This window comes from Streptomyces sp. NEAU-YJ-81, assembly GCF_017592595.1.
Classification (GTDB): domain Bacteria; phylum Actinomycetota; class Actinomycetes; order Streptomycetales; family Streptomycetaceae; genus Streptomyces; species Streptomyces hygroscopicus_B.
This window is the reverse complement of record NZ_JAGFNO010000009.1, coordinates 1-115,343: the sequence shown is the minus strand read 5'-3', so window position 1 is coordinate 115,343 and position 115,343 is coordinate 1. Positions and strand designations below refer to the sequence as shown.

Annotated in this window: 95 protein-coding genes, 1 tRNA gene and 4 pseudogenes (1 of these 100 running past the window's edge); 47 read left to right on the top strand and 53 right to left on the bottom strand. The window is 71.5% G+C overall.

Translation table 11 applies throughout. The features are described 5' to 3' along the window. Positions 1–1,395, top strand: partial view of an SdrD B-like domain-containing protein gene (locus tag J5X86_RS21550; protein WP_208518386.1) — the 3' portion only. Its footprint begins 1,017 nt before the window's first position; the window shows 1,395 of its 2,412 coding nt (coding positions 1,018–2,412); its start codon lies beyond the left edge, outside the window; the stop codon is at positions 1,393–1,395. 310 nt (positions 1,396–1,705) lie between these two features. After that, positions 1,706–2,386, top strand: coding sequence for a hypothetical protein (locus J5X86_RS21545; RefSeq protein WP_208518522.1), 681 nt, complete (start codon positions 1,706–1,708; stop codon positions 2,384–2,386). A 7-nt stretch (positions 2,387–2,393) separates the two neighbouring features. Here the strand turns inward: J5X86_RS21545 and J5X86_RS21540 are convergent, their stop codons facing one another. Beyond that, positions 2,394–3,740, bottom strand: coding sequence for a nitrous oxide reductase family maturation protein NosD (locus J5X86_RS21540; protein WP_208518385.1), 1,347 nt, complete (start codon positions 3,738–3,740; stop codon positions 2,394–2,396). An 87-nt stretch (positions 3,741–3,827) separates the two neighbouring features. Here J5X86_RS21540 and J5X86_RS21535 point away from each other — a divergent pair. Further along, positions 3,828–5,026, top strand: a pseudogene (locus J5X86_RS21535) (Dyp-type peroxidase). On the opposite strand, the gene J5X86_RS21530 reads toward J5X86_RS21535, so the two are convergent. After that, complete coding sequence (locus J5X86_RS21530; protein WP_208518384.1) at positions 4,986–5,162, bottom strand: DUF397 domain-containing protein; 177 nt, start codon at positions 5,160–5,162, stop codon at positions 4,986–4,988. The pseudogene J5X86_RS21535 and the gene J5X86_RS21530 overlap by 41 nt on opposite strands. Beyond that, the gene (locus J5X86_RS21525; RefSeq protein WP_308124681.1) at positions 5,159–5,980 is read right to left on the bottom strand and encodes a helix-turn-helix transcriptional regulator; all 822 of its coding nucleotides are present in this window, start codon (positions 5,978–5,980) and stop codon (positions 5,159–5,161) included. Before J5X86_RS21525 ends, J5X86_RS21530 begins: the two co-directional genes overlap by 4 nt. Positions 5,981–6,101: 121 nt before the next feature. Here J5X86_RS21525 and J5X86_RS21520 point away from each other — a divergent pair, with 121 nt between their 5' ends. Then, a complete protein-coding gene (locus J5X86_RS21520; protein ID WP_208518382.1) occupies positions 6,102–6,515 on the top strand; it encodes an ATP-binding protein in 414 nt (137 codons plus the stop codon). A gap of 463 nt (positions 6,516–6,978) precedes the next feature. Here J5X86_RS21520 and J5X86_RS21515 read toward each other — a convergent pair whose 3' ends face one another. Then, on the bottom strand, positions 6,979–7,692 hold the full coding sequence (locus J5X86_RS21515) for an AAA family ATPase (RefSeq protein WP_208518381.1): 714 nt from the start codon (positions 7,690–7,692) through the stop codon (positions 6,979–6,981). Between the two features lie 124 nt (positions 7,693–7,816). Further along, entirely contained in the window at positions 7,817–8,599 is a 783-nt protein-coding gene (locus J5X86_RS21510) for a phosphotransferase (RefSeq protein WP_208518380.1), read from the bottom strand. Positions 8,600–8,910: 311 nt separating this feature from the next. Here J5X86_RS21510 and J5X86_RS21505 point away from each other — a divergent pair, with 311 nt between their 5' ends. The 4 genes from J5X86_RS21505 to J5X86_RS21490 all read left to right on the top strand — a co-directional run bounded on the left by J5X86_RS21505 (position 8,911) and on the right by J5X86_RS21490 (position 15,408). Beyond that, positions 8,911–10,101: a methyltransferase domain-containing protein gene (locus tag J5X86_RS21505; protein WP_208518379.1), complete on the top strand. Its 1,191-nt coding sequence runs from the start codon at positions 8,911–8,913 to the stop codon at positions 10,099–10,101. Positions 10,102–10,266: 165 nt separating this feature from the next. Beyond that, entirely contained in the window at positions 10,267–12,717 is a 2,451-nt protein-coding gene (locus J5X86_RS21500; RefSeq protein WP_208518378.1) for a phage holin family protein, read from the top strand. Between the two features lie 37 nt (positions 12,718–12,754). Next, a complete protein-coding gene (locus J5X86_RS21495) occupies positions 12,755–14,236 on the top strand; it encodes an amino acid permease (protein ID WP_208518377.1) in 1,482 nt (493 codons plus the stop codon). Between the two features lie 65 nt (positions 14,237–14,301). Beyond that, positions 14,302–15,408 carry a PP2C family protein-serine/threonine phosphatase gene (locus tag J5X86_RS21490; RefSeq protein WP_208518376.1) on the top strand — a complete coding sequence of 369 codons (1,107 nt, stop codon included), beginning with the start codon at positions 14,302–14,304 and terminating at the stop codon, positions 15,406–15,408. Between the two features lie 80 nt (positions 15,409–15,488). On the opposite strand, the gene J5X86_RS21485 is transcribed toward J5X86_RS21490, so the two are convergent. From J5X86_RS21485 to J5X86_RS21475, 3 genes are read right to left on the bottom strand one after another with little or no spacing between them, the layout of a single operon-like run. After that, a complete protein-coding gene (locus tag J5X86_RS21485; RefSeq protein WP_208518521.1) occupies positions 15,489–16,523 on the bottom strand; it encodes a bile acid:sodium symporter family protein in 1,035 nt (344 codons plus the stop codon). A 4-nt stretch (positions 16,524–16,527) separates the two neighbouring features. After that, on the bottom strand, positions 16,528–16,965 hold the full coding sequence (locus J5X86_RS21480; RefSeq protein WP_208518375.1) for a hypothetical protein: 438 nt from the start codon (positions 16,963–16,965) through the stop codon (positions 16,528–16,530). 16 nt (positions 16,966–16,981) lie between these two features. Further along, positions 16,982–17,845: an oxaloacetate decarboxylase gene (locus tag J5X86_RS21475; protein WP_208518374.1), complete on the bottom strand. Its 864-nt coding sequence runs from the start codon at positions 17,843–17,845 to the stop codon at positions 16,982–16,984. Between the two features lie 252 nt (positions 17,846–18,097). Between J5X86_RS21475 and proP the strand changes: the two genes are divergently transcribed. Then, positions 18,098–19,561, top strand: a complete 1,464-nt coding sequence (proP, locus tag J5X86_RS21470) for a glycine betaine/L-proline transporter ProP (protein WP_078647257.1) — start codon at positions 18,098–18,100, stop codon at positions 19,559–19,561. Between the two features lie 155 nt (positions 19,562–19,716). Continuing rightward, positions 19,717–20,088, top strand: coding sequence for a nuclear transport factor 2 family protein (locus tag J5X86_RS21465; protein ID WP_208518373.1), 372 nt, complete (start codon positions 19,717–19,719; stop codon positions 20,086–20,088). Here the strand turns inward: J5X86_RS21465 and J5X86_RS21460 are convergent. Continuing rightward, on the bottom strand, positions 20,075–20,878 hold the full coding sequence (locus J5X86_RS21460) for a helix-turn-helix domain-containing protein (RefSeq protein ID WP_243981020.1): 804 nt from the start codon (positions 20,876–20,878) through the stop codon (positions 20,075–20,077). The genes J5X86_RS21465 and J5X86_RS21460 overlap by 14 nt on opposite strands. 79 nt (positions 20,879–20,957) lie before the next feature. Here J5X86_RS21460 and J5X86_RS21455 point away from each other — a divergent pair, with 79 nt between their 5' ends. Next, the gene (locus tag J5X86_RS21455) at positions 20,958–21,269 is read left to right on the top strand and encodes a 4a-hydroxytetrahydrobiopterin dehydratase (RefSeq protein WP_208518372.1); all 312 of its coding nucleotides are present in this window, start codon (positions 20,958–20,960) and stop codon (positions 21,267–21,269) included. Between the two features lie 21 nt (positions 21,270–21,290). Here J5X86_RS21455 and J5X86_RS21450 read toward each other — a convergent pair whose 3' ends face one another. The 9 genes from J5X86_RS21450 to J5X86_RS21410 form a co-directional block, all read right to left on the bottom strand. After that, positions 21,291–22,655, bottom strand: a complete 1,365-nt coding sequence (locus J5X86_RS21450; protein WP_208518371.1) for a deoxyribodipyrimidine photo-lyase — start codon at positions 22,653–22,655, stop codon at positions 21,291–21,293. 59 nt (positions 22,656–22,714) lie between these two features. After that, entirely contained in the window at positions 22,715–23,491 is a 777-nt protein-coding gene (locus J5X86_RS21445; RefSeq protein WP_208518370.1) for an anti-sigma factor domain-containing protein, read from the bottom strand. Further along, positions 23,488–24,072 carry a sigma-70 family RNA polymerase sigma factor gene (locus tag J5X86_RS21440; RefSeq protein ID WP_078640236.1) on the bottom strand — a complete coding sequence of 195 codons (585 nt, stop codon included), beginning with the start codon at positions 24,070–24,072 and terminating at the stop codon, positions 23,488–23,490. Before J5X86_RS21440 ends, J5X86_RS21445 begins: the two co-directional genes overlap by 4 nt. Positions 24,073–24,255: 183 nt before the next feature. Further along, positions 24,256–25,431 (bottom strand): S1 family peptidase, encoded by a 1,176-nt coding sequence (locus tag J5X86_RS21435; protein ID WP_208518369.1) that lies wholly within the window; start codon positions 25,429–25,431, stop codon positions 24,256–24,258. 215 nt (positions 25,432–25,646) lie between these two features. Further along, positions 25,647–26,477, bottom strand: a complete 831-nt coding sequence (locus tag J5X86_RS21430; RefSeq protein ID WP_308124679.1) for an aldo/keto reductase — start codon at positions 26,475–26,477, stop codon at positions 25,647–25,649. An 88-nt stretch (positions 26,478–26,565) separates the two neighbouring features. After that, entirely contained in the window at positions 26,566–27,381 is an 816-nt protein-coding gene (locus J5X86_RS21425; protein WP_208518368.1) for an effector-associated domain EAD1-containing protein, read from the bottom strand. Positions 27,382–27,435: 54 nt separating this feature from the next. Further along, positions 27,436–28,116, bottom strand: a complete 681-nt coding sequence (locus J5X86_RS21420) for a hypothetical protein (RefSeq protein ID WP_208518367.1) — start codon at positions 28,114–28,116, stop codon at positions 27,436–27,438. A 19-nt stretch (positions 28,117–28,135) separates the two neighbouring features. Continuing rightward, positions 28,136–29,962: a long-chain fatty acid--CoA ligase gene (locus J5X86_RS21415; protein WP_208518518.1), complete on the bottom strand. Its 1,827-nt coding sequence runs from the start codon at positions 29,960–29,962 to the stop codon at positions 28,136–28,138. Between the two features lie 185 nt (positions 29,963–30,147). Beyond that, on the bottom strand, positions 30,148–31,041 hold the full coding sequence (locus J5X86_RS21410) for a LysR substrate-binding domain-containing protein (RefSeq protein ID WP_078640227.1): 894 nt from the start codon (positions 31,039–31,041) through the stop codon (positions 30,148–30,150). A gap of 166 nt (positions 31,042–31,207) precedes the next feature. Between J5X86_RS21410 and J5X86_RS21405 the strand changes: the two genes are divergently transcribed. Further along, positions 31,208–32,302, top strand: coding sequence for a bile acid:sodium symporter family protein (locus J5X86_RS21405; protein WP_208518366.1), 1,095 nt, complete (start codon positions 31,208–31,210; stop codon positions 32,300–32,302). A gap of 2 nt (positions 32,303–32,304) precedes the next feature. On the opposite strand, the gene J5X86_RS21400 is transcribed toward J5X86_RS21405, so the two are convergent. Next, positions 32,305–33,045, bottom strand: coding sequence for a class I SAM-dependent methyltransferase (locus tag J5X86_RS21400; RefSeq protein ID WP_208518365.1), 741 nt, complete (start codon positions 33,043–33,045; stop codon positions 32,305–32,307). A gap of 93 nt (positions 33,046–33,138) precedes the next feature. On the opposite strand from J5X86_RS21400, the gene J5X86_RS21395 reads away from it, so the two are divergent. Beyond that, entirely contained in the window at positions 33,139–33,597 is a 459-nt protein-coding gene (locus J5X86_RS21395; protein ID WP_208518364.1) for a VOC family protein, read from the top strand. Positions 33,598–33,622: 25 nt separating this feature from the next. Here J5X86_RS21395 and J5X86_RS21390 read toward each other — a convergent pair whose 3' ends face one another. From J5X86_RS21390 to J5X86_RS21340, 12 genes are all read right to left on the bottom strand, one after another. Then, positions 33,623–35,596: a sialidase family protein gene (locus tag J5X86_RS21390; protein WP_243981015.1), complete on the bottom strand. Its 1,974-nt coding sequence runs from the start codon at positions 35,594–35,596 to the stop codon at positions 33,623–33,625. A 348-nt stretch (positions 35,597–35,944) separates the two neighbouring features. Next, positions 35,945–36,310: a MerR family transcriptional regulator gene (locus tag J5X86_RS21385; RefSeq protein ID WP_208518362.1), complete on the bottom strand. Its 366-nt coding sequence runs from the start codon at positions 36,308–36,310 to the stop codon at positions 35,945–35,947. Between the two features lie 72 nt (positions 36,311–36,382). Continuing rightward, positions 36,383–37,669, bottom strand: a complete 1,287-nt coding sequence (locus J5X86_RS21380) for a serine hydrolase (RefSeq protein ID WP_208518361.1) — start codon at positions 37,667–37,669, stop codon at positions 36,383–36,385. Between the two features lie 174 nt (positions 37,670–37,843). Next, the gene (locus J5X86_RS21375; RefSeq protein ID WP_208518360.1) at positions 37,844–38,602 is read right to left on the bottom strand and encodes an SDR family NAD(P)-dependent oxidoreductase; all 759 of its coding nucleotides are present in this window, start codon (positions 38,600–38,602) and stop codon (positions 37,844–37,846) included. Further along, positions 38,599–40,014 carry an MFS transporter gene (locus J5X86_RS21370; RefSeq protein WP_208518359.1) on the bottom strand — a complete coding sequence of 472 codons (1,416 nt, stop codon included), beginning with the start codon at positions 40,012–40,014 and terminating at the stop codon, positions 38,599–38,601. Before J5X86_RS21370 ends, J5X86_RS21375 begins: the two co-directional genes overlap by 4 nt. Before the next feature lie 147 nt (positions 40,015–40,161). Further along, the gene (locus tag J5X86_RS21365) at positions 40,162–40,746 is read right to left on the bottom strand and encodes a TetR/AcrR family transcriptional regulator (RefSeq protein ID WP_208518358.1); all 585 of its coding nucleotides are present in this window, start codon (positions 40,744–40,746) and stop codon (positions 40,162–40,164) included. Positions 40,747–40,926: 180 nt separating this feature from the next. Continuing rightward, a complete protein-coding gene (fdhD, locus tag J5X86_RS21360) occupies positions 40,927–41,802 on the bottom strand; it encodes a formate dehydrogenase accessory sulfurtransferase FdhD (RefSeq protein WP_208518357.1) in 876 nt (291 codons plus the stop codon). A gap of 5 nt (positions 41,803–41,807) precedes the next feature. Further along, complete coding sequence (locus J5X86_RS21355) at positions 41,808–42,680, bottom strand: 2Fe-2S iron-sulfur cluster-binding protein (protein ID WP_208518356.1); 873 nt, start codon at positions 42,678–42,680, stop codon at positions 41,808–41,810. Next, positions 42,677–44,698 (bottom strand): NADH-ubiquinone oxidoreductase-F iron-sulfur binding region domain-containing protein, encoded by a 2,022-nt coding sequence (locus J5X86_RS21350; protein WP_208518355.1) that lies wholly within the window; start codon positions 44,696–44,698, stop codon positions 42,677–42,679. Before J5X86_RS21350 ends, J5X86_RS21355 begins: the two co-directional genes overlap by 4 nt. A gap of 2 nt (positions 44,699–44,700) precedes the next feature. Then, positions 44,701–46,650 carry a molybdopterin oxidoreductase family protein gene (locus tag J5X86_RS21345; RefSeq protein WP_208518354.1) on the bottom strand — a complete coding sequence of 650 codons (1,950 nt, stop codon included), beginning with the start codon at positions 46,648–46,650 and terminating at the stop codon, positions 44,701–44,703. 279 nt (positions 46,651–46,929) lie between these two features. Then, positions 46,930–47,052, bottom strand: coding sequence for a hypothetical protein (locus J5X86_RS52015; RefSeq protein WP_014055836.1), 123 nt, complete (start codon positions 47,050–47,052; stop codon positions 46,930–46,932). Next, positions 47,049–48,605 carry an OFA family MFS transporter gene (locus J5X86_RS21340; RefSeq protein WP_243981013.1) on the bottom strand — a complete coding sequence of 519 codons (1,557 nt, stop codon included), beginning with the start codon at positions 48,603–48,605 and terminating at the stop codon, positions 47,049–47,051. Before J5X86_RS21340 ends, J5X86_RS52015 begins: the two co-directional genes overlap by 4 nt. A 141-nt stretch (positions 48,606–48,746) precedes the next feature. Between J5X86_RS21340 and J5X86_RS21335 the strand changes: the two genes are divergently transcribed. Next, complete coding sequence (locus J5X86_RS21335) at positions 48,747–49,424, top strand: GntR family transcriptional regulator (RefSeq protein ID WP_208518353.1); 678 nt, start codon at positions 48,747–48,749, stop codon at positions 49,422–49,424. Between the two features lie 62 nt (positions 49,425–49,486). On the opposite strand, the gene J5X86_RS21330 is transcribed toward J5X86_RS21335, so the two are convergent. Further along, entirely contained in the window at positions 49,487–49,774 is a 288-nt protein-coding gene (locus J5X86_RS21330) for a hypothetical protein (protein ID WP_208518352.1), read from the bottom strand. Positions 49,775–50,005: 231 nt separating this feature from the next. Here J5X86_RS21330 and J5X86_RS21325 point away from each other — a divergent pair, with 231 nt between their 5' ends. From J5X86_RS21325 to J5X86_RS21250, 16 genes and pseudogenes are all read left to right on the top strand, one after another. Beyond that, positions 50,006–51,187, top strand: a complete 1,182-nt coding sequence (locus J5X86_RS21325; protein WP_043235769.1) for an ROK family transcriptional regulator — start codon at positions 50,006–50,008, stop codon at positions 51,185–51,187. 373 nt (positions 51,188–51,560) lie between these two features. Continuing rightward, positions 51,561–53,090: a sugar ABC transporter ATP-binding protein gene (locus tag J5X86_RS21320; protein WP_208518351.1), complete on the top strand. Its 1,530-nt coding sequence runs from the start codon at positions 51,561–51,563 to the stop codon at positions 53,088–53,090. Beyond that, complete coding sequence (locus tag J5X86_RS21315) at positions 53,087–54,163, top strand: ABC transporter permease (protein WP_208518350.1); 1,077 nt, start codon at positions 53,087–53,089, stop codon at positions 54,161–54,163. Before J5X86_RS21320 ends, J5X86_RS21315 begins: the two co-directional genes overlap by 4 nt. After that, positions 54,160–55,215 (top strand): substrate-binding domain-containing protein, encoded by a 1,056-nt coding sequence (locus tag J5X86_RS21310; protein WP_208518349.1) that lies wholly within the window; start codon positions 54,160–54,162, stop codon positions 55,213–55,215. Before J5X86_RS21315 ends, J5X86_RS21310 begins: the two co-directional genes overlap by 4 nt. Positions 55,216–55,275: 60 nt before the next feature. Beyond that, a complete protein-coding gene (locus J5X86_RS21305; protein WP_208518348.1) occupies positions 55,276–56,466 on the top strand; it encodes a Gfo/Idh/MocA family protein in 1,191 nt (396 codons plus the stop codon). Positions 56,467–56,480: 14 nt separating this feature from the next. Continuing rightward, positions 56,481–57,488, top strand: coding sequence for a sugar phosphate isomerase/epimerase (locus J5X86_RS21300; protein WP_078640202.1), 1,008 nt, complete (start codon positions 56,481–56,483; stop codon positions 57,486–57,488). Positions 57,489–57,772: 284 nt separating this feature from the next. Beyond that, entirely contained in the window at positions 57,773–60,214 is a 2,442-nt protein-coding gene (locus J5X86_RS21295) for a PQQ-dependent sugar dehydrogenase (RefSeq protein ID WP_208518347.1), read from the top strand. A gap of 259 nt (positions 60,215–60,473) precedes the next feature. Continuing rightward, entirely contained in the window at positions 60,474–61,781 is a 1,308-nt protein-coding gene (locus tag J5X86_RS21290) for a ThuA domain-containing protein (RefSeq protein WP_208518517.1), read from the top strand. A gap of 352 nt (positions 61,782–62,133) precedes the next feature. After that, positions 62,134–63,309 carry an inositol-3-phosphate synthase gene (locus tag J5X86_RS21285; protein WP_374229276.1) on the top strand — a complete coding sequence of 392 codons (1,176 nt, stop codon included), beginning with the start codon at positions 62,134–62,136 and terminating at the stop codon, positions 63,307–63,309. Then, positions 63,306–64,250: pseudogene (locus J5X86_RS52910) on the top strand (SCO3242 family prenyltransferase); the annotation flags it as partial. The gene J5X86_RS21285 and the pseudogene J5X86_RS52910, both read left to right, overlap by 4 nt. An 893-nt stretch (positions 64,251–65,143) precedes the next feature. Continuing rightward, entirely contained in the window at positions 65,144–66,028 is an 885-nt protein-coding gene (locus J5X86_RS21275) for a sugar phosphate isomerase/epimerase (RefSeq protein WP_208518344.1), read from the top strand. Further along, positions 66,022–66,759, top strand: a complete 738-nt coding sequence (locus tag J5X86_RS21270) for an EboA domain-containing protein (RefSeq protein ID WP_208518343.1) — start codon at positions 66,022–66,024, stop codon at positions 66,757–66,759. The genes J5X86_RS21275 and J5X86_RS21270 overlap by 7 nt, the downstream gene beginning before the upstream one ends. Beyond that, the gene (locus tag J5X86_RS21265; protein WP_208518342.1) at positions 66,759–67,646 is read left to right on the top strand and encodes a TatD family hydrolase; all 888 of its coding nucleotides are present in this window, start codon (positions 66,759–66,761) and stop codon (positions 67,644–67,646) included. The genes J5X86_RS21270 and J5X86_RS21265 overlap by 1 nt, the downstream gene beginning before the upstream one ends. Positions 67,647–67,656: 10 nt before the next feature. Next, entirely contained in the window at positions 67,657–68,835 is a 1,179-nt protein-coding gene (gene eboE / locus J5X86_RS21260) for a metabolite traffic protein EboE (protein WP_208518341.1), read from the top strand. Next, a complete protein-coding gene (locus tag J5X86_RS21255; RefSeq protein ID WP_208518340.1) occupies positions 68,832–70,265 on the top strand; it encodes a nucleotide pyrophosphatase/phosphodiesterase family protein in 1,434 nt (477 codons plus the stop codon). Before eboE ends, J5X86_RS21255 begins: the two co-directional genes overlap by 4 nt. Further along, the gene (locus tag J5X86_RS21250; protein ID WP_208518339.1) at positions 70,262–71,314 is read left to right on the top strand and encodes a sugar phosphate isomerase/epimerase; all 1,053 of its coding nucleotides are present in this window, start codon (positions 70,262–70,264) and stop codon (positions 71,312–71,314) included. Before J5X86_RS21255 ends, J5X86_RS21250 begins: the two co-directional genes overlap by 4 nt. A gap of 22 nt (positions 71,315–71,336) precedes the next feature. Here J5X86_RS21250 and J5X86_RS21245 read toward each other — a convergent pair whose 3' ends face one another. The 4 genes from J5X86_RS21245 to J5X86_RS21230 all read right to left on the bottom strand — a co-directional run bounded on the left by J5X86_RS21245 (position 71,337) and on the right by J5X86_RS21230 (position 77,885). Continuing rightward, a complete protein-coding gene (locus J5X86_RS21245; protein ID WP_208518338.1) occupies positions 71,337–72,728 on the bottom strand; it encodes an OFA family MFS transporter in 1,392 nt (463 codons plus the stop codon). 76 nt (positions 72,729–72,804) lie between these two features. Then, complete coding sequence (locus J5X86_RS21240; protein WP_208518337.1) at positions 72,805–74,940, bottom strand: acetate--CoA ligase family protein; 2,136 nt, start codon at positions 74,938–74,940, stop codon at positions 72,805–72,807. Positions 74,941–74,942: 2 nt separating this feature from the next. Beyond that, entirely contained in the window at positions 74,943–76,190 is a 1,248-nt protein-coding gene (frc, locus tag J5X86_RS21235) for a formyl-CoA transferase (protein ID WP_208518336.1), read from the bottom strand. A 12-nt stretch (positions 76,191–76,202) separates the two neighbouring features. Continuing rightward, on the bottom strand, positions 76,203–77,885 hold the full coding sequence (locus tag J5X86_RS21230; protein ID WP_208518335.1) for a thiamine pyrophosphate-binding protein: 1,683 nt from the start codon (positions 77,883–77,885) through the stop codon (positions 76,203–76,205). A 190-nt stretch (positions 77,886–78,075) separates the two neighbouring features. On the opposite strand from J5X86_RS21230, the gene sucC reads away from it, so the two are divergent. The 5 genes from sucC to J5X86_RS21205 all read left to right on the top strand — a co-directional run bounded on the left by sucC (position 78,076) and on the right by J5X86_RS21205 (position 83,224). Next, positions 78,076–79,200, top strand: coding sequence for an ADP-forming succinate--CoA ligase subunit beta (sucC, locus tag J5X86_RS21225; RefSeq protein WP_208518334.1), 1,125 nt, complete (start codon positions 78,076–78,078; stop codon positions 79,198–79,200). A gap of 12 nt (positions 79,201–79,212) precedes the next feature. Continuing rightward, positions 79,213–80,109, top strand: a complete 897-nt coding sequence (gene sucD, locus J5X86_RS21220; RefSeq protein ID WP_208518333.1) for a succinate--CoA ligase subunit alpha — start codon at positions 79,213–79,215, stop codon at positions 80,107–80,109. A 162-nt stretch (positions 80,110–80,271) separates the two neighbouring features. After that, on the top strand, positions 80,272–81,828 hold the full coding sequence (locus tag J5X86_RS21215; protein ID WP_208518332.1) for an aldehyde dehydrogenase family protein: 1,557 nt from the start codon (positions 80,272–80,274) through the stop codon (positions 81,826–81,828). Between the two features lie 135 nt (positions 81,829–81,963). Then, positions 81,964–82,048: transfer RNA gene (locus J5X86_RS21210), tRNA-Leu, on the top strand. 192 nt (positions 82,049–82,240) lie between these two features. After that, on the top strand, positions 82,241–83,224 hold the full coding sequence (locus tag J5X86_RS21205; RefSeq protein ID WP_208518331.1) for a nitronate monooxygenase family protein: 984 nt from the start codon (positions 82,241–82,243) through the stop codon (positions 83,222–83,224). A 96-nt stretch (positions 83,225–83,320) separates the two neighbouring features. Here the strand turns inward: J5X86_RS21205 and J5X86_RS21200 are convergent, their stop codons facing one another. From J5X86_RS21200 to J5X86_RS21175, 6 genes are all read right to left on the bottom strand, one after another. Next, positions 83,321–85,363, bottom strand: coding sequence for a glycoside hydrolase family 97 protein (locus tag J5X86_RS21200; RefSeq protein WP_208518330.1), 2,043 nt, complete (start codon positions 85,361–85,363; stop codon positions 83,321–83,323). Positions 85,364–85,453: 90 nt separating this feature from the next. Beyond that, positions 85,454–86,953 (bottom strand): MFS transporter, encoded by a 1,500-nt coding sequence (locus J5X86_RS21195; RefSeq protein WP_208518329.1) that lies wholly within the window; start codon positions 86,951–86,953, stop codon positions 85,454–85,456. 15 nt (positions 86,954–86,968) lie between these two features. Continuing rightward, positions 86,969–87,658, bottom strand: a complete 690-nt coding sequence (locus tag J5X86_RS21190; protein WP_208518328.1) for an HAD family phosphatase — start codon at positions 87,656–87,658, stop codon at positions 86,969–86,971. A gap of 231 nt (positions 87,659–87,889) precedes the next feature. Continuing rightward, complete coding sequence (locus tag J5X86_RS21185; protein ID WP_208518327.1) at positions 87,890–88,597, bottom strand: response regulator transcription factor; 708 nt, start codon at positions 88,595–88,597, stop codon at positions 87,890–87,892. Then, complete coding sequence (locus J5X86_RS21180) at positions 88,594–89,817, bottom strand: sensor histidine kinase (protein WP_208518326.1); 1,224 nt, start codon at positions 89,815–89,817, stop codon at positions 88,594–88,596. The genes J5X86_RS21185 and J5X86_RS21180 overlap by 4 nt, the downstream gene beginning before the upstream one ends. Positions 89,818–89,877: 60 nt before the next feature. Further along, complete coding sequence (locus J5X86_RS21175; RefSeq protein WP_208518325.1) at positions 89,878–90,393, bottom strand: hypothetical protein; 516 nt, start codon at positions 90,391–90,393, stop codon at positions 89,878–89,880. A gap of 156 nt (positions 90,394–90,549) precedes the next feature. Here J5X86_RS21175 and J5X86_RS21170 point away from each other — a divergent pair, with 156 nt between their 5' ends. Continuing rightward, on the top strand, positions 90,550–92,904 hold the full coding sequence (locus tag J5X86_RS21170) for a SpoIIE family protein phosphatase (protein ID WP_208518324.1): 2,355 nt from the start codon (positions 90,550–90,552) through the stop codon (positions 92,902–92,904). A 73-nt stretch (positions 92,905–92,977) separates the two neighbouring features. Here the strand turns inward: J5X86_RS21170 and J5X86_RS21165 are convergent, their stop codons facing one another. From J5X86_RS21165 to J5X86_RS21140, 6 genes are all read right to left on the bottom strand, one after another. Next, on the bottom strand, positions 92,978–95,323 hold the full coding sequence (locus J5X86_RS21165; protein ID WP_208518323.1) for a glycoside hydrolase family 65 protein: 2,346 nt from the start codon (positions 95,321–95,323) through the stop codon (positions 92,978–92,980). A 96-nt stretch (positions 95,324–95,419) separates the two neighbouring features. Beyond that, on the bottom strand, positions 95,420–96,343 hold the full coding sequence (locus tag J5X86_RS21160) for a DMT family transporter (RefSeq protein ID WP_208518322.1): 924 nt from the start codon (positions 96,341–96,343) through the stop codon (positions 95,420–95,422). A gap of 208 nt (positions 96,344–96,551) precedes the next feature. Next, positions 96,552–97,109, bottom strand: a complete 558-nt coding sequence (locus tag J5X86_RS21155; RefSeq protein ID WP_279595315.1) for an SDR family NAD(P)-dependent oxidoreductase — start codon at positions 97,107–97,109, stop codon at positions 96,552–96,554. 76 nt (positions 97,110–97,185) lie between these two features. Next, on the bottom strand, positions 97,186–98,208 hold the full coding sequence (locus J5X86_RS21150) for a Ppx/GppA phosphatase family protein (protein ID WP_208518321.1): 1,023 nt from the start codon (positions 98,206–98,208) through the stop codon (positions 97,186–97,188). A gap of 158 nt (positions 98,209–98,366) precedes the next feature. After that, a complete protein-coding gene (locus J5X86_RS21145; protein WP_308124677.1) occupies positions 98,367–98,594 on the bottom strand; it encodes a CDGSH iron-sulfur domain-containing protein in 228 nt (75 codons plus the stop codon). Continuing rightward, a complete protein-coding gene (locus J5X86_RS21140) occupies positions 98,575–99,228 on the bottom strand; it encodes a HemK2/MTQ2 family protein methyltransferase (protein WP_208518320.1) in 654 nt (217 codons plus the stop codon). The genes J5X86_RS21145 and J5X86_RS21140 overlap by 20 nt, the downstream gene beginning before the upstream one ends. A gap of 222 nt (positions 99,229–99,450) precedes the next feature. Between J5X86_RS21140 and J5X86_RS21135 the strand changes: the two genes are divergently transcribed. The 6 genes and pseudogenes from J5X86_RS21135 to J5X86_RS21110 all read left to right on the top strand — a co-directional run bounded on the left by J5X86_RS21135 (position 99,451) and on the right by J5X86_RS21110 (position 106,485). Then, on the top strand, positions 99,451–101,730 hold the full coding sequence (locus J5X86_RS21135) for a serine/threonine-protein kinase (RefSeq protein WP_208518319.1): 2,280 nt from the start codon (positions 99,451–99,453) through the stop codon (positions 101,728–101,730). A 73-nt stretch (positions 101,731–101,803) separates the two neighbouring features. Next, positions 101,804–102,610 (top strand): alpha/beta fold hydrolase, encoded by an 807-nt coding sequence (locus tag J5X86_RS21130; protein WP_243981006.1) that lies wholly within the window; start codon positions 101,804–101,806, stop codon positions 102,608–102,610. A gap of 32 nt (positions 102,611–102,642) precedes the next feature. After that, the gene (locus J5X86_RS21125) at positions 102,643–103,479 is read left to right on the top strand and encodes a MerR family transcriptional regulator (RefSeq protein WP_208518317.1); all 837 of its coding nucleotides are present in this window, start codon (positions 102,643–102,645) and stop codon (positions 103,477–103,479) included. Positions 103,480–103,492: 13 nt separating this feature from the next. Next, a complete protein-coding gene (locus J5X86_RS21120) occupies positions 103,493–104,053 on the top strand; it encodes a GNAT family N-acetyltransferase (RefSeq protein WP_208518316.1) in 561 nt (186 codons plus the stop codon). Between the two features lie 2 nt (positions 104,054–104,055). Next, positions 104,056–104,418, top strand: a pseudogene (locus tag J5X86_RS21115) (SDR family NAD(P)-dependent oxidoreductase); the annotation flags it as partial. Positions 104,419–104,574: 156 nt separating this feature from the next. Then, positions 104,575–106,485 carry an amidohydrolase gene (locus tag J5X86_RS21110; RefSeq protein ID WP_208518315.1) on the top strand — a complete coding sequence of 637 codons (1,911 nt, stop codon included), beginning with the start codon at positions 104,575–104,577 and terminating at the stop codon, positions 106,483–106,485. Positions 106,486–106,542: 57 nt separating this feature from the next. On the opposite strand, the gene J5X86_RS52010 is transcribed toward J5X86_RS21110, so the two are convergent. After that, positions 106,543–106,674, bottom strand: a complete 132-nt coding sequence (locus J5X86_RS52010; RefSeq protein ID WP_279595295.1) for a hypothetical protein — start codon at positions 106,672–106,674, stop codon at positions 106,543–106,545. A gap of 41 nt (positions 106,675–106,715) precedes the next feature. Continuing rightward, on the bottom strand, positions 106,716–107,711 hold the full coding sequence (locus tag J5X86_RS21105) for a LacI family DNA-binding transcriptional regulator (protein WP_308124676.1): 996 nt from the start codon (positions 107,709–107,711) through the stop codon (positions 106,716–106,718). 119 nt (positions 107,712–107,830) lie between these two features. Here J5X86_RS21105 and J5X86_RS21100 point away from each other — a divergent pair, with 119 nt between their 5' ends. The 3 genes from J5X86_RS21100 to J5X86_RS21090 are packed head-to-tail and all read left to right on the top strand — an operon-like array spanning position 107,831 to position 110,465. Beyond that, a complete protein-coding gene (locus J5X86_RS21100; RefSeq protein ID WP_208518313.1) occupies positions 107,831–108,721 on the top strand; it encodes a helix-turn-helix domain-containing protein in 891 nt (296 codons plus the stop codon). Continuing rightward, entirely contained in the window at positions 108,718–109,617 is a 900-nt protein-coding gene (locus J5X86_RS21095; RefSeq protein WP_208518312.1) for an aldo/keto reductase, read from the top strand. The genes J5X86_RS21100 and J5X86_RS21095 overlap by 4 nt, the downstream gene beginning before the upstream one ends. 59 nt (positions 109,618–109,676) lie before the next feature. Next, positions 109,677–110,465, top strand: a complete 789-nt coding sequence (locus tag J5X86_RS21090; protein ID WP_208518311.1) for an alpha/beta fold hydrolase — start codon at positions 109,677–109,679, stop codon at positions 110,463–110,465. A gap of 57 nt (positions 110,466–110,522) precedes the next feature. Here J5X86_RS21090 and J5X86_RS21085 read toward each other — a convergent pair whose 3' ends face one another. Then, on the bottom strand, positions 110,523–112,025 hold the full coding sequence (locus tag J5X86_RS21085) for a HAMP domain-containing sensor histidine kinase (RefSeq protein WP_208518310.1): 1,503 nt from the start codon (positions 112,023–112,025) through the stop codon (positions 110,523–110,525). Positions 112,026–112,420: 395 nt separating this feature from the next. Continuing rightward, positions 112,421–113,281 (bottom strand): SDR family oxidoreductase, encoded by an 861-nt coding sequence (locus tag J5X86_RS21080; RefSeq protein ID WP_208518309.1) that lies wholly within the window; start codon positions 113,279–113,281, stop codon positions 112,421–112,423. A 356-nt stretch (positions 113,282–113,637) separates the two neighbouring features. Here J5X86_RS21080 and J5X86_RS21075 point away from each other — a divergent pair, with 356 nt between their 5' ends. Further along, positions 113,638–114,039, top strand: coding sequence for a helix-turn-helix domain-containing protein (locus tag J5X86_RS21075; protein ID WP_208518308.1), 402 nt, complete (start codon positions 113,638–113,640; stop codon positions 114,037–114,039). Between the two features lie 56 nt (positions 114,040–114,095). Here J5X86_RS21075 and J5X86_RS21070 read toward each other — a convergent pair whose 3' ends face one another. Further along, entirely contained in the window at positions 114,096–114,770 is a 675-nt protein-coding gene (locus tag J5X86_RS21070) for an HAD family hydrolase (RefSeq protein WP_208518307.1), read from the bottom strand. 304 nt (positions 114,771–115,074) lie between these two features. On the opposite strand from J5X86_RS21070, the pseudogene J5X86_RS52905 reads away from it, so the two are divergent. Beyond that, positions 115,075–115,343: pseudogene (locus J5X86_RS52905) on the top strand (hypothetical protein); the annotation flags it as partial.

Here is a 115,343-nt window from a genome sequence, read left to right as displayed (position 1 = left end):
GACCTGAAAGCCTTCGTCTCCACCTACGACGGCAAGCGGTTCACCACGGTGCTGAGCCACCCGCTCACGGACGAACGCGGCAGCGTCTTCGGTTCCGGCGACAAGGCCACCCACTGGAACCCGTGGAACACCAGCCCGGACACGTGGGACGACCGGAAGTCGGGCAACGTCTTCATCGATCCGCAGCCGGAGCTGGCCTCCCTCGCCTTCGGCCGCGACGGCTCGATGATCCTTGGTTTCCGCGACCGGTTCATGGACGTGCTCAGTTGGGGAGGGCTGGACCCCCGCCCGGGGAACGACACGGCGGAAAACGGCATGTCCGGTGGTGACATCACCATGGTCTGCGCCACTCCCACCGGCGAATACCAGTGGGAAGGCACCGGGAGCTGCCCCAACCACGCCACCCCCGCCAACAATGGCGGCCAGCCCGCCGGTGTCGTCGAATACTTCCCGGGCGACTTCTACGCCAACGCGCACCAGGAGACCGCGCTGGGGTCGGTGGCCTATATCCCGCAGCAGCAGTGGGTAGCCAGCACGGAGTTCGACCCGGTCGTCAACGTCGCGACCTCAGGGACCGGGTACCACAACATCACGACCGGTCAGGGCCCGGGCAACAACCCGACCGCCAACGGGTTCCAGTTCGTCAGCCAGCAACAAGGCGGGTTCGGCAAGGCCGGCGGGCTCGGTGACATCGCGTACGCGGCGGCGAACGCGCCGATCCAGATCGGCAACGTCGTGTGGTTCGACGGCGACCACAACGGGATCCAGGACCCGGGGCACGTGCTGCTGCCGGGGGCGACGATCAACCTGCTGGACGCGGACGGCAAACAGGTCGCCACGACCAGGACCAATGCCGCCGGCGAGTACTACTTCGGCGGTGTCGGCGCCGCGTACGAGCTCACGCCGGGCGCGAAGTACAGGGTGCAGTTCGACGTGTGCACCGCGGACACCAGCCAGGTGCCCGAGCAGCCCCCGGCGCGCGAGCTGAGGTTCACGCTCCCGCGGGCCGGTGCCAACCGTGGGCACGACTCCAATGTGACCTCGCCGACCACCGGACCGTTGTGCGACGGCTACGCGCCTGTCACGGCGCCGGACAAGCCGGGCGGGGTCGATCACACGATCGACGCCGGGGTGTACCTCCCGAAGGAAGAGCCGACCCCAACCCCGACGCCGACTACTCCTACACCGACGCCGACTCCGACGCCGCCCGCGGCCTCCACGCCGCCGCCCGCGCCGTCTGGCAACCACCCGGCCCCGGACGGTGGAGGCGGGGGTTCGCTGGCGAACACCGGTACGCCCGGGCTGGTGGAGATGATCGGCATCGTCGGTCTGCTGGTGGGTGCGGGCCTGGTCATCGCGTTCGTGACCCGGAATCGTCGCGCCCGGCAACACTGAACGAACCGCACAACGCTGATCTGCCCGTCCGCGATCCGGACGGCGCGGACGGGCAGCTCACGTCTCGGCCGGTCCACGAGGGCCGGCCTTGGCGTGGTCTGCCACCGGACTGCCGAGTGCCGCCGCGAGCCCGCGGCGGCCGGACGGTGTGGTGATCGAAAGGATGAATCGGAGAGTGTCAGCGTCGAACCGCGTGCGGAGCGTGAGAATCCGGCAAGCCCCACCGGGCCGTCCGGCTGACCGGCGCCGATGGCCGCGGTCGCGCCGGACCGCGGCCGTCATCGGCATCGCGGCCGTCGCGGTGGCCGCGGTGGCCGCGTTCCTGGTCGCCGACGGCGGCTCCGGCCACGGCGGTCGGCGCTCGCTGACGACGGATGAGGCCGGCCGGCTGGCGATCACGCGATTCCGTAACTACCAGGCGCAGGGCCGCGCGTTGACGATCACCGTGCCGGGCACTGCCGGCGGGCTGACCGTCACCGGGTCCGTCGACTATCGGCGCAAGGTCGGTTACGGCGTGGTGCACGGCACCGGGCGCGACAAGTCCAGCGACGGGCTGGTCCAGTGGACGCCCACCTCGGTGCACGTCCGCCCGATGCCGGACGCCCCGGCGCACGCACCCGTGTCGCCGCCCCGTTCGGGCTGGTACGACCGTCCGCTGCTGTCGTCCGGCAGTGCGCTGGACACCTCCCTGTCCATCGCGCTCGGTCTCGGCGGCGACCGGCCGGACAACGCCGAACTGCTGCCGCAGAACGGCGCCGCCTGGTGGGGGCGGGAGCAGGTGGACGGGCGCTGGGTGGACGTCATGACCGGACCGTCCTCTCCTGACCGCTCCGGTACGGCGGGCAACGTGCGCTACTGGATCGGCTCCGACGGCACCATGTACCGGGTCCGCGTCAGCGTGGGTTCGCAGCCGGAGCCGGTAGTCATCGATTTCGACACGCACAAGTACGTTCCGGTCAAGCCGGTACCCGGAACCACCCCGGCCCGGTAGCCGCTGTTCAGGACGTCCGCACCCGCGCGTTCGCGGCGAGCAGGGACGTCGGCGGCAGCCGGATGCCCTCCGTCTTCGGCAGCGCCGGGACGGGCGGGAGAGCGGTGGCGCCCGCGGTGGCGGCGTCGGGGAACTGCGGCTGCGGAGCAGGCGCCGCGACCTCGGTGAACGGGATGCCACCGGGTGCCGTCGGCGCCGCCCACGTGCCGGCCGGCGAAGACGACCCGGCCGGAAGCGGGCAGGCCGCAGTCGTCGCGAGCCGGGCGGGCACGGTGGTGCGCAGATCGTTGCCCCGCAGGCAGTTGCCCCGTCCCCGCGTGGCGGTGGGGAACGTCCAGCCGACGTCGACGCCGTTGCCGGTGAACGTGTTGTCCACGATCTGGTTGCCGACCGGAGGCATGTCGGTGGTCGCGGTGATCACCAGCCCGGCGTTGCGGTTGCCGGCGATGCGGTTGCGGATGAACCGGTTGTCGCTGCCGCCGTCGATGCCGGCGCCGGTGCCCCACCCGCCGTCGGCCTGTTCCGGGGTGGCCGTCTGCTGGTTGGCGGCGATCAGATTGCCCGCGATGACGGAGCCCTTCTGCGGGAGCAGTTTCTCCTGGTGGTCGGAGTTGGTGGTGAGTCCGACCCGGTTGCCGACCAGGCGGTTGCCGACCACGTACATGTCCTCGCTGGCGTTGGTGCCTTCGTAACCGACCGCGTTGAGTTCGGCGACGTTGTCCCGCACCACGATGTTGCAGGGCTTGCACTGGCCGACATAGATCCCCGAGTCGGCGCCGCCCGACGCGTACGAGTGCTCGATGACACCGTTCTGGGCGGAGAACGCGTAGATGCCGTACAGACCGTTGCGGGTCGCGGTCACGTGGGAGACCAGGAACGACTTCAGGAAGGTGACGGGCTCGTCGCCGGTGTCGTAGCCGCCGCTTCCCCCCGGCAGGCCGGCGGCCGCCTTCGCCGAACCGGTGACCAGGACCCCGTTCTGCGTGTTGTTCTTCACGGTCAGGTTCTCCACGGCCACCCCGGGCGCCGAGACGACGACGCCGTTCGGCTGCCGCAACCGCCCGTCGATGACGACCTTGTGCCGGGACAAACCGCGAAGAGTGATGCGCTCCGTGTCGATCTTCACCGACTCGTGGTACACGCCCGGCGCGACCAGCACCAGGTCACCGGGCCGAGCCAAGGACACCGCATCCGAGATCGTCGGGGCATCGGCAGGTACTGCGATCGTCACATGCGCACCGGCCGGACGTCGGCCTTTGCCCGATCCGCCATCGCCATCGCCGCCGCCGCAGCCGGCCACCAGTGTCAGCGTGCCCACTACCGCCGCCAACACGCGAAGAGCTAATCGAGGCATGATCCCAGTCTGGCATGACGCACAATTCCACGCCAGAATCGCGAGGTTGACCCGCGCGCGCGATTGGGGTGTGGCACTCTGCACCCCATGCGCCGCGCCGATCACCACCCGTCACGCCGCACGTTCCTCGATGTCACCGGCGCCATGATGGCCGCCGGTCTTACCGCCGGGTGCACATCGGACTCCGCCCAGCCAGGCCGGCACGCCCCTACCCCAGGGGCCACGCCAATGCCGGTTCCGGCGACGGGCCGCCATCAGGCAGGCATCACGCTCCCCCAGCCGGCCCAGCCCAACCTGCTCGCCGTGGTGGCCGACCTCGGTGCCACCGTGGCTCCCGGCCCGTTGCTGGCCGAACTCGGCCAGGCCATCCGCACACTCACGGCGGGGACCGACACGCGGCTGCTGGGCCTGCCGCCGGGCGACCTCACCGTGACCGTCGGCGTGGGCCCCCGGCTGGTGGGCGCGGCCGGTGCCTCGCTGCCCGGCGCGGCCGACCTCCCGCGATTCTCCCGCGAGCGGATCGCCTCGCAAGCACGCGGCGGTGACCTGCTGATACAGATCTGTGCCAGCGACGCGCTGCTCTTACCGGTCGTCGCCGCCGCGCTTCTGGACCAGGCCGGTGACCGCATCCGCGAACGCTGGCGCCAGTCCGCACGCCGCGGTACGAACGTGTCCGTCGGCAACGGCCTCACCGCGCCACGCAACCCGCTCGGTTTCATCGATGGCATCGTGGGCCCGCACACGACCGCCGAACAACAACGCGACCTGTGGCTGGCGGGGCCCCTGCGGTCGCCGGCGGCACCCTTGCCGTACTGCGGCGTATGGAACTCGACCTGCCGCGGTTCGCCGCCCTTTCCGTAGCGGAACAGGAAGCGGTCTTCGGGCGGCGCCGGGCCAGCGGCGTCCCCCTCTCCGGCGGCACCGCCGCCTCGGGCCCGCAACTCGGAGCCAAGACACCGGACGGGCGCTATCTCGTCCCCGCGGACGCCCACGTGCGCAGAGCGCACGCCACCGTGGTCGGGGTCGGGCTCATGCTCCGCCGCTCCTACAGCACCGACGAGCCCGCCCCCGGCCTGCTCTTCATCAGCTTCCAGAACGACCTGCGGACCTTCACCGCCACCCTCACCCACATGGACACCTCCGACGCACTGCTGCCCTTCACCACCACAACCGCCAGTGCGACATTCCTGATCCTCCCCGGCTTCGACCGGCAACACCCGCTCGGTTCCGAGCTGGCGGCTCTTCTCAAGCCCTCGCGAAGGTCAGGAAGTCGGCCCAGGCGGTAGCGGGTATGCGGAGGTGGGGGCCTTCGGGGTTCTTGGAGTCGCGTATGTGGATGGTGGTGGGGGTGGTGGCGATCTCGACGCAGTCGCCGCCGGTGTTGTCGCTGTAGCTGCTCTTGAACCACACGAGTCTGCTCATAGCTCACCCATCAACTGCTCGATGAACACGACGGATTCCTCTGGCCCGAGAGCCTGAGACCTGATCATGGCATAGCGCCGGGCGAGGACGCCTACCTCGTCCGCCTTCGATACCAGGATGCTCTTGCCCTGACCTTCCAGATAGACGAGTGGCGTCTCCTCCGGGGTCTCGATCAGCTTCATCGGACCGGGGAGTCCGGCGTGTCCGGCACGGCTCGTCGGCATGACCTGGACGACGACATTGGAGCGGGCAGCGCATGCGATGAGGTGCTCGTACTGCGGACGCGCGATCTCTGGCCCGCCGACCAATCGGCGCAACGCCGCCTCTTCGAGGACCGCGCTCACCACTGCTACCGGCTTGCGATCGAGGAGGGCCTTGCGGTCCATACGAGCCGCAACCAGGCGTTCCACCTCGTCCTCGTCGACGGGCGGGAATGCGTAGTCGAACAGGGCGCGGGCGTACTCCTGGGTCTGGAGCAAACCGTCGATCAGGTGCGTGCAGTACGACGACACGCTCAGCGCTTCCTGCTCCAACTGAACGAAACCCTGGAAGTGAGCCGGATACCGCTCAAGCTTTAGATACTTGATCGCAGAGCGCAGCAACCCGCCCGCGTCCAGTGCCTTCTCGGCCGCGTCGATGAACTCGTCCGTCGGCGGCTTGGCGCATGTCTCCACGGCGCTCACCGCCGACCCGGTGTAGTTCATGAGCGCGCCGAGCTCGTCCTGGGTCAGCCCCGCCCGCTCGCGCAGAAGCCGCAGGACAGCGGCGAAGTACTGCACGGTAGGCGGAGCGGAGTCCTTCTTCTTCGTCTGGGCCACGCAGGCCACCCCCCTCAACATCGGTCAACGCCAATCAACCTGCGTTCGACCAGAGTTGTCGGTCGCCGCAGTCGACGCTCTGTTACTGGTGAAGGTAGCTGCCTGCACTGACAGTGGGAGCATGAACGCGGAAAGTCACGACGTAAACCCGCTCCATGGCTGGAAGCAGAGGTTTACACCCGTCCCCCCATCTGTCCCCCACGCCCGCCGCGCCGCCGATGCCGCTCTCCGCGCCTGGGGCCTGGACCGGGGCTCGGCCGCCCTTGTCCAGCTCGTCGTCTCCGAGTTGGCGACCAACGCCGTCCGGCACGGACGCGTACCGGGGCGGTACTTCGAAGTGCGTATCGCATACGACGCAGAAAAAATGGTCGGGGTCGAGGTGTCCGACCCGCGCGACGGGTGCCCCGCCCTGGCGGACCCGACACTGGATGACGAGTCCGGACGCGGTCTGGCGATCGTGGACGCGCTCGCCGACGCGTGGGGCGTCCGGGAACGCATCGTCGGCAAAACGGTCTGGGCCCGGATCCGCCTCTAGCGGTACCCGGCCGGGCGCGGCGCCATCTCGCGCCTTCGGCGCAATTGAGCATTGGTCGGGGGTGCCGGGGCGGGGGCCGTGCCGTCGGCCGCCGGGCAGGTGGGGGTGCGGGCGAGTGGCGGCATCCGGGCTCGCGGACCGGGAGCGTTCCGGACTGCGGGCCGAACGGCCGGTCCAACGACATACTCGGTCTGGGCGTCCCCCGGGTACCCCTCCAGAAATTGCTTGATCTGACGCAACTAATATGTCAAGCAATCTCAAAAGGGCACCCCACCCTCCCGGCTGTCCGGAGTCGGCCCGAGCCCCGATGGGCAGAAGCCGCCACCGGCCCCACCTCCCACCGGCCCGGCGGTCGGCGACGCGGCCCGCGCCCCCCACTTGCCGCCCCCATGCTCAAATGCGCCGAAGGCGCGAAACGGCGCCGCAGACAACCGGCGACCCCAGTCCGGCACTCGCTCCGGGCTCACTCCAGGACATGCCGCAGATAGCTCCGCGGATCGGCGAGATAACGGCGCCAGTGATCGACCAGCGCCAACTCACTCCACTCCACCCGCCGCATCCCGTGCTCGCCGACTTCCACGATCTCCGCACCGGGCAGCGCCGTCAGCAGCGGCGAATGCGTCGCGCAGATGACCTGCCCACCGTTCTTCACCAACTCATGTACGTGACCCAGGAGTTCCAGACACGAGGTGAAGGAGAGCGCCGCCTCCGGCTCGTCCATGACGTACAGCCCAGGCTGGAGGAACTTGCCCCGGAACGCCGCGAGAAACCCCTCACCATGGCTGACCGCATGCGGTGTGAAGCCCTCCCGGTGCAGCGCGTCGAGCGCGGTCTCGGCCCGCAGGAAGAACCCCTTGCGGGCCGACCAACTCCCCAGCATCCGCCGCCCGCGCGGCGCCGCGTCGAAGCGAATCCGCTCGCCGAGCGCCGACTTGGGGCGGTGGCTGGCGTATTGCCAGTCGTGCGAGCCGCCGTACGGATCCAGTCCGAACCCCTCCGCGAGCGCCTCCACCAGCGTCGACTTGCCCGACCCGTTCTCCCCGACGAGAAACGTCACGGGCGCGGTGAAGCGCAGCCCGTCCGCCAGCAGCCCGCGCACACAGGGCACGGACCAGGGCCACTTTTCCTCCTCGCGCGCGTCCGAATCGACGTGTGCGTACGCACGTTCGATAATCATCGCCCGAGTCTCTCATGGCCCCTGGCGCATCGGGTGTGACGGGACGGGCGGGCCTCGTCGAGGTCGTGACGCTCCAGCCGCTCGGTCCGGATCCGGACTCCGCGATTGCCGACGTGCCTGTGCCCTAGCCGCCGACGGGGGTCCAAAAGGAGGCGGGCAACGCCTCGACCTCAAGGGCGGCTTGGCGTAGGTCGGCGGCAACCGGCAGCAGCGCGGTGTACACCGGGTCGCCGCCACCGGCCATGCGGTCGATGACGTCGGCGTTGGTCCGCGCCCGTGCGGCCACCACGCCCGCGAATGCCGACCGGTCGCCGTCGTAGTCATAGGCGTCAAGCAGCAGGTGCAGACGCCGGGACCGGTCCTCGAACGCGGTGAATCCGGTCCTTTCGGCCAATCGACGGGCATGCAACGGCACCCAGGTCAATGCCATGAATGCCAGATCGAACTCGCGCGACGAAGGCCCAGCGGTGTCCCAGTCGAAGAACCCGGCCAGATCGCCCTCGCGCCACACCGCGTTCCACGGGGCGGCGTCATGGTGCCCGACGACCAGCCCCGGCCGCCACGTCTGCCCGGCGAGCCAGCGCACGCCCGGCGGCGGCACAAACGTCTCCGTCGCATCGTGCAGCCGACGGGCCCACCTGCCAACACTCACCAACGCGGTGTCCGAGTACACCCAGGCAGGCCAGGGAAGCACCTCACCAGCGGTCTCGCCCACGAGATAGGTCAAGACCTCACGCCCTTGTTCGTCCGTCCCCCGCACCCGGGGCGCCCCGCAGAATCCCACGGCCTCCAGGTGACGCAGCACCGCGTGCACGGCAGGCGTCCAGGGCTGGACGGGCCGGTGGACCGCATCACCGATACGCACCGCACCTACGGTCCGGCCACCGGGCAGCCGCTGCTCCTCCATGGCCTGGTTGTATCGCAAGCCCGACCGGCTGCGCATCCGCATTTCCCGGCCGCCACCGGGCCGTTCCGCATCACCTGCGGCGCGGCGCCTACGCGCTCGAAGCCGTCCTGCCCTGGTCCTCGTGGCGGCAGCTTGCGGACTCGGCGCCACGATCACCGCCCTGCGGATCACCCAGCCGGCCCGCGACAAATGATCGCCGCAAGGCGAACGACAAGCGGCTGGGCTCGGGCGCGTTTCTAGTGACGCGCCCTACGGTGATGAGGGGGTGAGGCATGAGTGGGGTGGGCCGCTCGGTCGCATTGAGGAGACACATGACGTTCGAGGGCATCGGTCGGTCCGGCCGGGCCGCGCTGGGGCGGGTGCTTCTTGACGCGGGGGTGATGGGGGAGGACTGGGCTCCGACCTTCGCCGCCGTCGACCGGGCCGCGTTCCTGCCGGAGCTGATGTGGCCGTTCGACACGCGGACGCAGGGGGCCGTCGCCATCGACAAGGCCGGGGACCCGGACGCCTGGTACGCCGCCGCCGACAGCGATGTGCCCATCGTGACGCAGTGGGACGACGGCGAGCACACCGGCCCGGCGCCGGGGCGGGTGTCCACCAGCTCGTCCTCCATGCCCTCTGTCGTCTACGCCTTACTGCGGGACCTGGCCGTGGACGAGGGCATGGCCGTGCTCGACGTGGGCACCGGCACGGGCGAGACCGCCGGGGCGCTGGCGCATCGCTGTGGCGGCCGTAAGGTCATCACGGTCGAGGTGGACCCCGCCGTGTCGCGCCGTGCGCGTCGGCGGCTGGCCGCAGCGGGGTTGCGGCCGGAGGTTGTGCTCGGTGACGGCGGGAAGGGCTGTGCGGGCAGCGCGCCGTATGACCGGGTCCTGGCCACCGTCGGCCTTCGGGAGATCCCCGGGGCATGGATCGAGCAGACGCGGCCCGGGGGCGTGATCGTCGCCCCCTGGGGCACGCACTACACCCATGCGGACGCCGTGGCCCGGCTGGTGGTGCGTGGGGACGGGACGGCGTCGGGGCGCTTCACCGGCCCCGTCGAATTCATGAAGCTGCGCGGCCAGCGGCTGTCGCTGCCGCCGCACGGCGCCTACGTCCCGAGCGAGGGCGAGGGCGAGGGCGGCGGCGCCGATACGTCCAGTACCGGCATCCCCGAGGGAGAGTTCATCACCCCGGCGTACGCCGCCCTCCCCTTCGCGCTGGGGCTCCGGGTACGGCATTGCGTCCAGGTGGTGGCAGCTCCGCACGATGGCGCGCGACCCGTGTGGTTCTACGGGCTGACCGACCGTTCCTGGGCGTGTGTCGTGTTCCGCGAGGGGGAGGCGGAGGCGCGCGTCTGGCAGGCGGGGGAGCGGCGGTTGTGGGATGAGGTCGAGGCCGCGTACGGGTGGTGGGTCGGCCATGGCAGGCCGGACCACACCCGCTTCGGCCTCACGGTCGGCCCGGGCCCCGCCGGTCAGCGGGTGTGGCTGGACGATCCGGCCGATTCCTGGTCCCCGTAGAGCGGGGCGTGAGGCGACGCGCTCCTGGCCAACTCATGGGCTGCCGTAAGTGGAATCGATCCGTCCTGGTAACCCGCCGTCCGCCGGGTCGCGGGGGCGCTGTGCCACGCTTGAAGCCGGTTCGCGCGCATGGTGCGGGCCGGTGACGTGAAGTGAGGCCGCGGCGTGCAGAAGCCCCGATGGAAGACTGTGGGGGGAACCCTGCTGCGGGTGACGGCGGTGTGGGCGGTGGCCACGCTCACGATGCTGGCGCTCGCCGGGATCCTCCCTGACTTTCGCCTGAAGTCAGATGGCGGTGACAGCGCGACGCGGATCGCGATCACGGCGGCCATCGGCGCCGGAGCCTTCGGCGTGCTCAGCGCGCTGGTGTGGCCGCTGCTCGTACGGGCGTTGCTACTGATGCCCGCGCTGGTGCTGGGGCTGCTGGTGTTCGTGCTCAACGGCTCGATGCTGCTGATCGCGATCAGCCTGATCCCGGACGGGCGCGGCGCCGTCGAGCCGGAGACCGCCGTCGTGGTCGCGGCCGTGATGTCCGCCGCGTCGTCGGCGACGAGCACCTTCCTGACCGTGCGGGACGACGGCGCCTACCGGCGGCGGCTGGCCCGGCTGGCCGGGCGGCGCAGGCGGCGGCTCGGTGAGGACGGCGGGAGCGAAGAGCCCCCGGGGACGGTGTTCCTGCAGCTCGACGGGGTGGGGCACGCGGTCCTGCGGGAGGCGCTGCGGGAGCGCGACAACCGGCCCCCGGTGATGCCCACCGTCGCGCGCTTGATCCGGAGCACGCACAAGGTCACGCCGTGGCGCACCGACTGGTCCAGCCAGACCGGCGCCAGCCAACTCGGCATCCTGCACGGCTCCAACGAGGATGTGCCCGCCTTCCGCTGGTACGAGAAGAAGAGCGGGGAGGTGATGGTGAGCAACCGGCCGACCAGCGCGGCGGTGCTCCAGCGCCGCGCGGCTGTCCGGGCCGGACACGACGGACTCCTCACGGTGGACGGGGCGAGCCGGGGCAACCTGTTCACCGGCGGCGCCGATCAGCTTGCCCTGGTCCTTTCGGTCGCGGCGCGGCGCGGTCCGCACAACCGCTCCCGCTCCGGATACTTCGCGTACTTCGCCGACCCCGCCAACGCGACCCGCACCGCCGTGTCGTTCCTGGCCGAGGTCGTCCGGGAGATCTGCCAGTCCACGCGCGCCAAGCTGCGCCGCGAGACGCCCCGGGTCAAGCGGGGCGGGCTGTATCCGTTCATCCGCGCGTTCGCCACCGTCGTGGAGCGGGACGTGGTGGTGACAGCGGTGATGGGGGACATCCTCTCCGGCCGTACCGCGATCTACGCCGATCTGGTGGCGTACGACGAGGTGGCCCACCACTCGGGGCCGCGCAGCCGGGACGCCCGGCAGGTGCTGGCCCGGCTCGACCGCTCCATCGCGCTGATCGCCAAGGTCGCCGACCGCGCCCCGCGCGACTACCGGATCGTGCTGCTGTCCGACCACGGGCAGAGCCCCGGTGAAACCTTCGCGGGGGCGTACGGGCTGACGCTGGAGGACCTGGTGCGGGTCGGCTGCGGTCTGCCCGTGTCGCGGCGGGCCGGGCGGACCCCGAGTGGGGCCGAGGCGCGCGAGGCGGGGCGGGCGGCGCTGCACCGGCCGGAGAAGCCCGAGGTGGACGGGGACGGGCGGTGCGCCGGACGGGATGCGTGGGGCGGACGCGGCGGTCAGGGCGGCGGGCGCGGTCCGGCCGACGCCGCCGGGGCCGCCGACACAGCCGGTGCCGCCGGTGTCGTGGGCGGCGGCGCCGCCGTGTCCGATCCGATCGTGCTGGCGTCCGGAAATCTGGGCCTGGTCTCCTTCCCCGATGTGCCGGGGCGGATGAGCCGCGAGCAGATCGACGCCCGCCATCCCGCGCTGCTGCGCACGCTCGCCGACCACCCCGGGGTGGGCTTCCTGCTCGTACGGTCCGAGGCGCATGGCGCGGTGGTGCTGGGCGCCGAGGGCGCCGAGCACCGTCTGGACACCGGGGAGGTCTTCGGGGCGAGCCCGCTCACGGTCTTCGGGCCCGGCGCCGAGGCCGCCGTACGGCGCACCGCGCACTTCCGGAACACCCCCGACATCATGGTCAACTCCGCCTACGACCCGGCGTCCGGCACGGTGCACGCCTTCGAGGAGCAGATCGGCTCGCACGGCGGGCTCGGCGGGGAGCAGGGGCATCCCTTTCTGCTGTGGCCGGCCGAGCTGACCCCGCCGGTGGCGGCGGGGGAGGACTTGGTCGGGGCGGAGCGGGTGCACCGGGTGCTGCGGCGCTGGCTGGAGGAGGCGGACGGGCCCCAGGTGCCGGAGGAGGAGACAGCGGCCACGGGGGAGACGCATGCGTCGGCGGTGGCAGAGGCGCTGACGGGAGCGGGCCCGGCGGCAGAGGCCCCGGCGGGAGCGAGCCCGGCGGCAGAGGCCCCGGTGGGAGCGAGTCCGGCGGCGCAAGGGTCGACGGAGGTGGAGGTACGCGCCGACACGGGGCTGCCGAGGGCATCCGGCGCGGCGCGCACGGTGCAGGATTCCCGGTGGGACGGCGCCCCCGCCGCACCATTTACCGTGGTCAGCCCGGTTGTGCCGAACAAAACCCGGTGATTTGGGTGCACCCTACACGCTCGGTGACCATAGTCATATGCACGACCAGCCCCACTCCCGCCGCTTTGGCCTGCCCACGGCGACCGCGCTCGTCATGGGAAACATCATCGGCGGCGGCATCTTTCTGCTGCCCGCCTCCGTCGCCCCGTTCGGCACCCTCAGCCTCCTCTCCTTCGTCGTCCTGACGCTGGGCGCCATCGCGCTCGCGCTGGTCTTCGGGCGGCTCGCGGAGCGCGACCCCCGCACCGGCGGGCCGTATGTGCACGCCCGCGCGGCCTTCGGCGACTTCGCCGGCTTTCTGTCGGCCTGGTCGTACTGGACGATGACCTGGGTGAGCAACGCGGCGCTCGCGGTGGCGGCGGTCGGCTATGTGCATGTACTGGTCCCCGGGCATGACTCGAAGGGTGTGAACCTGGCCGTGGCGCTGCTGGCGCTCTGGCTCCCCGCGCTCGCCAACCTCGCGGGGACGCGCTGGGTGGGCGCGGTGCAGCTGGTCTCCACCGCGCTGAAGTTCATCCCGCTGCTCTTCGTCGCCATCGTCGGCCTCTTCTTCTTCGACCCGCACAACCTCGGCTCGTTCAACGAGAGCGGCGGCAGCGCCCTCGGCGGCGTATCGGCGGCGGCCGCGATCCTGCTCTACAGCTATGTGGGCGTGGAGTCGGCCTCGATGAGCGCGGGCGAGGTCCGGGACCCGGAGCGCAATGTGGGGCGGGCGAGCGTGCTGGGCACGGTCGGCGCGGCCGTGGTCTATCTGCTCGGCACGGTGTCGGTCTTCGGCACCGTCGCCCACAAGGACCTGGTCGACTCCACCGCCCCCTTCTCGGACGCGGTCGACGCGATGTTCGGCGGGGGCTGGGGCCCCACGCTGATCGCGCTGGCCGCCGTGGTGTCCATCGTCGGCGCGCTCAACGGCTGGACCCTGATGAGCGCGCAGGCCCCGTACGCGGCCGCGCGGGACGGGCTCTTCCCGGCCGCGTTCGCCACCAGGCGGCGCGGGGTGCCGACCTTCGGCGTCATCGTCGGCGTGCTCCTGGCGTCCCTGCTCACCGTGGTCAACTACACCTCGGGTTCGGGCGGGCTCTTCGAGATCCTCGTACTGATCACCACCTTCTCGGCGACGGTCCCGTATCTGCTGGCGGCGGGCGCGCAGCTTTACTTCCTGCTGTCCGGGCGCCGCGAGCAGGTGCGGACCGGGCGCTTCGTCCGGGACCTGGTGCTCGCGCTCGCGGGCTTCGGCTTCTCGTTCTGGCTGGTCGCGGGCGCCGGATACGCGGCGGTGTACCAGGGCGTGCTGTTCCTGTTCGCCGGTGTGCTGGTGTACGTGTGGATGGCGGCGCGGCGCACCAGCCGGGCGGACGGCGCGGACCCGACGGAGGGCGCCGACGCCAGGGAGAGCGCCGACGCCACGGAGGCCGTCGATGTCGCGGTGGCGAGCCCGGCCGTCGCGGTGGCGAGTCCGGCGGTCGCGGTGGCGAGTCCGGCGGCCGGTTCGGCGGTCGCGGCCGACGGCGTCCCCTGAGCGCACCCGCGATCGTCTCGCGGCCCGGGTCGGCGTTGCGTGCGTATCGGGTGTAAGCAAGAGATATGCGCGTTTCGCCGGACCTCACTCGCATCGGTGGGGAAACGCGGTCGAGCCGGGCGCTGTTCGCCGTCCCGCTCGTGATCATCGTGGCGATCACGGTGATCGATCTCCAGACGCCATCGACCGTCCACCTCGGCCCCTTTCTGATCGCGGCCCCCGCGATCACCGCCTCCTTCGCGGGAGCGGGCGGGACCGCCGCCATCGGAGCCCTCGCCGTGGCGACTCAGGTCCTCATCGGTGTGTTTCACGGCGGTCTGACGACCGCCAACCACCAGGCGCAGATCGTCGCCCTGATCGTGATCTCGGGGCTGGTGACGAGCTTCCGCTATGCCACCGACCGGCACCGGCGCAAGCTGAGCCAGGTGCGTACGGTGGCCGTGGCGGCGCAGGAGGTGCTGTTGCGGCCGCTGCCCGAACGGATCGAGGAGCTGAGGATCGCCTCCCTGTATCTCGCGGCCGATGAGGAGGCGCAGATCGGCGGTGATCTGTACGCGGCCGTCCGGACCGATGGGGCGACCCGGCTGGTCATCGGGGACGTACGGGGAAAAGGGATGGCCGCGATCGGCGACGCCTCCGTGCTGATCGGGGCCTTCCGGGGGTCCGCGTACCGCAACCTCTCGCTGCCGGGCATCGTCGATCACATGGACAGCGCCATGTGCTGGAACTGGCACCACACCACCGGTGACGAGCGGAATTTCCTGGAGTCCTTTGTGACCGCCGTGGTGCTGGACGTCTACGACGACGGCCCGGTGGCCGGGATGGTGAACTGCGGGCACCCTCCGCCGCTGCTGCTGCACAAGGGCGAGGTCGCGACGCTGGACGTGGACGATCCCGCGGTGCCACTGGGTCTGCAGGTGCTGAGGGAGCTGGACTACCAGGTCGAGATGTTCCGCTTCGAGTACGGCGACGTTCTGGTGCTGCACACCGACGGGGTCGTCGAGGCCCGGGACGGCAGCGGCGCCTTCTACCCGCTCCCGGAACGGCTCGCGGCCTGGAAGGGCGGCAGCCCGCAGGCGCTGGTGGACTATCTCCACGCCGATCTGCTCCGGTACACCGGCGGGGTCGTCAACGACGACGCGGCCATCGTGGTGATCGCCCGCTGCGCCTGAGCCACCGCCCCCTCGCCCTCACCACCTCGTCTCCCTCCCCCAGGCCGCGCCGTTGCCTACCCCTACCCCTACCCCTACCCCTACCCCGTCGCCTCGGTGACCTGGACCTGCCCGCCAGGAGCGGATTCGGCATCCGGCAATCGGCGGGACCAGCGGCCCGCGATGACCGCGCACACCATCAGTTGCAGCTGATGGAAGAGCATCAGCGGGAGGATCACCGGCCCGGCCGCGTCGCCGAACAGCACCGCCGCCATCGGCAGCCCGGTGGCCAGGGACTTGTTGGAGCCGCAGAAGACGATGGTGACGCGGTCCTCCCGGCTGAAGCCCAGCCGCCGTGCGGTGAACGACGTCGTGGTGAGGGCCAGCCCCAGCACCGCCGCGGCCAGCCCCAGCAGCGCGAACAGCCGGGGAAGGGTGATCTGGCTCCAGATGCCCTCCGTCATTCCCCGGCTGAACGCCGTATAGACCACGAGCAGGATCGAGCCCCGGTCCAGAAGGGCGAGCACCTTCTTGTGGCGGCCGATGAAGCGCACGGTCCAGCGGCGCAGCGCCTGCCCGGCGAGGAAGGGGAGCAGCAACTGGGTGGCGATGGCCAGCAGCCCCTCGGCCGAGAAGCGGACGTCCGAGCCGATCAGCCACGCCGCGAGCAGCGGGGTGGCGATCATGCCGAGCAGGCTGGAGTACGTGCCCGCGCAGATGGCGGCCGGGACATTGCCCCGGGCGGTGGAGGTGAGGGCGACCGAGGACTGGACGGTCGAGGGCACGACACACAGGAAGAGCAGTCCGGTGTAGAGCCGGTCGGTGAGGAGGAACGGGGCGAGGCCGCCCGCGGCCAGCCCCAGCAGCGGGAAGAGCACGAAGGTGCTCGCGCCCACCACCAGGTGCAGTCTCCACTGCCGCAGGCCGTTCAGCGCCTCGCGGGTGGACAGCCGCGAACCGTAGAGGAAGAAGAGCAGCCCGATCGCGATGTCCGCGGCATCGCCTACGGCCGTGGCCGCCGCCCCGCTCGCGGGCAGCAGCGCCGCCAGCGCGACCGTCCCGAGGAGGGCGGCGACATAGGGGTCGACCGCCCTCCCGAGCCGGCCCGGCCACGACAGCAGCCAGGACTTCCGCATCACATCAATCACCGCTCCCGGCCTGCCACGGCGGGTGGCCGATCTGCGGCAGCACCGGATCCGCACCGATGGGGCCGCCGGTCACGACGTCGATGGCGCCGCCGCCCCCGTCGTGGTCGCTGCCCGCCGTGCCACGGCTGAGCAGCAGGGTATTGAGGGTGCGGTCGACCTCCAGCCAGGAGTCCGCGGAGGAGTTGTCGATGACCACAAGGCCGTTGTGCGGCCCGGTGACCACCGTGGGGGTGTCGTCCGGCTCGCAGTCCTCCCGCGGGGTGCTGCCCGCGGGCGTGGGCGTCGCCTTGGCGGAGACCGCGGCGCCCGCGCACAGGACGCCCGCGGTGGCCGCGAGGATGAGCCCGGCCGTGGACGGACGGGACGAGCCGGTGTCTTTTCTGGGCCTACGGCGCCGGCCGGGGCCGGGCCCGAGGAATGTCGAGGGCATACCGCGCGGCCTCGGCTCAGACCCTGGCGGGCTGACGGTGGCCGTGGTGCCTGCTGATGTTCTTCTCCAGCAGCTCTGTGGCGCCCGCGACCCCGATGGCCGCGGCCTCCCGGGTGTCCGGCAGCCGTCCGTCCGCCGTTTTGAGATCGCTCAGCGCCCCGTCGATCGCCCCATGGGCGGCGAACAGGCAAGGGGTGCTGTAAATGGCGACATCCACCCCCAGGTCGGACAGCTCGGACAGCGAGAGCCGCGGCGACTTCCCGCCCGCGATCTGGTTGAACAGCAGGGGTTTGTCGCCGATGACCTTGCGGACCTTGCGGATCCACTCCACGCTGCGCACCCCGTCGACGAGGACGACATCCGCGTCGGTCTCCGCCAGCGCGGCCGCCCGCCGCAGGATCTCGGGCTCCTCGGTGGCGTCCGTGCGCGCCACCACCACCATGTCCTTCCTGCTGCTCAGCACCAGTTGGAGCTTTTCGAGGTACTCCTCGAGCGGCAGGGTCAGCTTGCCCTCCGCGTGGCCGCAGCGGCGCGGGCGCCGCTGGTCCTCCAGGATCACCCCGGAGGCCCCGGTGCGCTCCAGTCGCTGCACCACATGGCAGGCGACCTCGGGATCCACATAGCCGTCGTCGATGTCCACGAGCAGATGGTGCTCGGGGAAGGCGAGACGCAGCCGCTCCACGAAGGCGAGCATGTCGGGCCAGGCGATGAAGCCGATGTCGGGCAGCCCGTAATGCGATGCGGCGAACCCGAATCCGGATACGAAGAAGCCGTTGTAGTGCTGTGCGGCGATGGACGCCGAGTACATGTCGTAGATGCCGATGAGGGGTGTGGTACCGGATGAACTGATGGCCTTTCGGAGGGCATTGCCATAGAGCATGATGTCCCCTTGAGTTCGGTGTCTTTCGGCGTTGTGTGAGGGTTATGCGTCCGCGCGGTTTGGTTTACGGAAGGCCAAAGAACAGTAAAGCAACCCGCCGGGTTCCCTGAAGATGCCTGGCCCGGCTCGGGTTGGGGTCGAACACCCCTTGAGCGCCGCGGCCGGCGTTCCCGGGTGGTCTGCGACACGCCTGGCATGCCACGGGCTTTGCGGGGTATGCGCAACAAGCCTGTCCACTGAAAAGAGTTGCTCGTGCCTGTCCAAACCGATGTCGAAGCCTCCGCGCCCGCGCCCTCCCGGCACCGCCTGCTCTGGCGTGCTGTCCAGCGACGCAAGAACCCTCCACTGCGCCGGAGCGACATCACGGTCACCGAAGAGAAGACCGTCCGGAAAGCGGTGAAGGCCGCCGCGCTGGGAAACGCCATGGAATGGTTCGACTTCGGGATCTACAGCTATCTCGCGGTCACCATCGGCAAAGTCTTCTTCCCGTCCGGTAATGGCACGGTCCAGGTGCTCTCCTCCCTCGCGACATTCGCGGTGGCCTTTCTGGTCCGCCCGGTGGGAGGCATGTTCTTCGGGCCCCTGGGCGACCGGATCGGCCGTAAGAAGGTCCTGTCCTTCACCATGATCATGATGGCGTCCAGCACGCTCGCCATCGGGCTGATTCCCGGCTATGCCGCCATCGGCTTCTGGTCGCCGGCGCTGCTCATCCTCTTCCGTATGCTCCAGGGATTCTCCACCGGCGGGGAATACGGCGGCGCCTCCACCTTCATCGCCGAATACGCGCCCGACAAGCGCCGTGGGTACTACGGCAGCTTTCTGGAGTTCGGCACGCTGATCGGCTACACCGCGGCGGCCGGACTGGTCACCATTCTGACCGTGACGCTCGCCGACTCCTCGATGAATTCCTGGGGTTGGCGCATCCCGTTCCTGGCCGCCGCGCCGATCGGTCTCGTCGGCCTGTATCTGCGGCTGAAGCTGGATGACACCCCCGCGTTCCAGAAGCTGGAGGACGAGGGCGCCACCAGCGCGGGGGAGCGCGAGAGCCTGCCGTTCTGGCAGGTGTTCCGCACCCAGTGGCGTGCGATGGCGCTGTGCATCGCGCTGGTCGCCGCGTACAACATCACCGACTACATGCTGCTGTCCTACATGCCGACCTATCTGTCGGACACCCTCCACTACAGCAGCACCAGCGCCCTGGTCTCGATCATCATCGTGATGCTGGTGCTCATGGCGGCCATCACCTTCGTCGGCCGGTACTCCGACCGCATCGGCCGCAAGCCCGTGCTGATGGCCGGGTCCGTGGGCTTCCTGGTGCTCGCCGTGCCGTGCTTCCTGCTCATCAAGCAGGGCGGGGTGGTCCCGGTCTTCGCCGGGCTGCTGCTCCTGGGGCTGTGTCTGCTGCCGTATGTGAGCGTGATGTCCGCCTCGCTGCCCGCGCTCTTCCCCACGAATGTGCGCTACGGCTCGCTCTCCATCGCCTTCAACATCTCCGTCTCGCTCTTCGGCGGCACCACGCCGCTGGTGACCGAGGGCCTGATCAGCAGCACCGGGGACGATCTGATGCCCGCCTACTACACGATGCTCGCCGCCGTCGTCGGCATCATCGCCGCCGCCGTGATGAAGGAGACGGCCCGGCAGCCGCTGGAGGGCTCGCCGCCCGCCGTGGCCACCAAGGAGGAGGCCATCGCGCTCGTGGAGTCCCAGCGCTCCTGAACTCCCCGGGGCGGTGTCTCCCCTCGTCTCCATTACCTCGGCGGTAATCGACCCCCGCCCGCGACGGCGGCAGGGTTGAGACATCGGGTTCCGGGCCGGCGCCCTCCGGTCCGGGACCCGGGTCCGACCAGGGGATTTCATGGAGGAGTAACCACATGACGCAGTACGACACCGCCGTCGCCCGCTACTTCGAGGCGTGGAACGCCACCGGCCCCGAGGCCCGCGCCAAGGCCATCGCCGCCGCCTGGATCGAGGACGGCGGCTACACCGACCCGCTGGCCGAGGCGCGGGGCCATGAGCAGCTCGCCGCCGTCATCGCCGGGGCCCAGGAGCAGTTCCCCGGCCATGAGTTCCGGCTCACCGGCGCCGTGGACGGCCACCACGACATGGCCCGCTTCTGCTGGGAGCTGGTCTCCACGGCCGACGGCTCCGCCCCGGTCGCCGCGACCGATGTGATCACCCTGGCCGAGGACGGCCGGATCCGCTCCGTCCTCGGCTTCCTGGACCGGGTCCCTACGACCGGCTGAACCGCCCCAGGGCGGCGGCGGTCTCCGGGTCGGCCGGGAGGAAGGTCTCGATGGCCAGCTCGGAGACCGTGACGTCCATGGGGGTGTTGAAGGTCGCGATCGTCGAGATGAACGACAGCACCCGCCCGCCGTGCTCGATCATCATCGGCAGGGCGAAGGGCGGGGTGTCACCGGCGGTCGCCGTCTCCCGGCCGCCGCTCTCGGGCAGCGGATAGGCGGCCACCTCGTCGTACAGCGCGCGCAGCGGCGAGGAGCGCATCAGCGCAAGCTGCCGGTCCATCTGGTCCAGCAGATGGCCACGCCATTCGCGGAGGTTGCGGATGCGCGGGGCGAGCCCCTCGGGGTGCAGGGTGAGGCGCATCGCGTTCAGCGGGGGCTTCAGCAGATGCTCCGCCACCCCCTCCAGCAGCGCCGCGATGCCCCGGTTGGCCGCCAGCACCCCATAGGTGCCGTCCACCACGAGCGCCGGATACGGCTCGTAGCCCGTCAGCAGCCGCTCCAGGGATGCGCGCAGGGCGCTCATCGAGGGGTCGTCCACCGACCGCTCCGGATAGTGCGGAGCGTAACCGGCGGCGATCAGCAGGGCGTTGCGCTCGCGGACGGGGACGTCGAGATGGTCGGCGAGCCGGAGCACCATCTCCTGGCTGGGCCGCGACCGGCCGGTCTCGATGAAGCTGATGTGGCGGGCGGAGGAGTCGGCGCGCAGCGCGAGCTCAAGCTGGCTCAACCGGCGGCGGTCCCGCCACTCGCGCAGCAGTGCGCCCACCCGGGGCGGCGCGGCAGTCGTCATGAGCTGAAGGTAGCCGACGCCGGGTGCGCCCATGGCAGGGTGGAAGGGCCACCGGTCACCCGCGACGAAGGGATGTGTCATGGCAGTCCAACCGCTCACCGACCAGGAGATCCAGCGGCGTCTGGAGCAGCTTCCCGGCTGGTCGTTCGCGGACGACCGGCTCTCGCGGACCTATGTCTTCAAGGGGCATCCGCAGGCGGCCGGGATGGTGGCGGAGATCGCCACGATCCAGGAGGAGCTCGACCACCACTCCGATCTGACCCTCGGCTACAACAAGGTCGGCGTCTCGGTGAACACCCACAGCGCCGGGGGCAAGGTGACCGGGCTCGACTTCGAGCTCGCCGGCCGGATCGAGGAGATCGCCCCGCGGCACGGCGCCCGCGCCGACTGACCGGCCGGACAGGACCCGACGTCACCCCCGGGCGTGCCGGAAGCGGGCCAGTCCCTCCTGGAGGTCCACGATCGGGCCGGGGTAGTCCAGCCGGTCCCGCTCGGCCTTCGGCAGCCGCCAGGGAGTGTGGACGCCGGAGCCGGTCACCTCGGCCAGCTCCGGCACCCAGCGCCGCACATACGTGCCGTCCGGGTCGAACCGCCGGGCCTGCGCCAGCGGATTGAGGACCCGGTTGGGACGGGTGTCGGTGCCGGTGCCCGCCGCCCACTGCCAGTTGAGCTGGTTGTTGGCCAGATCCCCGTCCACCAGCAGATCCAGGAAGTGCCGGGCGCCGATCCGCCAGTCCTGGTAGAGCGTCTTGGTGAGGAAACTGGCCACCAGCAGCCGCGCCCGGTTGTGCATCCAGCCCTCGTGGCGTAGCTGCCGCATTCCGGCGTCGACCAGCGGATAGCCGGTGCGCCCCGCCTTCCAGGCCGCGATCTCCGCCTCGTCGCGGCGCCACCGGTCGCCCCGCGGGCGGTAATCGGCGTGTGCGGCGTCCGGCCGGGCGGCCAGCACCTGATGGTGGAAGTCCCGCCAGGCAAGCTGCCGTACGAAGGCGTCGGCGCCCGCGCCGCCCGCCTTCCGCGCCCGGTGTACCAGCTCCACCGGGGACAGGCAGCCGAAGTGCAGATACGGGGAGAGCCGGGAGGTGGCGTCGCCCGCCAGATCGTCCTGCCGGTCGGCGTAGTCCCCGAGCCCCGACCGCCACCAGGAGCGGACGCGGCGTCGGCCCGCCGTCTCCCCGCCCTCGGGCAGCCCGGGGGAGGGGCTGCCCGGGGCGAGCGAGGTGACCGCCGCCACCGGCTCCGAGCGCAGCCCGGACGGCACGCTCACCGTGCGCGGCGCGGTGAGCGCCGTGCGCAGCCCGGTCCGCTGCCAGGCGCGGAAGTACGGAGTGAAGACCGCGAAGTGGTCCTTGCCCGCCGGGGTCACCTCGCCCGGCTCCACCGCCGTCACCACCGCGCCGTGCACCCGCAGCCGCCGTCCGTCCGCCTCCAGTGCCTCGCGCAGCCGCTGTTCGCGGCGGGTGGCGTAGCCACTCACCCCGCCCGCGATATGCACCTCGTCCGCGTCCGCCTGGCGCGCCGCCCGCAGGATCTCCGCCACCGCGTCGCCCCGGCGGACCACCAGCCGCCCGCCGCGCTCGCGCAGCCCCGCGTCGAGATCGGCCAGGGCGTCCGCGAGGAACGCCACCCGGTTGGGGACGGCGAACCCCGTTCCGGCCAGGCCGCGGTCCACGACGAACAGCGGAACGACCCGCTCGGCGGAGCGCGTCGCGCCACGCAGCACGGGGTTGTCGGACAGCCGCAGATCGGAGGTGAAGACGGAGAGGGACGTGCGCATCCCTCTCCCTTACCCCACATCGCCTCCCGTATCGATGGATTTCGCCCGATGTCGCCCGCTCACGCCGAGGGGAACGTCAGCAGGACCAGCGGATCGCTCGTCGGGGCCTTCGACCCTCCGGCGGGCTCGACCGTCACCCCCATGGCCGACGCCTTCCCGACCGCACCGCTCAGGACCGCTGCCGCGCTCCGGCCCGAGGAGTCCATCAGACCCGCCGGGCGCATGGTGCCGCCGTCGCTCAACCAGAGCTGGTAGATCCGCCCGGCGGGCGGCTCGGGCAGCCCCGAGGCGAGGAACACCGCCCTGTTCAGCCCGCGCGAGACCACCACCGTGCCGGTCGAGCCGTCCGTCATCCGACCGCTGCGGCTGCGCGCGTCGGGCGCGGCCAGCACCTGGGTCACCTCCTCCGCCTGGGCCACCCGCTGCTCGGAGCGGCGGGCCGTGTCGCGGGCGTCGGACGCCTGCCGGTACTGCCACACCGCGGCCCCGCCGAACGCGGCGGCCGCGGCCACACAGGCCGCCAGCGCGAAGTTCAGCGCCCGCCGTCCGGTGCGCCGCCGGGGGCCGGCATGGGACTCCCGGGCCTCCCGCGCCGCCACCCGGGGCGGCTCCTGGCGGACCGTGGCGATCCGCCGCATCACATCGTCCTTCATGGTCGGGGGCGGGGTCAGGGCCGTGGCCACCGCCAGCTTCGCCGCCGTCTCCCGCAGCTCCCGTACCTCCTGACGGCAGGCGTCGCAGACCGCCAGATGCCGCTCGAACTCGGTCAATTCCCGCCCCGACAGGGCGTGCACCGCGTACGCCCCGGTCAAGGTGTGCAGATCCGCTCTGGTCATGCGCCGACCCCCATGCAGTCCCGGAGCCGGATGAGCCCGTCCCGGAGTCTGGTCTTCACGGTCCCGAGCGGCAGCGACAGCAGCTCCGCCACCTCACGGTAGGAGCGCCCCCGGTAGTAGGCGAGCGTCACCGACTGCCGCTGCAACTCGGTCAGCGTCCGCATGCACCGGCGCACCTGCTCGCGCTCCAGCCTGGCCTCCACCTGCTCGGTCACCTCGTCGAACGCCGGGGTACGGGACAGCAGCGCGGCGCGCTCCTCGCGGTCGGAGGCGGCCTGCGCCGAGCGGACCCGGTCCACGGCGCGCCGGTGCGCTACCGTCATGATCCAGGCCATGGCGCTGCCCCGGCCCGGGTCGAACCGCGCAGCGGACCGCCACACCTCGACCAGGACCTCCTGTGTGACCTCCTCGGCCTGCGCCGGGTTGCGCAGCAGACTGCGCGTCAGCCCCAGGACCGGCCCGCTGACGGCGTCGTAGAGGGCTCCGAACGCGTTCTGGTCCCCCCGGGCCACCATCTGGAGCAACTCTTCGAGGTCCGGTCCGCGCGCGGCCGGTCCGCCGATGTACACGGGTTCTCTCACAAGCCGTCCTTCCGGGAACGATGCGGCGCACACGGAGGTGTCGTACCTCATTCGTCGCCCGGAGGGGTGCGGATTGGTCAAGGTGCTCCGAACACGCGCGAGGACGGGCGCCACGTCACGCGTGGGCGCACGCGCGAGGCCGCCGCCGGTCCGTTCGACCGCGGCGGCCTCGGCACCCCGGCGTCAGCCGGTGGTGAGGGTGAGCCCGTAGGTCGTCAGGATCGGGTTCACCGGCTGGTAGTACGTCGTGCCGCCGACGGTGCAGTTGCCGGAGCCGCCGGAGGTGACGCCCTGCCCCTCGCTGCCCGAGATGAACGGACCGCCGGAGTCGCCCGGTTCGGCGCAGACGTTGGTGCGCGTGACCCCGTTGATCGTGCCCTGCGGGTACTGCACGCTGGTGTCGTGCTGCTGGATGGTGCCGCAGTGCCAGCCGGTCGTCGAGCCGGAGCGGCAGACGGACGAGCCCACCGGCGCTTCCTGGGAGCCGGTGACGGTGACGTTGGTGCCGTCGGGGCCGATCACCCACGGCTGCGGAACCCAGTCGGCGTTGGTGGACACCCAGGCGTAATCATGACCGGGGAAGGTGGAGCCCTGGAAGCTGCCCTGGGCCACCCGGTTGAAGCCGGTGGTGGTGTCGCCCTGGCTGCCGCAGTGGCCCGCGGTGACGAAGCCGTTCTCCTCGCCCTGGGTCACCGAGAAGCCGATCGAGCAGCGGGCGGCGTCGTTGATGTAGAACGCCTCGCCACCCCGCAGGTCGTACAGCGGGCTCGGCCGCTCGGCCGACTCCACGACCCGTACGACCTCGCGGTCCGCGCCGCTGGTGGCGACGAAGGCGGCCGCCTCGCTCGGCTTGGCCGACTGCACCACGACGCTGTTGGTCTTGACGTCGACGTACCAGGCGGAGGCGACATCGGCCGCCGGGGGACGCTCCGAGGCGGTGCGGTCCAGGGCCTGCTTGGCGTCGGTGAGGGCCTTGAGGCTGTGCTTGACGACCGCGGCCTTGGCGCCGCCGGCCGTGATGGTGCCGCTCTGCTGCTCGTCGGTGGTGGCGACGGTGAGTTCGGCGGTGTTGCCGGTCACCCACGCGCCGCCGTAGCTGCCGCCCAGGCTCTTGCGCAGCCCCGGTTCGGTGGCCCCGGCCCGGTACTCATTGGATATCCGCATCCGCGCCTCATCGGCCGTCAGGCCCAGATCGCGCTGCATCGAGGCCAGCATCTCGGGGGGCACCTCCCTCCGGGGGCGGGGGGAGGGTTCACCGGGGTCGGCCACCGCGGGTATGCCGCTCCCCAGGAAGAGGGCGGCTATCGCGACGGTGCAACCGGCGGCCAGCTCAAGGCCGTGACGGCGTCTGCGGGACATCTTCGGTCTCCTCGGCTCGGGCGTGGTCACGCTGTGTGCCCATCTGGGCGCCAAGCGTAATTGCCGGGGACGTGCCTCGCTCGGCGGGCGCATGAGCCCCGGATGAGGGGTCATGCGCCCGGGATATGCCACGACGCGCGGTGCGGGTGGATACGGGTCCGCCCCGCCGCGGGGGACGCGACGGGGCGGACGGCGTAGCGGTGGAGTGCCGGGGCTCAGCCGTTGAAGGTCTCGGGGTCGAAGCCCAGCCGGTTGCCGGTCTCCAGGGAGTCGATCGCCGACAGGTCCTCGGAGTCCAGCTGGAAGTCGAAGACGTCGATGTTCTCCTGGATCCGAGACGGGGTCACGGACTTGGGGATCACCACATTGCCGAGATCCAGATGCCAGCGCAGCACTACCTGGGCCGGGGACTTCCCGTGCTTCTGGGCGATCGCCGCCAGCTTCGGGTCCTCCAGCAGGCCCTTGCCCTGGCCGAGCGGGGACCATGCCTCGGTGGCGATGTCATGGCGGGCGTTGAAGGCGCGCAGCTCCGCCTGCTGGAGCTGCGGGTGCAGCTCGATCTGGTCGATCACCGGGATGATCGAGGTCTCGGAGAGCAGCCGCTGGGTGTGGGCGGCGTGGAAGTTGGACAGGCCGATGGCCTTGGCGCGGCCCTCGGAGTAGATCTTCTCGAACGCCTTCCAGGTGTCCACGTACCTGTCGACCCCGGGCAGCGGCCAGTGGATCAGGTAGAGATCCACATACTCCAGGCCCAGCTTGGTCAGCGAGGTGTCGAAGGCGCGGAGGGTCGAGTCGTACCCCTGGTCGGCATTCTGGAGCTTGGTGGTGACGAACAGCTCGTCGCGCGCGATGCCCGACGCGGCGAGCCCCTTCCCCGTGCCCTCCTCATTGCCGTATATCGCGGCGGTGTCGATGCTGCGGTACCCGGCGTCCAGCGCGGTGCGCACCGCCACCTGCGCCTCGTCGTCCGGGATCTGCCAGACACCGAAGCCGAGCTGCGGCATCCGCACGCCGTTGTTGAGGGTGATGAACGGGACCTTGCTCACGGGCAGTCGATCCTTACGTCGGATGTGGATTGCATGCTTCCGTAGGTACAACGATCAACGAGCGGCAGGCATTCCCGCCGGGGCCCGTTCACCAGGGTCGTCCGCGCAGGACCACCACCCCGCCTCCGTCCCGCCCGAGGCGCTCCGCCGCCCGCCGCGCCGCCTGCGCCAGCGTGGGCACCTCGCCCAGCAGGGCGTAGAGCCCGCCCGCGAAGGCCGCCGCGGCGTCCAGCGGTCCGCGATGGGCGACCACCACCTCGGCCGCCCGGGCGAAGAGCGCGGCGAGCGGCGCGCCGTCGGGGCAGCCGAGCACCACACCGGGCAGCGGGGCGCCGGTCAGCCGGCGATAGGCGGCCAGCAGCTCGGCCAGGCGGGCGGCGGGTGTGCGATGCGCCTGGCCGTCGCCGTCCTCGAAGACCAGCGTGCGCCCCTCGCGGCGGCAGACCAGATGCAGCACATCCGGGCGCACGGTGAGGATCCGCCGCAGATCGGTGGCGGCCGAGGCGGGGCACCGGTCGACCGTCAGGACGCCCCGCGCGGCCCGCTGGACCGCGGCTAACTCCTGGGACCCCGGCGCGGCGCCGGTCACCAGCACCCGCCGGAGACCGCCGCCGCCCGGCTCCCGTAAGGCGGCGCGGAACACCTCGTTGTGCGGATAGGTGACGCAGGCGGCGGCCAGGACGCGCAGCCTGCCGTCCGCGATCCGGTCCGCGGCCACCGCGCGGGCCACCACGGACCAGAACTCCCCGGCGGTGGTGCCGGTCGCCGCCGGGATGTGCTCGGCGGTCAGGCCCGCCCTGCGCAGCAGCGCCACGGCGGACGGGCCGGGCGGGAAGACCCGCGCCAACTCCCGGATCTCCTCGGTCGTCAGCGCCGGATGTCCGTCCCCGTCCTGGCCGTCCACCGTTCCCGTCGCTCCTTGCCTGTGCTCGTACCGCTCGTGCCTCCGCCCCCGTATCTACTGATCCACGGTGAGGTGCAGCGGTTCCTCGAGCTCCTCCCGGAAGCGGTGCAGGGTGTGCCCCTCACGCACCGTCGCGCCCACCGCGACCGCCGCCCGGCTCACCGCCCCGCGCGGTGCCCGCACCACCATGGCCAGCCGGTAGGTCCCGCCGATGCGCGCCGCCGAGGTGTGCCGGATCTCCCAGCCCGGGTCGGAGCGCAGCTCACGCCGCGCCTCCAGGAAGACCCGCTCGCCGTACGCGGTGTGCAGAACCTCCCGGAAACCGAGCCGCGGGCCGAGGTGGGCCGCCTGCGCCGGTGGCGTGGCCTTCGCCTCCGCGGTGAGCTGGCGCGGGGTCATGGACCAGGCCACCGGCTGGAAGACCGTGGTGCCCCGCCGCACCGGTTCGGCCGTGAGCGTGACATCGAGATTGACCGAGTGCAGGGCGGGGTCCGGCGCGTCCCGGGCGCAGGTCACCGACAGATGCACCAGGTGGTAGACGGCGTTGTCGGCCTCGGTTCGCAGGAAGTCCCGCAGGTCCGGATCCGGTTCGACGAGCTCCGCCGTCACCGGTAAGGCCACCGGCCCGCCCAGGATCACCCGCCCGGCCAGCCTCGGGCCGCTTGGCTGAGGTGTCTCCTCGGACAACAGGGACAGTTCACGTTCGGGAAGTTCGGGGAGAATGACATCGATCATTTCGTGCCCCCTTCGCGGCTCAGGAGTGGTACAGCGCCTCGACCTCGACGGCGTATGCCTGTTCGATGGCCTTTCGCTTCAGTTTCAGCGACGGCGTCAGCAGACCATGCTCCTCGGAGAACTGCGCGGCAAGTATCCGGAAGGTACGAATCGACTCCGCCTGGGAGACGGTGGTGTTCGCCGCCACCACCGCGCGCCGGATCTCGGTCTCCAGATCGGGGTCCCGGACCAGGTCGCCCGGCGGCAGCTCCGGCTTGCCGCGCATCGTCAGCCAGTGCGCGACCGCCTCGGAGTCCAGGGTGACCAGCGCCGCGATATACGGACGGTCGTTGCCGACCACGATGCACTGGGCGACCAGCGGATGGGCCCGCACCCGCTCCTCCAGGCCGCCGGGGGAGACCGACTTGCCGCTGGAGGTCACCAGGATCTCCTTCTTCCGCCCGGTGATGGTGAGATAGCCGTCGTCGTCCAGCGTGCCCAGGTCGCCGGTGGCGAGCCAGCCGTCGCGCAGCACCGCGTCGGTCGCCTTGGGATCGCCCAGGTAGCCCTCGAAGACCTGGCCGCCGCGCACCCACACCTCGCCGTCGTCGGCCAGGTGCACCGTGGTGCCCGGGATCGGCACGCCGACCGTGCCGAACCGGGTCTGCTCGGGCGGGTTGGCGGTGGCGGCGGCGGTGGACTCGGTCAGGCCGTAGCCCTCGTAGATGGTGACGCCCGCGCCCGCGAAGAACAGCCCGAGCCGCCGCTCCATGCCGGAACCGCCCGACATCGCGTGCCGGACCCGGCCGCCCATCGCGGCGCGCACCTTGCCGTATACGGCCTTCTCGAAGAACTGATGCTGCATGCGCAGCGAGGCGCCCGGACCCGGCCCGGTGCCGAACGCCTTGGCCTCCAGCGCCTCCGCGTACCGCACCGCCACATCCACGGCCTTCTCGAACACCCCGGCCTTGCCCTCCGCCTCGGCCTTGCGGCGCGCCGCCGCGAACACCTTCTCGAAGATGTACGGCACCGCGAGGATGAAGGTCGGCCGGAAGGTCTTCAGATCGGGCAGCAGCGCGGCGGCCGAGAGCCTGGGCTGGTGCCCGAGCTTGACCTTGCCGCGGATGGAGGCGACTTCGACCATCCGGCCGAAGACATGGGCGAGCGGGAGGAAGAGCAGGGTGGCGGCCTCGTCGCCGCGCTTGGAGTGGAAGGCCTCCTCGTACCGCTCGACGATGTTGTCGCACTCGGCCATCAGATTGGCGTGGGTGATCACGCAGCCCTTGGGGCGGCCGGTGGTGCCCGAGGTGTAGATGATGGTCGCGGGCTGCTCGGGGGTCACGGCCAGCCGGTGCCGCTCGACCAGATCGTCCTCGACCGACTCCCCGGCCGCCAGCAACTCCTCCAGCGCCCCCGCGTCCAGCTGCCACAGCCGCCTCAGATGCGGCAGCCGGCCGACCACCGAGCCGACCGTCATGGCGTGGTCCTCATGCTCCACGACACAGGCGGAGACCCCCGCGTCATGCAGCATCCAGCAGACCTGCTCGGCGGAGGAGGTGGGATACAGCGGGACGCTCTGGGCGCCCAGGGTCCACAGCGCGAAGTCGAAGAGCGTCCATTCGTAGCGGGTGGGGCACATGATCGCGACGCGGTCGCCGAACCGGACGCCCTGGGCCAACAGCCCCTTGGCGAGCGCCGTCACCTCGTCCCGGAACTGGCCCGCGGTCACGTCCTGCCAGCGGTCATCCGCCGTCTTGCGTGCCAGCGCCACCCGGTGGGGATCGGCGTCCGCATGGTCGAAGACGGCATCCGCCAGTCCTCCGGCCTGGGGCGCCGTCGCCATCGGGGGGACGGTGAACTCGCGCAATACCTGCTCCTTGAAGCCGCTGGGCACAGCGCCGCGACCGTACCCGATCCGGCCCCGATGCGGGAGAGGTGTTTTGTGCCCGGAACGCACGGAATGCCGGGCGGCCTGAAAGGTGAAAGAAGGTCAATCAGGCGCCGACGAGGGCGGATTGCGTGGAGTCTGGTCCTATGCGCCGCGTGTGTGGCTTATATGTAACGGTCTTCTGCACGAAATCTCTCCGATCGTGGCACAGGCCCCGCCAGGATCGCGGCGGCGAGTCGCTCCGCGGCGGCGTGCGAGGCGCCGTCCTGTCGCCGCTTTCCGTACAACAGTACGAAATCCACGGGGCCGAGGTCGGGCAGCCCGGCCCGTTCGGGGACCGGCGCCAAGCCGGGCGGAATCAGGCCATGGGTGTGTGCCATCACCCCGAGCCCGGCACGCGCCGCCGCGACCAGGCCGTTGAGACTGCCGCTGGTGCAGACGATCCGCCATGACCTGCCGTGCCGCTCCAGCACATCCAGCGCGCGGGCGCGGGTCAGCCCGGGTGGCGGAAAGACGATCAGGGGGAGCGGACGGTCCGGATCCAGCCGCAGCCGCTCGGCGCCGATCCACACCAGCCGGTCCCGCCACACGAGCTGGCCGCCCGGCCGGTCCTCGGACCGCTTGGCCAGCACCAGATCCAGCTTGCCCGCCTCCAGCCGCTCATGCAGCGTGCCCGACAGCTCGACGGTGAGCTCCAGGTCCACCTCGGGGTGATCGCGGCGGAACCCCTCCAGGATCTCCGGCAGCCGGGTCACCACGAAGTCCTCCGAGGCGCCGAAGCGCAGCCGGCCGCGCAGCCGGGTGCCCCGGAACCAGCTCGCCGCCCGCTCGTTCGCCTCCAGGATCGAGCGGGCGAACCCCAGCATCGCCTCGCCGTCCTCGGTCAGCTCCACCCCGTGGGTGTCGCGGGCGAATAGCTGCCGCCCCACCGCCGCCTCCAGCTTGCGCACCTGCTGGCTCACGGTGGACTGACGCACCCCGAGGCGGTCGGCGGCCTGGGTGAAGCTCAGGGTCTGGGACACCGCGAGAAACGTCCGGAGCTGGGCGGGGTCGTACATGGAGCCACTGTATGCCCGAGACCCATCACGGAACGCGATGGCAGTCAGAGCGGTATGCAGGATTCCCGATGGCCTAGATCGGGAGCACTATGGACGGGGCCCCGTCCGTGTCCACGCCAGTCCACGCCAGTCCGCGCCAGATGAGAAAGAGCGAGAAAGAGAACGAATGCCGCACCGCCCGCACCTCCGCAAGATCGCCCTCCCCTCCTGGCTCCCGCTGGACGGCTTCATCCTCGGACTCATCGGCACCGTGGCGCTCGCCGCGCTGCTCCCGGTCAGCGGCCGGGCCGCCACCGTCACCGACGGGGCCACCACGGTCGCGGTCGCCTTCCTCTTCTTCCTCTACGGCGCCCGGCTCTCCACCCGTGAGGCGCTGGACGGAGTGCGCCACTGGCGGCTCCACCTGACCGTGCTGGTGTGCACCTTCGTCATCTTCCCGGCCCTCGGCCTCGCCGCGCGCGGCCTGGTGCCGTACGTGCTGACGCATCCCCTCTACACCGGGCTGCTCTTCCTGTGCCTGGTGCCCTCCACGGTCCAGTCCTCCATCGCCTTCACCTCGATCGCCCGGGGCAATGTCGCCGCCGCGATCTGCGCGGGCTCCTTCTCCAGCCTGCTCGGCGTGGTCGTCACCCCGGTACTGGCCGCGCTGCTGCTGGGCGGCAGCGGAGGCGGCTTCTCGGCCGACTCGATGCTCAAGATCGGGCTCCAGCTACTGGCCCCCTTCCTCGCCGGTCAGCTCCTGCGCCGCTGGATCGGCGGCTTCATCTCCCGCCATCGGGCGGTGCTGCGCCTGGTCGACCGCGGCTCGGTGCTGCTCGTGGTCTACGCGGCGTTCAGCGAGGGCATGACCCGGGGCATCTGGCACCAGGTCACCCCGGCCCGGCTGGCGATCCTCCTCGGCGTCGAGGCGGTCCTGCTCACGGTGATGCTCACGCTCACCTCGTACGGCTCACGGAAGCTGGGCTTCGTCCGCGAGGACGGGATCACCATCGTGTTCGCGGGGTCGAAGAAGAGCCTGGCCGCCGGGCTGCCGATGGCGAGCGTGCTCTTCGGCGCCCAGGCGAGCCTGGCGGTGCTGCCGCTGATGCTCTTCCACCAGATGCAGCTCATGGTGTGCGCGGTGCTGGCCCGCCGCTATGCGGCGCGGGCGCCGGAGGCGCCGGAGGCGGCGGTGACGGGGGCCGAGACGGGGCCGGAGGCCGCTCAGGTTCGTACGGACAGCGCGGACAGCGCGGACAGCGCCGTGCTGACCCGCGTCTGACGTCAGCTTTCGGCGGGCTGGTTTCGGGCGGTCTGGTTTCCGGCGGTCTGGTCGTCGGCGTTCTGGTCTCCGGCGTTCTGGTCGTCGGCAGGCGGCAGCGGCGGCTTGCGGGCGATGAGGAACGCCTGCGGGGTGGGTTCCCAGCGCTCCGGCTCCCGGACGGTCCGGGCGCGGACCGGCAGCCCGGCCGCGGCCAGCAACTCGGCGATCCGGTCCGGCTGCCACCGGCGGAAACTCAGCGACACCTCATGACCGAACGCCTCCGTGTAGACCCGCTGCTCATCGCCCACCTGGAAGCCCACCAGCGCGTATCCACCGGGCGCCAGCACCCGGTGGAACTCGGCGAACACATCCGGCAGCCGCTCCTGCGGAATGTGGATCGTCGAGTACCAGGCCACCACGGCGGTGAGGGTGCCGTCCGCGATGTCCAGGGACAGCATCGACCCCTCCTCGAACCGCAGCCCGGGATGCTCCCGCCGGGCCAGCTCCACCATCGCCGGCGACAGGTCGATCCCGTACACGGACAGCCCCAGCTCATGGAGGTGAGCCGTCACCCGGCCCGGACCGCTGCCCACATCGGCCACCGGTCCGCCCCCGGCGTTCCGCACCAGCTCGGCGAACCCGGCGAACACCGCCCGCTCCAGCGTCTGGGCCGCCAGTTCGTCGCGATACTGCTTGTCGTAGTCGAGGGCTATGGCGTTGTAGGACGCCCGGGTGGAGTTGAGGAAGTCGGCTTCGGCCACGGCCGTTCACCCTAGCGGGACGCATCCGCGGCGGGTCTCGTTTTCAGACCCTCTCGGGAGGCTGTTGTCAGACCCCTCTGCGAGGCTTCGGACATGACGACGCTCACCCTGCAGCTGACCATCGACTGTGCCGAGCCACGCCGGATGGTGGCCTTCTGGGCCGAGGCCCTGGATTATGTGCCCGAGCCCCCGCCCGGCGGCCATGCCACCTGGCGGGAGTACTGGGCGGACATGGGGGTGCCCCCGGAGGAGCTGCCCCCCGGGGCCGGGGAGATCCCGGAGTCCATCGTGGATCCGGAGGGGCAGGGTCCGAGGGTGTGGTTCCAGCAGGTTCCGGAGTCGAAGGTCACCAAGAACCGGCTGCATCTGGATCTGAAGGTGGGCGGCGGGCGTGATGTGCCCCTGGCGGTCCGCACCGAGCGGGTCACCTCGACCGTGGACCGGCTGAAGGAGGCCGGAGCCACGGTGCAGCGGATCATGGACGAGCCGGGGATGGAGTACTACGCGGTGGTGCTCCAGGACCCGGAGGGCAATGAGTTCTGTGTGGTCTAGTCGGGTGTCTGATCGTGGATGGCCGCTAGTGATGAGATGACCGCACGCGGTCCAGGGGGAGGTGGACGAGGGCGCCGGAGTGGTGGTCGTCGAGCGGGGCGTTGAACTCGCGGACGCGGCGCAGTTCGGTGTCGGTCAGGGCGCGGCCGTACAGGCGGAACTCATCGAGATCGCCGGTCATATGGGAGCGACCGTCCACGGCCTGGCCGAGGTGGAGGCCGAAGGGCGCGGTGCGGCTCACGGTGCCCGGGGCATCGGGGGCGGTGACGGCGGTGCCGCCGTCCACGGTGAGGGAGAGCCGTCCGCCGCTGCGGGTCAGGGCGAGGTGATGCCACTGCCCGTCGTTGTACGCGGTGTCGGTGGACACCGAGGCGCTGGTGAAGGTGGAGAAGCCGTTGACCGTCGTCATCAGCGCCCGGATCCGGTTGCTCCCGGGCTCACCGCGCAGCCAGACCTGCGGCTGTTTGGTGCCGATCCCGCCCATCCACAGGAACGGATGCTGCCCGGAGGCGGCCGAGTAGCGGAACCACAGACTCACGGTGAAGTCACGGGTGCCCAGCGGCAAGGCGGTCCGGTACGGGACACGTACCGCGTCGTCCGTGCCGTCGAAGGACAGCCCGCCGCCGAAGCGGCCGTCGCCGCGCGCCGCCGCGCCGCCGAGCACGGTCGCGGACCGGGCGCCGGGCGCGCGGTCGTCGGTGGTGGGGGCGGGTGCCTGGCGCGGGCCCAGCCAGTCCTCGGTGAAGCGGGCGAAGCGGATCTCGTCACGGGCGTCCACCGCACCGCCCTCGTACAGCAGCCCCACCGTGTCGCGGGAGACCGCGACCATGTCGGAGTAGCCGGACCAGTCGGTGGTGACGACCTTGCCGCGCTCGACACCGTCCCAGGTGCGGGCCTCGTCCCAGGAGGAGCGGACCATCATGGTGCGGCGGCGGTCGGGGTCGGCGGGGGCCGAGAAGAGCAGCCGGCTGTGGCCGTCGCGGGCCGGATCGCGCAGCCGCAGGATCGACCCCTGCACCTGGGGGGTGGGCAGATCGGGGATGGTGCGGAAGGGCCCGGTGAAGCTCTGGCCGCCGTCCCGGCTGATGGCGTAGTCGCGATGGCCGAGATCGGTGCCGTCCTGCTCCCGCCCGCTGACGTAGACCGATCCGTCGGCGCGCTCCACCAGCGTCATCTCGGACGGCTTCTGACGGAAGGTGCCGTCCTCCGCGAGCGGGTAGGTGTCCATCGCGCCGATGCGCCAGCGGTTGCCGCCGTCGTCGCTGTAGGCGAGCGCGGCATGGTTGTCGGTGATGCGGCCGCCGCTGTAGCTCTCGGTGTTGAGGGTGAAGATCAGCCGGCCCTTGTGCCGGCCGTGCTGGAGCTGGATGCCGTGGACGGGGCCGGTGGCGTACCAGGAGTTCCACTGGGGCGGCATCAGCGAGGAGCTCAGATCGCGCGGGGTTGACCAGGTGGCGCCGTTGTCGTCGCTGTACTGCAGATGCGGGGAGCGGTCACAGGGGATGTCGCAGCTCTGGGAGTCGTCGCGGCCGGTGTTGTAGGTGCTGGCGAGCACGATGCGGCCGGTGCGCAGGTCCACGATGGGCGCGGGGTTGCCGTGGGTGTCGCCGCCGCCCTCGTTGATCACCTGGAGCGGGCCCCAGGTGCGGCCGCCGTCGGTGGAGCGCTTGAGGACCAGATCGATGTCCCCGGCGTCGCCGCAGTTGTCGACCCGGCCCTCGGCGAAGGCGAGCAGGGAGCCGTCCTTGGCCTTGACGATCGCCGGGATCCGGAAGCACGAGTAGCCCTGTTCCTGGGCAGACTTGAAGAGGACCTGCTGTTCGAAGCCGGAGTCGGCGTGGGCCGCGGACGCGGAGGAATCCGTGTCCGCGGCCCGTACCGGAAGCGGAATCAGAGCCAGCGCCGCGGCGGTGAGGAGCACGCAGGCGCGGCGCCGCCATGGTCTGGCACGGGGGTGGGGTGGTCTGGTGCGGGGACGTGTGCGGAGAACTGACGCCATGGTCACGGCCTGCCCTTCAGACTGCCTCATGGAGGCATCGGCATCTGGACGTCAAGGCCGTCGGGCATCACGCCAGGAGGCATCACACCGTCAGGACATCAAGACATCCCATGTCTCACACATGACTGCGGCAGAAAGTGTCTCGTCCTGCGGTCGTCCGGGACAAGGACCGTGCGTCATATCCTCGTGACGCTACGCCAGTTGAGGTGAGGCGGGGCGCGAGAGGGCGGCGCCCGCCCCCGGCCGCGCCCCGCCTCCCGGTCGCCCCGCCTCCCGGCCGCCCCACTGCCCCGGGCCGGGCCCCGCCCCCCGGCTGCCCTACTGACCCCGGGCCGCGCCCCGCCTCGGTCAGTTCATGGCCGACTGGCCCGCGGTGATGACCCTGTCCAGCAGTGACCGGGACAGCTCGAGCTCCTCGATGGCCGCGGTCATCCGCTCCCGCTCCGCCCGCAGCTCGCCCAGCAGATCCGGGCAGGTGGGCACGAGGTGCTCACCGTCGTCGTCGCGGAGGCAGGGCAGGACCTGGGAGATGGTCGCCGTCGAGAGCCCGGCCGCCAGCAGTGCGCGGATGCGCCGCACCACCGCCACATCGGACGCGCGGTATGCGCGATAGCCGCTGGGCAGCCGCTCGGGCTGGAGGAGGCCCTGCTGTTCGTAGTAGCGCAGCAGCCGCTCGCTCACCCCGGTGCGGCGGGACAGCTCGCCGATACGCATGGGCCCTCCTCCTCACGCCCTCACGCCCGGAACTCTCTTCACGCCCCGAAACTCTCCAATGGATGTCAGAGTTTACGGCTTCGGGCGCGCGCCGTCGCACAGGACGCGATCGGTGAGGCTCTGCAGGGCCGCCTCGGCCCGGAGCAGCTGCTCGTCGTCGGCGGTCTTGCCGCTGGAGCTGATGGTCACCGAGCGCCGACCGCCCTCGGTGAAGCCGGTCCGCACCGTGGCCCCTTCGAGGTCGCCGCCGTGGCCCCAGCGGTAGCCGCCGCAACTGAGCGGCTGCCGCATCATCCCGAGCCCGTACTGGGCATGCGGGAAGGCCACCTCGAAGTCCGGCCCGACGGGGACGGTCCGGCGCATCGCGGCCAGCTGCGCCGGGGGCAGCAGACGGCCGCCCAGCAGCGCGGTGTAGAACCGGTCCAGATCGCGGTCGGTGGTGATGAGCGAACCGGCCGCGCCGCCCCAGGAGACGTTCCGGAGCGTGGTGTCCGTCCAGGTGCCGGAGCCGGGGAAGCGCTGATACGTATGCGCGTACGGGGCCTTCAGCCGCGGATCGTCCCCCGGCTCGTAGGTGCCGGTCAGGCCCAGCGGGCGGATGATGCGGTCGCGGACCTCCTCCGGCCACGCGCGTCCGGTGACCTTCTGGATGATCATTCCGGCGAGGACATAGCCGGGGTTGGAGTAGTTCCAGTCGGGCTTTTGGTCATCGGCCGGGGCGGGCGGGAAGTCGGGCCGGTGCTTCATCGCCCCGGCGACCACCTGCTCGGGGGAGACATGGTCGAACCGGGTCCGATCGAAGTCCGCCGCCGTGTCGCCGGTGTCGTCGCTGTAGGCGTAGTTGTGGATGCCGCTGGTGTGCTGGAGCAGATTCCTGACGGTGATCCGGCGGCCGTCGTTGCCGTTGCCGCTCACCACACCCGGCAGCCACTTGTCCACCGGATCGCTCAGCGAGAGCCGCCCCTCGGCGACCAGTTGGAGGACGACCGTGGCCACGAAGGACTTGGTGACGCTCGCGGCCCGGTAGTGCGCCCCGTACGGCATGGGACGGCCGGTGTTCAGCTCCGCCTCGCCCGCGCGGGCGAGGATCCGGCGGTGGCCGTCGCGCACCTCCACGGTGAGGCCGATGAATCCGGCGTCCTCAAGGGTCCGGGCCACCTCGCGGCGCAGCTCGTCCTCGGTGAGCCGGTGGTCGGGGGAGTCGGAGCCGGGCGCTGCGGGCGCCTCGGGCGCTGTGGAGGCTCCGGGGGCGGTGGTGGTGGCGGCGGCCGGGACCGCGGCCGCGCCGCCGAGGAGAGCGGCGGTGACGGCGGCGGCCATGACGAGGCGTAAACGAGGGCGCTTCGTGAGTGCGTTCATGTCTCACCAGCCTCCGGGTGCGGCGGCGCCCCGGCCATGCGGCAAGCCCCCGCGTGAGAGTGGGGGCTGCCCCATGGCCGGAGGCCCGTGGCAGGAGCTCCATGGCCGGGCTGCTCCGGCCGGTCGATCGCTCGGCGCGGTCGATCGCTCGGCGCGCCGGGCGCTCGGGGCCGGTCAGGCCGACGAGCCGCTGTCCACCACCAGATCCGTGCCGACCACGGAGCCCGCCGCCGGTGAGGCGAGGTAGAGCACGGCGGCGGCGATCTCATCCGCCTCCGCGACCCGGCCCAGCGGATTCTCGGCTTTCGCCCGCTCGGCGCGGTCGGCCTCGGTCTCACCGGGCAGCAGTGACATGGGGCCGTCGGAGACGCCGGGGCTGACCGCGTTGATCCGGATTCCCTGGTGGACATGGTCGAGCGCGGCGACCCGGGTCAGCGTGGCGACCGCCGCCTTGGAGGTGCTGTAGGCGCCGAGGCCCGGAACCCGGAGGTGGGCGCCGAGGTTGGAGGAGACATTGACGATCGCCCCGCCGCCGTGGTCCTTCATGTGCGCGATCTGGTGCTTCATGGCCAGCCAGACACCGGTGACATTGGTGCGCAGCACCGCCTCCCAGTCCTCCTCGCTGACCTCCCCGACGGGCCCCTTGCCACGCAGTATCCCGGCGTTGTTGACGGCGATGTCCAGTCCGCCGAAGCGGGTGACGGCCGTGTGCACCAGCTCCCGCAGCTGCCCGGAGTCGGTGACATCGGCGGTCACGGCGGTGGCCCGGCCATCGGCGGCCTCGATGAGACGGACCGTCTCGGCCAGGGTGGATTCGGTGCGCCCCGCGGCCACCACGGAGGCGCCTTCGGCGGCGAAGGCGAGCGCGATGGCACGGCCGAGGCCGGTGCCCGCTCCGGTGACGAGGGCGGTCTTTCCGGTGAAGCGGTTCACTGCATGGCTCCTTGAGGAAGAGAGGAGGGACGGGATGGACTGGTCCGCTGGACGCGGAGGTTCAGGGCGGCGACGAGGGCGAGCGCGGCCCCCGTCGCGGCGAGGGAGATGGCATCGCTGCCGAAGGTGAGCACGATGGCGAAGACGACGGTCGGGCCGAGCTCCATCGCCGTGTTCAGTACCCCGCCCGCGAGTCCGGTCCGCTCGGGCGGCACCCCATGGGTGGTGAGCACGGCGGCCCCGGCGAAGGAGGCGGCGGCGCCGGCCGGCAGCAGCACCAGCCCCGGCAACAGCGCGGAGGCGTACGGGGTGTGCGGGTCGAGCCCGGTGAGGGCGAGCAGGACCAGCCCGGCCGCGGCCGTGGCCAGCCCGGTGGCGGTGACGACGCGGGGGCCGAAGCGGGCTATCAGCGGCCCGGCCGCCCGCCCCGAGGCGAGCAGGGCGATGGCGAACGGCACAAAGGCGGCCGAGGTCCCCAGCGGTGACCAGTCACGGTCGTGCTGGAGATGGAGCGAGAGGGTCACAAAGGTCATCGCGGTCGCGCAGGCGCTGAGCGCGATGGCCGCGAGGGCGAGGGCCCGCCGCCGGTTCAGCAGGAAGCGGGGCGGCAGCAGCGGATCGCCGGCCCGGCGCTCGGCGAACCAGAACGCGACGAGGAGCGCGGCCCCGATGAGCAGGGGCACCAGCACCCTCACCGACGACCAGGGCAGGGCGTCGGTGACCACGAGCCCGTAACTGGCCAGCGTGATCCCGGCCGTGGCCAGCAGCGCGCCCGGCAGATCGAGTGTCCGGCCCCGGCTCGGCGCGGTGTCCGGCAGCAACCGGGGCGCGAGGGCGAGGGCGGCCGCGGCCACCGCAAGGGGCACGGCGAAGCTCCAGCGCCAGGACAGCAATGCGGCTATGACGCCGGAGACCAGATTGCCCGCGGTCGCGCCGAGCACCGAGAGCCCGCCCCAGGTGGCCATCGCTCGGCCATAGGCCGCGGGGGTGGGGAAGACGGTGCGCAGCACGGCCATGGCGGCGGGCGCGATCAGGGCCGCCCCCGCGCCCTGGGCGAACCGGGCCATGAGCAGTGTCCCGATGCCGGGGGAGAACGGGGCGGCGGCCGAGGCGGTGGCGAAGACGATGAGCCCGGCGGTGAGGGCGCGCCGCCCGCCGTAGCGGTCGGAGAGGCGCGCGCCGAAGAGCAGCAGCCCGGCGAAGGTGAGCCCGTACGCGGCGCTGAGCAGGATCAGATCGGCCCGCTCCAGGCCGAAGGCTCGGCCGATCTCGGGCAGCGGCACGGCGATCGCCGCGAGCGTGAAGATCAGGGTGATCTGGACGGAGCCGAGCAGGGCGAAGGCGTGGCGATGGTGGGTCGTGGTGGCGGCGGTGCCGGTACCGGAGCCGCGCGGGGTGTCGGTGGCGGTCATCTTTCCCCCAATATTTGACCGATCGTTTTAATATGCGGACACACGGATGGGCTCTGTCTCACTCCCGTGATCGTGGTGTGGTGCGGCCCGGGGCAGGCCGGTGCGTCAGGCCGCAGAGGTCAGGTCGAAGGCGTCAGGCCATGCAGGTCAATCCAGCAGTGTCAGCGCCTGCTCCGCGGCGTCCCGCACCCGGGCCGGGTCGTCCGACGCCTTGCCGACCACCCGCAGCCCCTGCATCAGCACGAACAGCATCCGCGCCAGCGCACGGGGGTCGCGGTCCTCGGGAAGCTCTCCCTGGGCCTGGGCCCGTATCAGCGCGGAGCACAGCGGTGTCTCCACGTGGTCCCAACTCAGCTCCACCCGGCGGGCGGCCGCCGGGTCGTGCGGAGCCAGCTCGGCCGCTGTGTTGGTCACCAGGCAGCCGGCCAGCCGCTTCTCCGGGGAGGCGGCCTCCTCGGCGAAGCGGCGCACCACCGCCCGCACCGCGGGCAGTGCCGGACCCGGCTGGGACAGCTCGGTCAGCAGGGACGGGTCGTGCGTCTCCGCATAGCGGTCCATGGCCTTCAGGTACAGCTCGTGCTTGTTGCCGAAGGTCGCGTAGATACTGGCGCGGCCGATGCCGAGATGGTCGACGAGGTCCGCCATCGAGGTCGCTTCATAGCCGCGCTGCCAGAACAACTCGAGAGCCGACTGCAGGGCGGCCTCCGGGTCGAATTCCTTCGTTCTGGCCATGACCCAATCGTAGCACCTAACCAGAACGAGCGGTCAAGAACACTTTCGAGTGAAGACCCGGGTATGGAACGCGGGTACGGGACCCGGTGACGCGCGTACGGAAATCGGTAGGGGCCGGCCGACGCAGGGGGCGCTCCCCGCCGGCCGGCCCGCCAACCCGTGCAGCGGGCGGACCGCTTCTCAGGTCCCGCCGACCGCTGTCCGCAGGGCGAGTCGCTGCTCACCCGCGTACACGTTCATCGAAGTGCCGCGGAGGAAGCCGACCAGGGTCAGCCCCGTCTCCGCCGCCAGATCCACCGCCAGCGAGGAGGGCGCCGACACCGCCGCCAGCACCGGGATCCCCGCCATCACCGCCTTCTGCGCGAGCTCGAAGGAGGCGCGGCCCGAGACCATCAGCACCGACCCCGACAGCGGCAGCAGACCCTGCTGGAGCGCCCGCCCCACCAGCTTGTCCACCGCGTTGTGCCGGCCCACGTCCTCGCGCAGGTCCAGCAGCTCGCCGTCCGGCGTGAACAGCCCCGCCGCGTGCAGCCCGCCGGTCCGGTCGAAGACGCGCTGCGCCGCGCGGAGCCGGTCGGGGAGCACGGAGAGCGTCTCCGGCTCGATCCGCACGGGAGAGCTCCCGCCGTCCGCCCCGTCGCCGAGGCCGTCCGCGAGCGGCCAGCGCGCCGTCGTCCGCACCGCGTCCAGGCTGGCCTTGCCGCACAGCCCGCAGGACGACGTCGTATAGACATTGCGCTCCAGGGTGATGTCCGGGACCGGCACACCCGGAGCGAGCGTCACATCCACCACGTTGTAGGTGTTGGAGCCGTCCTCGGTGGCGCCCGCGCAGTAGACGATGTTCGCCAGCTCGTCCGCGCGCCCGAGGACGCCCTCGCTCACCAGGAACCCGGCGGCGAGGGCGAAGTCGTCGCCCGGTGTGCGCATGGTGATCGCCAGCGGTTTGCCGTTCAGCCGGATCTCCAGCGGCTCCTCCGCCACCAGGGTGTCCGGCCGGGTGCTGACCGCCCCGTCCCGGATGCGGATGACGCGGCGTCGCTCGGTGACCCGTCCCATGTCGATCAGTCCCGGTTCTGTGCGTGGTTCTGTACGTGCTGGTAGCCGAAACGGCCCTTGATGCACAGGTTCCCGTGCGTCACGGGATTGTCGTGCGGCGAGGTGACCTTCACGATCTCATTGTCCTGCACATGGAGGGTGAGATTGCACCCCACGCCACAGTAGGCGCATACCGTCGTCGTCTCCGTCTGCGCCGACTCGTCCCACGCCCCGGCCGTCCGCATGTCGAACTCCGTCTTGAAGCTCAGCGCGCCGGTCGGGCACACCTCGATGCAGTTGCCGCAGTAGACACACGCGGAGTCGGTGAGGGGCGCGTCGTGCTCGGTGGAGATCCGGGCGTCGAAACCGCGGCCCGCGACCGCGATCGCGAAGGTGTTCTGCCACTGCTCGCCGCAGGCGTCCACGCACTTGTAGCAGAGGATGCATTTGTCGTAGTCGCGGACGTACAGGTCGTTGTCGACCTTCGGCTCCTCGTCCACCCGGGCGGCGTCCGCGCCGAAGCGGTCCGGCTCGGCTCCGTACTCCTCGATCCACTCGGCCGCGCGCGGGGTCGTCGACAGATCGGTGGAGGAGGCCAGCAGCTCCAGGACGACCTTACGGCTGTGCCGGGCCCGTTCGGTGTCCGTGCGCACCTCCATGCCCTGCTCCACCCGGCGGGAACAGGCCGGGGCGAGGGTGCGGGCGCCCTCCACCTCCACCACGCACACCCGGCAGGCGTTCTTCGGGGTGAGCGTGTCGCCCTGGCACAGGGTCGGGACGTCCTTGCCCGCGGCGCGGCACGCGTCCAGCAGGGTGCTGTCCTCCGGGGCGCGGACCGGCTCGCCGTCCAGGGTGAGGTCGACCAGACGGCGCGGGGGTCGCAGCGGTATCGCGGTCACTTGAAGGCTCCCAGGCGGTCGATGGCGGACTCCACGGCGTTCCAGGCGGTCTGGCCCAGACCGCAGATCGAGGCGTCCCGCATGGCCCGACCGACCTCGCGCAGCAGCGCGATGTCCCCGGCCGCGGCGGCGCCCGTAAGGTCCTTGATCCGGTGCAGCGCCTCCTCCTGCCGTACGGTGCCCACCCGGCAGGGGACGCACTGGCCGCAGGACTCGTCGCGGAAGAACTCCGCGATGCGCAGCAGGACGCGGGGCAGGTCGACGCTGTCGTCCAGGACCAGTACCACCCCGGAGCCGAGGGTGGTGCCCGCGGCGCGCGTGCCCTCGAAGGTCAGTGGGACGTCCAGCTCGTCGGGGCGTACGAAACCGCCCGCCGCGCCGCCGAGCAGCACCGCGCGCAGCGTCTCGGGCGGCCCCGCGAGCTCCAGCAGCTCGCCCAGCGACGCCCCGAACGGCAGCTCGTAGACGCCGGGCCGGGCGACCGTGCCGGAGACGCAGAACAGCTTGGTGCCGGTCGAGGTGCCGGTACCGGTGCGGGCATACGCCTGCGCACCCTCGATCAGAATCGGCAACACATTGACCAGCGTCTCCACGTTGTTGACCGCGGTCGGCTTCCCGAACAGTCCCTTCTCGACCGGGAACGGCGGCTTGCTGCGCGGTTCACCGCGCCGCCCCTCGATCGAGTTGAAGATCGCGGTCTCCTCGCCGCAGATGTACGCGCCCGCGCCGCGCCGGATCTCGATGTCGAACGCGAACCCCTGCCCCATGACGTCCTCGCCGAGGAAGCCACGGGCCCGGGCTCGGTCGATGGCGGTGCGCAGCCGGCGCAGCGCACGGGGGTACTCGCCGCGCAGATACAGATAGCCGCGGTGGGCCCCGGTCGCATAGCCCGCGATGGTCATGGCCTCGATCAGGGCGTACGGATCCCCCTCCATCAGGACCCGGTCCTTGAAGGTGCCCGGTTCGCTCTCGTCGGCGTTGCAGACCAGATAGTGCGGATGGTCGGGCTGCTGGGCGGTGGCCGCCCACTTCCGCCCGGTGGGGAACGCGGCCCCACCCCGCCCGACCAGCCCCGCCTCGGTGACCTCCCGGATCACCCCGGCGGGCCCCAGCGCGAACGCGCGCCGCAGGGCGGCGTATCCGCCGTGGGTGCGGTAGTCGTCGAGCGACCCGGGGTCCACGACTCCGATCCGGCGCAGCAGCACCAGGCCGTTGCCTCCGGCCAGGGGCACGGATGCGTCCCGCCGCGCGGAACTCTCGGACCACGCACAGGGGTCGGCGTGCGGCTCCGTATGTGCGGAGTTCTCCGGCCGCTGCCCGGCGTCGGGGCCCGGGTCGGGCACGGCCGCGTCGTCGCCGGTCCCCGCCCGCGTGGCGGGCGGGGGGTAGGGGCCGTCGGCGCCGGTCTGGGGGACCGCGGTCGCCGCGGGGGGTTCGGCCGGCGCGTCGTGCGGCGCCGATGCCGCGTCGGCCACCGCCTCGGCGGTGGCGGGGGCGACGACCGCGGTCTGCGGGGCCTCGCCCGCGCGGATCGCCAGGGCCGCCGGGGCGCGTTCGCACAGGCCCAGGCACGGACTGGGCTGCCAGACGGCTCCGGACCCGGCCGAGCCCGCCGGGCCCAGGTCCCGTTCGAGCTCCGCGCACACCCGCGCGGAGCCCCGGGCCGCGCACGCCAGGTCGGTGCAGACGTGGACGACGGTCGCCGGACGGGGTTTCACCGCGAACATCGCGTAGAAGGTCGCGACCCCGTAGCCCTCCGCCGGAGGGACCGTCAGCCGGCGGCACAGATAGTCCAGGCCGCCCTCGCTGATCCAGCCCACCCGGTCGTTGAGGGCATGCAGCCCCGGCAACAGCAGTTCGCGCCGCTCACGTGCCTCGCGGCCGCCGCGCGCCCAGCGCAGATCGGTGTCGTTGCGGTCGTCCGCGCCCTCCCAGGCGGATTCGGGCGGGCCGAGCAGGGCGTCGACCGCCGCCCGCTCCTCGTCCGTGGGCTTGCCGGCACCGAAGCGCAGATCCACGGTCAGCTCCTTACGGCGGTCACGGGAATCTTCTCGATCCTTATGGCCGACGCCTTGAACTCCGCCGTCCCCGCGATGGGGCAGTTCGCCTCGATCGTCAGGGAGTTGGTGTCCACCTCGTCGGGGAAGTGCATGGTCATGAAGGCGAGCCCCGGCCGCAGCCCGGGATCGATCCACACCGGCGCCACCACAGAGCCGCGCCGCGAGGTGACCCGCACCCGCTCCTCGGTCTCCACCCGGTAGCGGGCCGCGTCCTCCGGGCACAGCTCGATGTACTCGCCGCGCCGCAGCGGAGAGGCGAAACCCCCGCTCTGCACGCCGGTGTTGTACGAGTCCAGGCGGCGGCCCGTGGTGAGCCGGATCGGGTAGGCGTCATCGGTCAGATCGACCGGCGGATCGTGCTTCACCGGGCCGAAGGGGGCGAGGGCGCCGCGCCGCGCCGGATCGCTCTCCCACAGCCGGCCGTGCAGATAGGTGGGCTCGAGGCGGTCGGTGCTGGGGCAGGGCCACTGGATGCCCTGGTGCTCCTCCAGCCGCTCGTAGGTCATGCCGAAGTGGTCGGGGGAGACGGCGCGCAGCTCGTTCCACACCTCCTCCGCGCCCTCGAACTTCCAGTCGTGGCCGAGCCGTCGCGCCAGTTCGCAGATGATGTCGATGTCCTCGCGCGCCTCGCCCGGCGGCTCCACGGCCTTGCGCACCCGCTGGACGCGCCGCTCGCTGTTGGTGGTGGTGCCCTCCGTCTCGCACCAGCCCGCGGTCGCCGGGAGCACCACATCGGCCAGCTCGGCGGTCCTGGTGAGGAAGATGTCCTGGACCACCAGGTGTTCCAGCGACTCCAGCCGTCGGACGGCCTGTTCGGTGTCGGCCTCGGACTGGGCCGGGTTCTCGCCGATGCAGTAGACGGCGCGCAGTTCGCCCGCCTCCATGGCCTCGAACATCTCGGTGAGGTTCAGCCCGTAGCGCGGCTGGATGACCACGTCCCAGGCGCGCTCGAACTTGGACCGGGTGGGCGGGTCCAGGATGTCCTGGAAGCCGGGCAGCCGGTTGGGGATGGCGCCCATGTCGCCGCCGCCCTGGACGTTGTTCTGGCCGCGCAGCGGCTGCAGTCCGCAGCCGTACCGGCCGATATGGCCGGTCAGCAGGGACAGATTGATCAGCGCCCGGACGTTGTCGGTGCCGTTGTGGTGCTCGGTGATGCCGAGCGTCCAGCAAAGCTGGGCACGCTCGGCGGTGGCGTAGGCGTGTGCGAGATCGCGGATGGCGTCCGCGGGGACGCCCGTGACCTTCTCCGCGACGCTCGGGGTCCAGGGCTCCACATGGGCCGCGTACTCCTCGAAGCCGCTGGTGGCGCGCTCGATGAAGGAGCGGTTGGCGAGCCCCGCGTGGATGATCTCGCGGCCCACGGCGTGGGCGAGCGGGATGTCGGTGCCGACGTTGAGCCCCAGCCAGCTCTCGGCCCATTCGGCGGTCGAGGTGCGGCGCGGATCGACGGCGTACATCCGGGCGCCGTTGCGGATGCCCTTGAGGACGTGCTGGAAGAAGATCGGGTGCGCGAAGCGGGCGTTGGAGCCCCACATCACGATGAGATCGGTGTCCTCGACCTCCGCGTACGACGACGTGCCGCCGCCGGAGCCGAAGACGGCGGACAGCCCCGCGACGCTTGGCGCGTGGCAGGTGCGGTTGCAGGAGTCGACGTTGTTGGTGCCCATCACCACCCGGGCGAACTTCTGGGCCACGTAGTTCATCTCGTTGGTGGCGCGGGCGCAGGAGAACATGCCGAACGCGTCGGGCCCGTGGGCCGCCGTCACGGCCCGGAACCCGGCGGTGGCCCGGCTGAGCGCCTCGTCCCAGGAGGCGCGGCGGAGTTCACCGCTGACCGAATCCCGCACCAGGGGGTGGGTCAGCCGCGGGTACTGCTTCTGCTGTCGGTTGCGCTGGCGGTTACGGGCCACGACGGGCTCCTTACGGCGGTCACGTCGCGGTGCGACGTGAGGGAACCGAACGTCCGGGTATCGTCGACAGAATATTGAATACAGTATGCCCGAGGAGGGGGTCAAGGAGTCGAACGACACCTCAACCCCCCTCCCGTCCGCCGGTGATGGGACCCCGGGCGGTGATGGGACGTCGGCCGGTGAAGAGAGCTCACCGGGGAAGCGAGCTCGGCCGGTACAGCGAGTTCGGCCAGTGAAGCCGGTAAAGCGAGTTCAGCCGGTGAAGGCGGTAAGGCGAGTTCAGCCCGTGAAGAGCTGTGTGGCCTTGCGGATGAGCTCGTAGACCCCGTACGCGAAGGGCAGCGCGACCCAGGCCCAGACGGCCACGGTCAGCGCGGTGCGGTTCGTGGTGGGTTCGGTCATCGGTCCGCTCCCTTCTCGGCGGGCGCCGCCTTTTCCTCAGCCTCGGCGGGCGCCGCCTTTCCCTCAGCCTCGGCGGGCGCTGCCTTTTTCTCAGCCTCGGCGGGCGCTGCCTTTTCCTCGGCCTCGGCGGGCGCCGCCTTCTCCTCAGCGTCGGCGGGCGCCGCCTTCTCCTCAGCCTCGGCGAGCGCCGCCTTTCCCTCGGCGTCGGCCGCCGCGGTAGCCGGTTCGTGGAAGCGCGGATGGACCGGCCGTACCAGCTCGTTGGCGATGAAGCCGACGATCAGCAGCGCGATCATGATGGTGAGGGAGAGCGAGTACAGCCCGGGGCCGGTCTTCCCCGCCTCCTCCTGGTGGTCGGCCACCTTGTTGACGATGTACGGGCCGAGGACCCCGGCCACCGACCACGCGGTGAGCAGCCGGCCGTGGATCGCGCCCACCTGATAGGTGCCGAACAGGTCCTTCAGATACGCCGGAACGGTCGCGAAGCCACCCCCGTAGAAGGAGAGGATCACCAGCGCGCACACCACGAACAGGGGCTTGGAGGAGTCCCCGATTTGCGCGATGGCCAGGTACATCAGCGCGCCCACGCCCAGATAGATCCGGTACATGTTCTTGCGCCCGATGAGGTCGGACGTGGACGACCAGACCAGCCGCCCGGTCATGTTGGCCGCCGACAGCAAGGCGACGAAACCGGCCGCCGCGGTGGCGGTCACGGGGGTGTCGGTGTCCTTGAAGTAGTCGCCGATCATGGGCGCGGCCTTCTCCAGGATGCCGATGCCCGCCGTCACGTTCATGCACAGCACCACCCACAGACACCAGAACTGCGGGGTGCGCAGGGCGTTGCGCGCGGAGACGTCGGCCGCGCTGACCATGTGCCCCTGCTCCTGCGGCGGCTCCCAGCCGGCGGGCCGCCAGCCGTCGGCCGGTACGCGTACCAGCAGCACGCCGAGGGTCATGAAGACCGCGTAGGTCAGACCGTGCACCAGGAAGGTGGCGGCGATGCCGCCGTTGTCGGTGCCGAAGCGCTCCATCAGCCAGCTCGACCAGGGCGAGGCGATCAGCGCGCCGCCGCCGAAGCCCATGATGGCGATGCCGGTGGCCATGCCGGGCCGGTCGGGGAACCACTTCATGAGCGTGGAGACGGGGGAGATGTATCCGATGCCGAGACCGATCCCGCCGATGAAGCCGTAGCCGAGGACGACCAGCCAGTACTGGCTGGTGGCGGCGCCGAGCGAGGCGACGAGGAAGCCGGAGGAGAAACAGACGAGGGAGACGAACATCGCCCAGCGCGGGCCGTTGCGCTCGACGAGCGTCCCGCCGAAGGCAGCGGACAGGCCGAGCATCACGATGCCCAGCTGGAACGGGAGTGCGCTGGCCGTGCCCGAGAGGTCCATGGAGGACTCCAGGGGCGGCTTGAACACGCTCCAGGCATACGCCTGGCCGATGGAGAGATGGACGGCTAGGGCGGCCGGTGGCACCAGCCAGCGGCTCCAGCCCGGTGGGGCCAGGGTGTGCGAGCGATGCAACGGGCCGAGTCGATCATTGGTGAGCATGTGCCCGGACTTTAAGGATTCAACGAGTCAATGACTAGACGTAGAAGCGCCTGGGATGTGTCGGCCGCGTGGACTGGATGGGTAAACTGTAGACAATAACCAATCCGGGCATCCGGTGAACGGCGAGCCAGAGGGGGCGCGATGCTGTCCAGGGGACTGCCGCACGGCGCGGTACCGAAGCTGGAGCGGCCCGGTCCGCTCCGCGAGCGCGTCTACGAGGCGCTGCTCGAACTCATCACCACCCGCGCCCTCCGCCCCGGTCAGCACCTCGTGGAGAGCGAGCTCGCCGGGCAGCTCGGGGTCTCCCGCCAGCCGGTGCGCGAGGCCCTCCAGCGGCTCAACACCGAAGGCTGGGTCGATCTGCGGCCCGCGCAGGGCGCGTTCGTCCACGAACCCACCGAGGAGGAGGCCGATCAGCTCCTTACGGTGCGCACGCTCCTGGAGGCCGAGGCCGCCCGGCTGGCCGCCGCGGGGACCGACGCGGCCGGGATCGCCGCGCTGGAGGACCTGTGCGCGAAGGGCGAGCGCGCGGTGCTGGACGACGATGTGGACGGCGCGGTCGCGGCGAACGCCGAATTCCACGCCAAAGTAATGGAGTTGGCCGGAAACGCGGTCCTGTCCGAGCTGGCCGCCCAGGTGGACCGCAGGGTCCGCTGGTACTACACCCCGGTCGCCCGTCAGCGCGGCAAGCAGTCCTGGATCGAGCACCGCGAGCTGATCGCGGCCATCACCGCCGGTGACGAACACGGGGCCACGGCCGCCATGCGCACCCACACCGAACACACCCGCCGCACCTACCACGACCGCGAGCGGTCCTGACCCTTCCACCGGACCGGCCGTTGCCGGGTGGCGTCACCGCCGGGTGGCAGCTCCCCGTGGCGTCATCCCCGAGTGGCGTCGATGCGCTCGACAGCCTCCTTGGCCTCCTTCAAGTCGGCGTCGGTGAGCTGCCGGTAGGCCTTGATGGCCTCGAACTTCTTGCCCTCCCGCAGCAGGGCAGTCACCCGCCGCAGGTCGGGCCCGACCACCTGGATGTCCAGGTGGTCGAGGATCAGGTCCAGCTTGTGCTCGATACGGTCCGCCCTGCGCTGGATCTTCTTGATCCTCGACTCCAGCAGCGGATACTGCAGAACGAGGGCCATGAGCAAGATGTACGCCGCTATCTCCATGATCGCCGATCGTAGTGGCCGGAGTGGCCGAACCCTTTCGTCCGGCCCGCGCTCCCGAGCCGGTGCCTCCTCGTGCTGTCGCAAATTCAACTCGGCTTTGTCCTGCGACAGGAGAAAGTCGTAGCCAATTGCGGCGCAAGTTCTTCCCACTCCCGACAACCGCTGCTACGTTCCCCGTGAAAGCCCGGTGACGTGGATGCCGATGACGGCGGGAGGGGCAGCGTGAGGCGCATGACGGCACGACCGGCCAACGCGCATCAGGCACGACTGCTCCGTCTGCTGCGCGATGGCGGCCCCAACTCCCGTGCTCAGCTGGGCGATCAGATCGACCTCTCGCGTTCGAAGCTCGCCGTGGAGATCGACCGGCTGCTGGAGACCGGGCTGGTGGCCGCGGACGGGCTCGCGGCCTCGCGCGGTGGCCGGCGCTCGCACAACATCCGGCTCGCGCCGGGGCTGCGGCTGCTCGGCGTCGACATCGGCGCCACCTCCGTGGACGTCGCCGTGACCAATGCCGAACTGGAGATTCTCGGCCATCTCAACCAGCCCATGGATGTGCGCGAGGGACCCGTCGCGGTCTTCGAGCAGGTGCTGGACATGGCCGCGAAGCTCCGGGCCTCCGGGGTGGCCGAGGGGTTCGACGGGGCGGGCATAGGTGTGCCCGGCCCCGTGCGGTTCCCCGAGGGCGTGCCGGTGGCACCGCCGATCATGCCGGGGTGGGACGGCTTCCCCGTACGGGAGGCGCTCAGCCAGGAGCTGGGCTGCCCGGTGATGGTCGACAACGATGTGAACCTCATGGCGATGGGGGAGCAGCACGCCGGAGTCGCCCGCTCCGTCAAGGACTTCCTCTGCGTGAAGATCGGCACCGGTATCGGCTGCGGGATCGTCGTCGGCGGTGAGGTCTACCGCGGTACGACGGGCAGCGCGGGCGACATCGGCCACATCCAGGCCGAACCCGACGGCCGCCCCTGTGCCTGCGGCAACCACGGCTGCCTGGAGGCGTACTTCGGCGGCGCGGCACTGGCCCGCGACGCCGAGGCGGCCGCCCGCGACGGCCGGTCCGCCGAACTCGCCGCCCGGCTGGAGGAGGTGGGCAGCCTCGCCGCCACGGACGTCGCCGCGGCGGCGTCGGCGGGCGACGCGACCGCCCTCGACCTCATCAGGGAGGGCGGCACCCGTACGGGCCAGGTCATCGCCGGGCTCGTCAGCTTCTTCAACCCCGGTCTGGTGGTCATCGGCGGCGGTGTCACCGGGCTCGGCCATACGCTGCTCGCCGCCATACGGACCCAGGTCTACCGCCAGTCCCTGCCCCTGGCCACCGGCAACCTCCCCATCGTGCTGGGCGAACTCGGCCCGGCCGCCGGGGTCACCGGCGCGGCCCGCCTGATCAGCGACCACCTCTTCTCCCCGGCCTGACGGCCTGACGGCTTGACGGCCTGATCCCGCCCGGCCACGGCCGGTCCGTACCTCGGCACAGCGCAGCAGCACGGCATCCGCACCGCCCCTCGACGTACGCCACGTCGAGGCACGAGCCGCACGACCGGCACCACTGAGCCGCACCACCCGGGCACCACCGAGCCGCACCACAGGGCACCACCGAGCCGCACCACCCGGCACCACCGTGGCGGCGCGCCGTACCCCGGCACGCCCCGCACCTCACCACGGCACGACATCACCGTTCCGCCCAGCCCCAGCCAGCCCTATCCCCAGCCCCGCCGCGCGCCCGCAGCGGCTCCGGCACGCCCAGCGACCCGCACCGCATCGAGCGAACCCGCCGAGGAGGCCAGCCATGGCACCGGCACCACCCGACCCGCGCCCGCTCCTCACCATGTCCGCGATCACCAAGTCCTTCCCCGGCGTACGGGCCCTGGACGGCGTCGACCTCGATGTCGAAGCGGGCGAGGTGCACTGTCTGCTCGGCCAGAACGGCGCCGGCAAGTCCACCCTCATCAAGGTGGTCGCCGGGGCGCATCAGCCCGACAGCGGCGAGATCCTCTGGCGGGGCGCACCGGTCACCCTCAAGTCGCCCATCGCCGCCATGCGCCTGGGGATCGCCACCATCTACCAGGAACTCGACCTGGTGGAGGGGCTGTCCGTCGCCGAGAACGTCTTCCTCGGCCATGAGATGGCCACCGCCGGTTTCGTCCGCTCCCGAGCGGCCCGCACCGCCGCCGCCGCGCTCCTGACCCGGCTCGGACACCCCGAGATCGACCCGGGGCGGCTGGTCGGGGAGCTGTCCGCGGCCGGGCAGCAGATCGTCTCGATGGCCCGCGCGCTCTCCCACGACGTCCAGCTCATCGTGATGGACGAGCCGTCCGCCGCCCTCGACCCCGACGAGGTCGACAACCTCTTCCGCATCGTCGGCGATCTCACCGCCGCCGGGGTCGCCGTCGTCTACATCTCGCACCGGCTGGAGGAGATCCGCCGGATCGGCGACCGCGTCACCGTGCTCAAGGACGGCCGCGCCGCGGCCCGCGGGCTGGACGCCCGCACCACCCCGACCCGCGAGGTCGTGGCCCTGATGACGGGCCGGGACGTGGAGTACGCGTTCCCGCGCCGCACCACGGCACCTCCGGCCGCGAGCGCCGCGCCCGTGCTGCGGCTGGAGAACCTCGGCAGGGCGGGGGAGTTCGAGCCGATCGACCTCGAAGTGGCGCCCGGCGAGATCGTCGGGCTCGCCGGACTCGTCGGCTCCGGGCGGTCCGAGATCCTGGAGACCGTCTACGGCGCCCGCCGTCCCACCTCGGGCCGGGTCCTGGTGGACGGCCGCGCGCTGCGCCCCGGCAGCGTGTCCGCCGCCGTGCGCGCCGGGCTCGGGCTCGCCCCCGAGGAGCGCAAGGCGCAGGCGCTGCTGATGCTGGAGTCCGTCACCCGCAATGTCTCGGTCTCCTCGCTGCCCCGCTTCTCCCGCGCCGGGTGGGTGGACCGCGGCGCGGAGCGGGCGGCGGCCCGTAGGTGCGTACGCGACCTCTCGCTGCACCCCGACGACCCGGAGCGGCCGGTGCGGACCCTGTCCGGCGGCAATCAGCAAAAGGCCGTGCTGGCCCGCTGGCTGCTGCGCGGCTGCCGGGTGCTGCTGCTGGACGAGCCGACGCGCGGGGTGGACGTCGGCGCCCGCGCCGAGCTGTACGCCGTGATCCGCCGACTCGCCGACGACGGCATGGCCGTCCTTCTCGTCTCCAGCGAACTGCCCGAAGTCCTGGGCCTCGCCGACCGGGTGCTGGTGCTCCGCGAGGGCCGCGTCGTCCATACGGCGCCCGCGCGGGAGCTGGACGAGCACCGCGTCCTCGATCTCGTCATGGAAGGGAGCCCGTCGTGAACTCACCCGGAAGCAGGCCGGCGTCCAGCCCCCCGGCCGATCCCGCCCCGGTACCGGGCGCGGGCGCCACGCTGACGTCCGGTCCGGTCGGCAAACCGCCGGCCGGCCGCACCGGCACCGATCCGCTGAGCTGGCTGCGGCGCCTGGCCGACCTGCACAACCTCTCCCTCGTCGGGGTGCTGGCGGTGCTGATCGCCGTCGGCGGCTTCACCAAGCCCGACGAGTTCCTCAGCACCGACAACCTCCAGCTCGTGCTCACCCAGGCGTCCGTCATCGGCGTCGTCACCGTCGGCATGACCTTCGTCATCACCAGTGGCGGCATCGATCTGTCGGTCGGCGCGATGGTCGCCCTCGCCTCGGTGTGGGCCACCACGCTCGCCACCCAGGACTACGGACTCGGCGGCATCCTGCTGTGCGCGGTCCTGGTGGGGCTCGGCTGCGGACTGGTCAACGGGGTACTCATCGCGTACGGCGGGTTGGTCCCGTTCATCGCCACCCTCGCGATGCTCGCCTCCGCCCGCGGTCTCGCCCTGCAGATCAGCGACGGCAGGACCCAGGTCGTCACCGTCGACCCGGTCCTGGACCTCGGGCTCCCGGACTCCTACGTCCTCGGCATACCGCCGCTGGTGATCATCTTCGCCGCCGTCACCGTCCTCGGCTGGCTGGTGCTCAACCGCACGACGTTCGGCCGGCGCACCGTCGCCATCGGCGGCAACGCGGAGGCGGCCCGGCTCGCGGGCATCGACGTCAAACGACAGCGGCTGATGCTGTATCTGCTCTCCGGGCTGTGCTGCGGTGTCGCCGCCTTCATGCTGGTCGTCCTCACCGGTTCCGGCCAGAACACCAACGGCAACCTGTACGAACTCGACGCCATCGCCGCCGCGATCATCGGCGGCACGCTGCTCAGCGGCGGCCGCGGCACCATCACCGGCTCCGTCCTCGGCGTCCTCGTCTTCACCACCATCACCAATCTGTTCGCCCTGAACAACCTTCAGAGCGATGTCCAGCAGATCGCCAAGGGCGCGATCATCGTCGCCGCCGTCCTGGTACAGAAGGGTCGTTCGACGCCATGAGGTTCCCACAGAGCTCCTCCCCCACCAGTCGCAGAAACCTGCTCCTGGGCACCGCCGCGGCGGGCGCGCTGTTCGCCGCCGGGTGCACCAGCAACGAGAACAACGAGAGCGACGAGAACAGCAAGCAGGCCGCGAACACCGCCAATGACAAGCCCGGTAAGGCGGTCACCATCGGCTTCGCCGGGCCCCAGGCCGACCACGGCTGGCTCAACGCCATCAACGAGCAGGCCAAGCGGCGCGCCAAGGAGTACAAGGACGTCACGCTGGAGATCACCGAGGGCTCCAACGACACCGCCCAGCAGATCGGGCAGATCGAGACCCTCATCAACAAGAAGGTCGACGTCCTGGTCATCCTGCCCGCCGACGGCAAGGCGCTGACCCAGGTCGGGCTCAAGGCGATGCGGGCGGGCATCCCGGTCGTCAACCTCGACCGCGTCTTCGCCTCCCCGCAGGCGTACCGCTGCTGGATCGGCGGCGACAACTACGGCATGGGCTTCAACGCCGGGCAGTACATCGGCGAGCAGCTCAAGGGCAAGAAGAACGCCAAGGTCATCGAGTTGGCCGGGATCGACAACCTGGAGCTGACCCGGCAGCGCACCGCGGGCTTCAACGACGCCCTGAAGAACTACCCGAACATCAAGAAGGTCGGCCGCCAGGCCGCGGAGTTCACGGTCGAGTCGGGCCAGTCGAAGATGGCCCAACTGCTCCAGGCCCACTCGGACTTCGACGCCCTGTGGAACCACGACGACGACCAGGGCGTCGGCGCCGAGCGCGCCATCAAGCAGGCCGGGCGGGATGACTTCCTCATGGTCGGCGGCGCGGGCGCCAAGCACGCCATGGACGCCATCAAGGCCGGTAACACCGTGCTGAAGGCCACCGTGCTCTACCCGCCGACCATGGCCGCCTCCGCCATCGACCTCGCCCGCGCGCTCGGCCAGGGCAAGGGCGTCGGCGGCCTCGCGGAGCTGGAGATCCCGGCCTCCCTCACTCTCTACTCCGCCGTCGTCACCAAGGACAACGTGGACGAATACCTCCCCACGGGATTCAGCTGAGCCCGATAGAGGGCCAGACCCCCCACCTCGCGTCGGTTTGCGATCGTCAGAAGGAGTCCCATGGAAAGTCCTGAAGCGAAGACGCTCGGCGTCGGCATGGTCGGTTACGCCTTCATGGGCGCCGCACACTCCCAGGGCTGGCGTACCGTCGGCCGTGTCTTCGACCTGCCCACGCGCCCCGTGATGTCCGCCATCTGCGGGCGCGACGCGGACGCCGTACGGACGGCCGCGGACCGGCATGGCTGGGCCGCGGCCGAGACCGACTGGCGGTCGATGATCGCCCGGGACGATGTGCAGCTCGTCGACGTCTGCACCCCCGGCGACAGCCATGCCGAGATCGCCATCGCGGCCCTGGAGGCGGGCAAGCACGTGCTGTGCGAGAAGCCGCTCGCCAACTCCGTGACCGAGGCGCAGGCCATGGTGGAGGCGGCGCGGCGGGCGCGGGAGCGCGGACAGGTGGCGATGGTGGGCTTCAACTACCGTCGCGCGCCCGCGATCGCCTATGCCCGCCGGATGGTGGCGCAGGGGCGACTCGGTGTGCTGCGGCACGTACGGGTCACCTATCTGCAGGACTGGATCGTCGACCCGGAGTTCCCCCTGGTGTGGCGGTTGCGGCGGGAGTACGCGGGCTCCGGCGCGCTCGGCGACCTGGGCTCGCACATCGTCGACCTGGCGCAGTATCTGGCGGGGGAGCGGCTGATCGGCGTCTCGGCGCTCACCGAGACGTTCATCCGGGAGCGGCCGCTGCCCGCCGGTGCGGTGGCGGGGCTCGGCGGCTCCGGGTCGGGCGGGGCGACGCGCGGACCGGTCACGGTCGATGACGCGGCGCTGTTCACCGGGCGGTTCGGCTCCGGTGCGGTGGCGTCGTTCGAGGCCAGCCGCTTCGCCGCGGGCCGTAAGAACTCGCTCAGGATCGAGCTCAACGGCGATCACGGTTCGCTCGCCTTCGATCTGGAACGGCTCAATGAGCTGTCCTTCCACGATCACACCGAGCCCGCCGCCGACTCCGGCTTCCGCCGGATCCTGGTGACCGAGCCCGAGCACCCCTACCTGGACGCGTGGTGGCCGCCGGGCCACGCCCTCGGCTACGAGCACACCTTCGTCCATCAGGCGCGGGACATGGTGCTCGCGGTCGCCGAGGGGACCGGACCCGAGCCGTCCTTCGAGGACGGGCTGCAGGTGCAGCGGGTGCTCGCCGCCGTCGAGGAGAGCGCGGAGAAGAACTGCGTCTACACCCCCATACCCGTCTGAGTCAGGAGGCCGGAATGCCCAGACCCTTCACGCTCTTCACCGGCCAGTGGGCCGACCTTCCCCTGGAGGAGGTCTGCCGGCTGGCCCGCGACTTCGGCTACGACGGCCTGGAACTGGCCTGCTGGGGCGACCACTTCGAGGTGGACCGGGCGCTCGGTGAGCCCGGCTATCTGGACGGGCGCCACAGCCTGCTGGAGAAGTACGGCCTGAAGTGCTTCGCCGTCTCCAACCATCTGGTCGGCCAGGCGGTGTGCGACTCGCCCATCGACGAGCGACACAAGGCCATCCTGCCCGCCCGGATCTGGGGTGACGGCGAGGCCGAGGGCGTCCGGCAGCGGGCCGCCGCGGAGATGGCCGACACCGCCCGCGCCGCGGCCGCCTTCGGGGTCCGCACCGTCATCGGCTTCACCGGCTCCTCCATCTGGCATCTGGTGGCGATGTTCCCGCCGGTGGTGCCGGGGATGATCGAGCGGGGCTACGAGGACTTCGCCGAGCGCTGGAACCCGATCCTCGACGTCTTCGACGCCGAGGGCGTGCGCTTCGCCCACGAGGTGCACCCCAGCGAGATCGCCTACGACTACTGGACCACCCACCAGGCCCTGGAGGCGCTCGGCCACCGCCCCGCCTTCGGGCTCAACTTCGACCCCAGCCACTTCGTCTGGCAGGACCTGGACCCCGTCGGCTTCCTGTGGGACTTCCGGGACCGGATCTACCACGTCGACTGCAAGGAGGCCCGGAAGCGGCTGGACGGCCGCAACGGCCGCCTCGGCTCCCATCTGCCCTGGGGCGATCCACGCCGCGGCTGGGACTTCGTCTCGGCGGGCCATGGCGATGTGCCGTGGGAGGACGTGTTCCGGATGCTGCGCTCGATCGGATACGACGGTCCGGTGTCGGTCGAGTGGGAGGACGCCGGGATGGACCGGCTCACCGGCGCCCCGGAGGCGCTGGCCCGGCTGAAGCACTTCGACTTCGACCCGCCGACGGCGTCGTTCGACGCGGCCTTCGGAGGCGGGGAGAAGTAGCCCGGCCCGTCCGGCGATCGAGGACCCGCCCCAAGGACCCCTGGGTGGGGGACCGCACACCGCGCCCCCACCCAGCTTTGTCCTGCCCGTGGATGAAGCAGGGGCTACTTTGCGTCAAAGGGGTTTCCGAACCGGACAAACACCGCTACGGTCCTTGAGATGTACCGGTCACATAGGGGCCCCTCGCCCCGGACCGGTCATCCCGGCGCGACGGCGCGCGCCTGTGCCAGTCACGGCGGCCTGACGGCCCGCCCGTACACCCCCTCTTTCCACGGAGGATCAGCGTGCACAGGAAAAGGCTTCGACTGCGCGGGCCCCTCGCGCTCGTCACGAGCGCACTGCTCGTCGGCGCGGGGCTCGCGCTCACCGCTCCGCCGGCGGGCGCGGATCAACCGGCCCCGGCCGCCGAGGAGTTCCAACAGGTCACCCTCGCCAAGGGCGAGCCCGAGATGGGCGAGCCGATGACCCTGGCGGTGCTCCCCGACCGTTCGGTGCTGCACACCTCCCGCGACGGCACCCTGCGGCTGACGGACGCGAGCGGCAACACCACGGTCGCGGGGAAGATCCCGGTCTACACCCACGACGAGGAAGGGCTCCAGGGCGTCGGCGTCGACCCGGGGTTCAGCGACAACCGCGCGATCTACCTGTACTACGCCCCGCCGCTGGACACCCCCGCCGGCGACGCGCCCGACAACGGCACCCCGGCGGACTTCGCCAAGTTCGACGGCCTCAACCGGCTGTCCCGATTCGTGCTGAAGACCGACGGCACCCTCGACCTGGCCAGCGAGAAGAAGGTGCTGGAGGTCCCCACCTCCCGCGGCACCTGCTGCCACGTCGGCGGTGACATCGACTTCGACGCACAGGGCAATCTGTACCTGTCCACCGGCGACGACACCAACCCGTTCGCCTCCGACGGCTACTCGCCCATCGACGAGCGGTCCGACCGCAACCCGGCCTACGACGCCCAGCGCTCGGCCGCCAACACCAACGACCTGCGCGGCAAGATCCTGCGCATCAAGGTCGCCGACGACGGCTCGTACACCGTCCCGGACGGCAACCTCTTCGCGCCGGGCACCGAGAAGACCCGGCCCGAGATCTACGCGATGGGCTTCCGCAACCCCTTCCGGCTGAGCGTCGACAAGCCCACCGGCACCGTCTACGTCGGCGACTACGGACCGGACGCGGGCGCCGCCGACCCGAAGCGCGGCCCCGGCGGGCAGGTGGAGTTCGCCCGGGTGACCAAGGCGGGCAACTTCGGCTGGCCGTACTGCACCGGCAAGAACGACGCCTACGTCGACTACGACTTCGCCACCGGCGCCTCCGGCTCCGCCTTCGACTGCGCCGCCCCGAAGAACACGTCCCCGCACAACACCGGCCTGACCGACCTGCCGCCCGCCCAGGAAGCGTGGATCCCCTACGACGGCGCTTCGGTGCCCGAGTTCGGCAGCGGCTCGGAATCCCCGATGGGCGGCCCGGTCTACCGCTACGACGCCTCGCTGGACTCCCCGGTGAAGTTCCCCGAGAGCTACGACGGGAACTTCTTCGCGGGCGAGTTCGGCCGCCGCTGGATCAAGCGGATCGAGCAGGGCACCGACGGCACCGTCCAGAAGATCAACGACTTCCCGTGGTCCGGCACCCAGGTGATGGACATGGCCTTCGGCCCGGACGGCGCCCTGTACGTCCTGGACTACGGCACCGGCTACTTCAACGGCGACGAGAACTCCGCCCTGTTCCGGATCGAGAACGCCACCGGCGGCCACGCCCCCATCGTCGAGGCGAGTGCCTCGGTGACCAGCGGCCAGGCCCCGCTGACCACCGAGTTCACCGCCAAGGCCACCGACGCCGACGGCGACCAGCTCAAGTACGCGTGGGACTTCGGTGACGGCGCCACCTCCACCGAGCAGAACCCCTCCCACACGTACGACAAGAACGGCACCTACACCGCGACGGTGACCGCCACCGACGCCGGCGGGCTCACCGGCACCGCCAGCGCGCATGTCACCGTCGGCAACACCGCACCGAAGGTGACCCTGGAGCTGCCCGGTGACGGCCAGCTGTTCACCTTCGGCGACAAGGTGCCGTTCAAGGTGACCGTGACCGACCCCGAGGACGGCACGGTCGACTGCTCCAAGGTGAAGGTCACCCACATCCTCGGCCACGACAGCCACGGCCACCCGGTCACCTCGGCCAACGGCTGCGAGGGCACCCTCCAGACGTCCGCCGACAGCGAGCACGACCCCAACGCCAACATCTTCGGGGTCTTCGACGCCGAGTACACCGACCAGGGCGCGGGCGGCCAGCCGCCGCTCACCACCCACGACCAGAACGTCGTCCAGCCCAAGCACCGCCAGGCCGAGCACTACGGCGACTCCCAGGGCGTCGACGTGATCAACCACACCCCGGCCAACGGCGGCAAGACGGTCGGCAACATCGAGAACGGGGACTGGATCGCCTTCACCCCCTACCTGCTCGCCAATGCCAAGGACCTCACCGCGCGCGTCTCCTCCGCGGGCGCCGGCGGCACGCTGGAGGTCCGCGCCGGATCCCCGACCGGCACGCTGCTCGGCAGCGCCACCGTGCCGGTGACCGGCGGCTGGGAGACCTTCCAGGACGTCACGACGCCACTGAAGAACCCGCCGGCCGAGACCACCAAGCTCTACCTGGTGTTCACCGGCGGCGCGGGAGCGCTCTACGACGTGGACGACTTCACCATCGGCACCGGCTGACGACCGGCGCCGGGGGCGGCCGTCGGGCCGCCCCCGGCCCCGGGGTCCGGGAACAAGGAGCCCGACGCTTATGGACTCGCACCTTTCCCCCACACCGTCCGGACCGCCCGGACCGAGACGGCGTTTCCCCCTCCCGCGCGCTTCCCGCGCCTCCGGCACGGCCCGTGCGACCCGTACGACTCGTGCGGCCCGTACGACGCGTACCCCACGGGCCACCGGGCGGATCGCGGTCGTGGCGGCCGCACTCCTGCTCGCCGCCATGGCCCTTCCCGCGGCGTCCGCCGCACCCGCCACGCCCTCGCCCGCGGCCGACGACGACCGCGTCCTGGTCTTCTCCAAGACCGCGGGCTTCCGCCACGACTCCATCCCCGACGGCATCGCCGCCATCCAGGAACTCGGCGCCCAGGGCGGCTTCGCCGTCGACGCCACCGAGGACGCGGCGGCCTTCAGCCCCGACAACCTCGCCCGCTACGACGCGGTGGTCTTCCTCTCCACCACCGGCGATGTCCTCGACGCCACCCAGCAGTCCGCCTTCGAGGGCTATATCCAGGCCGGCGGCGGCTACGTCGGTGTGCACGCCGCCGCCGACACCGAGTACGACTGGTCGTTCTACGGTGGCCTGGCCGGCGCGTACTTCCAGTCCCACCCCGCCATCCAGCCCGCCACCGTGGACGTCGAGGACCGCGCCCACCCCGCCACCGCGCACCTGGGCGCCACCTGGGACCGCACGGACGAGTGGTACAACTACCGCACCAACCCGCGCGAGCGGGCGCACGTCCTCGCCACCCTCGACGAGTCCTCGTACCAGGGCGGCTCGATGGGCGAGGACCACCCGATCGCCTGGTGCCAGGAGTACCAGGGCGGCCGGGCCTTCTACACCGGCTTCGGCCACACCAAGGAGTCCTACGCCGACCCCGCCTTCCGGCAGCACCTGCTCGGCGGCATCCGCTACGCCACCGGCGCCGCGCACGCCGACTGCCGCCCCGAACAGGGCTACCAGAGCCTGTTCGACGGCAGCTCCACGGCGGGCTGGAAGCAGGCGGGCCCCGGCGCGTTCACCCTCGACCCGGCCGCCGGGACCCTGACCTCCACCGGCGGTATGGGCATGCTCTGGTACGAGGCGCGCGAGCTGCACGCGTACTCGCTCAAGCTGGACTGGAAGATGGCGGGCGACGACAACTCCGGCGTCTTCGTGGGCTTCCCGGCCTCCGACGACCCCTGGTCGGCGGTCAACAACGGCTACGAGGTGCAGATCGACGCCACGGACACCCCCGATCACACCACCGGCTCGGTCTACGGCTTCCAGTCCGCCGACCTCGCCAAGCGGGACGCGGCGCTGAACCCGCCGGGGGAGTGGAACACCTACGAGATCCGGGTCGAGGGCGAACGGCTGCGGATCTGGCTGAACGGCGTGCAGATCAACGACTTCACCAACCCCGACCCGGCGCGCAGCCTGCTCCAGGGCTACGTCGGCATCCAGAACCACGGGGACGGGGACGAGGTCTCCTTCCGCAACATCCGCGTCAAGGACCTGCCGGTGAGGGGCGGCGGCCACCACCACCGCTAGGCGCGGCCCCGGTTCGCCGTCCCGACGGCCCGAGGGGAGCCGTGGGGGCGGCGTGGCGGCGGGCAGGAGTACGCCGCCTCCTTCCCGCCGCCACCTCAACCACCCACCCGGGGGCAGGGCTCCGGGGCCCACCCGCCCCGGCTCCGGCTCTCGGGCTGGGGTCTGTCCCGGGGCCCGCCCCGTTCCCGGCCGCCCCGGGGGCCCGGTGGACCCGGGACTTCGCAAGGGGTTCCCGACCGCACGAGGGGCTCCGCGCCCCGACCCACCCGACCCCGACACCCGTACGACACGAGCGAACCGGCGCCGCCCACGTACCGCCGCCGCGAACGCGGATTCGCGGCACCCGAACCACATGCGCAACCCACGCCCACCCGGGAGGCAGCCAGTGACCACCCGCCCCGACGACATCACCCCACCCCGCGACGCACCCCGTACGGGGGTCTGGCTCATCGGCGCTCGCGGCTCCGTCGCCACCACCGCCGTGGCGGGCTGTGCCGCCGTCGCCGGGGGGTTGCAACCGGCGACCGGAATGGTCACCGAGACCGCGCCGTTCGCGGACACCGGCCTTCCCGCACTCGCCGACCTCGTCTTCGGCGGCCATGACACCGCCACGACCCCGCTGCCCAAGCGGGCCGAGGCGCTGGCCGCCGACGGGGTGCTGCCGCACGGGCTGCCCGCTGCCGTACGCGCCGAACTCGCCGCCGCCGACGCGGCCGTCCGCCCCGGCGGGCCGCAGCCCGGCGACGGCCGCGGTGAGGAGGAGCTGATCGCGGCCTTCGCGGCCGACCTCACCGACTTCCTCCACACGCACGGGCTGGCCCGCGCCGTCGTCGTCAACGTCGCCTCCACCGAAGCGGCTCCGGAGGACACCGGGACCCTGCCGCCCAGCTCCCTCTACGCCGCCGCCGCGCTGCGCGCCGGATGCCCGTACGTCAACTTCACCCCCTCCACCGGGATTCATCACCCCCGGTTGCGCGAGCGCGCCGAGCGCTCCGGACTGCCGTACGCGGGGCGAGACGGCAAGACCGGGCAGACGCTGCTGCGGTCAGTCCTCGCGCCGATGTTCGCCCAGCGGGCGCTGGCCGTACGGAGCTGGTCCGGTACGAACCTCCTCGGCGGCGGCGACGGCGCCGCCCTCGCCGACCCGGGCGCCGCGGCGGCCAAGAACGCGGGGAAGGCGCGGGTCCTCTCCGACACCCTCGGCGAACTCCCCGACGGTGAGCTGCACATCGACAACGTGCCCGCGCTCGGCGACTGGAAGACCGCTTGGGACCACGTCGCCTTCGAGGGCTTTCTCGGCTCCCGGATGGTTCTGCAGACCATCTGGCAGGGCTGCGACTCGGCCCTCGCCGCACCGCTCGTCCTCGATCTGGCCCGGCTGACCGCCCGCGCCCATGAGGTGGGCCTCGCCGGGCCGCTCCCCGAACTCGGCTTCTACTTCAAGGACCCGGACGGCGGCCCGGCCGCCCTCGCCGACCAGTACGCGGCGCTGGTCGGCCTCGCCGGGCGGCTGCGGGGCCGCTCATGACGCGGGCGGCGGCAGAGCGTGGGAACTGGGGGAACTGGGGCGACTGGGCCGAACTGCTGCGGGTCTCGGCCCTGTTCACCGTGCCCGGTGACGCCCTGGCGGGCGCGGCCGCGGCCCGGTGCGGCCCCAACCGGGGCACGGCGCTCGCGGTCTGCGCGTCGCTGTGCCTGTACGAGGCGGGCATGGCGCTCAACGACTGGGCGGACCGGGACATCGACGCCGTGGAACGCCCCGGCCGCCCGCTGCCGTCGGGCCGTATCGCCCCGGGCGCCGCGCTGACCGCCGCGACCGGGCTGACCGCCGCCGGGCTGCTCTGCGCCGCCGCCGCGGGCCGCCCGGCCCTCGCCACGGCGGCGGCCCTGGCGGGCACGGTGTGGGCGTACGACCTGGGGCTGAAGAACACCCCCGCGGGCCCGCCCGCCATGGCCGCCGCCCGCGCCCTGGACCTCCTCCTCGGCGCCTCCGCCTCCGCCCCCGCCGCCCTGCGCTCCGCCCTGCCCCCGGCCGCCCTCCTGGGCGCCCACACCCTCGCGGTGACCACGGTCTCCCGCCGGGAGGCCGTCGGCGGCTCCTCAGCGGCGCCTCTCGGGGCCCTCGTGGCGGGCACGGCAATAGCCTGGGCCGCCACCAGACGCCCGACCCGCCCCGCCACCGTGACCGGTCGGACACCGGGTCGCGGCCTCGAAACGGGCAGCCCCGCGGTGGCCACGCCCGCCGAAGCGGCCACCGCGCCGAACCGGCGCGGCGCGTCCGACGCCGCCATGGCTGCCCGTGCGACGACGGGCCGGGACAGCCCGCCAGGCGGTCGGCGAGGCCCTCGACGCGCCCCCGCGGCAGTTGAGGCCATTTACCGGGGCACCGCGTCCCGTCGGCGCGGCGCGCCAGGGGGCGACCAGATCACCGGTGGTGCCGTTGCCGCCGTGGCCAGAGAGCTCTCCCGCGCGGGGCTGCACGCTTCTTCGGACCAGGGCAACCGCCCCCGTGGGCGGCGGATCCTTCGGCGCGCCGTCGCACAGATGAGCCGTATCCCTGCCGCTGGCGCGGCGCTGGGTGGCGTGTCCGCGTCGGGGCGCGGCCCGGCCGTCGGTGGGGCCGGTGGCAGGGGGCTTGCCGGCATGCGGAGCCGGAGCGCGGCGGTGCGGCAGGCGGCGGCCACGGTCCGAGCTGCCGCGCCGCCCAGGGCCACCGTGCCCGTCCTGGCCGTCCGGGCGGCGGCCGCCCCGGCCGTCGTCCAGGGCGCCCGGGCCGCCGCTACCCAGGGGCTTGCCCACAGGCGGGGCAAGGGCGGAGGGGCACGGAGTGGTGGTCCGTTGAGGCGACTCGTGGCGGCGGCTACGGCCGCCACCGGCCGTGGCGGTCCGCCGGGCAGCGCGCGTGCCGGAGCCGCGCGGACCCGGAACATCGGGACCATCGCCTCGCGCGGCGCGGCGGCCGAGCGTACGCGTCCGGTCAGCCGCATTGCGGCCGTCGCCAGGGTCGGCCTCGCGGGTGGCCGTGCCGGGGCCGCGTTGCCCCGGAGCATCGTCGTGCCCGCGGCAGCGGCCACGGTGGGCGCGGCCACAGCGACCGGCCGTACGCGGCCAACGAGCCGCTTCGCGGCTGTCGCCGGGGTCGTGCTCGCCGGGGGTTATGTGGCCACGGTCGCCCGGCCGTTGGCGCATGCCGCGCTCAACCCCTCCCCGTACTTCCTCCAGCGTGCCGTCGGCAGCGGCATCCGCGCGATGATCCCGCTTCAGGCCGTGCTCGCCTCCCGCGCCGGGGCGCACCGGACGGCGGCGGGGTTGCTCGCGCTGATGCCCGTCGCCCGACGGCTGTCGAGAAAGGTCAGCGCGACATGAGCCGCCGCAACCCGGAATCCCTGCGCTTCGCCTACGGCACCAACGGTCTGACCGACCTCCGCCTGACCGACGCCCTCGCCCTGCTCGCCGACCTCGGCTACGACGGCGTCTCGCTGACCCTCGACCATATGCATCTCGACCCGCTCGCCCCCGACCTCGCCTCCCGCGCCCGCCGCGTCGCCCGGGACCTCGAGCGGCTCGGCCTCGGCGTCGCGATCGAGACCGGCGCCCGGTACGTTCTCGACGCCCGGCGCAAGCACCACCCCACCCTGCTCGACCCGGACCCCGAGGCCCGTGGCGCCCGTGTCGATCTGCTGCTGCGGGCGGTGCGGGTGGCGGCCGACCTCGGGGCGCCGGCCGTGCACTGCTTCAGCGGGGTGCTGCCGCCCGGCGAGTCCGAACAGACGGCGTGGCGGCGGCTCGCGGACGCCCTCGGGCCGGTGGTCGTCGCCGCCGAGGCAGCGGGCGTGGCCCTCGCGATCGAGCCGGAACCGGGGCATCTCCTCGCCGACCTCGCCGGATTCCACCGGCTGCGTACGGCGCTCGGCGATCCGGCCGCCCTCGGCCTCACCCTCGACATCGGCCACTGCCAGTGCCTGGAGGCCGACCCGCCCGCCGAGTGCGTGCGTGCGGCGGCGCCCTGGGTGCGGCATGTGCAGATCGAGGACATGCGGCGCGGGGTGCACGAGCATCTGCCGTTCGGCGAGGGGGAGATCGACTTCCCGCCGGTCCTGGAGGCGCTGCGCGCCACGGGGTACCGGGGGCTCGTCGGCGTCGAGCTGCCCCGCCACTCCCACGCCGGACCCGAACTGGCCCGCACCTCCCTGCGCTTCCTCCAGGACGCCGAACGGGCCGCGATCGAGGGAGGCGTCCGATGCTGACCCCGACCGAGCTGCGCGCCGCCGTGGAGCGGCGGCTGGACGAGGCAGGGCGCGCCTGGCTGGACCGGGCCCTGACGGAGGCGGCGAAAGCCGGGCCCCAGGCGGGCGATTCCGGCCCCGCCCGCTGGGAGCTGGACTTCGCCTCCGCGGGCCGCCACGTCCGGAGCGCCCAACCCGCCCCCGGCGACCCCACCCCCCACGACCCGACTCCCCACGACCTCCCCGACGCCGCCCGCATCCTGATCCTCCACGCCGCCGACGCGGACGCGCCGACCGCCGCGAGGCTGTACGCGCGGGGCACCGGTGCCGAGCGCCGCGCCGTGCTTCTCGCGCTGCCGCATCTCCGTCTCGACGCCTCGGACGCCGTCCCGCTCGTCGAGGACGCCCTGCGGGCCAACGACACCCGGCTCGTGGCCGCCGCCGTCGGCCCGTACGCCGCCCGCCACCTCTCGCCGCACAGTTGGCGGCAGGCCGTGCTCAAGTGCCTGTTCACCGGCGTTCCGCTCACCGCCGTCGCCGAATGGGAGCGCCGGGCGCGCGGGGACGCCGAGCTGGCCCGCATGCTCACCGACTACGCCCGCGAGCGCACCGCCGCCGGCCGCCCCGTGCCCGCCGATCTCGACCGCGTACTGGCCCTGACGTCCCCAACAGCCGCGACGGCCCCGACAGCCGCGACGGCCCCGACAGCCGCGACGGCCCCCACCCGCGCCCTGACCCGCGAGGAGTCCTGATGCGCATCTTCGACCCGCACATCCATATGACCTCCCGCACCACCGACGACTACGAGGCCATGTACGCCGCGGGGGTGCGCGCCGTCGTCGAGCCGTCCTTCTGGCTCGGACAGCCGCGCACCTCGCCCGCCAGCTTCTACGACTACTTCGACTCCCTCCTCGGCTGGGAGCCGTTCCGGGCCGCCCAGCACGGCATCGCCCACCACTGCACCCTCGCGCTCAACCCCAAGGAGGCCAACGACCCGCGCTGCGCCCCCGTCCTGGACGAGCTGCCGCGTTATCTCGTCAAGGACGGCGTCGTGGCCGTGGGCGAGATCGGCTACGACTCGATGACCCCGGCCGAGGACACCGCCCTCGCCGCCCAGCTTCAGCTCGCGGCCGACCACGGCCTGCCCGCCCTGGTGCACACCCCGCACCGCGACAAGCTGGCCGGACTGCGCCGCACCCTCGACGTCGTAGGTGAGTCCGCGCTGCCCATGGACCGCGTCCTGGTCGACCACCTCAACGAGACCACCGTCAAGGAGGCCAAGGACAGCGGCTGCTGGCTGGGCTTCTCGGTCTACCCCGACACCAAGATGGACGAGGAGCGGATGGTCGCGATCCTGCGCGAGTACGGGCCCGAGCGGGTCCTGGTCAACTCCGCCGCCGACTGGGGGAGGAGCGATCCACTCAAGACCCGCAAGGTCGGCGACCTGATGCGCGCCGAGGGCTTCGGCGAGGACGACGTCGACCAGGTGCTGTGGCGCAACCCGGTCGCGTTCTACGGGCTCAGCGGCCGCCTCGACCTCGACCTCGACAGCGAGGAGACCGAGGTCACCGCCACCCACGAGGGCAACTCCATCCTGCGCGGCGGCGGCGCCCCGGCCGCCGCGCCGACGGAACGGTGAGGAGGACACCATGCGCTTCCGCCACCCCGACGGCTCCACCGTCCACCTCGCCTACTGCACCAACGTCCACCCCGCCGAAGACCTCGACGGCGTCGTGGAGCAGCTCCGGCTGTACTGCGAACCGGTGCGCCGCCGCCTGGGCCGCGACCGGCTCGGCATCGGCCTGTGGCTGGCCCGCGACGCCGCCCGCACCCTGAGCGCCGACCCCGCGGAACTCCGCAAGCTGCGCACCGCGCTGGACACCCGCGGCCTGGAAGTGGTCACCCTCAACGGCTTCCCGTACGAGGGGTTCGGCGCCCAGGAGGTCAAGTACCGGGTCTACAAGCCCGACTGGACCGATCCGGAGCGGCTGGAGCACACCACCCATCTGGCCCGGCTGCTGGCCGCGCTGCTCCCCGACGACATCGCCGACGGCTCCGTCTCCACCCTGCCGCTGGCCTGGCGCACCCCCTTCGACACCGAACGGGCCCGCGCCGCCCGCCGCCACCTCACCACCCTCGCCCAGCGGCTCGACGCCATCCAGGAGCTCACCGGCCGCTCCGTCCGCATCGGCCTGGAGCCCGAGCCCGGCTGCACCGTCGAGACGACCGCGCAGGCCATCGAGGCGCTCACCGCACCCGGCGGCCCACCCCTGGACCGTATCGGCGTCTGCCTGGACACCTGCCATCTGGCGACGCAGTTCGAGGACCCGCACGCGGCCGTCGACGCGCTCACCGCCGCCGGGGTCCCGGTCGTCAAGGCGCAGCTCTCCGCCGCGCTGCACGCCGAGGACCCGGGGCAGCCCGGGGTGCGGGAGGCCCTCGCGGCCTTCGCCGAGCCCCGCTTCCTCCACCAGACCCGCACCCGGGCCCCCGAGGGCGGCGTCCACGGCACCGACGACCTCGACGAAGCGCTCGCGGGCGGGCTCGGCGACACCGCGCCCTGGCGGTCCCATTTCCATGTGCCGCTGCACGCCCCGCCCGAGCCCCCGCTCACCTCCACCCTCCCGGTGCTGGCCGACGCCCTCGCCCGGCTCGTCGGCGGGCCCGCCCCGCTGACCCGCCACCTCGAAGTGGAGACCTACACCTGGCAGGCGCTCCCGCCCGAGCTGCGCCCCCGCACCCGCGACCGGCTCGCCGACGGCATCGCCGCCGAACTCGCCCTCGCCCGTGACCTGTTGACCGACCTCGGCCTCAAGGAGCTGCCATGAGCGACGTGCGCGACACGAGCGCCGGGACCGGCGGCCCGACCCCCCTCCTCGTCCTCGACGTCGTCGGCCTCACTCCACGGCTGCTGGACCATATGCCGCGCCTCAAGGCCCTGGCCCGCTCCGGCTCCCGCGCCGCGCTGGGCACCGTGCTGCCCGCCGTCACCTGCGCCGCCCAGTCGACGTTCCTCACCGGCACCACCCCCGCCGAACACGGCATCGTCGGCAACGGCTGGTACTTCCGCGAGATGGGCGAGGTGCTGCTGTGGCGGCAGCACAACGGCCTAGTAGGCGGCGACAAGCTGTGGGACGCCGCCCGCCGCGCCCACCCCGGCTACACGGTGGCCAACATCTGCTGGTGGTACGCGATGGGCTCGGACACCGACATCACCGTCACCCCGCGCCCCGTCTACTACGCCGACGGCCGCAAGGAGCCGGACTGCTATACCCGGCCCCCCGCGCTGCACGACGAACTCACCGCGGAGCTCGGCACCTTCCCGCTCTTCCACTTCTGGGGGCCCGGCGCCGATCTGGTCTCCTCGCAGTGGATCATCGACGCCACCCGCCACATCCTGCGGACCAGCCCCACCGATCTGGTGCTGACCTACCTTCCGCACCTGGACTACGACCTCCAGCGGTACGGCCCCGACGACCCCCGCTCCCACACCGCCGCCACCGAACTCGACACCGCCCTCGGCCCGCTGCTCGACGATGCCACCGCCCGCGGCCGTACCGTCGTGGCGCTGTCCGAGTACGGCATCACCCGGGTCTCGCGGCCCGTGGACATCAACCGGGCGCTGCGCCGCGCCGGGCTGCTGGAGGTGCACACCCAGGACGGCATGGAGTATCTGGACCCCGGCGCCTCCAGGGCCTTCGCGGTCGCCGACCACCAGCTCGCCCATGTGTATGTGCGCCGCGCCGAGGACCTGGACGCCACCCGCGCCGCCCTGGCCGGTCTGCCCGGGATCGCCGAACTCCTCGACGACGAAGGGAAGAAGGCCCACGGCCTGGACCATCCCCGCTCCGGGGAGCTGGTCGCGGTGGCCGCGCCGGACGCCTGGTTCACGTACTACTACTGGCTCGACGACGCCCGCGCCCCCGACTTCGCCCAGCTCGTGGAGATCCACCGCAAGCCCGGCTATGACCCGGCCGAGCTGTTCATGGACCCCAAGGACCCCTATGTGCGGGTGCGGGCCGCCACCGCGCTGGCCCGCAAGAAGACCGGGATGCGCTACCGCATGGCCGTCGTCCCGCTCGATCCGTCCCCGGTGCGCGGCAGCCATGGCCGCTTGCCGGACCGCGAGGAGGACGGGCCCGTCCTCCTCTGCTCCCAGCCGGGCGCGGTGAGCGGCCAGGTGGCCGCCACCGACGTCAAAACCCTGCTCCTCCGCCTCGCCGGCCTGACGAACGCAACAGAAGGAGACACCCCGTGAAGAGGGCTCAGGAACACCCCGAACTCGCCGAGACGCTCCGCCGCCGCAGATTTCTCGGCGTCGCCGCGGGTGCCACGGCCGCCACCCTGGTCGGCACGGCCACCGCCACCGCCGCCCAGACCGGCACCTCGGCCCAGAGCGACACCTCGGCCCAGAAGGGCCGGGGCGGCCCGCTGGTGCCCCGCGGCCATCTCGGCATCCAGCTCTACACCCTCCGCGACCAGGTGCAGTCCATCGGCTTCGCCCAGGTCTTCAAGGAGCTGGCCCGGTACGGCTACGACCAGGTGGAGTTCGCCGGATACACCCAGGGCACGGGCGACATCACCCTCAAGCAGCTCACGCGGCTGATGCGGGACCACGGGCTGCGCGGTATCGGCAGCCACGTCGGCTACTACTCCGACGACCCGAAGGCGTACAGCTTCGCCACCAACCTCACCCAGGTGCTGGACGACGCAGAGGCGCTGGGCCTGCCGCATGTGGGCACCGCCTCCGGGCCCTGGCGCTACGGCTCCACGGTCGACGGCTGGAAGCGCTGTGCGGAGGAGTTCAACACCTACGGCGCGGCGGCCAAGGCGCGCGGGATGAAGTTCTACCAGCACAATCACGCCGAGGAGTTCTCCTTCGCCACCGACCGGCCGGACGTCCGCCTCTACGACGTGCTGCTCGCCGAGACCGACCCCGAGCTGGTCCATCTGGAGATGGACATCTACTGGGCGTATGTGGCCCAGTACCGCTTCGGCAAGAAGGTGGACGGCTCCCCGGCGCCCTTCGAGCCGCTCGACTACGTCCTGCGCGCCCCGCACCGCTATCCGCTCTTCCACGTCAAGGACGGGGAACACGACGAAACCGCCACCGACGGCTACCGGATGGTGGACGTCGGTGACGGTGACATCGACTACCGCCGCTTCCTGACCGCGGTCGGCAGGACCCATGGCGGCCGCCGCGACCACCACTGGATCGTGGAGCACGACCAGCCCGCCGATTCGCTCACCACCGCCCGCCGCTCCGCCCGCTATCTGCGGTCACTGCGGTGCGGCGGACGGGGCTGAGCGAGGGCCCCTCGGGGCGGAGCTAGACGGCCTCGCGGCTGATCGGCTGCGGGTTCGGGGCGATGCCCCGGACCCGTGGCCGACCTGGTTGCCGCAGCAGCAGGGCCACCGCGGCGGCCAGCATGGAGATGCCTCCGGCGAGCGCGTACGCGCCGTCGTAGCCCCAGGAGTCCACCACCATCGAGCCGAGGCCCCCGCCGAACAGCCCGCTGACCAGCTTTCCGCTGTACACCAGGCCGTAGTTGGTGGCGTTGTAGTTCTCCCCGAAGTAGTCCGGGGTCAGCGCCGCGAACATCGGGTAGAAGGCGCCGCCGCCGAATCCGGAGAGGAAGGCGAAGAAGAGGAACAGCACCTCGTTGTGGATATTGCCGGCCCAGATCACCCCGAACTGGGCGAGGCCCAGCACCACGATGACGAACACCAGGGTCGTCTTCCGTCCCCACAGGTCCGAGAGCCAGCCGACCACGCCGCGTCCGACACCGTTGACGACGGACATGATGCCCATGGACGAGGCCGCCACCAGCGGGCCGAAGCCCACCTCCTTGGCGTAGTCGACCTGGAAGGAGATGCCGAAGATGGACACCCCGGCAGTGAGCACCAGGGACACCCACATCAGCGGCAGCATCCCGGTCCTGATGGCCTCCTTGGGCGTGTACTGCCGCGATGCCGGCGGGTTCTTCGCCAGACTCGCCGCGCTCTTGGCGTTGCCGCTGTAGCTCAGCGGGTCGATGTCGGCGGGCCACCAGTTCTTCGGCGGGTCCTTGAAGAACCAGGCGCAGATCGCCACGGCGATCAGCACATAGACCCCGATGAGGTCCAGGACCTCGTCGAAGTTACCCGTGTCGAACCAGTAGTTGAAGATGAAGATGAACGGCAGCGCGCCGTAGGCGAACCCTCCGTTGACGAACCCCGTCTTCGCCCCGCGCCGCTCCGGGAACCATTTGCCCACCATGTTGATGCAGGTGGCATAGACGAATCCGGAGCCGAGCCCGCCGATGACGCCGAATCCGACGATGGCGGCGAAAACGTTGTCCAGGTGGGCGAGGGCCACGAACCCGATCAGACACAGCCCCGACCCCAGGAACATCGCCGCGCGGGCGGTCAGGATCCCCTTCTCCCGCAGCCACCCGGCCGGGAAGGCGATCCCCGCCTGGAAGAACACCCAGACGCTCAGGATCCAGAAGGTGTTGCTCTGGGTCCAGCCGTGCGCCTCCGAGAGCGTGTCCTCGGCCGAGCCGTACGCGTACTCGGACACGCTGATGGCCATCATCGCGATCCACGGCAGATAGACCATCAGCTTCCGGCTGTGGCCCAGGATGTCGCGGTCCGTCTCACCGATGCGATACGTGCGTCCCTTGCTGTCCTGCACTTCACGGAAGGGGAGGGCCCCCTCCGGTCGTTCTGCTGTGCTCATGTCGTCCCCTTGGCTTCGAAGGAACCCGGCCAGCGCCCCCTGTCCAAACTCTTCGTGCTCCGGGAAACGTGGTGGCTTACGTGAGCAGCCCCGCTGACCTGGCCCAGCGGTACTTGGCTCCCAGGACGGCCACCGGCTTCTCGGTGGTGTACGGATAAGCCACGACCCCGCGCTCGAAGAGGTAGGCGCACGCCTCCTCGACCTCGGTGTCGCCCGCGAGCGAGGCCACCACCGGTTTGGCGATGCCCCGGGCGCGGAACTCCTCGACGACCCGCGCGGTCAGCTCGGCGAACACCATCGGCGGGGTGACGATGGTGTGCCAGTAGCCCAGGACCAGCGAGTGGATCCGCGGATCCTCCAGGCCCAGCCGGATGGTCGCCTCGTAGGTGGACGGCGGTTCGCCGCCGGTGATGTCCACCGGGTTCCCGGCCGCGCCGAACGGCGGAATGAAGCGGCGGAACGCGGCGTCCAGGTCGTCCGGGATCTCCATCAGCGACAGCCCGTTGTCGACGATCGCGTCCGACAGCAGCACCCCCGAGCCCCCGGCGCCGGTGATGATGACGACGTTGTCACCCTGTGGCGTGGGCAGCACGGGCAGCGCCCGCGCGTACTCCAGCATTTCGTTGAGGCCCGGCGCCCGGATCACCCCGGCCTGCCGCAGGATGTCGTCGTAGACCGCGTCGTCCCCGGCCAGCGCGCCGGTGTGGGAGCCGGCCGCCCTGGCGCCCGCCGCCGTACGGCCCGCCTTGAGCACCACCACGGGCTTCCTGGGCACCGTGGCCCGCGCCGCCTCCACGAAGGCCCGGCCGTCCTTGAGGTCCTCCAGATGCATCGCGATGCACTGGGTGCGGTCGTCCTCAGCGAACCAGGTGAGCAGATCGTCCTCGTCCACATCCGACTTGTTGCCGAGGCCGACGATCGCCGAGACACCGGTCTTGGTCGTCCGGGCGAAGCCGAGGATCGCCATCCCGATGCCACCGGACTGCGAGGTGAGCGCCACCGGCCCCTTGACGTCGTACGGGGTGCAGAAGGTGGCGCACAGGTCCTGCCAGGTGGAGTAGTAGCCGTAGATGTTGGGCCCCAGCACCCGCACCCCGTACTCCTCGGCGATCTCCACGATCCGCCGCTGCAGCTCGTGTTCACCGGTCTCGGCGAAGCCGGACGGGATCAGCACGGCGTTCGGGATGCCCTTGCGGCCGACCTCCTCCAGCGCGGCGGGCACGAACTTCGCGGGGATCGCGAAGACCGCCACATCCACCTCGCCGGGGACGTCCGTGACGCTCTTGTACGCCTTGCGGCCCAGGATGTCGTCGGCCTTGGGGTTCACCGGGTGGATCTCCCCGGGGAAGCCGCCGTCGATGAGGTTGCGCATCACCGAATTGCCGATCTTGCCCTGCTCGTTGGAGGCGCCCACCACCGCCACCGAGCGCGGCTGCATCAGCCGGCGCATCGCGCTCAGGATCTCCTCGCGCGAGTAGCGGCGGCGCTCCTGCGGGGCGGGGTCCCCGATCAGCAGCCGCACATCGGCGGCGAGCACCCCGCTCGCGGTGGCGAACACGGGGTTGAGATCGACCTCCGTGATCTCCGGGAAGTCCGCCACCAGCCGGGAGACCCGCACGATCAGATCGGCGAGCGCCCCGCGGTCCACCGCCTGGCCGCCGCGCACCCCGCGCAGCACCTCGGCGGCGCGGATCCCGTCCAGCATCGACAGCGCCTCGTCCTCGGTCGCCGGGGCCAGCCGGAAGGTGATGTCCTTGAGCACCTCCACCAGCACCCCGCCGAGGCCGAACGCCACGACCTTGCCGAAGGTGGGATCGGTGACCGCGCCGACGATGACCTCCTGCCCGCCGTCCGGGATCATCTGCTGCACCTGGACGCCCTGGATCCGGGCCTTGGGGTCGTAGGAGCGGGCGTTGTCGACGATCGCGGTGAACGCGCCCCGCACCTCGGCGCAGGAGGCCAGCCCCACCCGGACCCCGCCCGCGTCGGTCTTGTGCAGGATGTCCGGGGACACGATCTTGAGGACGACCGGGAAGCCGATCCGGTCGGCCAGCGCCACCGCCTCGTCGACGGTCTCCGCCAGCCCCTCGGCCGGGGTCGGGATGCCATAGGCATCGGTGATCCGCTTCCCTTCGGGAGCGGTCAGCGCCGTGCGCCCCTCGGCGCGGGCGGCGTCCAGCACCGCGCGCACGGCATCGTTGTCATACGTCACCGTCAGATCACTCCGTTCGTTTTGAGCAGCCGCACTTCCTCGTCGCCGAGTCCCAGCTCCCCGACGTACACCTCTTCGTTGTGCTCACCCAGCAGCGGGGAGCGCTCGACCTGGACCGGGGAGTCGGAGAGCTTCAGCGGGGAGCCGACCGTGGTGAAGGAGCCGCGCTCGGGGTGGTCGACCTCGACGATCATCTCGTTGGCCGCGAGCGAGGCGTCCTCGACGATCTCCTTGGTGGACAGGATCGGCCCGCACGGGATGTTGTGGGCCGTGAGCTGCTCCAGCACCTCCCACTTGGGCAGGGTGCTGGACCACTCCTCGATCAGCTGGAACATCTTGGCCAGCTTCGGCAGCCGCGCCTCGGGCGCGGCCCACTCCGGGTCCTCGGCCAGCTCGGGGCGGCCGATGAGCCGGGTGATGGGCTCCCAGCCGACCGGCTGCACGATGACGTAGACGTAGTCGTTGGGCCCGCCGGGCGCGCATTTGACCGCCCAGCCGGGCTGGCCGCCACCGCTGGCGTTGCCACTGCGCGGCACCTCGTCGCCGAAGTCCTCATTCGGGTACTCGGCGAGCGGACCGTGCGTCAGCCGCTGCTGGTCGCGCAGCTTGACCCGGCACAGGTTGAGCACCGCGTGCTGCATCGCCACATTGACCCGCTGGCCGCGACCGGTGTGGGTGCGCTGGTAGAGCGCGGCGAGGATGCCCGCCACGCAGTGCACCCCGGTGCCGGAGTCGCCGATCTGGGCGCCGGTCGCCAGCGGCGGGCCGTCCTCGAAGCCGGTCGTGGACATCGACCCGCCCATGGCCTGCGCGACCACCTCGTACGCCTTGAACTTGGTGTACGGGCCCTCGCCGAACCCCTTGATCGAGGCATAGACCAGCCGCGGATTGATCTCCTGGATGCGCTCCCAGGAGAACCCCATGCGGTCCACGGCGCCCGGACCGAAGTTCTCCACCAGCACATCGCTGCGGCGGATCAGCTCGGTCAGGATCTCCTTGCCGCGCTCGGACTTGGTGTTGAGGGTGATGCTCCGCTTGTTGCAGTTGAGCATCGTGAAGTAGAGCGAGTCCACGTCGGGGAGGTCCCGCAACTGCTTGCGGGTGATGTCCCCGGTGGTGTTCTCCAGCTTGATCACATCCGCGCCGAGCCAGGCGAGCAACTGGGTGGCGGAGGGACCGGACTGCACATGCGTCATGTCGAGGACGCGGATGCCCGTCAGAGCTTGATTGGCCTCAAGAGCCTGGGACATGGTGGCGGCTCCCTACTTGTACATGGTCTGGTTCATGGTTCCGGGGGCGTACGCGTCCGGGTCCACCCAGACGTTGATCAGCGACGGCTTGCCGGACTCCCGGGCGCGCCGCAGCGCCGGGCCGATGTCCGCCGGGTCGCGGACCTCCTCGCCGTAACCGCCGAGCATGCGCGCGAACTGGTCGTAGGGCACATCGCCGAGAGTGTTGCCGATCCGCTCGCGCTCCTCGCCGTACTTGGCCTTCTGGCCGTAACGGATCTGGTTCATCGAGGAGTTGTTGCCGACGATGCCGACGAACGGCAGGTCGAAGCGGACCAGCGTCTCGAAGTCCCAGCCGGTCAGGGAGAACGCGCCGTCGCCGAAGAGCGCCACCACCTCCTTGTCGGGGCGGGCCTGCTTGGCGGCCATCACGAACGGGACACCGACGCCGAGCGTCCCCAGCGGCCCCGGGTCCATCCAGTGGCCGGGCGACTTGGGCTGGACGACCTGACCGGAGAAGGTGACGATGTCGCCGCCGTCGCCGATGTAGATCGAGTCCTCGGTGAGGAAGTCGTTGATCTCGCTGACCAGGCGGTAGGGATGGATGGGGGAGGCGTCGGACCGGAGGTTGGGCAGCCGCTTCTCGATCGCCTTCTGCTCGGCGGCGCGCAGCTCGTCCAGCCACTCCTTGCGCTTGCCCGCCCCTCCATTGATGCGGCCCGAGGCGGCCTGGGTGACGGCCGAGAGCACGAGCCCCGCGTCGCCCACGATGCCGAGGTCGATGTCCCGGTTCTTGCCGACGGTGCGGTAGTCGAGGTCGATCTGGACCACGGTGGCGTCGGGGGAGAGCCGCTTGCCGTAGCCCATCCGGAAGTCGAAGGGCGTGCCGACGATGACGATGAGGTCGGCGTTGGAGAAGGCGTAGCGGCGGGAGAGCTGGAAGTGGTGCGGATCGCCGGGCGGCAGTGTGCCGCGCCCCGCGCCGTTCATGTACGCGGGCACATTGAGCGTGCGTACCAACTCGATGGCCGCGTCGGTGGCGCGGGTGGTCCACACCTGGCTGCCCAGCAGGATCGCGGGCTTCTCGGCCTGGACCAGCAGATCGGCCAGCTTCTGGACGGACTCGGGGTCGCCGGCACTGCGGGTGGAGGCCCGGTAGTGCCCGGCCTGGGGGACGCGAGCCGCCTCCACCGGCACCTTGGCGTCCAGCACATCGCGCGGGATCTCCAGGAAGGAGGGCCCGGGGGCGCCGTGGAAGCACTCGCGGAAGGCCATGGAGACCATGTCGGCGGCGCGGGCGGTGTCCGGAACGGTGGCGGCGAACTTGGTGATCGGCGCCATCATGTCGACGTGCGGAAGGTCCTGGAGGGATCCCATCTTGTGCTGGTTGTGGGCGCCCTGGCCGCCGATGAGCAGCATGGGTGACTCGGCGCGGAAGGCGTTGGCGACGCCGGTGACCGCGTCGGTGGTGCCGGGACCGGCGGTGACGACGGCGCAGCCGGGCTTGCCGGTGATCCGGGCGTAGCCGTCGGCGGCGTGGGCGGCGACCTGTTCATGGCGTACGTCGATGACATCGATGCCCTCGTCGACGCAGCCGTCGTAGATGTCGATGATGTGGCCGCCGCAGAGGGTGTAGATGACCTCGACGCCCTCTGCCTTGAGTGCTTTGGCGACCAAGTGCCCGCCGGAGATGACGTCCTGGCTGTCGTCGGGCATGGCGAATCGCGTCCCTTCGTAGGGGTCGGTGCTTGCCTCGCGGATGGATCGGTGGATTGCATACAGTCGACGTTATCCTGTATGAACTTTGTTATCCCACCATCGGCCGAGCGATGTCCAGGGGGCGTGCGCCACTCGTTCGATCCAGCGCTGGATCAAGCGCTGTTGACCGGTCATCAGGGAGCTGGCAATGGACCTGTACGAACACCAGGCACGGGAACTCCTCCAAGAAAACGGCGTGTTGGTGCCGCGAGCCGAGGTCGTGGACACGGCCGAAGCCGCCCGCGCCGCCGCCGAGCGGCTCGGCGGCCGCGTCGTCATCAAGGCCCAGGTGAAAACCGGCGGCCGGGGCAAGGCGGGCGGGGTGAAGCTCGCCGACGACCCGGCGGCGGCCGAGCGGACCGCACACCGGATCCTCGGCATGGACATCAAGGGCCACACCGTCCACCGGGTGATGGTCGCCGAACCGGTCGAGGTGGAACGGGAGATGTACCTCGGCTTCACCTTGGACCGGGCCGCGGGCCGCTTTGCGGCCATCGCCTCCGCCGAGGGCGGTATGGAGATCGAGGAGATCGCGGCGCGCCGCCCCGAGGCGGTGGCCCGGATCGCGATCGATCCGGCCGAGGGGGTGACCGAGGCGAAGGCCGCCGAGATCGCCGTCGCCGGGGGACTGCCGCCGGAGACGGCCGGGACCATCCGCCGGCTGTGGACCGTCCTGACCGCGCACGACGCCCTCCTGGTCGAGATCAACCCGCTGGTGGTGACCCGGGACGGCGCGATCGTGGCCCTGGACGGAAAGGTCACCCTGGACGACAACGCCCGCTTCCGGCAGCCGTCATGGGACGACTTCGGCGACCGCGCCCGGGACCCGCTGGAGGCCCGCGCCGCGGCCGCCGGGCTCGGCTACGTCAAACTGGACGGCCAGGTGGGCGTCATCGGCAACGGCGCGGGCCTGGTGATGTCCACCCTGGACGTCGTCGCGGGCTGCGGCGCCCGCCCCGCCGACTTCCTCGACATCGGCGGCGGCGCCTCGGCGCAGGTGATGGCCGACGGGCTGTCCCTCGTCCTCGACGACCCGGAGGTGCGCTCCGTCCTGGTCAACGTCTTCGGCGGCATCACCGCCTGCGACGCGGTGGCCGACGGCATCGTGCGCGCCCTGGACACCGTCCCCCTCACCAAGCCGCTGGTCGTCCGGCTCGACGGCAACAACGCCGCACGTGGCCGGGCCATCCTTGGTCAATTGGCTCATCCACTCGTCCACCAGGCCGACACCATGGACGGCGCCGCCGCACGCGCCGCCGAACTCGCCGCGTAGGGGGCGCACATCATGGCCATCTTCCTCACCAAGGACAGCAAGGTCATCGTCCAGGGCATGACGGGCGCGGAAGGCATGAAGCACACCCGGCGGATGCTCGCCGCGGGCACCGATGTCGTCGGTGGCGTCAATCCGCGCAAGGCCGGGACCCGGGTCGACATCGGCGGCCGTACGGTGCCCGTCTTCGGCTCCGTACGCGAGGCCATGGACGCCACCGGCGCCGATGTGAGCGTCCTGTTCGTCCCGCCGCCCCATGCCGAGGCCGCCGTCACCGAGGCCGCCGACGCCCGGATCCCGCTCGCCGTCGTCATCACCGAGGGCATCCCGGTCCATGACGCGGTCGCCTTCCAGACGTACGCCCGGGCCCGCGCCACCAGGATCATCGGCCCGAACTGCCCCGGGCTGATCTCCCCGGGCCAGTCCAACGCCGGCATCATCCCCGCCGACATCACCAAACCGGGCCGGATCGGGCTGGTCTCCAAGTCCGGCACCCTCACCTACCAACTGATGTACGAGCTGCGCGACATCGGCTTCTCCACCTGCGTGGGCATCGGCGGCGACCCGGTCATCGGCACCACCCACATCGACGCCCTGGCCGCCTTCGAGGCCGACCCCGACACCGACCTCATCGTGATGATCGGGGAGATCGGCGGCGACGCGGAGGAGCGCGCCGCGCGGTACATCGCCGACCACGTCACCAAGCCGGTCGTCGGCTATATCGCCGGCTTCACCGCCCCCGAGGGCCGCACCATGGGCCACGCGGGCGCCATCGTCTCCGGCTCCTCGGGCACCGCCGCGGCCAAGAAGGCGGCGCTGGAGGCGGCGGGCGTGCGCGTAGGAGCGACCCCCACGGAGACCGCCGGGCTGGTGGTGGCCCTGCTGGCCGAAACACCCGGCAACCTCGCGTGAGCTGAGCCGTACCCGATCCGCGAACCGGTCACCGTCGTTCCGTACCGCCACCTTCCTCTCCGTACGGCCACCCGCCACGCACAGCCACGACGTGTACGTGACGGGTGTCCGTACGGACCGCCACATCCCGCCCCGCCTGTGCAACGAGAGCGGAGATCCCCGATGGCACCCACCCGCACCCGCACCCTCACCCTCAAGCCCGGAACCGCCTGGGGCGACGCCTGGCAGCGCTGCCTGGCCGCCGCCCCCGAGGCGTTCCAGGACGACCGCGTCCTCAACCTCTGGGACGGCACCTGGCACCGCGACGGCCGGGCCCTCCCCGCCACCACCCCCGTCGACGGCACCCCGATCGCGGGCCCGCCACGCCTCGACGCCACCATCGCCCACCAGGCCGTACGCGCCTCCCTCGACCAGCACCGCGGCTGGCGCCATATCGCCCTCCCGGAGCGCCGGGCGCGGGTGTCCGCCACCCTCGACGCACTCTGCGAGCACCGGGGACTGCTCGCCCTCCTCCTGGTCTGGGAGATCGGCAAGCCCTGGCGGCTGGCCCAGGCCGATGTGGACCGGGCCATCGACGGCGTCCGCTGGTACGTCGACGAGATCGACCGCATGGCCGAGGGCCGCACCCCGCTGCCCGGCCCGGTCTCCAACATCGCGAGCTGGAACTACCCGATGAGCGTCCTCGCCCACGCCCTGCTCGTCCAGGCGCTGGCCGGCAACGCCGTCATCGCCAAGACCCCCACCGACGGCGGGCTGGCCTGCCTCACCCTCGCCTGCGCGCTCGCCGCCCGCGAGGGCATCCCGGTCACCCTCGTCAGCGGCAGCGGCGGTGAGCTCTCCGAGGCCCTGGTCCGCGCGCCCGAGATCGGCTGCGTCTCCTTCGTCGGCGGCCGCGACACCGGCGCCCGGGTCGCCACCGCCGTCGCCGACCTCGGCAAGCGCCACATCCTGGAGCAGGAGGGACTCAACGCCTGGGGCATCTGGAACTTCACCGACTGGGACGCCCTCGCCCCGCTGATCCGCAAGACCTTCGACTACGGCAAGCAGCGCTGCACCGCCTATCCGCGCTTCGTCGTCCAGCGCTCGTCCTTCGACGCCTTCCTCTCCGTCTACCTCCCGGCGGTGCGCGCCATCCGCATGGGCCACCCCCTGGCCGTGGAGCACCCCTCCGACCAGCTCCCCGACCTGGACTTCGGCCCCCTGATCAACGCGGCCAAGGCCAAGGAGCTGGCCGACCAGGTCGCCGAGGCCATCGACCGCGGCGCCGTCCCCCTCCACCGCGGCGACCTCGCCGACGGCCACTTCCTCCCCGGCCAGGACCTCTCCGCCTACGCGGCCCCCGTCACCCTCCTCAACCCGCCCTCCATCTCCCCGCTCCACCATGCCGAGCCCTTCGGTCCGGTCGACACCCTCGTACTGGTCGACACCGAGGCCGAACTGCTCGCCGCCATGAACGCCAGCAACGGCGCCCTCGTCGCCACCCTCTCCTGCGACGACCCCGCCACCTACGCCCGGCTGGCCCCCCAGATCCGCGCCTTCAAGACCGGCCACGGCACGCCCCGCTCCCGCGGCGACCGCGACGAACTCTTCGGCGGCTTCGGCGCCTCCTGGCGCGGCGCCTTCGTCGGCGGCGACCTCCTGATCCGCGCCGTCACCGAGGGCCCACACCCCGAGCGTCTCCCCGGCAACTTCCCCGACTACCACCTGATGCCCAACTAGTCACCCTCCGTGCCCACCCTCGGCGTCCCCCCAGGTCGGCGCGGGGGTGGGCGCCCGGCATACGCAGGTGAAACGCACTCCGAAACCTTGGTATCGTGGTCCATGTCGCCGCGGCCGACCGCGGAGACACACCTGGTCCGGGTGGCGGAATGGCAGACGCGCTAGCTTGAGGTGCTAGTGCCCTTTATCGGGCGTGGGGGTTCAAGTCCCCCCTCGGACACATTCAGTACGTACACCGACGGTGCTGGCCGGTTCTCGGCCGGCACCGTTTGCGTTTCATGGTCGTAGGGCACGCAAGTCCTTCACCGAGCCCCCGGATCAAGCGCGGAGGGCGTCGATCAGGGCGTCGACGGCGGCGGTGGCGTTGCCTCGGCCCGTGCCCTGCCCGTCGGCACGGGAGCGATGATGGGGCATGGCGTTGTCGACGGAGTTGACGGAGTTGTTGGGCCTGCGGCACCCGATCGTGCTGGCACCGATGGGCGGTGTGGCCGGGGGCGCACTGGCCGCGGCCGTCTCCCGGGCGGGCGGGCTCGGTCTGCTGGGTGGTGCGTACGGGGACCGGGCTTGGCTGGAGCGGGAGCTGCCGATCGTCGCGGAGGGCACCGACCAGCCGTGGGGTGTCGGGTTTCTGAGCTGGGCGATCGATGTCGGCGCGGTGGAGCAGGCGCTGGAGTTCCATCCCGCGGCGGTGATGTTGTCCTTCGGAGACCCGAGCCCATTCGTCGACCGGATCCGCCGGTCGGGCGCGGTTCTGATCGTTCAGGTCACCGATCTGGACGAGGCCGAGCGGGCCCTGGACGTGGGCGCCGACGTCATCGTGGCGCAGGGAACCGAGAGCGGTGGCCATGGTGCTCGTCGCGGCCGGTCCACGCTGCCGTTCGTGCCGGTCGTGGCGGACCTCGCGGCACCGGTACCGGTCCTGGCGGCCGGCGGTATCGCCGATGGCCGCGGCGTCGCCGCCGCCCTGGCCCTGGGCGCCGCCGGCGCTCTCATCGGCACCCGCTTCCAGGCCACGACCGAGGCCCTGGTCGACCGCTCCATCAGCAAGGCCCTGGTCGAAGGACGCGGACAGGACACCGAACGCAACAGCGTGCTGGACATCGCTCGTGGCGCGAGCTGGCCTCTCGAGAAGTACAGCGCCCGTACGCTCAGCCACCCCTATCTCGACCGATGGCGCGGCCGGGAGGCCGAGCTGGCCGGCGACTCCCGGGCGCGTCAGGACTACCAGGACGACGTGGCACGAGGGGTGATTCCGCCCCTGCCGGTCTGGGCGGGCGAGGCCGTCGACCTCATCACCGATGTGCCTTCCGCGGCCGACCTCGTCACCGAGCTGGCGGCCCAGGCCGAAGACGCACTGCTCTGGGCCGGAAGGCTCCGTCCGAACGACCGCTCTTGAAGTCACGGCTCATGCTGCGCCTGGCCGGAGAGCGCTACGTGTCCATGGTCGGGTCGCGGTACCTGTCCGTGCTCTCCGCCCGTTCGCCTGCGCCCGTCAGGAGCGCGCGGGGCGCAACCGGATCGCGGTGCCGCCGCCGGCGACGAGTCGCAGGGTGAGCACAGTGGACGATCGCACCGTTGTGGTCCGGACGTCGATCGGCAGCGGGTTGTCGTGCCAGCTCGTGTCAGCGGCATCGCGGTAGATCTCGGCTCTGTACCGACCCGGTCCCAGGAACCGCAGCGGCACCCGCAGCGTCCGGTCCTGCTCGTCGGTGATCGCGCCGAGATACCAGGTGTGGCCCTTCCGGCGGGCGGCGACCGTGTAGTCGCCGATCACGCAGTCCAGGAACCGGGTCTCGTCCCAGCTTGCCGGGATGTCCTTCAGGTAGGCGAAACCCGGGTGGGAGCGGTAGTTCTCCGGGGTGTCGGCCAGCATCTGCAGCGGGCTGAAGAACAGTGAGTACAGGGCGAGTTGCGTGGCCGATGTCGTCTGCACGCGGGTGCCGAGCCCAGCCGGGTCCCAGGTCACGTTGAGCACGCCCGGGGTGTAGTCGGCCGGCCCGCCCATGAACCGGGTGAACGGCAGGATGGTGGCCTGCTCCGGCGGATTCCCGAGCTTCCCCATGTAGTTCTGCTGCTCCATCCCGGCCACCCCCTCACCGGTCATCATGTTCGGGTACGTGCGTGCCAGTCCGGTCGGCTTGATGGCCTCGTGCGCGATGACCATGATCTTGTAGCGGGCCGCGGTGTCGACGACCCGCTGATAGTGGCGCACGGCTTCCTGGTCGAAGTGGCCGCGGTTCACCCCGCCCAGCTCGAACCTGGTGGCATAGCCGGTCTTGACCGAGTGGATGCCGAGCTCGGCGTACCGCGCGAAGATCGTGTCCAGGTGCTGCTCGTAGTAGTCGACGAAGCCGCGGGTCTCGTTATGAGCGGTGAACCCGATGCCGTTGGCCCGTGCGTAGCGCAGCACCTCGGGCAGATCGAAGTCCGGCTGTGGCGTCAGGAAATCCTGGCCGGTCCACTGGCCGCCGGCGTTGGTGTTCCAGCCCTCCGCGAGAACGCTGCTCGCGCCCGCCTCCCTGGCGAAGTCGATGTACTGCTTGACACGCTCGGTCGTCGCCCCATGGTGTGGTCCCGCCGTCCAGGTCGTGTGGCGCCGCTGCAGTTCCCACCACACGCCGACGTATGTGCCGGGCGAGATCCATGACGTATCGGCGAGCGCACACGGCTCGTTCAGGTTCTCGATCAGGTGCGATTCGGCGAGATCACCGGGACGGTCGCCGATGGTCAGCGTGCGCCACGGGGTGGAGAACTCGCCCGACAGCCGGGCCTTCGTGCCGTCGGGAAGGCTGATCAGTTCACTGGTGAACGTACCCGGCCGGGTGGGGTCGGCGGCGAGGGTCATACTCGGATAGTCGATCAGCGCCGCCTCGTGCACGACGACGTACTGACCGTCCGTCGTGGCCAACGTCAGCGGGGTCTGCGCGGTATCCACGTCGGACAATTGGGCCCGCCGGTAGTGCCGTTCGTCGGCCCTCCAGTCGGTACCCGCCGCCAGCGACCAGCTCGTGGCCGTCGGCGGCAGCGCGAACTCGGTGCGCTCGGCGGTGACCGTGTAGGTGTCGAGCCCGGTCTGCGCCGGCAGGTGGTAGCGGAATCCGACGCCGTCGTCGAAGACCCGGATGACCAGGTCCAGCCGTATCCCACTCGCAGACTGCACGGTCCGCAGCACGCACTCCCTGGCATGGTTGCGGACGAGCGCGTCGGGGCCCCACACCGGACGCCACGACTCCTTGACCGTCCTGCGCTTGACGGATTGCACCACCAGGCCGCTGGTGAGCGATGGCCGGCCGGCCAGGTCGAGCCCGAGCCCGGAGGGCGCGACCAGGACTCGGCCATCACGCACGACCTGATACCGGAGAGACCCGTTCGCCGTGAGAACGGTTACCCGCAACCGGCCATTCGGCGAGTGGACCGTGACGTGGCCGGACGTCCCGGCGAACGAGGCGGCGGTGGCGGGGGCGCTGAACGCCCCGGTGAGTGCGGCGCCGGCGGTGGCGCCGAGAACCGTACGACGGTCTGGCTTGCTGACCACTTCACCCTCCATCAAGGCTGGCCGGGTCGTGAGGACGGTGCCGTCGTCTCCCTTTCCCCGAGCCACCGCCCCGAACCGGATGTGCGTGCCTCAGGTATCGATGGGGGTCCTGTCCCCAGGGGGACGCGCGCGGCTGCCTTGGTGAGCCGCCACGGCACCGAGCAATGCCAGCCCCGCGCACACGAAGAGGACGACCTCGAATGCCTTCGCGGACTGGCCGGCGGAAGCGCTCTCCGCCAATCGCAGGTAGGAGGTGCCCAGGGCGGCGACACCCAGTGCTCCGCAGAGCTGGGCATTGGTGCTGATGACGCCGGAGAGATCGGCGGCGTAGCGATTGGGCAGTGCGAAAGTCATCCGGCCGATGAGGGCGTTGGAACTGATGCCCAGTCCGAGGCCGCCCACTGCCAGCAGCACGAACAGCATGGGCCCGGTGCTGTGGCCGGTCAGAAGGTAGTTCCCCACCGAGAAATACGACACTGCCAGGATCACGCACCCCGCCAGGGGGGTTGCCTGCCTGTTCCGTTCCGGCAGACGCGCCAGCAGCGGGCCGGCGAGTCCGAACGCGGCGACCCACGAGACCATGGCCAAACCCGCATAGGCAGGGCCTCTCCCAAGACCGTCCTGGAGGTAGTTGGCCAGCACGAACAGCAAGGCGAAATAGGTCATGGTGGTCACCCCGTGTGCCAGAAGGGACCAGCGCACGGCCGGTTCCCGAATGACTTCCTCGGCGATCAACGGCCGTCCCCCGGACGCGGCGAGACGCCGCTGCCCCAGATGGAAGACGACGAGGACCGGCACACTTGCCGCGAGGCACACCCACGTCCACGTCGGCCAGCCACGCTCGGCGCCGAGCAGCAAGGGCACGATGAGCAGCGTGACGGCTGCGGAAAGCGTCAGCATCCCCCGCAGGTTGAGGTCGAGCGGCCGGGTGTGCCGACCCTTGGCATCGCCGGGCATGAAACGCATGGCAGCGGCGAGGATGAGCAGCCCGGCGGGGACGTTGATCAAGAAGATCGGGCGCCAACTCGTACCGTGGATGTCCGCCGCGATGAGCACACCGCCCAGGGTCTGTCCCGCCACGGCACCACCGGACAACGCGATGGCGTAATAGCCCAGGGCTCTGAGGCGCTGCTCACCGGCGAAGTGCAGCTGGATGCCGCTGAGTACCTGGGGGACCATCAGCGCGGCCCCGGCGCCTTGGGCGATCCTGGCAGCGATCAATAGGCCCGGGCCGGGCGCCAGGGCGCAGGCGAGGGACGTCGCGGTGAACACGGCCATGCCCAGGAGGAAGATGCGGCGATGGCCGTGGGTTGCGCCCAGCCGTGCTCCGATCACCAGCAGAACCGCGTAGGTGGCCACATAACCACTGACCACCAAACCGGTTTCGCCGCCGGAGGCATGAAGGTCGGTTTGAATGGAGGGCGCCGCGATATTGGCGATGGCGGTGTCCACATTGGCGATGAACTGTGCGGCCAAGAGGACGATCAGCAGACGCCATGGCCGCTTCGCCGATGGTGGGGCATCGACCGGCAGGCCGTCGTATCGGCGCTGAGTGCCGCCGCTTCTCGCGTCCGGGCGCTGTGCTCGCATGACCGTGCCCCCCGCTCACGCGACGTTCGGTGAAAGGGGTCCTGCGGCGAGAGACGGCCAGTCGACCTCGGTGAGGTCGGACACGACGGTGTCCGCTGCTCGAAGGGCGGCGGCAGGGTGTGTGGTGGTGATCCCCACGCAGGTGAGTCCGGCCGCCTTGGCCGCCGCGATCCCCGCGGGTGCGTCCTCGAAGGCGACCGCCCGGTTCGGGTCGACTTCCAGGGCCGCGCACCCGGACCGGTAGCCCTCAGGGTGAGGTTTCCCCTGACGAACGTCCTCAGCCGAGATCATCGCCGCGAACAGGTCCGCGCCCCCGACGAGTTGGAGGAGTTCGACCGCGTGCTTCCGCAGACCGGAGGTCACCACCGCGATCGGGACTCCGTCCGCACGCAATCGCCTCACCAGCGCCTCGGCTCCCGGAACCGCGTAGGCCGGCGGGCTGTCCGGCCCGTTCAGATAGCCGAGCGCCTCGTTGAAGAGCTCCTGGACGGTACGGCCGGGAAATCGGTGCACATGCTCCGCGAGGGCCTCGTCACCACGGCGCCCGACGAAGCCGGCGAGCAACGCCTCGTCGACAGGGAGCCCATGAGCTTCGAACAGGCGGGTCCAGGCAGCGCGACTGCGATGCTCGGTGGCAACCAGAGTGCCGTCCAGGTCGAAGAGTGCCGCCTGCGCGGCCGTGCCTGGGATGGATAGCCTGGTCATCTCGTCCTTCACTAGCTACGGAATCCTTCTCGGTTCAGGTGGGACAGCCGTACGGAATCGCCTGGACCGCGCTGAGAAGTGGTTCTGTGGCGACACAGTGGACAAGCCTGGGTGAGAACCCGGGACTCCGCTGGCGCTTTTCAGACGTCGCGCTGAGACCCCGGCCGGTTCGGCCAAGCCGCCGACAGGCGCCCTGCTCCACCGGACCGTCGTGGCCGAGTGGCGCCGGATTCAGCCGCCGCCGGCCAGGTCGTTCCGGTAGGCGTAGCCCACCGCCTGGGCGCGGTCGGTCGCGCCGGTCTTCGCGAAGATCCGGTTGATGTGCGTCTTCACGGTGGCCTGGCTGACCACGAGCCTGGCGCAGATCTCGGCGTTGGACAGGCCCTGGGCGATGAGGGTGAGCACCTCGGCCTCGCGTGGGGTCAGACCGTCCGGCAGCGTGTCCGCTCGCCGCCGGGCGGGGCCGGGTGCGGGGGGCGGCGTGGCCGTTGCGGAGGCTTGGCCCGGCTGGAGGGCGGCGACCAAGCGGGCCTGGACGACGGGGTCGAGCCAGGTGCGTCCGGCGTGCACATGCCGGATCGCCGTCTCCACCTCGTCGTCGTCCGCGTCCTTGGTCAGATAGCCCCGCGCGCCCGCCCGCAGCGCCGGGAAGACGGAGTCGTCGTCCACGTAGGTGGTCAGCACCAGTACGGCGCTGCCCGGCACCTTTTCCCGGAGGGCCGCCGTGGCCGCGACTCCGTCGAGGACCGGCATGTTGAGGTCCATCAGCACCACGTCCGGGCGGAGCCGCTCGGTGAGCTCCACCGCCTCGGCACCGTCGCGGGCCGCGCCCACCACCTCGATGCCGTCCAGCATGCCGATCAGCAGCACGAGCCCGCCTCGTACGACCTGCTGATCGTCCGCGATCAGGACCCTGATCCGCTCGCCGGGCCCCGTCATGCCGGGACCTCCATCCGCACCTTCCAGCCGTCCTTGGTCGGCCCCGCGCCGGTGCTTCCGCCGACTTCGCGCAACCGCTCCCGCATGCCCGTCAGGCCCAGGCCGGAGCCCACGGCCAGTGGCGAGGGGGCCGGGCCCGGTGCGGGCCGCCGGTCCTCGATCGTCAATACGGTGGTCGCGGGTTCGTAGCGGAGGGTCACGGTGGTACGGGCGCCGCGCGCGTAGCGGGCCGCGTTGGTCAGCGCCTCCTGCGCGCCGCGGTACAGGGCGAGATCCGCGTCGGCGGGCAGGACACGCGGCGCCCCGACGACGGACAGCGTCACGTCGAGCTCCAGGTCCACGCGGTAGCGCTCGACCAGCTCCGCCAGCCGCTCCAGCGAGGGCGTCCGCCGTCCGCGCAGGGCGCTCACGGCCCGGCGTGCGTCGCCCAGCCCCTCCTTGACGAGCGTGCCGGCCCGGTCGAGCAGCTCCCGCAGATCGTCGCCTGCCTGATCGCGCCGGGCCATCCGCCGCGCGGCCTGTACCTGAACGGCGAGCCCGGAGAGGGTCTGGGCGAGCACATCGTGCAGGTCCTGGGCGATGCGGGTGCGCTCGGCCAGCGCGGCGGCCTCGGCCTCCGCCTCCCGGGCGACCTCGAGCTGCGCGAGCAGCAACTCCGCGCGCTCCTCGTTGTCACCTGCCTGCCGCATGCTGATCGCCATCAGGACGAGGACCACGCAGAACAGCAGCTCTCCGGTCAGGTTGGCCACGCTGCCGTCCCGCCCGACGACCGCTGCGGCGACCATACCGGCCGCGAGGACGCCGCCGACCAGCGCGGCCTGGCGTCGCCGCAGCACGAGGAAGGCGGTCAGCACGGCCGCCGACGCCGGCAGGACGGACATCGAACCGGGCCGGAGGACGCCGAGCGCGAGCCCGAACCCGGTGACCGACAGGCAGAACGCGATGCAGGAGAGGGGCTTCACGACCGACCACAGCCCCGAGGCGACGGCGGCCAGCGGCAGCAGGCAGCCGGCGAGGACCACGGTGACAGCGAGATGCACCCCCTGCACACCGGGTCCCGGATCGACGTAGAGGGACTGCGTGCCGACGGCGGCCAGGATGCCCCACAGCACCGGTCGCAGGCGCCGGTTCCGGCGCTCGCGCCGGTCTCGGACGCCGACGAGCGCCTCGGTCAGCCGTGGGCTGACCGCGAGCTGCGCGCCGTCCGGGAAATGCGTCATAGTCTGAACAGTAGGGATGTGCCGCGTCGGCTTCACAACCGGCTCCGGCCCGGGCCCGCCTCAAGCCCGCACCGGGGTGGCGGCGGCAGAGGACATCCGCCGCACCTTGATCCGCACCACGGCGAGCCGGGACAGGACCTGTGCCAGGGCCATCAGCAGCAGAGCGGCCGTCCACGCCGCGGAACCGGTGATCAGGTTGTCGCGGCTGAACTGCGCGACCGTCGTGGAGCCGCCATGGGTCGTCCAGTACTCGAATCCGGCGCGCGAGGCCATGCCCACGATCCACAGGCCCGCGGCGACCGCTCCGGCCTTGGCCAGGGCGACTCCGTCCGAGCCGCGATGCACACCTGTGGTGGCGCCACACGCGGCGCCCAGGACCGCCCCGGCCAGGACTCCCACGAGGTAGAGCTGGACATCGTGCCCCTGGGTCGGGAAGGACCGCAGGTAGTGCGCGGCCGCGGCGGCGACAGCCACCACGGGCAGCAGCGTGTTGCGTGTCGTCTGGCGGGTGCCGCGGAGCTGCGGGATCACCAGGAGGATCAGAGCGACGGAGATCAGGTAGTCGGTGGTCGTCATGGCGTAGAGCGTGCCGCGTACGCCGTCGTGGAACGTCGGCCCGTGGGTTGATTGCCCCGGTCAACCCGCGGGTTGACGGGCCACGGCCGTCGTCGGTCCCGCGGGCGCGGCGAATCCCCTGGCTACCCAGCATGCTGGGAGGTGGAGGTGGTTGCCGTGGCCGGTGATACCCCGCTGATGATCGTCGACAGCAGTGGCAAGGTGGTGGAGTGGAGCCACCGGGCAGAAGAGCTGCTCGGCCGCCCGGCTGACGAGGTGATCGGGCGCCCGGTGACCGACCTGCTCGGCTCCGCCCCGCCCGTCGGCAGTGATGATGGGGACGACCCCCGCCAGGTCGATCTGCGTGATGTCGCGGCCGGACCCGTCGGCGATGGGCTTCACGTCCAGCCGCTGCCGTGGCACGACGGTTCGGTGGTGTGGAAGATCTTCCTGCCACCGGCGAACGGGACGCTGCCCGTCATCAAGGCCGCGGTGCTCGAAGCGATGCACGCCTACGCGCCGGGACCACTGTTCGTCGTCGACGGCGAGCTCCGCGTGGTGTCGGCCAACGCAGCCGCGCAACATATGTGCGGCACGGACCTTCAGCAGTTGAAGGGACGTTCCCTCACCGCCGTATGGTCTCTCTCGGCCCCGGCCGATGTGGAACGGATACTGCGCCAGGTCCTGGCAAGCGGTGCTCCCGCGCCGGGGCATGTCGTGCCCGCGCGGCCGGCGAGCGATCTCCAGCGGACGCACCTCGCCATCTCGGCGTTCCCGTTGCGGGACGCGCTGGGGGCGGTGGTCATGGCAGCCGATGTGACAGATCAGGAGAAGTCGCGCCGCAGGCTGCGGACCATGCGTGCCGTGCGGGAGCGGGTGGGACGCACCCTGGACGTGGTGGCCACCTGCCAGGAGCTGGTCGAGGCGTTGGTGCCGGGCTTCGCCGATGTCGCTGTGGTGGAGGTGGTGGAGCCCGTGGTGCGCGGGGAGAAACCGCCGCTCAGCCCGCTGGGACGGGATGTGCCGCTGCGCCGCGCCGCTTTCGCTCACGGCGGCGGTGAACGGCAGACCCGGGCGCATCCGGTGGGCGACGTGCGCGCCCTGTTCTTCCCCACGCCCTACGCCCAGGTGCTGGTCGACCTCAAGCCCCGCGCGGTCGTCCTGGGCCCGGACACCCCCTGGCTGGCCGCCGATCCCGCGCGGGGCCGGGCGATCCTCGAATCCGGCGTACGTGCCCTGCTCACCGCGCCCCTCACACTGCGCGGAACGGTCCTCGGACTGCTCAGCCTCTACCGCACCCGGCAAGCCGACACCTTCGATGACAGGGAGGTCGCCCTCATCCTGGAACTGGCCACACACACCGCTCTGAGCATCGACAACGCCCGCCGCTACACCCACGAGCACACCATCGCCGCGGCGCTCCAGCGCCACCTGCTGGCCCCGGCTCCCGCCTCCCAGACCGCGGTCGAGACCGCCCACCTGAACGTGCCCGACGGCCAGGGAGGTGGCGGCTGGTTCGACGTCTTCGGCCTGCCCGGTGCCCGCACCGCCCTGGTGGTCGGCCAGGTCGCCGGCCATGGCATCCAGACCGCGACCACCATGGGACAGCTGCGGACCGTCATCCATTCGCTCGCCGCACTCGACCTGGAACCCGACGAACTCCTCGCCCGGCTCGACGACACCGTCACCAGCCTCGTGTGGGAGCGGAAGGCGCTGCCCTCGGATGACCCGCTGCGCAGGCAGCCGCTCAGCGCGACGTGCCTGTGCGTGATGTACGACCCGTTCTCCCGTACCTGCGCCATCGCCTCCGCCGGACATCCGCCGCCCATGCTCGCCGGGCGCGAGGAGACCCCCCGCGTTCTCGACCTGGCCGTCGGCGCGGCCCTCGGCGGCGGGAGCGGCCCCCCGTTCGCCACCACCACCGTCCCCGTCGCCGACGGTGATGTCCTCGCCCTCTACACGGCCGCGCTGCCGGCCGCCGACCGGCCCGAGGACGGCACCGGCGGCCCGCGGCTGCTCCCGCGCGTGCTCGCCGACGTCGACCGACCGGTGCAAGACCTGTGCGACGACGTCCTCTACCGGCTGCGCGGCGACGCCCTCTCGGGCGATGCCATCCTCCTCCTCGCACGCACGCACGCCTTCCCCGCCGACCGCGCCGCCGCCTGGCCCCTGGACGACGACCCGACCGCCCCGGCGATCGCGCGCCGCCACGCCCGGTCCCAACTGGCCACCTGGGGCGTGGACGAGGACACCACCTACGCCACGGAAGAGATCGTCAGCGAACTGGTCACCAACGCCCTGCGCTACGGCGCGCCACCCGTGCGCCTGCGCCTCATCAAAGATCGCACCCTCACCTGCGAGGTCCACGACTCCAGCCCCACCGCCCCCCGGCTACGGCACGCCGGGACCGTCGACGAGGGCGGCCGCGGCCTGTTCATCTGCGCCCAACTCGCCCAGAACTGGGGCATCCGCTACAACGGGCAGGGGAAGACTGTCTGGACCGAGCAGCCCCTCACACAGCAGCCCGAGTAGCACCGGCGCGGGCTGTCCGGGCATCGGATGGGCCCCGGCCCGGATCGGCACCGGCCTGATCGGCGGGTGACGGTCAGCGGCGTGGTTCGGGTCGTCTGCCCGGCGGTTGGACGGGCTCGGGCAGGGCCGTTGGGCGCTCGACGGGGCGGGTCTCGGGCGAGCCCTTGGACAGGGTGATGACCTCGCCGCCGTGGCTGATCCGGAGCGGCTCGCCATCCCGCAGTGTGTAGGTGACCTGCGAGCCCGTGATGTCGACCCGCAGGCAGCGCTGCCGGATCAGCACGGAGAAGGCCAGCCGGCTGAGGCTCTCGGGGAGCCTGGGCGCGAAGTACAGGACGTCCCCGTGGTCGCGCATGCCGCCGAAGCCGGCGACCAGTCCTACCCAGGTGCCTGCCAGGGAGGCGATGTGCAGGCCGTCGCGGGTGTTCTTCTCCAGATCCGCCAGGTCCATCAGCGCGGCCTCGCCCAGGTAGTCGAAGGCGAGCCGCACATGGCCCACTTCGGCGGCCATCACACACTGGACACAGGCCGACAGCGAGGAGTCCCGGACCGTCAGCGGCTCGTAGTAGGCGAAGTTGCGCGCCTTCTGGTCGGCTTCGAAGGCATCGCCGCACAGATACATCGCCAGCACCAGGTCCGCCTGTTTGACCACCTGCTTCCGGTACAAGTCGAAATACGGGAAGTGCAGCATCAGCGGGTACAGCTCGGGTGGCGTGTCCCCGAAATCCCATACGTCGAGGCCGGTGTAGCCCGCCGACTGCTCGTGCAGGCCGAGCGCACTGACGTACGGCACGGACATCGCCTTGGCCGCGCCACGCCATGCGGCGGCCTCTTCCCTGTCGACACCGAGCGCCGCGGCCTGCTCCGTGTGGCGCTCGGCCGCATCGGCGGCGGCCAGCAGATTCGCCCGGGCCATGAGGTTGGTGTAGGTGTTGTCGTTCGCGAGCGCGCTGTACTCGTCGGGGCCGGTGACGCCATCGATGTGAAAGCGGCCCCCGGAGTCGTGATGACCGAGGGAATGCCACAGCCGGGCCGTCTCCACCAGCAGTTCCACACCGGTGCGCCGTTCGAAGTCGGTGTCGCCGGTGGCCCAGACATAGCGCACGACGGCGGCGGCGATATCCGCGTTGATGTGAAAGGCCGCGGTTCCGGCGGGCCAGTACCCGGAGCATTCCGCACCGTCGATCGTGCGCCAGGGGAAGACCGCACCGCGCAGTCCGAGCTGCCTGGCGCGCGCCCGCGCCGCCGGCAGGGTGCTCTGCCGCCAGTTCAGGGCCTCGGCGACGCAGTTCGGCGAGGCGTAGGTGAGCAGTGGCAGAACGAACGTCTCGGTGTCCCAGAAGGCGTGTCCGTCGTATCCGGAGCCGGTCAGGCCCTTGGCCGGGATCGACCGCTGTTCGGCCCGGCTGCCCGCCTGCAGCACATGGAAGAGGGCGAAGCGGACGGCCTGCTGGATTTCCGCGTCGCCGTCGACCTCGATATCGGCATGGCGCCAGAAGCCGTCGAGATACTCGCGCTGCTGGTCGACCAGGCCCTGCCAGCCGGTGTTGCGCGCACCGGTGAGCGCGGCCTCGACCTGGTCCCGGACGGCCGGCAGCGAGCGAATCCCGGACCAGCCGTAGGAGACGAACTTCTCGATGCGAAGCGTCTCACCGGGGTCCAGGACCGCGGTGACGGTGAGGCGGCCCACGTCGTCCGCGCTCTCACTGGAGCTCCGGGTGGATCCGGGGCCCCGCACCACATGGTCGGCCGCGGCCCCGATCCGCTGATTGCTCGCCGCCGTGTGGTGCACCAGGCGCAACCGCGTATCGACCGCGGCGTGCTCCTCGGGCCGAAGGCACGACTTCAGGGCGGCACCGACCCGGGGATCGCCGCTGAGCGCGGGCAGTTGCTCATTGGCGACGAGCTCCGACTGGACGACCACGTGCGTCCGGGCGTCCACCGGCTCCACTTCGTAGGCGACCGCGGCGATGGCGCGCTGGGTGAAGGAGACCAGTCGGGTGGAGCGCACGCGCACCGTCCTGCCGACCGGCGACGTCCACTCGCAGACGCGGTGGAGCAGGCCGGTGCGCAGGTCGAGCACGCGCTCATGCGAACGCAACCGCCCGTAGCGCAAGTCGAACGGTTCGTCGTCGACCAGCAGCCGGATGAGCTTGCCGTTGGTCACGTTGATCACCGTCTGGCCGGACTCGGGGAATCCGTAGCCGGCTTCCGCGTACGGCAGCGGATGCTGCTCGTGCACACCGTTGAGATAGCTGCCGGGCAGGGCGTGCGGCTCGCCCTCGTCGAGGTTGCCGCGCCAGCCGACATGCCCGTTGGACACGGAGAATACGGATTCACTCTGCGCGAGGACGTCCAGGTTGAGCTCGGTCTCGCGCAAGCACCACGGCTCGACGGCGTAGGCATGGTGGCTGATCACTTTCGACCCTCCAACAGCTCGAAGAGGTCCGACGCCACGACGCTCACTTTGTCCGGGAGGCCCAACTTCGCCTTATTCACGATTGTACGGGTGACTTCACCCGCGCGCCGCCGCAGGCTCCCCGAGGCCACCGAGTTCATCCCTGCTCCGGTCGACACACTGGGCGAGGCAACGCGTATGGGACAGCCCGAAAATTCCGTACAGGAGCACACTCAGCCCCAGCAGTGCCGGTACGAGCCAGAATCCGGCGCGCGGCTGCTCGCCGTAGAGCGTCACACCGAGACAGAAGCTCACCGTGGCATCGCCGAGCGTCAAAGCGGGTTGCGAGCCGATCAGCGGGCCCCCTTGCATGGCGACCCCGAGCAGGAACAGGGAAAAGGCGCCGACAGCCGCGAAGCTGTACGTCTGCCACGCGGTGAAGAAGGCGATGGCGCCCTGATCGGAAAGAATGTTCATGGCCGACTTGACCAGCGCCGCGGTGACGGCGTTTCCGATGGCCGCCGCTGCCGCGAGGCAGGCCGCTCGCATCAGACCGGTGGGGCGCCGCAGACCGGCGAGAACGAGGGCGGCACCGATCCCTCCGGTGACCGCGAGCCCCGGCACCCACCAGATCCCGGGCACCTGGTCGCGCCCTCCGGTGGGGGCCAGCGAGAAGAGGGCCAGAGCCAGTCCACCGACGATGCAGGCCACGCAGATCCATGCCTTGCGCGACACACCGACGCGAAAGACCATCCCTCCGATCACCAGAGCCAGCGGAAGTTCGAGAATGAAGATGGGCTGTACGGTGGCGAGCGATCCGGTGGCCAGCGCGAGGGCCTGGAAAACGGCGGAGAAGACAACGCCGAGCATCCCGGCGAACCAGATCGGAGTGTGCAGAAGGTCGCGGATCAGCCCGAAGCGCAATGATCGTGACGCGGGAACAGTGAGCGCGGCGCGGCGCTGCAGCACCGTCCCGAGCGCATTGCTGCCGGCCGCGAGCAGGGCGAACACGATGGACAGCATGATCGTCGTCGTCACCATGGGCACCACTCCTGGGCTCGCGTTCTTCTCTCCTGGTGCGCTCCCTGGGCCCTTCCGCCAGGCTACACAGATTGCGCGCGGCGATGGCCTCCGCCGATTGCCGGCGGAGGCCATCAGATGGATACCGGCCCTGGATCCTGCTGGTGGGCGGCCCCGGATCCTCCTGGTGGGCGGGGCCCAGGGCCGTGAAGGCGCCGTCCGCGCCGGGTCAGACGGCCACGCGGCCACCGTCGACCGGCAGCACCGCGTCCTGGACGAAGCTCGCCGCCTCGCTCGCCAGGAAGGTGATGGCCTCGGCGATCTCCTCGGGCGCGGCGGGCCGCCCGGTGGGCGCCTGCGCGGCGAGAGCCGTCAGATCCTCACCCATACCGGCCGTGCCCTCCGTGCGGGTCGGCCCCGGCTCGACGGCGTTGAACCGGACCCCGCGCGGGCCGTACTCGGCGGCCCACGACTTGGTGAGCAGGTTCAGCGCCGCCTTGCTCGATCCGTACAGCGCCATCCCCGGCGCCCCGTACTCGGCGACCATGGTGCTCACGTTGACGACCGCCCCGTAGCCGCGCTCCGCCATCGCCGGGGCGAGCTCCGCCACCAGGTAGAACGGCGCCTTCACATTCAGCGCGTAGACGGTGTCGACATCGCTCTGCGGCGTTTGGTCCGTCGGCCCGAACGGGAAGACCCCGGCATTGTTGACCAGGACGTCCACCCGGCCGCCGCCCAGTTCCCGGGCCTCGCGGGCCAGCTTGCGCACGGACTCGGCGTCCCGCAGGCCATAACCTGTGGATCAGCCGGTCCGGAATCCGTGCCCGATCAGCCGGTCCGGGCGATGACGCGGCTTCCCGTTCTCATGCGTCGGCCGCCACCGCTCCGATGCCGTGGAGCCGCCGGTGGCCTGCGAGGGCCGGGAGCGAGGTGAGTGCCGGGGGAGCGGGAGGCTCGTCTTCGAGGCCGGAGACGTAGTCGAGCAGGACGCCCTCGCGCAGGCCCCATGGGCAGGTGGTGAGTCGTTCCACCGCCATGACCTCCATGACGGCCTCCGCGACGATCGCACCGGCCAGGGACTGATGCGCCCTGGAGGCGGAGATGCCGCGCAGCCTCGCTCGCTGCTCGTCCGTTTTGGCCGCGAGTTGTGGCACCCAGGGCCCCAGGTCCTTCCGGCTGAGACTGTGGAGCGCGGGCAGGCCGTTGCGGGACTGTGGCTTTCCGGCGAGGCGGGCCAGTTGCGTGAAGGTCCTGGACGTGGCGACGCAGGAGAGGGGCGCCGGCTGGGCGCGGAGTTCGGCCGTGCACTGGCCGAGCACGGAGCGTACGTGCTGGCGCAACGCTTGGACGTCCCGCTTCTTCACCGGCGTGGCATCGGGCAGATGGTGACGGGTGAGCCGGTCGGCGCCCAGTGGCAGGGAGACGGCGAGATCGGGGTATCTGCCGCTGCCACAGGCGATTTCCAGCGAGCCACCGCCGATGTCGAGGAGCAGGATCCGCCCCGCCGACCAGCCGAGCCAGCCGCGTGCCGCCCTGAACGTCAGCCGTGCCTCCTCTTCGCCGGTCATGAAACCCACGCGGATACCGGTGGCGGCCTCGATCTCGCCGAGCACGGCGTCCCGGTTGGTCGCGTCCCGCACCGCCGATGTGGCGAAGGGGATCAGGCGGTCGACATGGTGGGCGAGAGCGGCCGCGGCACTCGCGGTGACGGCGCCGACCAGGGACCGGATCGCGTCAGGCCGGATCACCCCCTGGCGATCGGTCGCCTCGGCCACGCGGACCGGCTGTTTCCACGATGCCACCGGCTCCGGGGGCCTGCCCGGAGCCAGGTCGGCGATCATGAGGTGGACCGTACGGGATCCGATGTCGATCACTCCACAGCGCATATGCCGTGAGTGCCCCACCCACCACGAGTTCAGACCTCCGTTGATCGCGCTTCACCTGGAGAACACCTGCGCAGGGGGCGCGCGGTGCTCCGCTGGGGGCGGCGGCGACGGCTGTATGCCGGGACGGCGGGGCGGGGGTGCGCGCGGGCGGTGCTCTGCTACTTCGCGCCCGATCCGCGCTGCGACCTCGGGGGTCTGCGGCGGTGGCTCGTATCGCACCACGGGTAGCGCGCGCTGCGGCCGCACAGGCACACGGCCACCGTGAAGCGGTCGGAGCGCACCACGCTGCCATCGGGCAGGGTGATCTCGACCGGTCCCTCGATCAGCATCGGGCCATCGTTCCCCAGCCGCACCCGCACCGCGCGGTCACGTTCGTCGTTCGGCACGGATCACCACCAGCTCTTCCTTCGTCTCGCCCGGGGCGATCAGCCCACGGGCCTCCAGCCAGGGCGCCTGCGCGCGCAGCACCGGCCCGAAGGGGATCGTGCGGCGGTCGGCCACGGCCGCCCGCAGCCCGCTCCCCGTCAACTGCGCCACGGTTCGCTCCGCCCCGCTCAGCGCCGAGTGCACCAGCAGCAGCACGCCGCCGGGGCGCAGCAACGGTGGTGCATCCCGGCAGATCCGGTCGAGCAGCGCCCGCCCGTCGGCCCCGGCCCGCCAGGCCAGACCGCGGCCCCGGCGGGCCCGCCGCCCCGCCACCGGCACATAGGGCGGGTTGGCGACGATGAGATCGAACCCGCGGCCGGCCACCGGTGTCAGCAAGTCACCGTGGAGGACACGCACCGGCAGCCCTTTGAGGCGGGCCCGCAGCCAGGTGGCGCCGACGGCGAGCGGCGAGACATCGACCGCGGTCACCTGGGCCGCACCGCGCTCGGCCGCGACGAGGGCCAGGGCCCCGCTGCCGGTCCCCACGTCCAGGACGGCCGTGCCGGCCGTGATGTTCTCCCGCAGCAACGCCTCGGCCAGCAGCCATGTGTCGTCCTGCGGCGCGTACACACCTGGCGGCGTCTTGAACACCATCAGCGGCGAGTACCCGCACAGGGCCGTGGTGTGCGCGTGCGGTGCGGTGCGGCGCGAGGACGGTCACGGACAGTCGCGGGGCGGCGTCTCGTTCCAGAGTGGCGGTCCGGAGTGACTTCCTGCCGTCTCACCTGCCGTCTCAAGGGGGAGAGCTGTTACGGGGTGGTGCGTTCGTTTACGCTGTCGCTCGCTCGAACGGTGAGAGACGGGGTGACGGGGAGAATGTCCCGATCGGAGCATGGTCGACCGGCGATACCGCCTGTTGACGCGGGGGGACAACCGGGGTGGCCGACAGCTCCGCCACCACACAGCCCACTGGGGCATGCTGACCCTCCCCAGGCCGGTCCGTACCGGCTGGAGGCGATTCTCGGCGCGGGCGGGATGGGCCGGGTCTACCTGGGGCGTACGCCGGCCGGCAGCGCGGTGGCGGTCAAGGTCGTACACCGCGAATACGCGGGCGACGCGACGTTCCGCAAGCGCTTCGAGCAGGAGGTGGCGGCGGCCCGGCGGGTCCAGGGGCTGTACACCGTGCCGGTCGTGGACGCGGATCTGCGGGCCGATGAGCCCTGGCTGGCCACGGCTTACGTGCCCGGGCCGTCCCTGCAGCACGCGGTCGCCGACAGCGGGCCGTTGGCGGCCGATGCGGCGCTGGGGCTGATCGCCAGGGTGGCGGAAGCCCTGCAGTCCATCCACGCCGCCGATGTGATCCACCGTGACCTGAAACCCTCCAACATCATCCTCACCGCCGAGGGCCCCAAGGTCATCGACTTCGGTATCGCCCGCGCCGCGGACGTCACCACGGTGACCGCTACCGGAATGCGCACCGGAACGCCCGCCTACATGGCGCCCGAATACATCAGGGGGCAGAGCGTCACCGAAGCCGGTGATGTGTTCGCCCTCGGAGTCGTCGCCCACTTCGCCGCCACCGGACGGCTCGCCTTCGGCGGCGGCACCGACCACGGCGTGGTCTACCGCATCCTGGAACAGGCTCCGGACCTCGACGGCTGCCCCGAGCCCCTCCGGGCCATCGCCGCCGGATGCCTGGAGAAGGACCCGGAGCGGCGGCCGACCCTCGCCGAGGTCATCGAGCGGTGCCGCCGGGTCTCCACGGCAGGGGTCGCCGACGCCCACCCACGCACCGTGGTGTCCCCGTCAGGGCCCGATCGCGTGACACCCGGCCCGCTGGGCGCCCCTGGCTCGCTGGGCGCCCCCGGCTTGCCCGACGCCGAGACACGCACATCACTGTCGCCGCGCGGGTCCGGGCCCGCCGCCCCCGTACCGCCGCCGTCCGCTCCGGCCGCACACGACCCGGCACGGGGCGCCGCCCCCGGCGCTCCTGTGATCCCATCGGTCACGGACGACCTGCCGGACCCGCCGGTCCCGGACCCGCTCACCACGCCCGCGCCGGGGCTGCCCGTGCTGCTCAGCGGAGTCGGGATCCTCGTCCTCGCCGTCGTCCTGATCGCCGTCTACCTCCCCGGCTCTTCCCCCGACCGCGGCCCCAGCTTCCCCTATCGCTCGTTCGAGCCGACGGCCACTATCGGCCCCACCGGGCAGTCCAGGGACACCGAAGGCATGGCGTTCAGCCCGGATGGCAAGACGCTCGCCACGGGCAGCGACGACGGCAAGGTGCGATTGTGGAATGTCGCCGACCGCAAGCCACGCGCCACCTTCATCCAACGCGACAGCGTCGGGAATGACGGGTTCGGGGCCCGCAGTGTGACGTTCAGCCCCAACGGCAAGCTCCTCGCGGCCACCAATATGACCGGTTGGCTGACCATGTGGGACGTGGCCAAGCACCGGCAGGTTCGCTTCCTCGGCACCACAGTCGATGGCGGCGAAAAGGTGGCCTTCAGCCCGGACGGCAAGCTGTTCGCCACCGGCAGTCAGACCGGTTCGGTGTTCCTGTTTGACACCAACAACCACAAGGACGACATACTCGCCTACTACGACCAGGAGGCCAATGTCACGGGCGTGGCCTTCAGCCCGGACGGCCGGACGTTGGCCTCCGCGAGCGACGACTCCGACAGCAACCTCACCCCGAAACACTCGGTGCGGCTGTGGGACGTGGCACACCGCGATCCGGAACCTTACGGCCAGGACGGTCCACGGCTCACCATCTCCCCCGCGCAAGGAGTCCTGAGCCTGGCGTTCAGTCCGGACGGCAAGACAATCGCCACCGGCAGCTACGACGACAAGGTGCGGCTGTGGGATGCGAAGACCGGCCGTCAGCGCGCCACCCTCGGCGACTCCTACCAGGCGAAGGTCGACCACCTGGCGTTCAGTCCGGACGGCAAGACGCTCGCCGCCCCCGCCGGACAAGGACTGTTGCTGTGGAACGTGGCCACCCGCAAACCACGCGCCATCCTGTTGACCGGCGCGCAGGGGCCGGAGAGCACGCTCCGGGACGTGGCCTTCAGCCGGGACGGCCGCCTCATCGCGGGCAACGACACCAAGCACCACAAGGTGTACCTGTGGAAGAACCCGTACCGGGCGCGCTAGAGCGCACCCTCCGTGGTGAGGGCCGCCGCGACGGTTGACCCTGACGCAGGGACAACCTCTCAGCATGGTCGGCATGACGACGATTCAGCGCTTCACGGTCCACCACGACGGCGTCACCATCCCGGTGTCCCGCGGCGGCCGGGGACGGCCGCTGGTCCTGTGCCCCGGCCTGAACTCCACTCAGGCCGACCTGCACGAGCTGATCGAGCTCCTGCGACGCGACCACGACGTGGTGACCTTCGACCTCAGGGGACATGGCCTCGCCTCGGCCGCCGACCGGTATTCCTTCGACGCGTTCCTGAGCGATCTCTTCGCCGTGCTGGCCGAGCTGGAACGCCTCGACCTGCCCTCGCCGCCCGTGCTCGTGGGCTACTCGCTGGGCGCGGACCTGGCCGTGCACTACGCCGCCGAGTGCTCTGACGGCGTGGCCGGGCTCGTCCTCATCGACGGGGCGAACCCGCTGCCCGAACCGTTCATCACCGACGCCGACCTGGCGGAGTTCCGCGCGATGGCGGAGGATCCGGCGACGCGGCGGGAGATCGAGCAGGCCATGGGCACCGCGCGGCAGGTGCTGCTCACCGCCCAGGACGTCCTCGACCTGCAGCTCGAGATGGATGCGGTGCGCTCCGGAATCCTCGACCGATACCGGAAGATCGACTGCCCCATCCACATGATCATGTCGACGTGGATCGCCGGTGACAGCACCGAAGGGCGTGCGCCGCGGCACAACCGGCTCTGGCGTGCCGGTATCGATCGCCTCGTCCGCGAGCGTCCGCACATCCCCACGTCCTGGCTCGACGCCGACCACCGCCTGGTCTTCACCCACGCCCCGGAGATCGCGGAGATCATCCGAAGTGCACACCCTCGGCCGACAGGCTGACTTCGCGAACGACTCCGAGGAGACTGGGACCGATGCTGACCATCGGCGAGCTGGCGTCGTACGCCGGAGTGACGGTGCGCGCGGTGCGGCATTACCACGCCAAGGGGCTGCTGCCGGAGCCGGAGCGGGATCACTCCGGCTATCGGAGGTACGGCGCCGACGCCGTCGTCGAGCTGATCAGGATCCGGACCCTCGCCGAGGCCGGGGTACCGCTGGCGCGCGTACGGGACTTGCTACGGGCCGACGAGGAGGAGTTCGCCACGGCGGTCGCGGACATCGACAAGCGGCTGCGGGCGGAGATCCGGGAGCGGCAGCGGCACCGCGAGCGCATCGCCCGCCTCGCCGCCGGGGACAGCCTGGCGCTGCCCCCGGAGGTGGTCGAGTTCCTCGACCGGCTGCGGGCGCTCGGGGTCGACGAGCGGATCGTCCAGGTCGAACGCGACGGCTGGATCCCGCTGGCCGCGCAGGCACCCGAGCGGGTCCCGGAGTGGATGGCACGCAAGCGGGAGCAGATCGCCGACCCCCGTTTCATCGCCTTCTATCACACCCTGGGCCAGGCACTCGACCGCACCGACGACGACCCACGGCTGCTCGAACTGGCCGACCAACTGGCCGCCTACCTCACGCAGATGGCCGAGGAGCGGGGCGCGGACTACATCGACGATGCCGACATCGCGCCACCGCTCGCCAAGGTGATGGACACCCTCGCCTTCGACACCATGCCATCGGCCCGTCGACTGATCGAGCTGCTGAAGCAGCGGGGCTGGACCGGCTGGACCAAGCTCGGTCGCGTGGCCGCGACACGCGACCGTGTTCAGGCAGCAAGCAGCCCGCCACGAATATCCGGTGGCGGGCCCGGCCACCGGTGATGAGGATCGCGGCATGCATGTCTTCCTGGAGACCGAACGGCTCGTGCTGCGCCCGCTCACCGAGGCCGACGCCGACCATCTCTTCGCGCTGGACAACGACCCCGACGTCATGCGCTTCATCAACGGCGGCAAGCCGACGAGCCGCGAGACGCTCCACACGCGGACCCTGCCACGCCTTCTCCACGACCACCCGTGCTTCGGCACCCGCGGCTACTGGGCCGCCGAGGAGAAGGCCACCGAAACCTTCCTGGGCTGGTTCGAGTTCCGCCCCCTGGCCGACCACACCCCCGCCGTGGTGGAACTCGGCTACCGGCTGAACAAGGCCGCCTGGGGCAAGGGTTACGCCGCGGAAGGAGCGCGGACCCTGGTCCACAAGGGCTTCACGGATCTCGGCGTCGAACGGGTCACCGCGAACACCATGGCGGTGAACACCCGCTCGCGGCGGGTGATGGAGAAGGCGGGCCTGTCGTTCCTCCGGAACTTCACCGGGGACTGGCCGGACCCGATCGAAGGATCCGAGCACGGCGAAGTCGAGTACGAACTCACCCGGACCGCCTGGAAGCAACGCCGATAGCCACCACGGCGTTTCTGCCGCTGCTGCGCCGCTCGGACGACCCTGTGATCGTCAACGTCAGCAGCGGCATGGGCTCCCTCGCCCTCACCCACGACCCCGCCCGCCCCGAGTCGCGCGTCGTCGCACCGCTGTACACCTCCTCCAAGGCGGCGCTGACGATGTTGACCACGCAGTACGCCAGGGGGCTCAAGGGCATCCGGGTCAATGCTGCCGACCCCGGATACACGGCGACCGATCTCAACGGTCACAGCGGCCCCCAAACCGTCACCGAGGGCACGGACGCGATCGTCGCCCTCGCCACCGAGGAGCCCGGTGCCGGCACCGGACGCTTCGTCTCCCGCCATGGCGAGATCGCCTGGTCCTGACAGCCATAACCGTGTGCCTGACCGGTCGGGCAACGACGGAAATCGTTGTTGATGCCCCTGTCCACGGGCCATATCCGCAGTGCCGGGCGGCTGGTGCTTACGTGCTTAATCACCGAGGCTGACGCGTCATTACCTCATCACACTCAGGGAGTGAGCATGGGCTTTGACCTGGCGCGCCGTCGTCTTCTGTCGGCCGTGGGCGCAGCGGGTGTCGCGGGAGCCCTCGGGCTGGGCGGCTCTGACGCGTTCGCGGCCTCCGGCCGTGGCTCGTCCGGATCCCCGGGCTCGTCCGGATCCCGTGGCTCGTCGGGATCCCGTCGTTCGGCCGCGACGATCATCCACGGTGGACGGGTGCTGACCGGTCTGCCGTATGTGCCGCAGCAGGAGGCCATCGCCGTGGGGAGGGACGGGAAGATCCTGGCGGTCGGCCCGGCGTCCCTGGTGCGGCGGCTGGCCGGGAGGGACACGGACTTCGTCGACGCCCGCGGTGGCACCGTCATGGCGGGGATCATCGATGCGCATGCGCACTGCCTGGACGCCGGGTCGCGCTCGCTCAACCCGTCCCTCGGCAATGAGACGTATACCGTTGCCGCACTCCAGGCGAAGCTGACCGAGTTCCTGGACGCGAGCAAGGACCAGGAACCGGACGGATGGCTGGTGGTGGAGGACTGGAACCCGGTGGGCCTGCCCGCCGGGACCGAGACCCACCACCGCATCCTGGACGCGCTGCCGACCCGCCGGCCGATCGCGCTCAGGGGCTCGGACGCCCACAACACCTGGGTCAACAAGCGCGCCCTGGAGCTGGCGAAGATCACGTCGAGCACCCCGGACCCGGCCGGTGGCCGCATCGTCCACGACTCGGCCGGAGCGCCGTCCGGGTTGCTGAAGGACACCGCGCAGGACATCGTCGAGGCGGTGATTCCGCCGCCCGACCGGGACAAGCTGCTCGCCGCCGAGGCGAAGGCCCTCCGCCAGGCGGCCTCCAGCGGCATCACCACGTACATGGACGCGGCCACCCAGACCGAAGGACTCGGCACCTATGCCGATCTGGCCGACTCGGGCCGGCTGCTCCAGCGGGTCATCCCGGCGCTGCGCCTTGACCTCGACCTCATCCGTGACCCGAAGGCCGCGCTGGCCTACGTCGACGAGCAGCGCACGAAGTACGCAGAGGTGCCGGGCCTGTGCTTCGGGACCGCGAAGGTCTTCCTCGACGGAGTGATCGAGCACCCCGCGCAGTCCGCCGCGCTGCTGGAGCCGTACCTCGACGGCCACGGCAAGCCCACCGACAACCGCGGCGACTTGTACGTGACCTCCACCGAGTACGGGCGCCTGGCGGCCGTACTGGACCGGGCCGGCTGGCAGTTGCACGCGCATGCCATCGGTGACCGCGCGGTGCGCACCGCGCTGGACGGTTACGAGGCGGCGATACGGGCCAACGGCCGCCGTGGCAACCGGCACACCATCGCCCATCTGCAGCTCGTGCACCCGGACGACTACCGGCGCTTCGCGCCGCTGGGCGTGGTCGCCTGTATGCAGTTGCAGTGGGCGATGCGCGATGTGTGGACGGTGGACGCCCTCCTGCCCTACATCGGCCCGGACCGCCACCGGCTGATGTATCCGGCGCGCAGCCTGGAGCGGCACGGCGCGGCGCTGGCCGGGGGATCGGACTGGCCGGTGGACCCGCTCGACTCCTTCAACCAGATCCGCACCGCCATCGACCGGAACGGCGACGACGGGGCGCTCTACCCGGAGCGGGAAGGCATCAGCCGCGCCACCAGCCTGCGCATGCACACGGCGGGCTCGGCCCATCAGCTCCGTATCGACCGCGAGACCGGTGTGCTCACCCCGGGCCGGGCCGCCGATGTGATCGTGCTCGACCGGGATGTGACCCGGGTGCCGGTCAAGGACATCACCGGTACGAAGGTGCGCATGACACTGGCGGGCGGCAGGCGCGTCTGGGACGCGGATCAGCCGGGCGCACCGGCCTCCGCCACCTCGTTCGCGGCCCGGCCCGCCTCCCTCGCCTCCGTGCACGGCCGCCATGCCGCCTGCGGCTGCCAGGGCTGACCGGCCTGTCCACCTGTCGTACCGCCCTGCCTCGCCGGGCCCGGTAGCTCGCCGCGCCTAGTAGCCGACGGTGAAGTGTTCGTCCTCGTTCGGGTTCTCGAGCTCGTCGAGGACGGCCACGGCGCCCGTCATCTGGAGCCGTTTGAGCCGCACTCCGGCGGCGACCGCCTTCCTCGCCGCGCTAGACATCACGGCAACGGATGCCTGACCTTCGTGGCCCGGCGCCTCCGTCATGACGTGTGCCGGGGGGATCGGCGCATCGAGGAGGACCGAACCTCCAGACGGGTCTCGATCACCACGGGCGGCGGCGTGTGCGGCGGGTTCTCCACCAGGCTCACCAGTGCGTCGACGGCCGCCGCCCCGGCCTGCTCCGGGGCCAGTGACACCGTCGACACGGGCGGGGTGGTGCGGCCATAGGCCGGATCCTCGCTACTGCACACCACCATCAGGTCGTCCGGCACCGAAAGACCGCACCGCGTGGCCGCCTCCAGGACCTGACGGCCGCAGGGGTCGTACAGGCCGAACACCGCGTCCGGCCCGCCGTGCCCGGTCAGCAGGGCGTCCAGCCGCGGTTCCTCGGAGCCGTCCTCGGCGAACGGGACAACACACGGCCGCACACCGGTGCCCGAGCACCACCGCCGGTAGGCCGTCACGCTCGCGCGGGTGTAGTACTCCTGGGTGGGCCCGGCGATCAGCGCGATCCGCTCCGCGCCCTGCCCGGCCAGATGTTCCAGGACGCGGCGGGTCATGGCCTCGTGGTCGGTGTCGACCCAGGTCTCCCGCGCCCGCAGCTCGCCGGGACGGCCGTCGAACACCAACGGCAGGCCGCGTGCGCGCAGCAGCCGCACCACGGGGTCGCTTGGCGGACTGTCCACCAGCACCACCCCGGCGGCCGGCAGGGTGCGCCACATGTGTTCGGCCGGCCCCGAGGGCATCGCCATCAGCGCGTAGCCACGCCGATGGGCGGCGATGGTGGCCGCGCTGATGGCCTGGGCGAAGTACGGCACGCTCGCGAAGTCCCACGCACTTTCACCATGAGCGGTCACCGCGAGCCCCAGGGTGCGCCCGCCGCCGCCCGCCGGGCCGTAGCCGAGCGCACCGGCCACCGCCTTCACCCGGGCCCGCGTCGGCTCCGAGACCCGGCCCGTGCCGTTGAGCACGTTGGACACCGTCGCGGTCGACACCTCCGCCGCCCGTGCCACGTCCGCGATCGTCACCTTGGACACGCCCGGCAGAATACGCTCCCGCGCCACCCTCGACCGGCCTCGGCGCAGGGAGCCGCTGACCTCCGGGTGGGTGCATCGCACCCACCCGCGGCTCCCTTGCCCTGATTAGCCTGGCCGGCGTGGAAAGCGAGAACAAGCTCGGTGACTATCTGCGCGCCCGCCGCGCGATGACCGCACCGCCCGACGTCGGATTCCCCGACGACCCTTCCCGCCGGGTTCCCGGTCTCCGGCGGGATGAGGTGGCGCTGCTCGCCGGGGTGAGCACGGACTACTACATCCGGCTCGAGCAGGGCCGTGAGCGGCACCCGTCCGAGCAGGTACTCCAGGCGATCGCGCGGGCGCTGAGGCTCGACGACGCCGCGGCGGCGCATCTGTTCCGGCTCGGCCTGCCCGTCCTCGGGCCGTCCGTGTCCTCGACGGCTACCGTCGGCCCCGAGCTGCGGCGGCTGATGGACGGCATGCACGACGTGCCCGCCTTCGTCGTCGGCGCGGCCCAGGACATCCTCGCCGCGAACGCGATGGCGCGGGAGCTGTACCGCGGTTTCGCCCGGTACGACAACCTGCTCCGGATGATCTTCCTTGATCCCTTCGCCCAGGAGTTCTACGGCGGCTGGGAGAAGGCGGCGGGGACCGCGGTGAGCAATCTGCGGGCGGCGTCGTCGCGGTTCCCGGGCGATGAGCGCATCGAACGTGTCGTCGGCGAGCTGAGCATGCGCAGTCCCGCGTTCGCCACCTTGTGGGCCCGCTACGAGGTCCGCCCGCGCACCCACGAGGACAAGCACTTCCGGCACCCGCGGGTCGGTGAACTCCATCTGCACTTCCAAGCGCTGGCCGTCACCAGCGCCCCGGGACAGCACCTGTCCGTCTACAGCGCGGAACCCGGCAGCACCAGCGGCGATGGCCTGATCCTGCTGCGTCGGCTCGCCGAGCAGAGCACCGCTTTTGCCGAGCAGAGCACCGCCTCCGCGGAACGGAGCACCACCACAGAGGAAGGAAACCCCCGCTCGTGACCGCATCCCTCGCCCACGCCACCGGCAGTTTCGAGATCGCCGGGAAGAAGGTGGCCCGGCTGGGCTTCGGCGCCATGCGACTCACCGGACTCGGCGTATGGGGCGAACCCGACGACCGCGCGGAGTGCCTCCGCGTGGTCCGCCGCGCCGTCGAACTCGGCGTCCAGCTCATCGACACCGCCGACTCCTACGGGCCGCACGTCAGCGAGGAGATCATCCGGGAGGCCATCCACCCCTACCCGGACGACGTCCTCATCGCCACCAAGGCCGGTCTCACCCGCAACGGCCCCGACGTGATCGAGACCGATCAGGGACTGGTGCGCCTGGGCCCCGCGGCCTGGCCGCCGGTCGGGCGCCCCGAATACCTGCGCCGGCAGGCCGAGATGAGCCTGCGGCGCCTCGGCCGGGACCACATCGACCTGTTCCAGCTCCACCGCGTCGACCCGAAGGTCCCGCTGGAGGACCAGGTCGGTGAATTGAGGGCGCTCCAGGACGAAGGCAAGATCGTCGCGATCGGCCTGTCCCAGGTGACCGTCGACCAGATCGAGCAGGCCCGGCGGATCGCCGACATCGCCACCGTCCAGAACCGCTACAACCTCACCGACCGCGGCTCCGCCGACGTTCTCGACCACTGCACCCGCCACGGCATCGGCTTCATCCCCTGGGCCCCGGTGGGCGCCGGCCGACTCACCCGGCCCGGCGGCCCGGTCGACCGCATCGCCTCCGCACACGGCGCCACCCCCTCCCAGGTCGCACTCGCCTGGCTGCTGGCCCGCTCCGAGGCCATGCTGCCCATCCCCGGCACCTCCAAGGTGGCCCACCTGGAGGACAACGTGGCCACGGCGCAACTGCGCCTGAGCGGCGAAGAGATCGACGAGCTCACCGACGCCGTATGACGGCCACACCCGCGCGGCCGGCCTCCCTCTGCGCACCTTCACCGACGAAAGACCGATCCATGCTGCTGCCCTTTGACGAGGCGGGCCACGGGCGCGCCGTCGTCCTGCTCCATGCCCGGCCCACGGACCGCACCATGTGGCGGGCGCACCTTCCGCTGCTCGCCGATGCCGTGGTCCGGGCCATCGCCCCGGACCTGCCCGGCCACGGTGCGGCGCTCGTGCCCGACAAGCGCGTGGTGGCACCCTGGGCGGACGTCCTCGCCACGCTCGACCACCTCGGGGTCGACCGCTTCGTGCTGGCCGGGAACTCGCTCGGCGCGCTGGTGGCGCTCCAGGTGGCCGTCACGGCACCCGGCCGGGTGGCGGGCCTGGTCCTGGTGGGCTACCGCCCCCATGACCAACCACCTTCCCCTCGCCTGCGGCGGGCCTGGGACAGCGAGCGAACGGCACTGGACGCCGGTGACATCGACGCCGCCGTACGGGCCGGGGTCGACGCCTGGACGGCGGCGGACGCACCCCGCGAAGCGCGGGCGCACGCGGCCCGCATGCTGCGCGACCAGTTGCGGTCCCAGCTCACCCATGGCGAACCGGCCCGGGCGGTGGACCCGCTGGACGAGGACCCGGCCGCGTTGCGCACACTCGGCGTCCCGGCCGTGGTGGGCGTCGGCGAGCGCGACATGCCCGACTTCTTCCACGGGGGCGAGGGCCTGGCGCATGAGCTGGGCGCGGGTGGAGTGGTGGTCATCCCGGGCGCGGGACATCTCGCACCGCTGGAACAACCCGCGGCGTTCTGCGACCTGCTCGTGAACGTCATGAAGGGTGAGCGGCCGGGAAGCTCCATGACATGAGGCGGCAGATGGCGGCCGTACGGCCCTGATCGGGACCGCGCTCGGTGTCCCGGCGGCTCACACCTGGGTTTCGGAGGTCGGTGCGAGCTGGTGGCGGCCGGTCAGCCAGTCCCGGCGCAGGAGCAGCAGGGTGCTCTCCACGTCCCGGACGTCGGTGGCCGGCAGCCGCACCTCGAAGCGTGTGCCGGGCCGCCCGTCGGGCCGGTCCAGCACGGCGATCCGGCCCCGGTGCAGGTCGATCTGCTGGGCGACCAGGGTCAGGCCGAGGCCCGAGCCGGGACTGTCCGGGCCCCGCCGGAACCGCTGGAAGACCTCCTCGCGGCGCTCGGGAGGGATACCGGGGCCGTGGTCGTCCACGGTGAGCACGGCGGCCGGCTCACGCGGGTCGCGGGACGCGCGCAGGGTGACCTCGATACGGGCGGTACCGTCGGCGGCGCGGCCATGGGTCCAGGCGTTGGTCAGCAGGTTGTCCACCGCCGAGCGCAGCCCCTCCTCCCAGCCGTGCACCAGCAGCCCCGTGGTGGTGCGCACGGACACCTCGGCGCCCGCGTGGGTGCGCCGCAGGCCGGAGACCGACGCGTCCACCAGCTCCGCCAGGTCCAGCGAGGCGAACGCGTCCGCCTCGACCAGGTCGCCCTGCGCGAGTGCCCGGAGCATCACCAGCAACCCGAGCAGCCGGGCGTGCTCACGCCCCAGGTCCTCGAGCACCTCCGCCCGGTCCCCGGGATCCAGGCCGGGGTGGTCGGTGAGGATGTCGATGTTGGTGCGCATGCTCATCAGCGGGGTGCGCAGCTCGTGGGACGCGGTCGCGGCGAACGCGCGGGCGGTGGCCAGCGCCTCCCCGGTGCGCTCGACCTGCTCGTCGTAGCGGGCGAGCACCGTCTGCACCGTGTACGCCAGGTCGTCGACCTCGGCGATACGGGTCGGGGTGTGCTCCAGGCGCGCGGCGCTGGTCCTGGGGTCCAGGCCGCTGGTACGCCGCTGCAGCCGCCGCAGCGGCAGGACCGCCCGGGTGGCGATGGCCCAGGCGGTGGCCCCGGCCAGGGGCGCGGCCAGCAGCGCCCCGAGCACCACCCGCCGGCGCACCAGCGCCAGCTCCTCCTCGGCGGTGTCCGGCGAGAACAGCCACAGATTCGGCGGCGTGTTGCCCTTCTTCGCGGCACCGACCCGCAGCGAAAGGGCCAGCCAGTCCGTGTCACCGGAGGTCACGGTGACCGGCTTCGGCGCACTGCGGGGCAGCGAGGGGAACGGATCGGGCTGCGGGCCGGCCGTGATCGTGCCCCCGGGGGCCCCGGGCGCGGTCAGCCGGACGCCCACGTCCCGCGCGGAGTTGACCAGCCGCCGCTGCCGGGCCTGCTCCATGACCGGGCGGTCGGTCCCGGCGACCTCCAGGAACGCCTTGGCGTTCTTGGCGAGGACCGTCGCGCGGGCGCGCAACTGGGAATCCTGGCGCGCACGCAGGTCATCGGTGACCAGACGCAGCAGCAGCCAGCCGGAGGCCAGCACCAGCAGGGGCACGCTCAGGCCGACCGCGAGGGCGATGCGGGTGGACAGCTTCACGGCGCCTCCCCGGCAGGCAGGCGCTCGCCGTCCGTGCGCCGCGGCCACCGCCGTATGGCCGCGTCGTCGTCGACCCTGGGCACTCGCCCGTCCCTGCCGGCCATGCTCACCCCTGTCTCGCGGCGTCCGAACGAGTCCGTCCGAGGAGACCGATCAAATCATCGCCATGACCCGTGTCTCCACACCGAGCGGACCGCCCAGAGCGGCATAAGCGGAGCACCCGCCCGCGCGACCACCACGCCGCGCCCTCACCACGCCGCGCCCTCACCGCGCCGCGCCCTCACCGGGGCGTGGCCATCCCCGCCCGATCGACGGAGCAGCGGCCTCGGGGCCATGTCGCCCTGGGCCGGGGTCCGGTACGACGTGCGGCCGGCCGTCGTACCGGAGCCGCGACGTCAGGAGCCGAGAGCCTCGGTGAGCGCGTCGGCCAGGGTGGTCGTGGGCCGACCGATCAGGCGGCGCAGGTCCGAGGAGACGGTGAAGAGCTCGCCGCGCCCCAGCCCGAGGTCCGAGTCGGAGAGGACCTCCGCCAGTTCGGCGGGCAGCCCGGCGCCGAGCAGCGCACTTCGGTACTGCTCGACGGGGAGGTCGTTGTAGACGACCCCCTGGCCCGCGGCGGTGGACAGCGCGGCGGCCAGCTCCGCGAGGGTGAAGGCGGTGTCCCCGCCCAGTTCGTACACGGAGCCGGCGTGGCCTTCGGAGGTCAGGACGGTGGCCGCGGCCTCCGCGCAGTCGCGTCGCGAGGCGGCGCTGACCCGGCCGGTACCGGCACTGCCGGGCACGGCTCCGGTCTGCAGATAGAGCGGGACCTGGGACGTGTAGTTCTCCAGGTACCAGCCGTTGCGCAGCACGACCCAGGACACGCCGCTGTCGCGCAGGTACCGCTCGGTCTTCGCGTGGGCGTCGGCCAGAATCATGTTCGCGGAGTGCGCGTTGAGCGTGCTGGTGTAGGCGATCAGTTCGGCGCCGGCCCGCTTGGCCGCGTCGATGGCGCGGGTGTGGTTGTCGAACCGCTCGCCGACGGTGGTCGTCGACACGAGCAGGACCTTCTGCGCACCCTTGAACGCCTCGGTGAGCCCGGCGGAGTCGGCGAAGTCGGCCTGCCGCACCTGGACGCCCCGCTCGGCCAGATCGGCCAGCCGGTCGGTGTTCCGCCCGGTGGCGATGATGTCGTGTGGCGCCACTCCGCGGCGCAGCAGGTCCTCCACGACGAGTCGGCCGAGCTGGCCGGTGGCTCCGGTAACGGCGATGGACATGTCTCTGCTCCTGGTACGTAGTTCCGAGAGGGCTTCGAGCGCCCCTCAGAAGTACATCGGAGAGACTCCCCATGGGGAAGTGACCACTTTTTAGTTAGGTGACTCTCCAAAGGAGAGTGTCGAGCTCACGCGCTAGAACGGGGCAGTGAGACGACCGTGGTGCGTAGGTGCTGCCGAGCCGTTCGCTGATGCGCTCCATCAGGAGGCCGTCCCGGACCGGGCAACTCACTGGTGGAGAGTCGCCATCGCTCGGGCGGGTTTCCCGCTCTGAGTAGGCTGGCGGGTCAGAGGGAAGCGAGACGAGGTCGGAGAGAAGCGAGACGAGGCCAGTGAACGAGGCTGAGGAGAACACGGGCATGGCGAAAGCACCGCGCACCGACTGGGACCCGTACGCCGGAGGCTGTCCGTCCCGCGACGTCCTCGACCGCATCGGCGACAAGTGGACCGTGCTCGTCCTCGGTGAACTGGCGAATTCCGGCGCCAAGCGGTACACGGCGCTGCGCAGGAGGCTGGACGGGGTGAGCGAGAAGATGCTCACGCAGACGCTGCGTGCCCTGGAGCGGGACGGTCTGGTCCGTCGGACCATCCATCCCGAGATCCCGCCCCGGGTCGAGTACGAGCTCACCGAACTGGGCGTGACCCTGCGCGGGCCGCTGCTGGCGCTGACGGACTGGTCGATGCGTCACATGAACGAGGTTCTGGAGGCGCGGGCCGCCTACGACCAGGGCAAGGAAGCCTCGCACGCGTCGGCGGGCTGAGCCGCCGGGGGCGGGGGCGGGGGCGGGAGTCGGCGGTCGGCCCGCTCGTTCCCGGCTCAGATGTGCGGGAACGGTTCGGTCAGCGAGGCGAGCACGTGGTCGGCCTCGGCGGCCCGCAGCTCCTCGGCGGTGTAGTGGCCGCTGGCGACCCCGACCGCGGTCGCGTTCGCCGCGTGCGCGGCCTCGATGTCGCGAGGGGTGTCCCCGACCACGTAGACGTCGGAGCGGGCCAGATCGTGTCCGTGCAGCCGGGCGGCCTTGGCCATCGCCAGGCGGGTGATCTCCGCCCGGTCCGGGGAGTCCGAGCCGTAGGCGCCGAAGACGAAATAGCGGCCCAGTTGGCCCGGTTCCATCTTGAGCCTGGCCGCACCCTCCATCGCGCCGGAGATCAGCCCGAGGATGATCCCCGCGTCCGTGATCCGCCGCAGGGTGTCCTCGACTCCGTCCAGGACGCGATACCCCTCCGACGCCCGGATGTCCTCCGACAGATGCCACAGATACGCGGCGTAGAGGCGGGCCATCTCATCGTGACTGGGCTCGCGGCCGAGCACGGCCCGGAAGGTCTTCCGGCCGACCTGCGGATCCGTCTCCCCGGCCGAGGTGTGGTCTCCGATGTCGGCGGCCACACCGTGCAACCGGTCGAACGCCCAGGCCCAACTCCGTTTTCCCGAGCCTCCGGTGTGCACCAGCGTTTCGTCGATATCGAAGAGCGCCGCTTTCGGTCCGGCCATGGCATTCTCCTCCGGCTCCGCCTGCTTCCAGGGTGCGCGATGGCGCCGGGGGCGGCCAGTTGCGTCGCCGCGGTGTTGGTGGTGCGGTTGACATGACGGAGGTAGCGCCCCCGAACGGAGGTAGCGCCCCCGAACGGATTCCATCTCCATGGCGAGGAGATTCCACCTCCATGGCGAGAGGGGGAGCGAACATGGGCACCACGAACCGAACACCTCCGAACACCTCCGGACACGCCGGGACCCCCGCGGCCGAAGTTGAGGGTGGATACGGGCGAGCCTAGGCTGGTGGAAGTGGGCAAACGAGATGGCCCACACTCGGCCGAACGCCCCACCATCGTGTCTGGCACGGCGGTCCCTTCCCAACCGGACCCGCCCCATCGCACGGCCGCCGCTCAGCTCCGGCCCTTACGGCCAGGCCCGTGGACGCAGTGCACAAGCGCAGACATCCATCGAGCGCACGGAGGGCGGCGTAGCCATGACCGACCTGGACACGCTGTCGGTGAACACGATCCGCGGACTGTGCATGGACGCGGTGCAAAAGGCGAATTCGGGGCACCCCGGAACGCCGATGGG

Excerpts from the sequence above, each read along its gene's own strand:
- J5X86_RS21265 (WP_208518342.1), top strand. The coding sequence starts at position 66,759 with ATGCGCATCTTCGACCCGCACATCCATATGACCTCCCGCACCACCGAC.
- sucC (WP_208518334.1), top strand. The coding sequence starts at position 78,076 with ATGGACCTGTACGAACACCAGGCACGGGAACTCCTCCAAGAAAACGGC.
- fdhD (WP_208518357.1), bottom strand. The coding sequence starts at position 41,802 with ATGGGACGGGTCACCGAGCGACGCCGCGTCATCCGCATCCGGGACGGG.
- J5X86_RS21070 (WP_208518307.1), bottom strand. The coding sequence starts at position 114,770 with ATGGCCGGACCGAAAGCGGCGCTCTTCGATATCGACGAAACGCTGGTG.
- J5X86_RS21195 (WP_208518329.1), bottom strand. The coding sequence starts at position 86,953 with ATGCGAGCACAGCGCCCGGACGCGAGAAGCGGCGGCACTCAGCGCCGA.
- J5X86_RS21255 (WP_208518340.1), top strand. The coding sequence starts at position 68,832 with ATGAGCGACGTGCGCGACACGAGCGCCGGGACCGGCGGCCCGACCCCC.
- J5X86_RS21150 (WP_208518321.1), bottom strand. The coding sequence starts at position 98,208 with ATGCGCTGTGGAGTGATCGACATCGGATCCCGTACGGTCCACCTCATG.
- J5X86_RS21300 (WP_078640202.1), top strand. The coding sequence starts at position 56,481 with ATGCCCAGACCCTTCACGCTCTTCACCGGCCAGTGGGCCGACCTTCCC.
- J5X86_RS21310 (WP_208518349.1), top strand. The coding sequence starts at position 54,160 with ATGAGGTTCCCACAGAGCTCCTCCCCCACCAGTCGCAGAAACCTGCTC.
- J5X86_RS21245 (WP_208518338.1), bottom strand. The coding sequence starts at position 72,728 with ATGAGCACAGCAGAACGACCGGAGGGGGCCCTCCCCTTCCGTGAAGTG.
- J5X86_RS21140 (WP_208518320.1), bottom strand. The coding sequence starts at position 99,228 with ATGGTGTTCAAGACGCCGCCAGGTGTGTACGCGCCGCAGGACGACACA.
- J5X86_RS21530 (WP_208518384.1), bottom strand. The coding sequence starts at position 5,162 with ATGAGCAGACTCGTGTGGTTCAAGAGCAGCTACAGCGACAACACCGGC.
- J5X86_RS21445 (WP_208518370.1), bottom strand. The coding sequence starts at position 23,491 with ATGACCAGAGCGGATCTGCACACCTTGACCGGGGCGTACGCGGTGCAC.
- J5X86_RS21325 (WP_043235769.1), top strand. The coding sequence starts at position 50,006 with ATGACGGCACGACCGGCCAACGCGCATCAGGCACGACTGCTCCGTCTG.
- J5X86_RS21405 (WP_208518366.1), top strand. The coding sequence starts at position 31,208 with ATGCCGCACCGCCCGCACCTCCGCAAGATCGCCCTCCCCTCCTGGCTC.
- J5X86_RS21505 (WP_208518379.1), top strand. The coding sequence starts at position 8,911 with ATGACGTTCGAGGGCATCGGTCGGTCCGGCCGGGCCGCGCTGGGGCGG.
- J5X86_RS21305 (WP_208518348.1), top strand. The coding sequence starts at position 55,276 with ATGGAAAGTCCTGAAGCGAAGACGCTCGGCGTCGGCATGGTCGGTTAC.
- J5X86_RS21270 (WP_208518343.1), top strand. The coding sequence starts at position 66,022 with ATGCTGACCCCGACCGAGCTGCGCGCCGCCGTGGAGCGGCGGCTGGAC.
- J5X86_RS21385 (WP_208518362.1), bottom strand. The coding sequence starts at position 36,310 with ATGCGTATCGGCGAGCTGTCCCGCCGCACCGGGGTGAGCGAGCGGCTG.
- J5X86_RS21540 (WP_208518385.1), bottom strand. The coding sequence starts at position 3,740 with ATGCCTCGATTAGCTCTTCGCGTGTTGGCGGCGGTAGTGGGCACGCTG.
- J5X86_RS21205 (WP_208518331.1), top strand. The coding sequence starts at position 82,241 with ATGGCGTTGTCGACGGAGTTGACGGAGTTGTTGGGCCTGCGGCACCCG.
- J5X86_RS21285 (WP_374229276.1), top strand. The coding sequence starts at position 62,134 with ATGCGCAACCCACGCCCACCCGGGAGGCAGCCAGTGACCACCCGCCCC.
- J5X86_RS21160 (WP_208518322.1), bottom strand. The coding sequence starts at position 96,343 with ATGGTGACGACGACGATCATGCTGTCCATCGTGTTCGCCCTGCTCGCG.
- sucD (WP_208518333.1), top strand. The coding sequence starts at position 79,213 with ATGGCCATCTTCCTCACCAAGGACAGCAAGGTCATCGTCCAGGGCATG.
- J5X86_RS21485 (WP_208518521.1), bottom strand. The coding sequence starts at position 16,523 with ATGCGGAAGTCCTGGCTGCTGTCGTGGCCGGGCCGGCTCGGGAGGGCG.
- eboE (WP_208518341.1), top strand. The coding sequence starts at position 67,657 with ATGCGCTTCCGCCACCCCGACGGCTCCACCGTCCACCTCGCCTACTGC.
- J5X86_RS21335 (WP_208518353.1), top strand. The coding sequence starts at position 48,747 with ATGCTGTCCAGGGGACTGCCGCACGGCGCGGTACCGAAGCTGGAGCGG.
- J5X86_RS21370 (WP_208518359.1), bottom strand. The coding sequence starts at position 40,014 with ATGACCGCCACCGACACCCCGCGCGGCTCCGGTACCGGCACCGCCGCC.
- J5X86_RS21480 (WP_208518375.1), bottom strand. The coding sequence starts at position 16,965 with ATGCCCTCGACATTCCTCGGGCCCGGCCCCGGCCGGCGCCGTAGGCCC.
- J5X86_RS21190 (WP_208518328.1), bottom strand. The coding sequence starts at position 87,658 with ATGACCAGGCTATCCATCCCAGGCACGGCCGCGCAGGCGGCACTCTTC.
- J5X86_RS21175 (WP_208518325.1), bottom strand. The coding sequence starts at position 90,393 with ATGACGACCACCGACTACCTGATCTCCGTCGCTCTGATCCTCCTGGTG.
- J5X86_RS21520 (WP_208518382.1), top strand. The coding sequence starts at position 6,102 with ATGAACGCGGAAAGTCACGACGTAAACCCGCTCCATGGCTGGAAGCAG.
- J5X86_RS21090 (WP_208518311.1), top strand. The coding sequence starts at position 109,677 with ATGCTGCTGCCCTTTGACGAGGCGGGCCACGGGCGCGCCGTCGTCCTG.
- J5X86_RS52010 (WP_279595295.1), bottom strand. The coding sequence starts at position 106,674 with ATGTCTAGCGCGGCGAGGAAGGCGGTCGCCGCCGGAGTGCGGCTCAAA.
- J5X86_RS21435 (WP_208518369.1), bottom strand. The coding sequence starts at position 25,431 with ATGTCCCGCAGACGCCGTCACGGCCTTGAGCTGGCCGCCGGTTGCACC.
- J5X86_RS21510 (WP_208518380.1), bottom strand. The coding sequence starts at position 8,599 with ATGGAGGAGCAGCGGCTGCCCGGTGGCCGGACCGTAGGTGCGGTGCGT.
- J5X86_RS21450 (WP_208518371.1), bottom strand. The coding sequence starts at position 22,655 with ATGCGCACGTCCCTCTCCGTCTTCACCTCCGATCTGCGGCTGTCCGAC.
- J5X86_RS21125 (WP_208518317.1), top strand. The coding sequence starts at position 102,643 with ATGCTGACCATCGGCGAGCTGGCGTCGTACGCCGGAGTGACGGTGCGC.
- J5X86_RS21080 (WP_208518309.1), bottom strand. The coding sequence starts at position 113,281 with ATGTCCATCGCCGTTACCGGAGCCACCGGCCAGCTCGGCCGACTCGTC.
- J5X86_RS21410 (WP_078640227.1), bottom strand. The coding sequence starts at position 31,041 with ATGTACGACCCCGCCCAGCTCCGGACGTTTCTCGCGGTGTCCCAGACC.
- J5X86_RS21420 (WP_208518367.1), bottom strand. The coding sequence starts at position 28,116 with ATGATCGATGTCATTCTCCCCGAACTTCCCGAACGTGAACTGTCCCTG.
- J5X86_RS21135 (WP_208518319.1), top strand. The coding sequence starts at position 99,451 with ATGTCCCGATCGGAGCATGGTCGACCGGCGATACCGCCTGTTGACGCG.
- J5X86_RS21495 (WP_208518377.1), top strand. The coding sequence starts at position 12,755 with ATGCACGACCAGCCCCACTCCCGCCGCTTTGGCCTGCCCACGGCGACC.
- J5X86_RS21340 (WP_243981013.1), bottom strand. The coding sequence starts at position 48,605 with ATGCTCACCAATGATCGACTCGGCCCGTTGCATCGCTCGCACACCCTG.
- J5X86_RS21180 (WP_208518326.1), bottom strand. The coding sequence starts at position 89,817 with ATGACGCATTTCCCGGACGGCGCGCAGCTCGCGGTCAGCCCACGGCTG.
- J5X86_RS21110 (WP_208518315.1), top strand. The coding sequence starts at position 104,575 with ATGGGCTTTGACCTGGCGCGCCGTCGTCTTCTGTCGGCCGTGGGCGCA.
- J5X86_RS21075 (WP_208518308.1), top strand. The coding sequence starts at position 113,638 with ATGGCGAAAGCACCGCGCACCGACTGGGACCCGTACGCCGGAGGCTGT.
- J5X86_RS21230 (WP_208518335.1), bottom strand. The coding sequence starts at position 77,885 with ATGCCCGACGACAGCCAGGACGTCATCTCCGGCGGGCACTTGGTCGCC.
- J5X86_RS21390 (WP_243981015.1), bottom strand. The coding sequence starts at position 35,596 with ATGGCGTCAGTTCTCCGCACACGTCCCCGCACCAGACCACCCCACCCC.
- J5X86_RS21515 (WP_208518381.1), bottom strand. The coding sequence starts at position 7,692 with ATGATTATCGAACGTGCGTACGCACACGTCGATTCGGACGCGCGCGAG.
- J5X86_RS21320 (WP_208518351.1), top strand. The coding sequence starts at position 51,561 with ATGGCACCGGCACCACCCGACCCGCGCCCGCTCCTCACCATGTCCGCG.
- J5X86_RS21490 (WP_208518376.1), top strand. The coding sequence starts at position 14,302 with ATGCGCGTTTCGCCGGACCTCACTCGCATCGGTGGGGAAACGCGGTCG.
- J5X86_RS21215 (WP_208518332.1), top strand. The coding sequence starts at position 80,272 with ATGGCACCCACCCGCACCCGCACCCTCACCCTCAAGCCCGGAACCGCC.
- J5X86_RS52015 (WP_014055836.1), bottom strand. The coding sequence starts at position 47,052 with ATGACCGAACCCACCACGAACCGCACCGCGCTGACCGTGGCCGTCTGG.
- J5X86_RS21365 (WP_208518358.1), bottom strand. The coding sequence starts at position 40,746 with ATGGCCAGAACGAAGGAATTCGACCCGGAGGCCGCCCTGCAGTCGGCT.
- J5X86_RS21455 (WP_208518372.1), top strand. The coding sequence starts at position 20,958 with ATGGCAGTCCAACCGCTCACCGACCAGGAGATCCAGCGGCGTCTGGAG.
- J5X86_RS21475 (WP_208518374.1), bottom strand. The coding sequence starts at position 17,845 with ATGCTCTATGGCAATGCCCTCCGAAAGGCCATCAGTTCATCCGGTACC.
- J5X86_RS21465 (WP_208518373.1), top strand. The coding sequence starts at position 19,717 with ATGACGCAGTACGACACCGCCGTCGCCCGCTACTTCGAGGCGTGGAAC.
- J5X86_RS21120 (WP_208518316.1), top strand. The coding sequence starts at position 103,493 with ATGCATGTCTTCCTGGAGACCGAACGGCTCGTGCTGCGCCCGCTCACC.
- J5X86_RS21130 (WP_243981006.1), top strand. The coding sequence starts at position 101,804 with ATGACGACGATTCAGCGCTTCACGGTCCACCACGACGGCGTCACCATC.
- J5X86_RS21185 (WP_208518327.1), bottom strand. The coding sequence starts at position 88,597 with ATGACGGGGCCCGGCGAGCGGATCAGGGTCCTGATCGCGGACGATCAG.
- J5X86_RS21330 (WP_208518352.1), bottom strand. The coding sequence starts at position 49,774 with ATGGAGATAGCGGCGTACATCTTGCTCATGGCCCTCGTTCTGCAGTAT.
- J5X86_RS21290 (WP_208518517.1), top strand. The coding sequence starts at position 60,474 with ATGGCCCTTCCCGCGGCGTCCGCCGCACCCGCCACGCCCTCGCCCGCG.
- J5X86_RS21395 (WP_208518364.1), top strand. The coding sequence starts at position 33,139 with ATGACGACGCTCACCCTGCAGCTGACCATCGACTGTGCCGAGCCACGC.
- J5X86_RS21380 (WP_208518361.1), bottom strand. The coding sequence starts at position 37,669 with ATGAACGCACTCACGAAGCGCCCTCGTTTACGCCTCGTCATGGCCGCC.
- frc (WP_208518336.1), bottom strand. The coding sequence starts at position 76,190 with ATGTCCCAGGCTCTTGAGGCCAATCAAGCTCTGACGGGCATCCGCGTC.
- J5X86_RS21460 (WP_243981020.1), bottom strand. The coding sequence starts at position 20,878 with ATGACGACTGCCGCGCCGCCCCGGGTGGGCGCACTGCTGCGCGAGTGG.
- J5X86_RS21275 (WP_208518344.1), top strand. The coding sequence starts at position 65,144 with ATGAGCCGCCGCAACCCGGAATCCCTGCGCTTCGCCTACGGCACCAAC.